Origin of the sequence: Oleiharenicola lentus (genome assembly GCF_004118375.1) — a bacterium.
Taxonomy (GTDB): Bacteria; Verrucomicrobiota; Verrucomicrobiia; order Opitutales; family Opitutaceae; genus Lacunisphaera; species Lacunisphaera lenta.
In genome coordinates this window covers 1,547,400-1,662,742 of record NZ_SDHX01000001.1, presented here as the reverse complement: position 1 = coordinate 1,662,742, position 115,343 = coordinate 1,547,400, and the positions used below count along the sequence as shown (strand labels likewise).

Sequence of the window (115,343 nt, the reverse complement as noted above, 5' to 3'; positions counted from 1 at the left end):
GCGAAGCGCGCAGCCTTGGCGGGACGCGCCGCAACCTCCGCCTCGATGCGCTGGCAGTCCTCGGGCGAAAAAGCGCGCAGCAGCACGCGCTTGCCGCCGCCCGCGGTGCGAAAAATCACGTACGGCCCGAGGATCTCCGTGGGCTCGCCCTTGAGCAGAGTGCTGCCCTGGACGTCCTTCCAGGTGGACATCTTGGCCTGCACGGCGGGAACGGCGGCGAGCCAGAGGCAGGTGACAACACACAGCGAAACCAGACAGCGGAGCGACTTCATGGAGGGGTGCTTCCGTTTTGGCAGGCTGCTGCCGCAAAACAAGTCCGGAGGGAGGCGGATCCCGCCCCACCTCAAAAACCGCCTACTCCATCTTCGCCCCGGCCTTCACCCACGCGGCGATGACCGCGCGTTCCTGGTCGGTCATGTTCGTGACGTTGCCGAGAGGCATCAGGCGCGTAACCACCACCTGCTGATAGACGCGCGGGGCGTTTTGCACCAGGTCGCCGGGCGTGTGCAGCAACACGCCGGCCTGAGGCACCGTGATGCCGGGGAAGGTCGGCGCCGGCGAGTGGCAGGCCACGCAGTGCTGGCCGACGATGGCACGGACGCGGTTGAAGGTCACCTCGCCCTCGACCGGCGGCAGGGTTTGCACGCGCGGGGCGGTCCACCACGCCACGACGCCGAGCAGCACGGCCCCAATCGCCGGATATTGCCACGCATAGACGCCCTTGTGCTTGCGGTTGAAGAAATGCCGGATGCTCACGCCGGCCGCCATGATGAGCGCGAGCACCGCCCAGTTGTGCGGATGGGCGTAGGTCGCGCCGTAATGGTTGCTCACCATGATGAAGATCACCGGCAGCGTGAAATAGTTGTTGTGCACGCTGCGCTGCTTGGCGCGCTTGCCGTCCTCCGGGTTGGGCGCCTGGCCGGCCTTCATCGCCGTCACCATGCGCTTCTGGCCGGGGATGATGACGAAGAACACGTTCGCCGCCATGATCGTGCCGATGGCGCTGCCGACGTGGATGAACGCCGCGCGCCCACCGAAGGCCTGCGCCAGCCCGTAGGCCAGCGCGGTGATCAGGCCGAAGATCACCAACCCGAGCAGGCCCTCGCGTTTGCCGAGCGGAGACTTGCAGAGCAGGTCGTAGATGATCCACGAGCCGACCATGCTGGCGGCGCCGAGGCCCACGGCCTGCAGCGCGGTGAGTTCGCGGACGTTGCCGTCCACCATCATCGCGCCGGCTTTCAGCCAGTAAACCAGCACGAGCAGCGCCGTGCCCGAGAGCCACGTCGTGTAGGCCTCCCACTTGAACCAATGCAGCTTCTCCGGCAGGGCGGCGGGGGCGACGAGGTATTTCTGCGGGTTGTAGAAACCGCCGCCGTGGACGGCCCAGAGTTCGCCGCCCACGCCTTTCTTTGCAGCGTCGGATCCCGGCGCTGGCGCGTCGAGGCTGTTGTCGAGCCAGATGAAATAGAACGACGAGCCGATCCACGCGATGCCGGCGATGACGTGCAGCCAGCGCACCAGCATGCTCAGAAAGTCCAGCAGGTAGGCGGTGTCCATGGCTCAGTAGCGGACCTTGTCGGTCTTTGTGGCCCAGCCCTTGAAGCTGGCCAGCGCCTCGGCGCGCAGCAGGGGGCTCATCCGGATCGCACGTTTCTCCGGCGCGAGCGGCACCTGCTGGTAGATGAAATCGTCGTCGAAGCCGATGTCGGCCGCATCCTGTCGCGTGTTGCCGTAGAACACCGTCGGGATGCGCGCCCAGTAGATCGCCGACAGACACATCGGGCACGGCTCGCAGCTCGTGTAGAGCTCGCAGTCGGTGAGCTGGAAAGTCTTCAGGTTGGTGCAGGCGTCACGGATGGCGGTGACCTCGGCGTGGGCGGTCGGGTCGTTGGTGGAAGTGACGCGGTTCTGCCCGCGACCGACGACCTGGCCCTGCCGCACAACGACGCAGCCAAACGGGCCGCCCCGCCCGCCCTGCATGCCCTCGTCGGCCAGCCGGATGGCTTCGCGCATGAAATTGTCGTGGCTCATTCTGATGCGCAGCAGAGCAAGACGCGGGCCATGTGGCGAGTCTGGAGGAGGGGGTCTCCGACGCAGGCTGGGCGGAGATGGCGAAACAACCCCGTCTTGCTTATATGTAGGGTCGGCGCTTGCGCCGACCTTGCGCCCGAGGTCGCCGCAAGCAGCGACCCTCCATAGGCCGGACCGGGGTCAGCGATCCCGGCTCCAGCAAACCGGGTGACCTTTGCGCCCCTTGCGTCCTTCGCGAGAGGTCCACCGCCCCATTCTTGGACTCGCGCCCGGCACGCATCCGGCTATGGTCCCGCGCAACATGAGTTCCCATCCCACGATCGGCGGCCTGGAGATCCGCGGGCCGATGAACCCCGGTTACGCCGAGATCCTCACGCCCGAAGCCTGCGCCTTCGTCGCCGGCCTGCAGGAAAAATTCGGCCCGCGCCGCCGCGAGTTGCTCGCGAAGCGCGTCGAGCGCCAGGCCGCCATCGACGCCGGTCATCTGCCCGACTTCCTCCCCGAGACCGCCTCCATTCGCGGCGGCGACTGGAAAGTTGCCCCCATCCCGCCCGACCTGCTCGACCGCCGCACCGAGATCACCGGCCCGGTGGACCGCAAGATGGCCATCAACGCCCTCAACTCCGGCGCGCAATGCTGGATGGCCGACTTCGAGGACGCCAATTCCCCGACTTGGGAAAACTGCCTCGACGGCCAGATCAACATGCGCGACGCCGCGCGCCTGACCATCGCCTACACCTCGCCGGAGGGGAAATCCTACGCCCTCAAGGACAAGATCGCCGTCATCATCGCCCGCCCCCGCGGCTGGCACATGGAGGAAAAGCACGTGCTCTTCCAAGGCCAGCGCCTCTCCGCCTCGCTCTTCGACTGGGGCCTGCACTTCTTCCATTGTGCCAAGGCCCTGATCGCCCGCGGCAGCGGCCCGTATTACTACCTGCCCAAGCTGGAGAGCCACCTCGAGGCCCGCCTCTGGAACGACGTGTTCATCCACGCGCAGGCCGCCCTCGGCCTCCCGCACGGCACCATCCGCTGCACGATGCTCATCGAGACCATCACCGGCGCCTTCGAGGCCGAGGAAATTCTCTACGAGCTGCGCGAGCACGCCTCCGGTCTCAACTGCGGCCGGTGGGACTACATGTTCAGCATGGTGAAAAAGCTGCGCAACCGCCCGGGGTATATGTTCCCCGACCGCACGCTCATCACCATGGACGTGCCCTTCCTCAAGGCCTACGTCACCCACGTCATCAACGTCTGCCACCGCCACGGCGCCTACGCCATGGGCGGCATGGCCGCGCAGATTCCCATCCGCCACGACCCCGCCGCCAACGAAGCCGCCCTCGCCAAGGTGCGCGCCGACAAGACCCGCGAGGTGAAGGCCGGCCACGACGGCACCTGGGTCGCCCACCCTGGCCTCGTAAAGACCGCCCTCGACGCCTTCGGCGAGCACATGAAGGGCCCGAACCAGCTCCACGTCATCCACCCGACCAAGGTCACCGCCGCCGATCTCCTCGCCCCGCTTCACGGCCCGATTACCGAACAGGGCGTGCGCTGGAACCTCCACGTCGGCGTCCGCTACCTCGAGGCCTGGCTGGGCGGCTCCGGCGCCGAGCCCATCCACCACCTCATGGAGGATCTCGCGACCTCGGAGATCTCCCGCTCGCAGCTCTGGCAGTGGCTGAAGTTCGGCGCCAAGCTCGCCGACGGCCGCCCCGTCACCGCCGAGCTCTACGACCAGCTGCTCCCGCTCGAACTCGCTGCCATCCGCTCCGAATACGGTGACGAGCGCTACAACTCCGGTCACTTCAAGGAAGCCGTCGAACTCTTCATGCGCATGTCGAAGAGCCCCACCTTCGACGAATTCCTTTCCCTCCCCGCCTACGAACTGCTGCCGTGAGGGCAGAAATCCCAAACGCCAAAGCGCCAAACTCCAAAGAGAGATCCAATGACCAAAACCCAAATTTCGATTCTAGATTCTGGAATTTCTTTGGCGTTTGGACCTTTGGCCTTTGGATTTTGAGGCGACCCGATTTCTGTGACGCTCCAAAATCTTAACACGTCCACGCGCGCGGCCTTTGTCGCCGCTCTCGGCCACCTGTTCGAGCACTCGCCGTGGGTCGCCGAGGAAACCTGGCACAAGCGGCCGTTTGCCGACGCCGACGCCTTGCACGCCGCGCTCTGCGCGACCATGCGCGGCGCTTCGCGCGAGCGCCAGCTCGCCCTCATCCGCGCCCACCCCGACCTCGCCGGACGCCTTGCGCAGCAGAAGAAGCTCACGGTCGAATCCACCCGCGAGCAGGCCAGCGCCGGCCTCGACCAACTGACCGACGCCGAACTTGCCGCCTTCACCGCGCACAATGACACCTACAAGGCGAAGTTCGGCTTCCCCTTCATCATCTGCGCCCGCCTCAACGCCAAGGCGGCGATCCTCGACGCCATGAACACGCGCGTGAACCACGCGCCCGACCTCGAGTTCGCTACCGCCCTCGGCGAAATCGAAAAAATCGCCCGCCTCCGACTGATGGATGTGCTGGGCACCACTAATCCACACTAATTATACACTAAGGAAGCGGTTTGCTTCGGTGCATCTGCCTCAATTAGTGTCCCATTAGTGCCAATTAGTGGTTAACCAACTCCGTTCCTCCCATGCCCGGCAAACTTACCACCCACGTCCTCGATCTCACCAACGGCCGGCCCGCCGCCGGCATGCGCATCGAACTCTGGAACCTCGACGGCAAGCCGCACCAGCTGAAGGCCGTCGTCACCAACCTCGACGGCCGCACCGACGAACCCCTGCTCGCCTCCGTCGGCATGACGGTCGGGACCTACGAGCTGCTCTTCTTCGTGAAGGACTACTTCGTGACGCACCACAAGGACAGCCCCTTCCTCGACCGCGTACCCATCCGCTTCGCCATCGCCGACGCCAAGGCCACCTACCACATCCCCCTCCTCGTCACCCCCTGGGCCTACCAGACCTACCGCGGAAGCTGACTTCATGAGCCGCGCCGCCAAGCGACTTGCCGCGCTGCTGGAGGAATTGGGAGCCATCACGGACGAACCCGGCCGCCTGACTCGCACCTTCTTGTCCCCCGGCATGAAGCGCGCCAATGCGCTTGTCGGCGGTTGGATGAAGGACGCCGGTCTGAAGGTCCGCGTGGACACCGTCGGCAACCTCATCGGGCGGCTGGAGCCCCAGAGCCGAAATCCCAGACCCAAGACCCTCCTCCTCGGTTCTCATTTGGACACCGTGCGCGACGCCGGGCGCTTCGATGGACCGCTCGGGGTTCTCCTGCCCATCGTGGCGCTCGCCGAGCTGAAGCGCCGCGCCGTGCAGCTGCCCTTCGCCGTCGAGGTGCTCGGTTTCTCCGAGGAGGAAGGCGTCCGCTTCGCCAGCGCCTACCTCGGCAGCGAGGGCTACTGCGGTCGGCTGAAACCGGCGACGCTCCAGCTGTGCGATGCCGACGGCATCTCGGTCGGCGATGCCCTGAAGCAATTTAACGGCGGCAAATTCACCCTGCCCAAACCCGCGCACTCGCGCCGCGACCTGCTTGGCTACGTCGAGGTCCACATCGAGCAGGGTCCGGTGCTGGAAGAGCGCAACCTCGCCGTCGGCGTGGTCTCGGCCATCGCGGGACAAAGCCGCTTCAAGCTCACCTGGACCGGCAAGGCCGGGCACGCCGGCACGACCCCGATGGCGCTGCGCCGCGACGCGCTCGCCGCTGCCGCCGAGTTCACGCTCGGGATCGAAGCCATTGCCCAGCGTACGCGCGGACTCGTCGCGACGGTCGGGTCGCTTACTGTTGCGCCCGGAGCCGCCAACGTGATTCCCGGCCAGGTTGTCCACACGCTCGACGTCCGCCACGCCGACGACCGCGTCCGCCGGCAGGCCCTCCTGGCCATCGGCCGGCTCGCCACGCAGATCGCCGCCCGGCGCCGCGTCACCCGCACCTGGCAGCGCACGCAGGAAAACGCCGCCACGCCCTGCTCCCCCGCCCTGACCGCCCGGCTGGAACGCAGCGTGCAGGCCGTGCAGGGCAAGTCGCTCAGCCTCGTCAGTGGCGCCGGTCACGACGGCGTCGTGATGGCCTCGCTCAGCCCCATCGCCATGCTTTTCGTGCGCTGCCGCGAAGGCTTGAGCCACCACCCCGACGAATACGCCTCGCCCAAAGACCTCGGCGTCGCGTTGCAGGTGATGATCGATTTCCTGCAACGGCTGGCCACGGATTATACGGATCAGAATAGTTAACCACTAATGAACACTAATGACTCACTAATCCCGACCAAGTTGTCACTGCCTTCATTAGTGGCCAATTAGTGTGGTTTAGTGGTTTCAAAAAAACATGCCTCGTAAGCGCGAGATTCCCGCCCCTGCCGAACCCGACACGCTCGACCTGATCGTGCGCGGCGGCCGGATCGTGACGCCCGAGGGCGTGCACGACGCGGAACTCGGCATCCTTGAGGGCAAAATCGTGCGCCTCGCGCCCGAGGTCACCGACCGCACCCACGCCGAACTCGACGCGGCTGGCCGCTACGTCTTCCCCGGCATCATCGACGCCCACGTCCACTTCAACGAGCCCGGCCGCACCGAGTGGGAAGGCCTCGCCCATGGCTCCCTGGCCCTCGCGGCCGGCGGCGGCGCCTGCTTCTTCGACATGCCGCTCAACTCCGAGCCGCCCTTGCTCGACGCCGCCGGCCTCCGCACGAAGCGCGCGCTCGCCGAGCAGCAGGCCTGCACCGACTTCGCCCTCTGGGGCGGCCTCGTCCCCGGCAACCTCGACAAACTCGCCGGCCTGCGCGACGCCGGCGCGATCGGCCTGAAAGCCTTCATGTCCAACAGTGGCATCGAGAGCTTCCCGCGCGTGGACGCCAAGTCACTGCACGCGGGCATGAAGCGCGCCGCCAAGCTCGGCCTGCTCGTGGCCGTCCACGCCGAGGACGACGCCCTTGCCTCTCAATTCACGAACGCCCAGCTGGCGAAGAAGAAAACCGACGCCAAGGCCTGGCTCGCCTCGCGCCCGGTCGAGGTCGAACTCGCCGCCATCCGTCAGGCCACGGAGTTCGCCGGCGAGACCGGCTGCGCCCTGCACATCGTGCACGTCAGCAGCCCCGAGGGCATCGCGCTCATTGAGGAAGCCCGCGCGCAGCGGGTGGATGTGACCGCGGAGACCTGCTCCCACTACCTGCTGCTCACCGACAAGGACGTGGCCAAGCTCGGCGCCCCCGCCAAGTGCGCCCCGCCCATCCGCGACGAAAAGCGCCGCCTCGCGCTCTGGGACGACCTGCGCGCCGGCCGCATCCACACGGTCGGCTCCGACCACTCGCCCTCGCCACCGGACCTGAAGACTTCGCCGAACTTTTTTGAAATCTGGGGCGGCATCGGCGGCGTGCAGCACGGTTTTCAGCTGCTGATGAATGCCTGCGCCGCAACCGCCGACAAGGACTTCCCCCGGCTCGCCGCGGTGCTCGCGCGCAACGTCGCCCGCCGCTTCCGCCTCGACGGCCGCAAGGGCCGTTTGGCCGAGGGCCTCGACGCCGACTTCTGCCTCGTGGAGCTCGGCGCACCCCACAAGATCACCGCCGCCGAACTCTGGACTCGCCACCCGATCAGCCCCTATATCGGCCGGACCACCCGGGCGCGGGTGACCCACACCTACGTGCGCGGTCGAGCCATCTGGTCCGACGGCAACGTTTCACCCGGCAGTCCCAAGGGTCAGTTCCTGAACCCAGAAATCTAGCCACAGAAGGCACAAAAGGCGCAGAAACAGATTCCATGGATCCGGCTTTGCTCTCCCCCTTTGGCGTCTTTTGTGCATTTTGTGGCCATTCCTAACTCTTCGCCTCCCATGCCCGAACTCTTTGGCCACACCCGCGCCCACGTCGGTCCCCGGCACGCGCTCCTCACGCCGCACAACCACGTCGCCAGCGCCGTCCCGGGCATCTCGGGCGCGACCTCCGTCATCCTGATCAATGAGGCTATGGGCGCGAAGTTCGCCCAGCTGCAGGTGACCTTCCAGGCCGAGGGCCGCGCCGGCCAGCCTGCGGGGCCGTCGCAGACCTTCGGCTACGTCATGGAAGGCGGCGGCACGCTCGCCGTCGGCAAGCTCAAGGCCAAGGTCAACGCGGGCTGGTATTTCTACGCCCCGGCCGGCCAGACCTGGAGCCTCACCGGCGTGAAGCCCGGCACGCAGGTCACGCTGTTCCAGAAAAAATACGTCCCGCTCCCCGGCACCGCCGCGCCCGCGCCGATCATCGCCGACGCCGACAAGGTCAAGGGCACGCCCTTCCTCGGCGACCCGGCGGCCAACCTGCAGGTGCTGCTGCCCGACGATCCGGCCTTTGACATGGCCGTGAACGTCTTCGCCTACCAGCCCGGCGGCCATCTGCCCTTCGTCGAGGTCCACGTCATGGAGCACGGCCTGCTGATGCTCGGCGGCCAGGGCGTCTATCGCCTCGAGGACTCCTGGTATCCCGTCGAGAAGGGCGACGTGATCTGGATGGGCCCGTATTGCCCGCAATGGTTTGTCGCGATGGGCAAGACTCCTGCTAGCTACCTTTACTACAAAGACGTCAACCGGGCTGCCCTGTAATCGTTCTCGTTCTCATACTCGTTCTCATTCTCTCGGCTCTTTGGAGAAGGAGAACGATTAAGTGAACGAGAACGACTCGGAAGGTTGCTGTCCGAGTAATCTTCTTCCCGTGGCCACCACCTCCTTCTTCGAATTCATCCTCAACGGCGCGCCCGTGCGCGTCGAGGGTCTGCCGCCCACGACCACCCTGCTCGACTGGCTGCGCACCACCGGCCGCACCGGCAGCAAGCAGGGTTGCGCTGAGGGCGACTGCGGCGCCTGCACCGTGGCGCTCGTAGAGCGCGATGCCGCCGGCAAACCCACCTACCGCGCGCTCAACAGCTGCATCGCCCTCCTGCCGATGTTTGCGGGTCGCGAGGTTGTCACCGTCGAGGGACTGGCTGGCTGCGGGGCCAAGGACCAGGGACAAGGGACGAAAGAGCATGAACTGCACCCGGTGCAGAGCTGCATGGTGAAGAACTTCGGTTCGCAGTGCGGCTACTGCACGCCGGGGTTCGTGATGTCGCTGTTCGAAGGCCACTACCGCAAGGACTGCACCGGCCCCGCAGCCATCAACGACCAGCTCTGCGGCAATCTCTGCCGCTGCACCGGTTACCGCGCCATCCGTGACGCCGCGCTGGAGGCGTTCAACCCTTCCTCTGTAGGGTCGGCGCTTGCGCCGACCTCGCGCACGAAGGTCGCCGCAAGCAGCGACCCGACAAAAGACAAATTTGCAGCCCGCCTCAAAAAACCCGTCCCCGCCCCCACCGCGCTCGACTACGCCGCCGGCCCCGACCGCTTCCTCCGCCCGACCACGCTCGGCGAGCTTTTCCGGCTCCAACGCAAGCACCCCGGTGCTCGCCTCGTGGCTGGCGCCACGGAGATCGGCGTCGAGCTGAACAAGAAATTCAAGGCCTTCCCGCTGCTCCTCTCGACGGAGGCCGTGCGGGAGCTGACGCAGATTCGAAAAACCACCGCCGGCTGGCGCATCGGTGCGGCCGTCACGCTGACCGCCATCGAGGAAAAGGTCGTCCCGCACTATCCGCCGCTCGCGAAGATGCTCCGCGTCTTCGCCGCGCGCCAGATCCGCAACCGCGCCACGCTCGGCGGCAACATCGCCACCGCCTCCCCCATCGGCGACAGCGCGCCGCTGCTCCTCGCCCTCGACGCCTCGCTGGTGCTCGCCTCCGCGCGTCGCACGCGCACCGTCGCGCTGGCCGATTTCTTCACGGGCTACCGTCAGACCGCCCTCAAGCCGGGCGAACTCATCAAGGAGATCATCCTGCCGAAGTTTGCTCCCGGCCGCGGCCTCAAGCGGCGCGCGGATTTCGTGAAGGTTTCCCACCGGCAGGAACTCGACATCAGCATCGTGGCCGGCGCGTTCTGCGTGGACACCGACCGCAAGGGCATCGTGCGCTCCGCCCGCCTCGCTTACGGCGGCGTGGCCGAGCGACCGAAACGGGCTCTGAAGACTGAGGCGTTGCTGATCGGCAAAAAGTTGACGGAGTCCGTGGACGCCGTAGCTGAGACTCTCACCGCGGAGTTTACCCCCATCGACGACGTGCGCAGCGGCGCCGCCTACCGGCGCGGTCTCGTCGTCTCGCTCTGGCAGAAGTTCATCTCCGGCGAGCAGAGCCTCGTGCACGACCTGCCGCCCGACTACGCTTACCAAGGTCCTTGGCCGGTGGACGAAGCCACCAAGGCCCTGCGCCACGAGAGCGCCGTCGGCCACGTGACCGGCCGCGCGCTCTATGTAGACGACACCGCGCAACGACGCCCGATGCTCGATGTGTGGCCCGTCATGGCCCCGCACTCGCGCGCGAAGATTCTCCGCCGCGACGCCTCCGCCGCCCGGAAGGCTCCAGGCGTGGTCTCCGTGTTGCTCGCCGAGGACATCCCCGGCGAGAACAACACCGGCCCCGCCCGCCACGACGAACCCCTCTTTGCCAAGGAAGAAGTCTGCTTCCACGGCCAGGTCGTGGCGCTGGTCGTCGGCGAATCCCCCAAGGCATGCCGCGAGGCCGCCGCGTTGGTGAAGGTGGATTACGAACCGCTACCGCCCCTCCTTGGCATCCAGGCGGCCATCGCCGCCAACAGCTTCCACACCGACTGGCATGCCCTGAAACGCGGCGATGCCGCCGCCGCGCTCGCGGCCGCGCCGCAGTCCTTTGCCGGCGAGTTTGAGTTTGGCGGACAGGAGCACTTCTACCTCGAGACGCAGGCCGCGTGGGCCGAGCCCGGCGAGGATGACACGGTCCTGATCCACTCCTCGACCCAGCATCCCTCCGAAATCCAGGCCATCGTCTCGGAAATACTTCATCTGCCGCGCCACAAGATTGTCGTGCAGGCCCCGCGCATGGGCGGCGGCTTCGGCGGCAAGGAAACCCAGGGCAACGCCATCGCCGCCTATGTCGCGCTCGCCGCGCGCCGGACCGGCCGCCCGGTCCGCTTGCAACTGGATCGCGACCTCGACATGGCGCTCACGGGCAAGCGCCATCCTTTCCACGCGAAATTCCGCATCGGCCACGATGCCGAGGGCCGCGTGCTCGCCGCGCAGGTGGAGCTGGTGTCCGACGGCGGCTGGTCGCTCGACTTGTCGCTGCCCATCGCCGATCGCGCGCTGTTCCACCTCGACAACGCCTATTACCTGCCCGCGGTGGACTTCCGCTCGCGCGTCGCGAAGACCAACGTCACGTCGCACACCGCCTTCCGCGGCTTCGGCGGCCCGCAGGGCATCATGGTCATCGAGGAGATCATGGACCGCGTCGCCCGCCGCACCGGGCTCGCCCCCGAGGTGGTGCGCGCGCGCAACCTCTACCACGGCATCGGCGAAACCAATCGCACGCACTACCACGAGGATATCGGTGACAACCGTATCCAGGCGATGTGGAAGCAGGCGCTTGACCAGGCGATGTTCGCCGAGCGGCGCGCCAGCATCGCCGATTGGAACCGCACCCATGCACGCATCAAGCGCGGCCTCGCGATCACCCCGGTGAAGTTCGGCATCAGTTTCACCCTGACGCACTACAACCAGGCCGGCGCGCTCGTGCTCATTTACCAGGACGGTTCCGTGCAGGTGAACCACGGTGGCACCGAAATGGGCCAGGGCCTGCACACGAAGATCCTTGGTATCGCCGCGCGCGAACTGGGCCTGCCGGCGTCGGCGATCCGGATGATGACGACCAGCACCGATAAGGTGCCCAACACCTCCGCCACCGCCGCCTCCAGTGGCGCCGACCTCAACGGCATGGCTGTCGCCGCCGCCTGCACCACGTTGCGCGAGCGGCTTGCGCCCGTGGCCGCGGGACTGCTGGCGGCGCCAGCGGATGACATCGTATTCTCCAACGGCGAAGTCTTTCCCCGGGCCCACCCCGACCTGCGCCTGCCCTTCGCCAAGGTCTGCGCCAAGGCTTACACGGAGCGCGTCAGCCTGTCTGCCACCGGCTACTACAAAACGCCCGGCATCCACTGGGATTGGAACACGGCGACCGGCCGGCCGTTCCACTACTTCGCCTGCGGCGTGGCCGTGGCCGAGGTTGAGGTGGACGGCCACACCGGCATGCAGCGCGTGCGGCGAGTGGACGTTGTGCACGACGTCGGCGACTCCCTGAACCCCGGTATCGATCGCGGCCAGATCGAGGGCGGCTTCGTGCAGGGCCTGGGCTGGCTGACCAGCGAGGAACTCAAGTGGGACGCCAAGGGCCGCCTCCTCACGCACAGCGCCAGCACCTACCAGATTCCCGCCATGAGCGACGCACCGCCTGAGTTCAACGTCACGCTCATGCCCCGTGCCGGACAGGCCAACACCATCCACGGCAGCAAGGCCGTCGGCGAGCCGCCGCTCATGCTGGCCTTCAGCGTCCGCGAAGCCATCCGCGACGCCGTGGCCGCCTTCGGCCCGGCTAGCGGCGAGGTGCACCTCGAGTCGCCGGCCACAGGCGAGGCGATTTTCGCGGCGATCCAAGCCCGGCTCAAGGCCGGGCAAACGCCAAAGGTCCAAATCACAAACGCCAAATAGGGCGGAATTGCCCGCGTGTCCGCGATGGAGATGGGCCTAGCGGTCCCGCGCTGGATCGGGTGTAGGGTCGGACCTTGGTCCGACCTCGCGCACAAGGTCGGCGCAAGCGCCGACCCCACATAGAAACAACCCGTTCACCCCTTCGGAGTTTTTTGGCGTTTGGCGTCTGTCGGTTGAGGCTTGAGCGCGTCGCGCTCGGTGAGCAACTGCGCCGCAATGCTCAGCGCGATTTCCCTCGGATCATTGCTGCCGAAGGGCAGACCAACCGGGCAATGAAACTGCTTCGCCCGTTCGGCGGGCAGGCCGTCGGCGATCATCTCGCGGCGCAGGACCTCGGCCTTGGCTTCGCTGCCGATGACGCCGATGAAGGGGAAATTCCGCTCGGCCAGGGCGCGCTGCAGCACAGGCCGGTCGCTGGCATGGCCCTTGGTCAGGCAGAGCAGGAAGGCATTCTCCGGCATCGTGGGCACGAGTTCCTTGGGCTCGTCGGCCTGGATGAAGCGGATGTTGGCGCTGCGGGGCAGGCGGTCGAGCCACTCGCGGCGCGGGTCCACAACGGTCAGCTGGCAGTCGAGCGGCGCGAGCACGGGAACCAGCGCCTGCACGACATGACCTGCGCCAAAGATCCAAATCGGCCAAGCTGCCCCCACCCCACCCGCAGCATGCGGCTCAAAATACAACTTCACCGATCCGCCGCAGGTCATGCCGACATCGGTCTTAAGCGTCCAATTCACAAAGCGCGGCGCCGAGGCGCCGGCTGCCAGCATTTCCTGCGCGAGCGTCAACGCCCTGGCCTCGACCTTGCCGCCGCCGACGGTGCCGGCGTGCAGGCCGGCAGCGGTCACGAGCATCTTGGCCCCGGTGTCCTGCGGTGTGCTGCCCAGCGCCTCGACGAGCACCACCAAAACGAAACCCTGTCCTTCGCGCTGGAGCGCGGTCAGTTGTTCGTAGAGGGAAGGCTGGCTCATGGGCGCGACGACGTGAGCAGGCAACGTGCCCGGCCGGCCCCGCTGCGGCAAGGGTGAAGCCAGACGTTCGCGAACGAGGGGCTGATCTGCCTTGCCGCTCGCTCGCCGAGCAGCCCGCGCTTAATCCGCAGGCGAAAGCGTGGCCAGGGGACGACCACTTTGTCGCTGCGCGCCAAAGCGGCTACACTTAAATCTTAACCGCGCTAGCTAAGCCAGCGCCAGACGGTCGCCACGGCGAAGGTCACGAGGAAGCCAAGCGCGAGGGGCAGCAGCGTAGCCAGGGCGGTCCAGCGCTTGCAGCCGGTTTCCTTGTAGATCGTGTAGATCGTGGTGCTGCACGGGTTGTGGAGCAGGCTGAAGAGCATGAGATTCACGCCCGTCAGCACGGTCCATCCGCCGGCGGTGAGCACGGCCTTCACGTCGGCGTCGGAATCCAGCTCGAACATGACGCCCGCGCCCTCGCCCACCCCGGCCATCCGCGTCACCAGCACCGTGAGCATGAGGATGGTCGGGACGATGATCTCGTTGGCCGGGATGGCCACGATGTAGGCGAGCAGGATGACACCGTTGAGCCCGAGCGCCAGGCCAAGCGGGTCGAGGCCGTGGATCACGTGCTCGGCCACGCTCACACCGCCGATCTGCACGTTGGCGGTCAGCCAGATCACGGCGCCGGCGGGTGCGGCGAACACGATGGCGCGCCACAGCACGAGCAAGGTGCGGTCGATGAGCGAGGTGTAGAGCGTCTGCCAGAAGCGCGGCGGCCGGTAGGGCGGCAGCTCGAGGTTGAAGGTGGAGACCTCCCCCTTCAGGACGGTGCGCGACAGCGCCCAGGCGGTGAGAAAGGTGAACGAAACGCCCAGCAGCGCCACGCCGACCACCGCGCCCGCCGAGACGATCCCCGCGAGCTGCGAGGGTACGAGCGAGCCGAGGAAGAGCGATGCGATCAGGATCTGCGTCGGCCAGCGGCCGTTGCAGAGGGCAAAGTTGTTGGTGATGATCGCAATCAGGCGCTCGCGCGGACTGTCGATGATGCGCGTGGCAACGACGCCGGCGGCGTTGCACCCGAAGCCCATCATGGTGCTCATGGCCTGCTTGCCGTGGGCGCCGGCCTTCTGGAACAGCCGGTCGAGGTTGAAGGCCACGCGCGGCAGGTAGCCGAAATCCTCAAGCAGCGTGAACATCGGGAAGAAGATCGCCATGGGCGGCAGCATCACGCTGATGACCCACGCCGTCGCGAGATAGATGCCGTCCACCAGCAAGCCGCTCAACCACCACGGCAGGCCGCCCGCGACTTCGCGGAGCCACGGGTAGATATTCCCGACCAGCAAATCGGCGAGCAAGGCCGAGGGCACGTTGGCACCGCTGACCGTGAGCCAGAACATCAGCGCGAACAGCGCGAACATCACCGGGAATCCGAGCCAGCGGCTCGTCACAATGCGATCCAGGGTGCGGTCGAAGGTCGGGCGGGCGGCGCGGCCGGGACGACTCACCGCGCGGTCGGCGATGCGGGCGGCGTCGGCGTAGATCGCTTCGACGAGATGCTCGTGCACGTCGCCGGCAATGCCTTCGCGGAGACGGCGGGCCTCCAGCAGGATGCGTTCGGGCGGAGTGACGGAGGTTGGCGTGGAGGCGGACATGGCTCAGGTCGGTTGCGCCGCGGCCGGGCGGCCGAGGTTTTCAATGTCGCCGCGGCGCAAGGCCTCGGCGATCTGGTCATCGCCGCCCAGCAGACGCATGGCGACCCAGCGGGGATTGGGCAAACCGGGATAGGCGGTCTCGAGTTGCCGGCAAAGCTGGTTGAGCGGATGTTTCAGCGCCGCCGGTTCGGAACTCATGCGGTGCGGACGCGACACGCTCGTGGCGACGGCCATGTCGTGGATCGCCTGCAGCAGTTCCGGCAACCCTTCGCCGCCACGCGCTGCGGTGGGGATGACGGGCACGCCCAGGTCTCGGGCCAGCTGGCGGTCGTCCACGGTGACGCCGTGGCGGCGCGCCTCGTCCATCAGGTTGAGACAGAGCACGGCCCGGTCGGTGATCTCGAGCACCTGCAGCACGAGGTTGAGGTTGCGCTCCAGGCGCGTGGCGTCGGCCACGACCACGGTCACGTCGGGCTGGCCGAACAGGATGAAGTTGCGCGCCACCTCCTCGTCGGGGCTGGTGGAGAGCAGCGAGTAGGTGCCGGGCAGGTCCACGAGCTTGAAGCGTTTGCCCGTATAGTCGAAGCCGCCCTCGGCGCGCGCGACGGTCTTGCCAGGCCAGTTGCCCGTGTGCTGGCGCAATCCGGTCAGGGCATTGAAAACGGTGCTCTTGCCCGTGTTGGGATTGCCGGCGAGGGCAACGACGTAGTCCCAGCGGTCCATCGAGACGCCGAGCTTCTTGAGGCTCGCCGCGCGGTAAACGGAGCAGCTGGCGCAGGCCTCGTTGGGCGCGGCCGGTGCGGGGGATGGAGGAACGACCGGGCTCATGCGGCCTCCTCCCGCGGCAGAGTGATGCGGATGAGCGCGGCCTGTTGACGCCGGAGCGCTACGACCGAGCCGCGCACGCGGTAAGCCGTCGGATCGCCGACGGGGCTGACCAGTTCGACGCGAACCACCGTGCCGGGCACGAAGCCGAGATCCAACAGCCGCCGCCGGGCAGCGCCGCGGCAGGCGGGAGATAGCCCGAGCACGGCGGCGGTCTGCCCGGTTCGCAGTTCACTGAGGGCGGAGTCAAATTCGCCGGCGACCTCCGGGCGCAGCGCCACGGCCACGTTGCTGGCCTGGACGGTGTTCAGGCGAAGCCGCTGGCGGTCAGCCGTGAGGAGATCAAGATGGTCGCGGGTGCGGTGCTCGACACGGGCCTGCAGGCCGGGACGCAGCCCCAAGGCCAGCAATTGCCGGTAAAGGATCTCGGGCTCGTCTTCCAGGTGCACGACTTCGAACCAGCCGCCGGGCTCCACTTCCGTGAGCAACTGGCCGGAATCAGCCGCCACCTCGCCGTCACGCGCCGGAATGGAATCGCCATGGGGATCAAGCAGCGGATGCCCCAGCTTGGCCGCGAGGCGATCGGTCTCCTCGCGCGTCAGCAGGTGCTCCTGCCGCTCGGCGTGGCGGTGCCAGTCGGTCTCGGCCACGCCGGTCTGGTCGGCGAGAAAACTTTCCCACAGCCGGTGGGCGCGCACGACATGCCGCGCGAGTTCGCGGCCGGCGGGTTGCAGCCGCGGTGCGCCCTTCTCGAACGAGAGCAGTCCGCCCTTCTCCAACTCGGCCAGCAACGCGGCGGCCGCATCCTCCCCGAGGCGCAGGGCCCCGGCCACGCTGGTCACGGAGCAGGTCCGGCCGTTCACCTCCGCCTTGAGGATGTGTTTCAACGCATCCTCCTGCCGGGCGCGCGCCGCCAGTTTGCGACCCGCCAGCCAGCGGGCCGCCAGCCCTTTTCCTGGCCAGAAAAGGGTCAGCGCCAGAATCGCCAGCAGCACGATGATAAGGAGGTCTTTCATGTCAGAAGCCGAAATTGAAGCGGATGACGTGGTTCCAGTCGGCCGCGCCGCGGGAGAGGCCCTTGTAAACGGCGAAGTCCCACCAGGTGTTTTCGGAGACCGCGAGGGTCACGCCGGCGCCCATGACGCCCTCGCTGGCCGAGGCCCCGGACGATTTGCCCAGCGCCACCTCGCCATAAAGCCCCACCGCCTTGGTCAGCGACCGAGTCAGCGACGCCGAAGCATACCAATACGTATCGTAGCCATCGTCATTGTCGTTTCGCAGAAAATCCAGCTCGGCCATGATGTCACAGTGGAAGCCACCGGCCAGATTGGTGGACCACGGAACGATGAAGCCGCCCTCGAGCGCGTCGTTGCCCACGCCGCCCGAGTTGGTCGGGATCTTCACGTAGGGCAGCAGCGCGATCATCGTGCCCGACTCGGGGTTGTCGTAGAAACGGTATTTGGTGCGCACGTAGAGATCACCGATGCCGCTGTTGCGCTCGGTGAACCCGCCCGACTCGAACTTCTGGCTGATGAAGAGTTCAGCTCCAACCTGCACGTCCCAGTTTTCGGTCAGGCCCGTGGAGACAAATACTGAACCGGCGCCCACGGCCGTGTATTTTCCGCCTCCCTCCTTGTCGAGGGTCAGCGAAAGCGCGTCCATCTCGATCAGAAAGCTGCCCGGCGCCACGGTCGCGGGATGCTCCGTGATCTGGGCCCCGGCCCAACCGGCGGCCAACAGCAGCGAGGCGAGGACGAGCGAATGGCGTAGAGCGCGATACATAATGTAGCCTTAGCTACACTTTGAACTCGACTTGTCAAGCCCCCGGCCGCATGCCTCCCTCATCCCTGTGAAAAAAGCCGTCCGCGCCCCCCGGAAATCCGTCCGCCCCTCCGCCCTGCAGGCCGAGTCCCTGCAGCAGACGCGGCGCGAACACGCCTCCGAGACCGCCGAGGACTACGTCGAGGCCATCGCCGATCTGACCGCCGCCCACGGCGAGGCCCGCGTGGTGGACCTCGCCCGCCGGCTCGGCGTGACGCACGTCACGGTCAACCGCACCCTCGCCCGCCTCCAGCGTGAGGGCTACGTGAACGTCCAGCCGTATCGCGCCATTTTCTTGTCCGACAGCGGCCGCACGCTCGCCGAGGAGTGCCAGCACCGCCACGGCATCGTGGTCGCCTTTCTGCGCTCGCTCGGCATCCCCGAGAAAACCGCCGAGATCGACGCCGAGGGCATCGAGCACCACGTCAGCCCGGCCACGCTGGCGGCCTTTGCGAAGCACTTGGGACGCTGAACCGCGCCGCGACGGCGTGTGGGCGAGGCATGATTCGTCTCGCGACCAGTCGGCGGGCGTGGCTGATTTCCGGCATGCACCCCGTCCGCACCCTCTTCTGCGGTCTGTCCCTGTTCCTGTTCTCCGCGGCCGGCCTTGCGGCCCCGCTCCTGCCCATCCGGGTCCACTCCGGCGGCCATCATCTCGAAACCACCGACGGCCGGCCGTTCTTCTGGCTCGGGGACACGGCCTGGTCGCTGCTTCACGCCACCGACCGGGATGAATGCAGCTATTACCTCCGCACCCGGGCGGACCAAGGTTACACGGTGATCCAGGTCAACGTGCTCGCGGAAATGGATGGCGTGCGTCGTCCCACGGCACTCGGCCTGAAACCGTTTCACAACCTCGACGCCGCGCGCCCGGTTGACGCCTACTTCGACCGCTTCGTCGAATTGGTGGACGAGGCCGCGGCGCGCGGGCTTTATGTGGCGGTGCTTCCCGCCTGGGGTGACAAGCTCACGGCGCCTTGGGGCGAAGGCCCCCGGCTCTTCGATCTCACCAACCTGCCGGTCGTCCGCGCCTACGGCCGCTACCTGGGGACCAAATTGCGGGGCCGCACCAACGTCATCTGGATGCTGGGCGGCGACCGTCCCGCCCTGCTCGACCCCGCCCGCCCCAACGAATACCCCTCTTCGGCCGGCATCGCCGCCGGCTTCCCGCCGGACCACGACTGGCGGCCGGTCTGGCGCGAGATGCTCGCCGGCCTCAACGAAGGCTACGGCGCCAAGGCACTGACGCTCTACCATCCGCCCGGCGGCCATTCCAGCACCTCGTTCATGCTCTCCGGCGAGTCCTGGCTGGATGTCCATGCCTGGCAGAGCGGGCACGGCGGCGGGCGAGACGTGCCCGTCTGGGAGTCCATCGCGAGTGATTATGCGCGCAACCCGCCCAAGCCCGTGCTCGATCTGGAGCCGAACTACGAGGACCACCCGGTGAGCCCGTGGCCGGTCTGGGATCCGGCCAACGGGTATTTCCGCGATCATGACGTTCGCAAGCAGTGCTTCCGCTCGGTTTTCGCCGGCGCGGCGGGCGTCACCTACGGCCACCATGCGGTGTGGCAATTTGCCGGCCAGCGCAACGCCCCGGTCAATTTCGCCGACCGCGATTGGGTTGATGCCCTGCACCGCCCGGGCGCCCGGCAGATGATCCACCTGCGGCGTCTCATCGAATCACGCCCCTTCTTCAACCGGGTGCCCGATCCCTTGCTGGTGGCGGCGCCCGGCCGTGATCGCTCGCGCCACCTCGTCGCCTGCCGCGAGGCCGAGGGCAGCTACGCGTTCGTGTATTTTCCGGAAAGCGAGCAGACGGCCATCGTTGACCTCAGCCGGCTGAAACCGGGCACATTCCGCGTGCGCTGGTATGACCCCCGCACCGGGGCATCCCGGGATGCCGGCACGATTTCCGGACCGGGACCGCGCGAACTGCGGAGCCCGGCAAACGGCCCGGACTGGGTGCTCGTGCTGGACCATACCGGCGCCGGCTACCCGGCCCCCGGCATGTAACCCGGGCTCCGCCCACAACCGGCGCGCAGCGCCCGCCAATTTACGAACGGTCTTGCGGCTTTACCCGACGAAGCGGGTGGCTAGCCTGTAGCCGTAACCAACCCCAGTGACCGGCGCGACCCGCCCGGGCCGGGCCGGCCTCCAACCCAGGAGACCACGATCATGAACGGCACCCGTCCTGCGGACATCCGCAATTTCGCCATCGTGGGCCACGCCAGCTGCGGCAAGACGACCCTCGCAGAAGCCATGCTTCTCTGCGGCGGCGCCATCAACCGCCTCGGCTCCGTGGCCCAAGGAACAACGGTCTCCGACTATCACGTCGGAGAACAAGCGCGTCACATCTCCATCCACGGGACGCCGCTCAACTGCGAATGGCAGGGGCGGCGTCTCAATTTTATCGACACCCCCGGTTACCTCGACTTCTCGGGCGAGGCCATCAACGCCCTGCGCGTGGCCGACTTCGCCCTCGTCGTGATCCACGCCGGCCACGGTATCGGCGTGGGCACCGACCTCATGTGGGAACAGGCCGGCGCCGTCGGCATCCCGCGGATGATTGTCGTCACCGGCTTCGACAAGGAGAAATACGATTTCGACACGCTGCTGGAGGAAGTGCGCGACCACTTCGGCCAGGGCGTCTTCCCGCTGGCCCTCCCGCTCGACTCCGGTCCGGGCTTCCACCGCGTGCTCGACGTCATGCGCAGCGAGGTCTGCAGCTATGCCGCCGACCGCTCCGGAAAATACACCGAGGAGCCCGCCGCCGGCCCCGAGAAGGCCCGCGTGGACGCCCTGCACAAGGAGCTCATCGAGCACATCGCCGAGAGCGATGACACGCTGCTCCAAAAATATTTCGACGAGGGCGGACTCTCCGAGGAAGTCCTGCGCACCGGCATCCACCCGGCGCTCCAGAACCAGGTGTTCATCCCCCTCCTGTGCGTTTCGGGCGAGACCAACGTCGGCGTGGCCCGGCTGATGGACTTCATCGCCAAATACGGTTCCTCCCCCGACGACCGGCAGACCATCGGCGCCATTGCCACGGCCACGGGCTCGCCCGTCCTCGTGCGCCTCGACGGCGGCGAACCGGTCGCCTACGTCTTCAAGACCCTGACCGATCCGCAGACCGGCGACCTGTCCATTTTCCGCGTCTATTCCGGCACGGTCAAATCCGGCATGGAGATGCACAACAGCGAGCGGCGTGTGGCCGAGCGCATCGGGCCGCTCTACCGGCTCAACGGCAAGAACCGCACCCCCGTCGAGGCGCTGCACGCCGGCGACATGGGCGCCGCCATCAAGCTCCGCGACACCCACACGGGCAACACGCTGTGCGACGCGCGGCACGCCGTCGCACTGCCCAAGCTCACCTACCCCACGCCCTACACCCATGCGGCGCTCAAGCTCAACGCGCCCGGCGACGAGGAGCGCCTCGCCGCCGGCCTCGCCGCCTTGCACGAGGAGGATCCGGCCTTCAGTTACCATACCGACGCCGAGCTTCACCAGTTCATCATCTCGGCGCAGGGCGAGCTACATCTCGAAGTCCTCTTCGAGCGCCTGAAGCGGCGCTACAAGGTGGACGTGTCGCTCGAGCCGCCGAAGATCCGCTACCGCGAGACCATCCGCGGCAAAGGCGAAGCCCGCTACCGCCACAAGAAGCAGACCGGCGGCGCCGGCCAGTTTGCCGAGGTCTGGCTGCGCATCGAGCCCGGCCCGCGCGACACCGGCCTGAAATTCGCCGAATCGCTGGTCGGCCAGGACGTGGACCGAGTGTTTGTGCCCTCCGTCGAAAAGGGCGTGAAGACCTGCGCCGGCGAAGGCGCCCACGCCGGCTACCGCATGACGGACGTAAAGGTGGAGTTTTACGGTGGCAAAATGCACCCGGTGGACTCCAAGGACATCGCCTTCCAGATCGCCGGCTACTTTGCCTTCCGCGAGGCCTTCGCCTCCGCGCAGCCGGTGTTGCTGGAGCCGATCCACGAGCTGGAAATCCGCGTGCCCGAGGAATTCGTCGGCCGCGTGGTCGGCGACCTTTCCGGTCGACGCGGCCGCATTCTCGGCATGGACGTGGCCGGCCGCCTCCAGGTCATCAAGGCGCAGGTCCCGGCCGCGCAGCTCTACCACTACGGCACCGTGCTGCGCTCCCTCACCGGCGGCCGCGGCCTCCACAGCGAAAAATTCGCCCACTACGAGGAGATGCCCGCCGACCAGGAGAAAAAACTCGTCGAGGAATACCAGCGTGCCCGCGCCGCCGGCACCGCGAACCACAATCACACCCATTGACACCCCGGCTTAAGGGAGGGGCTCGCGTCCCGGCGAACCGGTCTGCAGAGACGCGGAGCCTCCACCGCAGCATGGCGGGGTTCGGGGACCCGTCCTAAATCTTTAGCAACGATTCCCGGCCGATTCCCCGAACGCTCGTGCAACCCGCCAGCCCGAGCGTCAGGTCGAACTCGGCGAGCACGTTGGCGATGACCTCTTCCACCCCCCGCTGGCCAGCGAGTGCCAGACCGTAAACATAGGGACGCCCGAGGCAGACGGCGGTGGCGCCGAGTGCAAGGGCCTTGAAGACATCCGCGCCACCGCGCACGCCGCTGTCGAAAAGGACGGGGATCCTGCCATGTACCGCCTCGACGACGGCCGGCAAGGCGTCGAGCGACGCGATCGCGCCGTCGATCTGGCGCCCGCCGTGGTTGGAGACGATCAGTCCATCCAGCCCGAGTTCGACAGCTTTGCGGGCGTCGTCGGGATGGAGCACGCCCTTGAGCAGGACCGGGAGCTTCGTGTGCGCGCGCAGGAATTTCAGGTCGTCCCACTGCAGCGACGGCCGGGAGTAGGTCGTCAGGAACCGCTGCACCGCCGCCCGTGGCTCGCCGGAGGACAGGTTCTTGAGCAATCCGCCGGGGAAGTTGGCCTTCTGCTCCAGCGCCGTGGCGATGGTCTGAAGGTTGAGCGGCGGTTTTATCTCCGGGGCGGAACGCGCTGACCCCGGCGCGTGTTCCTTCAATTCCTTCCGAAACACCGGGTCGCTCGTGTATTGGGCGATCCCCTGCCCCTGGATGAACGGCAGCGACCCAAGGTCGAGGTCGCGCGGACGCCAGCCGAGCATCGTCGTGTCGAGCGTCAACACGATGGCATCGCAACCGCAGGCCTCGGCGCGCTTCACGAAGGAAGCCACGAGATCATTGGACCGGCTCCAGTAGAGCTGGAACCAGCGGGGCGCATCGCCCATGGCTGCTGCCACCTGCTCCATCGGGAATGAGGCTTGGTTGGAAAAGATGAACGGCACGTCCAGCGATGCCGCGGCGCGACCCACGGCGAGATCGGCCTCGCGATGCACCATATCCAAGACGCCAATGGGCGACAAAAGCAGCGGCGCCGGCAGCCGCCGGCCAAACAACTCGACGGTGAGATCGCGCTTTTCGACATCGCGCAGCACCCGGGGCACAATGCGCCACTTCTCGAAGGCCGCCAGGTTGGCGTCCATCGTGGACTCGCGTCCGGCACCGCCGGCGATGTAGGCCCAGGCCTCGGGCGACATCCCCACCTGCGCCGCCTTTTCAAGCTCCGCCTGCGCCACCGGCACAACCGGCGACAGCCCGCCGACACCGGCTACGTAGATTTCCCGCTGCCGCTTCCGGCCGATGTCCGAGTGGGGCTGGCTCATGCCGGTGCCCAGCGAAGTGGAGAATCCGAGTCTTGTCGATGCGCGATGGCCCGGCTCCAGCCGGGTGGCGGCATTCTTCCTTACCGCAGTCCGCAATTCTGCCGCGCACGCGCCATTGTCTTCGCGGCCACGGCGCGGGCGCGGTCGGCGCCTTCGCGCAGGACCTTGTCCACGTAATCCAGGTTGGCGGCGAGTTCGGCGCGTTTGGCACGGTAGGGAGCAAAGAAGTTCCAGTAGTGCTCGAAGAGCGCCTTCTTGAGGTCGCCGTAGCCGAGGCCGCCGGCGCGGAGGCGGTTCTCGAAGTCGGCGGCAACATCGGCCGGGGCGAAGAGCTTCAGGAGCTGGACGGCGAGGTTCTTGTCGGCGTCGGGCTTGGGCTCCTGCGGCGTGCGCGAATCCATGACGATGCCCATGATCTTCTTCCGCAGCGCCTTCTCGTCGCCGAAAATCTCGATCGTGTTGCCGTAGCTCTTGGACATCTTCTGGCCGTCGAGGCCGGGGATGACGGCGAGCGTCTCGCTGATCCGCTCCTCGGGCACGACGAAGGTCTCGCCGTAGGTGTGGTTGAATTTGATCGCGATGTCGCGCGTCATCTCCAGGTGCTGCTTCTGGTCCTTGCCGACGGGCACGACGTTCGTGTCGAAGAGGAGGATGTCGGCGGCCATGAGCACCGGGTAGGCGAAGAGGCCGAAGTTGGCCTCGATGCCCTTGGCGGTCTTGTCCTTGTAGCTGTGGGCACGCTCGAGCAGGCCCATCGGCGTGAGCGAACCGATCAGCCACATGAGTTCGCAGACCTCGGGGATGTCGCTCTGCCGCCAGAAGACGGCCTTGGCCGGATCGAGGCCGCAGGCGAGCCAGTCGAGGGCGATGCCCTGCGTGAAGGCGCGGCGCTCCTTGGCGTCGGTCAGCGCCGTCATCGAGTGGTAATCGGCGATGAAGTAGTAGGCGTCGCCGCCGGCCTGCAGCTCGATGGCCGGGCGCATCGCGCCAAAATAGTTGCCGATATGAAGGGTGCCGGAGGGCGTGATGCCGGTCAAAATACGGGGCATGAGGCGAGTTACGATTTCAGATTTACGAAGGACGAATCACTGCAGGTTAATCGCCCATGTGGACGGATTGTCGTAAGAGTGAAAAGCGCGAAATGAGCAGCGGGCCCGATCGACTCGAATCGTAATTCGTAAATCGTCCCTCTTAATTCGCTCAGTCCCGGCGTGGGATCGTCGTCACAGTCTGCCGGACGCGGGCGATGGTGGCGGGGGCGAGGACGCCGCTGAAGGCCATGGACGGCATGACGAGCGCACGTGGGCCGAGCAGGGTGCCGGGATTGAGCACGCTGTTGCAGCCGACCTCGGCCTTGTCGCCCAGAATGGCGCCAAACTTCCTCAAACCGGTGCCGACCACGCCGGAGGGCAACCGGACGGTGACCTCGCCCTGGTCGAGGCGGAGGTTGGAGCAGATGGCGCCGGCCCCGAGGTGGGCGCCGTTGCCGAGGATGGAGTCACCCACGTAATTGAAATGCGGCACCTGCACCCCGTCCATCAGGAGGCAGTTCTTGAATTCGCTGGAGTTGCCCAGCACGCAACCCTCGCCGGCGATGACGTTGCCCCGGATGAAGGCGCCGGGGCGGATGTCGGTCTTGGCGCCGATCCAAGCCGGGCCTTGGATGACCGCAAAGGCGGGCAGCTTGACCGTGGGGTGGAGCCAGACTTTGCCTTCGATCTGCACCCCGGCCGGGATTTTCAGCTCCAAGGGTCCAAATGTCTCAGCATTCAGGGCGGCGGCGATCTGCTTGAGCCAATCCCAAGGGGCGGCCGTGGCGGGAAAATGCGCGGCAAACCGGGTCAAAGACGGGGGTAACGCGAAAAAATCCGAAGCTTTCACGCCGCCCTTGATACCGAAAAACCCGCTGGAAACCAGCGGTTTTTGAAAGTCAGCACCCCTGCCCGGCTCCAAAACGCAGGAAGGCCGCCGGGGTTTATTCCGGCGGCCTTCTTGAAATGGAGCGGGCGAAGAGACTCGAACTCTCGACGTCCACCTTGGCAAGGTGGTGCTCTACCAACTGAGCTACACCCGCGAGAGAGAGGCGGAGTATTCGTCCCGATTTTCACCCGTCAACTAGAAATCTTAAAATATTCCGCTGCCCCTCGAAAATATTTCCAGCTTCCCCCGAAGGATTTGCGCTGCTCATGTAGCGGCCGCCCATGTCCGTCCCAACCGCCTCCCCTCTCCGGCACCAGCCGGCCTTCACGGCCGAGACGCCGGCCCCTGCCCGGTTGGCCGCCTGCCGGACCTACCTGGATACGGAGGGTGAGCGCATCCGCCAGCTGCACCAGGCTGGCGCCCCCGGCCGGAAGGTCGCCAGCGCGCTGGCGGACCGGATGGACGGGCTGCTCGTGCCGCTTTTCACGACCGCGATCGCAGGCTGGCGCAAACAGCAGGGCGAACCGCCGGTGCCGGTCTGCCTCGTCGCCTTGGGCGGTTACGGCCGCGCGGAGCTCAACCCGCTCAGCGACGTGGATGTGATGTTCCTCTACCCCGAGGTCCGGAAGACCCCGGAACTGGCCAAGTTTCAGGAACACCTCTCCAACGCCATCCTTTACCCGCTCTGGGACCTGAAGCTGAAGATCGGTCACTCCACGCGCACCCTGCCCGAGGTGTTCGCCGAGGCGGCCAAGGAAATCAAAACCAAGACCGCGTTGCTGGAATCCCGTTTCCTGGCGGGCACGGCGACACTCTACGATAACTTCGCCGACGCCTACCGGAAGCACTACCTGCAAAGCGACCCCAAGGCCTACATCGTGGCCCGGCTCGCGGACCAGAACAGCCGGCGCGCCCAGCACGGCGACACGGTTTTCCTGCAGGAGCCCGACATCAAGAACGGCGTGGGCGGCCTGCGCGACTACCAGAACACGCTCTGGATGTCGCGGGTGCGCCTCGGCATCACGCGCATGGAGGAACTGGCCCAGCAGAACTATCTCCAGCCCGCCGAACTCCGCGAAATGGAGGACGGCTACGACTTCCTGCTCCGCGTGCGCCATGAACTGCACTTCATGAGCAAGCACCCGACCGACGTGCTCAACCTCGACACCCAGCCCCGGCTCGCGGCCAACCTCGGCTACCCGCAGGCCGACCTGCTGGAACGCGTCGAGGCCTTCATGCAGGACTACTACCGGCACGCGCAGGCGATTTTCCGGGTGTCACGCACCGTCGAACAGCGGCTGGCGCTGGGCGTTTCCGCGGGGCCGGGCCTGGTCGGTTCGCTGAAGAACCTGATGCTCGCCCGCCGCACGGAACGCACCAAACGCATCGACGGGTTCCTCATCCGCGGCAGCGAGCTCGCCTACGAGAACCGCAACATCTTCCAGGAAGACCCGGTCCGCCTGATCCGGGTGTTCCGCCACTGCCAGCAGCTCGGCTGCACGCCCGACCTCGACCTCGCCTCGCTCATCCGCGGCTCGGGCCAGCTGATCACCCAGCAGGTCATCGAGTCGCCTGACGCCAACCTCAGCTTCCTCACCATCCTGGAGGAGACCGGCCAGGTTTACCCCTCCCTGTCGCTGATGCACGAACTGGGGGTGCTGGGGCGCTTCCTGCCGGAGTTCGCGCCGCTGATCTGCCTCGTGCAGCACGAGTATTATCACCGTTACACGGCGGACATCCACACCCTGAGCACCATCCGGGAGCTGGACAACATCTTCACCTCCGCCGATCCGCGGGCCCAACGCTACCGCGAGGTGCTGCACCAGACGGTCAAACCCAACCTGCTCTACCTGATCCTGCTCCTGCACGACATCGGCAAGAGCGAGGGCATCCAGGGCCACGCCGACACGGGCGTCACGGTCGCCGCCCCGGTGCTCAAGCGCCTGGGGATCCCCAAGGACATCCGCAAGACCGTCAATTTCGTCATCAAAAATCACCTCATCATGGCACGCTTTTGGCAGAAGCATGACCTGGATGATCCCAAATCTTCAGCCGCATTTGCCTCGCACGTCGGAGACGCCGACCTGCTGCGCTACCTCTACGTCCACACGTATTGCGACGCGAACGGCACCTCGGCCAGTCTCTGGAACAGCTACAAGGACTCGCTGCACCGCCGCCTCTTCGACACGACGCTGGAGCGCCTCGCCCTCGGCGAGAAGGTCGAAACCCGACTCCAGGAGCGCAAGGAAATGATCCGGCAGACCCTCATTGCGCAGACGATCCCGGGCATCAGCACCGACGAGATCACCGCCCATTTCAATCTGCTGCCCGAGCGCTATTTCATCCAGACGGACGAGACGGAGATCACCCTCCACATCCAGATGGTGAACCGCCTGCTCCACACGATCTCGACCGCCGACTCGCTCAATCCGCTGCGCCCGGTCATCGAGTGGAAGGACGACCTCAACCGCAGCTACACCACCGTGCATGTGGTGACGTGGGACCGCGCCGGCCTGTTCTACAAGCTGGCCGGGGCCTTCAGCGTCGCCGGCCTCAGCATCCTTTCGGCGCGCATCACGACCCGCGCCGACCACATCGCGATCGACACCTTCCACGTCGTCGAGCCCGGCCGGGGCATCGTGCAAAACCAGAAGGCGATGGAGAGTTTTGCCCAGACGGTGGACGACGCGCTGGTGAGCGAAAAGGACCTGCTCCCCGACATCAATGCGCAGGCCGCGAAGCTCGCGCACGCCAACCGCTACAAGGCCGGCACCTCCGAGCTGCCCGCCACCTTCCCGCCCACCGTCGAGGTCTATCACGAGCTTTCGCTCAAACGCATCATCGTCGAGATCCAGGCCCACGACAAAATCGGCCTGCTCTACCAGCTCGTGAAGACAATCTCCGACCACGGCTTCGACATCACCTTCGCCCGCATCAACACCGAGCGCAGCATCGCCCTCGACACCTTCTACATCGAACCGGACAAGCCCGACACGCCGGTGGAGGAAGCCGGGCTGCTCCACCTCCGCGATGCCCTGCGGGCGGTTATCACTCCGGGGCGGACCGAGACTTCCGGGTAAAGGAATTACCGATCGCTGGTTGCGCATTGCCCGCGGGGTCCACTAGGTTTGCCGGGAAATCCGCCATGGCCGAATTCGACCCCCAGTCCGCCCCCGCCAAACGGCAGTCCGATGCGGCGGCCCATCACGCCCTGGCCTCGCTGGCTGTCACCGCCCCCAACGCCATCTCCGCCCAGGAAGGGGTGCTCGCCGCGATCATGTCGGCTTTCCCCGCCGACAGCGGCTCCCTCTCCCTGCTGACCCCGGAAAGCGCCAGCCTCGAGATCTGCGCGCAGCAGGGCCTGCCGCCCGAGACCGGCGAATTCGCGCTGCGCCCGGGCCAGGGCATCACCGGCTGGGTCGCGCTGCACGCGCGTCCGTTGCTCGTCGCCGACGTGAGTCACGAACCCCGCTACATTGCGGCCCGGCGTGGTGTCTGCAGCGAGATGGCCGCCCCCATCATCGTCGAGGGCCAGGTGGTGGGCGTCGTCAACCTCGATGCCGACCAGCCGGGTGCGTTCAATTCCACCGACCTGGACCGGCTCCAGTCGTTTGCCGACGAGGCCGGGCGCGTGCTGAACCGTCTCTGGCAGTTCGACCGGATGCGCGCCAACTCCACCCAGCTCACGACCCTCGTGGAACTGGGCCATGCGCTCGTGGCCCAGCTCGCGCCGGAGGAGCTGCTCAACACGATCACCGACAGCGCCCGCGCCCTCTTCAACGCCCGGCTCAGCCTGCTTCACGACTACGACGATGCGAGTCGCGAACTGAAGCTCCACTCCTGGTCCGCGGCCGGCGACCTCGCAGCCACCGGCCTCTCACTCCAGCAGCAGACGGTGCCGATCGACGAGGCGCTCTTCGCCTCGGCGCTCCGCACCGGCCGGGCGACGGAATACCAGCATCTCGACGGAGCGCGCTACCGCGAGGCCGCCGACCTGCCCCGCGATCCCTCGTTGTGCAGTGCGCTCGCCTCGCCGCTGATCCTCGAAGACAAACCGGCCGGCATCCTGAGCGTGTTTCATGACCACCCGCACCGGTTCAGCGACGATGAGAAACGCCTGTTCACCGCGCTCGCCAACTTCGCCACGGTGGCCCTGCACAACGCCCGGCTCTACTCGCGCGTCTTCCACTCCGAGGAAGTGCTGCGCAAAAACGAGACCTTGACCACCCTCGGCCTGCTCGCCGCCGAGATCGCCCATGAGATCCGCAATCCGCTCACGGTGATCAAGCTCCTGCACGGGCCGCTCGGCGCCGACTTCGCCCCCGCCGACCCGCGGCGCAAGGACCTGCAGATCATCACGGAGAAAATCGAGCAGCTCGAGGGCCTCGTCACCCGCGTGCTCTCCTTTGCCCGCGCCCCGGCCAGCCTGCACTCGCGGTGGTCGCTCGACGAAATCCTGAGCGACACCAACCACCTGTTGCGCGCCAAGCTCGCCCAGGCCGGCGTCGAGCTGCACTACACGCCGCCCGCCGGGGCCGTCGCGGTGGACGTCAACAAGGGCCAGATCCAGCAGGTCTTTCTGAATCTTGCCCTGAACGCCTTCCACGCCATGCCGCAGGGCGGCGAGCTGCGCATCACCTGCGCGACGGAAGGCGCCAACGTGCTCATTGACGTAAGCGACACCGGCGGCGGCATTCCGCCCGAGGTTCAGCCGCGCATCTTCGAGTCCTTCCTCTCGACGCGCGCCGGCGGCACCGGCCTCGGCCTCACCATCGCGCTGCGGATCGTCAAGGACCACCACGGTTCGCTCCAGTTGCGGAGCACCGGTCCGCGTGGCACGACGATGCGCGTGACCCTGCCGATCGCCCAAGGCTGAGTTATCGGCTTTGCTGCCGGGACCGGTCTTCCTCGCTCAGGCCACCGGCCTGAGCTGCAAATCCACCATCAGGTCGGTGGCGATTTTCTCCAGGTCGGCCCGGACCGCCTCGATCTTCACGCCGACCGGCACGAGCACACGGGCGCGGGCCTGGAAAAGTTCACCGCCGCCCATCGGCGCACTTACACACTCGGAGGAGAGCTCCTCGACGTTCACGCCATGCGCGGCCAGCACGCCGGTCACGGTGCGCAGGATTCCGGGGCGGTCATTGCCCACCAGTTCGAGCGACGCCACCATCCCCGCCGGGGCAACCGGACCGGCGCCGCTCTCAAGAATGATGCGAACCCCGTCGGACTCGAGGCCATGCAGGGAATGCGTCAACCCGTTCAGCTTTTCGGCCGGGACCTCGACGCGGGCGATGCCGGCAAACCGGCCGCCGAGATGGCACATGCGGCTTTCCAGCCAGTTGCCGCCGTGGTCGGCGACACACGAGGTGATCCGCTCCACCAGACCCGGCCGATCCTCGGCCATGATGGTCATCACAAGTGTCTCGATCATGCAGCAAGTCTACCCGCGCGGAACCGCCGCATGCAACCCGCTTATGCATTCGCACCCCAGGGTAATTTGGCCCGGTCGCGCCAGATCACTCCTCCAGCTCCACATTCCAGTAGGCGACATCGAGGAAGTCCTTCCACTTCTCGTGCCGGTGATTGTTGAGCACGAGACTGATGACCGGACGCCACTTCGGGCGCACGGGCTTGCGGATAAGCCGCATGTGGGCCTCGTGCGGAAGGCGGTTGGCCTTGCGGGAATTGCACTTGATGCACGAGCACACGATGTTCTCCCAGGTCGTCTTGCCGCCGTAGTGGCGCGGAATCACGTGGTCGAGGTTCAGTTCCTCGCGGGGGAAAACGTGGCCGCAATACTGGCACTTGTCGTCATCCCGCTCGAAGACGTTGTTGCGCGTGAGCTTCAGCTCCTTGCAGGGCAGCTTGTCGAAAAACGTAAGCAGGATGACCCGCGGCAGCCGCACCTTGCGGTTGATCGTGCGGACCGTCTCCAGTTCCTCAACCGGGGGATTGTAGGCCGAGAAATCGATCCAATCCATCAGCGAGAAGGTGCGGAAGTTGTCCTCCGTCTGATGGACGACCTGCGCGTGTTCGCGGGCCAGCAGGGCGAAGGCGCGACGCGCCGCGATGACATTGACCGCCTGCCAAAGGCGGTTCAGCACGAGCACCGGTTGATCCAGCACGGCTTCCATAGGCAACGGGCCTGTGTGATAGGCTCCGCCCCTATCCCTGTCAAGTCGTGCTCCGCGACGGTTTTGTGAAGTTGTTCGCTACAACCGGCCGCTGATCGGCTGAGCGCGGGTGAGGGCCGCGATGTCTCCGGCAAAGGCGGCATAGCGGGTTGCCAGTGGCAGCCGCTCGCCCAGCTCGAAATCGCCCCACTCGAACCCGGGCACGACCACGCAGCTGACCAAGGCCCAACGCCCGCCCGGCGCGAGCCGCGTGCCCTGCCAGGTGCCCGCGGTGATCACGTCCTGCAGGCGCTCCCCCGCCCCGACGTTCAGTCCGAGCCGCACGCGTTCGCCGCGTCCGTCAGGATGCAGCCGCAACGATTCCACGGCATCCCCGGCCTGGAAGCACCAGATTTCGTCCACCTTGAGCCGATGCAGGGCGGAGAATCCAGCCGGAGTGAGCAGAAAATAGATCGTGGACCAAGTGAGCCGTCCGTCGGCGCCCCGGGCGGTCGCCTCGGCCTCGCGCCGGAAGAAGCCGCCTTCCTGCGCGAGCGGCTCCAGCCGGAGCAGTGTGATGACCTGCTCCGCCGTATGCGTTTCAGGCGAAAGCCCGCCGGGATTCATGCGCCGCGGTCAGGCGCCGGTTGCCGGCACGATGCTCAGCTTCAGCGACTGGTTCTTGATGCGAATGCCGGCCAGCTTGGCCACCACCAGTTCGGCATGCTCGCAGGCCACGTCGACATGGGTGTAGTCCTCGTGGATGTCGATGGCTCCAACCGTGTTGGCCGGCAGCCGGGTGACCCCGGCGATTTTGCCGACGAGATCGGCGGGAGTCACGAGCTGCTGGCGTCCGACGTTGAAGGAAACCACCGTGAAGCCCGGCTCGCGCCCCGTGCGCGGCTTGCGGTCGTAGGTTCGTTTCTGGGCGGCAAACTTGTCGCCTGAGGGCACGGGCTTGGAAGTCTCGGTCCTGGCGGGAGGGCCCGCATCCCGGCGGGCCGGGCTCGGTTCTGCGACCCGCGGAGCCGCGGATTGGCCCCGATCCGTCGGCGCCTCGTTGGCCGCGATGTGCTCCGCCCGCACCTTCGCCGTCTTTTTCACCGGCTCGGCCGTGTCCCCACCCATCAGGTGAATCAGCGCCGAGGCGATGTCCGTGCTCGTGTAGCCCATCTCCAGCAGGCGATCCACCATCTGGTCGTGTGACTTGAACTTCTTCTCCTCCAGCGTGGCGCGGAGTTTCTCGAAGAACACGTTGCCCTTGGCCTCCTCGACCTCGTCGAGCGAGGGCACGCGCTCGCGACGGATCTTCAGCCGGGCGTAGTGCACCATGCCCTGCAGCTTGTAGATCTCGCGGCCTGACACGAAGGTAAAGGCCATGCCGGTCTTGCCCGCGCGGCCGGTGCGACCGATGCGGTGCGTGTAGTCCTCGGCGTCGTTGGGCAGGTCGAAATTGAACACGACCTCGAGGTCGTCCACGTCGAGCCCGCGCGCCGCCACGTCGGTCGCGATCAGAAACTCGAAGCCGCGGCGGCGGAACTTGTCCATCACGCGCGTGCGCTGCGCCTGCGTGATGTCGCCGTGGAGCCGATCCACCGAGTAGCCGCGGGCGTGCAGGTGCTCATCGAGTTCGTCCACCATGATCTTCGTGCTGCAAAAGATGATGCCGAAGCGGAAGTCGTGCAGGTCGATCAGGCGCGTGAGCACCTCGATCTTCGAACGGCGGTCCACCTCGAAGTAGATCTGCTCCACCTTGGGTGCGTTTTGCGCATGGGCCTCGATCTTCACCCACTCCGGGTCGCGGGTGTAGCGCTTGATCAGCTCCTGGATGCCGCGCGGCATCGTCGCGGAGAAGAAAAGGCACTGCCGCGTCTCGGGCACGGCCGAGAGAATGCGCTCGATATCGTCGCGAAAACCCATGTCGAGCATGCGGTCGGCCTCGTCGAGCACGACAACCTTGAGCGTGTCGAGACGGAGCGTGCCGCGCTCCATGTGATCCATCACGCGGCCGGGCGTGCCGATGACAACCTGCGCGCCGGCCGCCAGGGCGCGGAACTGCCGCTCATAGCTCTGGCCGCCATAGATCGGCACCTCCATGAGGCCGCGCTTGAACGACCCCAGCTTGCCGCACTCCTCGGCCACCTGCACCGCCAGTTCGCGCGTCGGGCAAAGCACAAGCACCTGCACCTTCTTCAACGTCACGTCCACTTTCTCGATCGCCGGGATGGCGAAGGCCGCCGTCTTGCCCGAGCCCGTGGCCGACTGGCCCACGACATCGCGTCCGGTGAGGGCATGCGGGATGACCGCGGTCTGGATGGGCGAGGCTTCCTCGAAGCCCATCTTGTCCACCGCCTTCAAAATATCGGGCGAGAGGCCCAGTTCGCTGAACGGACGTTTTTCCATGCCGGAAGAGTGACCCCGCCCCGGGAAAAAGAGAGCACAAAGTTTGATCCGGTCCCGCCGCCTTAGCGTTTTCTTAATGGCCCGGGCTCCGCTCTTAATTAGTCGGCGCGCGCGTTGTCCGGTATGCTGGACCCGCATGAATTCCGCGGATTTCACCTATCTCGCCCTCTACCTTGTCGCCCTGCTCGCCGTGACCGTCCCGCTCGGACGCTGGGTGGCCGCCGTGCTGCGCGGCGAACCGCTCCCGGGTTTGCGCTGGTGCACACCGCTCGAACGGAGCCTCTACCGCCTCGCCGGCGTGGACGCCCAGGCCGACATGACCTGGCGCAGCTACGCCGTCGCCCTCGTGATTTTCAACCTGCTCGGCGGCGCCGTGATCCTCGCGCTCCAACTCGCGCAAGCCCGCCTGCCGCTCAATCCGCAAAATTTCGGACCGGTGCCGTTGGGCGTGGCCGTCAATACCGCCGTCTCGTTCCTGACCAACACCAACTGGCAGGCCTACTCGGGCGAGGCTTCGCTCAGCTACCTGACGCAGATGGCCGGCCTCGGCGTGCAGAATTTCCTCAGCGCCGCCACCGGTCTGGCCGTGATGGCCGCACTGGCCCGCGGCCTGAGCCGCAAGGCGGCCGCCGGTCTCGGCAACTTCTGGACCGACGTCGTGCGCTCCACGATTTACGTGCTGCTGCCCCTGTCCTTTGTTCTCGCCGTGGTCTTGGTTTCCGAGGGCGTCGTCCAGTCGTTCGCCGCCTATCCTTTCGCCACGACGCTTGCCGGCCAGGAGCAGGTCATTCCGCTCGGCCCGGCGGCCTCGCAGGTCGCCATCAAACAGCTCGGCACCAACGGCGGCGGCTTTTTCGGCCTGAACTCCGCCCACCCTTTCGAGAATCCGACCCCGCTCTCCAATTTCCTGCAAATGCTGGCCCTCCTGGCCCTGCCTGCGGCCTGCGTGTATGCCTACGGCCTGCTGGTCGGTGCGCGCCGCCACGCGTGGGTGGTATATGGCGTGATGACCGCCTTCTTCGTCGGCGCGCTCGGCCTGTCGCTGTGGAGCGAATACGCCGCCCCGGGTTCCGCCGCGCTCGCGCTGGAGGGCAAGGAAGTGCGCTTCGGCATCACGCCCTCGGTGCTCTGGGCCAACGCGACCACCGCCGCCTCCAACGGCTCGGTCAACGCCATGCACTCGTCGCTCTCGCCGCTGGCCGGCGGCCTTGCGCTGTTCAACATGCTGCTTGGCGAAATCATCTTCGGCGGTGTCGGCTCCGGCCTCTACGGCATGGTGATGCTGATCGTCCTGACGGTTTTTCTCGCCGGCCTGATGGTTGGCCGCACGCCCGAGTATCTCGGCAAGAAGATCGAGGCCTTCGAGGTGCGGATGGCCGCCCTCGCGGTGCTGCTGCCCTGCGCGGGCGTGCTGCTGGGCTGTGCCGTGTCGTTCGCCACCGAAGCCGGCCGCGCGGCTGTCGGCAATGCCGGCCCCCATGCCCTGACGGAGATCCTCTACGCCTGGGGTTCGATGACCAACAACAACGGCTCGGCCTTCGGCAGTCTCACGGCCTCCGGCGATCTCTACACCTGGGGCGGAGCGCTCGCCATGGTGCTGGGACGCTTCGGCGTCATCATCCCTGTGCTCGCCCTCGCGGGCGGGCTGGCGGCAAAGAAAACCGTGCCCGCCTCCAGCGGCACCTTCCCGACCGACGGCCCGCTCTTTGCCGTCCTCCTTGCCGGCGTCATGCTCATCGTCGCCGCCTTGACCTATTTCCCGGCCCTGACCCTCGGACCCGTGCTCGAGCACCTTCTGCTCGCCGCCGGTCGCACGTTTTGAACCCGCCCGGCCTCATTCCCATGAAACCTTCCGCCTCCAGCTGGAACTCCTCCCTGATCCGTCGCGCCGCGCTCGACGCTTTTCGCAAGCTCGATCCGCGCGAACTCTGGCGCAACCCGGTCATCTTCGTCACAACGCTCGGTGCCGTCCTGGTCACGCTGACCGCCGTGCGCGACCTGTTCGCCGGCGTGCTTACCGGTTTCACGCTCCAGATCACGCTCTGGCTCTGGTTCACCGTGCTCTTCGCCACCTTCGCCGAGGCGCTGGCCGAGGGCCGCGGCAAGGCCCAGGCCGACTCACTCAAACGCGCCCGCGCCCAGACTTTCGCCCGGCTACTGCGCGGCGACCACGAGGAGCGCGTCGCCGCCCCCGACCTGCGCCGGGGCGACATCGTCGTGTGCGAGGCGCGCGACATCATCCCCGCCGACGGCGAGGTCATCGAGGGCATCGCCAGTGTCGACGAATCCGCCATCACCGGCGAATCGGCCCCGGTCGTCCGCGAAAGCGGCGGCGACCGCAGCGCCGTCACCGGCGGCACCCGCGTGCTTAGCGACCGCATCATCGTCCGTGTCACGGTCGAGCCCGGCGGCGGGTTCCTCGACCGCATGATCGGCCTCGTCGAGGGCGCGTCACGCCAGCGCACGCCCAACGAAATCGCCCTCGGCATCCTCCTTGTCGCGCTTACGGCGGTGTTCCTGCTCGTGGTCGCCACCCTGCCCTTCTTCGCCCGCTTCAGCGAGCAACTCGCCGGACAACCCGGCGCCGTGGACACCTCCCTGCCTGTGCTGGTCTCGCTGTTCGTCTGCCTGATCCCGACGACCATCGGCGGCTTGCTCAGCGCCATCGGCATCAGCGGCATCGACCGCCTCATCCGCCGCAACGTCATCGCCACCTCCGGCCGCGCCGTCGAGGCGGCGGGTGACATCGACGTGCTGCTGCTCGACAAGACCGGCACCATCACGCTCGGCAACCGCCAGGCCGTCGAGTTCCTGCCCGCACCGGGCATCGCCGCCGAGCGCCTGGCCTCGGCCGCCCAACTCGCCTCTCTGGCCGACGAAACCCCCGAGGGCCGCAGCATCGTTGTGCTCGCCAAGGAGAAATTCAAACTGCGTGAGAGGGAGGTCGCGGCCCCACACGCCACCTTCGTGCCCTTCGCGGCCCAAACCCGCATGAGCGGCGTGGATCTCGACGGGCGCAGCACTCGCAAGGGCGCCGCCGACAGCGTCCGTACCTGGGTGAACGCCCAGGGCGGCGTCTGGCCCGACGAGGTCGCCGCCACCGTGGAGCGCATCGCCAAAGCCGGCGGCACGCCGCTCGTCGTGGCGGAGGACCGCGCCGTGCTCGGCGTCATCTATCTCAAGGACGTTGTGAAGGGCGGCATCAAGGAGCGCTTCGCCGAGCTCCGTCGCATGGGCATCCGCACGGTGATGATCACCGGCGACAACCCGCTGACCGCCGCCGCCATCGCGGCCGAGGCCGGCGTGGATGACTTTCTCGCCCAGGCCACGCCCGAGATGAAACTCGCGCGCATCCGCCACGAACAGGCCCAGGGCCGGCTCGTGGCCATGACCGGTGACGGCACCAACGACGCCCCCGCCCTCGCCCAGGCCGACGTTGGCGTCGCCATGAATACCGGCACGCAGGCCGCGCGCGAGGCCGGCAACATGGTGGATCTCGACTCCAACCCCACCAAGCTGATCGAGATCGTCGAGATCGGCAAACAGCTGCTCATGACCCGCGGCTCGCTCACGACGTTCTCCATCGCCAACGACGTGGCGAAATACTTCGCCATCATCCCCGCGATGTTCGCGGGGCTCTACGCCGTCTCCGGCGGCGCCGGTCCGCTGGCCGCCCTCGACCTGATGGGCCTGCACTCGCCGCAGAGCGCCATCCTCAGCGCCGTCGTTTTCAACGCGCTCATCATCATCGCCCTCGTGCCGCTCGCCCTGCGCGGCGTCGCCTACCGCGCGCTGCCCGCCGCCGACCTGCTCCGGCGCAACCTGCTGGTCTATGGTGTGGGCGGACTGGTCGCGCCGTTCCTCGGCATCAAGCTCATCGACCTCGCGCTCGTCACCGCCGGTCTCGTCTGATGAGCATCGCCATGAAACCGCCCCGACAGATGCCGCGCAACCAGGTCATGTTCATGGCTGTGCTGATCCTGCTCGCCGCCCTGGTCGTGCTGCTCTGGTTCAATGATCCCGCGCATCGGCCATCCGGCAAGTCCCGCGTGGACTGGCCGCCCGTTTCACCCGCCAAACCCTGAATCACCTTCCCATGAAAACCTTCTTCTCCAGCCTGCGCCTCCTCGGCGTCCTCACGCTCCTGACCGGGCTGCTCTATCCGCTCGCCGTGTGGGCCGTCGGGCAGGCTTTCTTCCGCGATGCGGCGGAAGGCTCGCAACTCCATCGCGAGGGTCGGCTCGTCGGTTCGGCCCTGCTCGCGCAAAAGACCACCGATCCGCGCTACTTCTGGTCTCGTCCTTCCGCCGGCGACTACGCGACGGTCGCCTCCGGGGCCAGCAACCAGGCTTGGAGCAATGCCAAGCTCGCCGCCGCCATCGCCGAGCGCCGGGCCGCCCACGGCGGTGCCGCCGCCCTGCCCGCGGATCTCCTCACCGGCAGCGGCGGCGGACTCGATCCACACCTCTCGCCCGCCGCCGTCATCGCGCAAAAGGACCGGGTCGCCCAAGCGCGACACCTGAATGCGGCCCAACGGATTGCACTCAACGATCTCGTTGCGCGCCACATCGAAGGCGGACAATTTACTCCGGCTCGCGTCAACATTCTGCGCCTCAATCTCGCCCTCGACACCGCCTTCCCGTCGCCGTGACTCCCGACCCCGCCGCCGCCCGACCCGATCCCGACGCCCTGCTCGCCTCGTTGCGCGCGGCGGAGGCCCGGGCCCGGCGCGGCCACCTGAAGGTGTTTCTGGGCATGTGCCCGGGTGTGGGCAAAACCTACGCCATGCTGCGTGCCGCCCAGCAGGAACGCGCGGCGGGCACCGACGTGGTCGTCGGCCTCGTCGAAACCCACGGACGCTCCGAGACCGAGGCGCTGCTGTCCGGCCTCACCGTCCTCCCGCGCAAGGTCATCGCGCACCGTGGCACGGAACTCACCGAACTCGACCTCGAGGCCGTCCGCGCCCGTCGGCCCAGGCTCGTGCTGGTGGACGAACTCGCCCACACCAACGCCCCCGGCTCGCGCCACACCAAGCGCTGGCAGGACGTGGTCGAGCTGCTGGAGGCCGGCATCGACGTGCTGACCACGCTCAACATCCAGCACGTCGAGTCCCGCGCCGATGCGGTTCACCAGATCACCGGCGCCGTCCAGCAGGAGACGGTGCCCGACTCCGTCCTCGATCTGGCCGACGAACTCGAGCTCGTGGATCTCACGCCCGAAACCCTCCGCGAGCGGTTGCAGGACGGCAAAGTGTATCTCGGTGAGCGCGCGGCGGCGGCCCGCGAGAACTTTTTCCAGGAGTCGCACCTCTCCGCCCTGCGCGAGCTGGCCCTCCGTTACACGGCCGAGCGCGTGGACCGCCAGCTTCGCGAACTGCGCGCCAGCACGACCAAGCAGACGGTCTGGCGCAGCGGGGAACGGCTGCTGGTCGGCGTGGGATCAAGCCCGTTCTCCACCCAACTCGTGCGCTGGACCCGCCGGCTCGCCGCGGCGCAGGGAGCACCGTGGCTGGCGGTGCATGTCGAGCCGGTCACCCCGCCCTCGCCCGAGGCGCAGAAACTCCTCGACCGCAACCTGGCGCTGGCCCGGGAACTCGGCGCCGAGATCGTCGTGTCGCCCGGACCGGACATCGCCGCAGCCCTCGTGCGCGCCGCGTTGCAGCACAACGCCACCCAGATCGTGGTCGGCAAGCCCCGCCACGCGTGGTGGACACGCTACCTGCCCGGCGGCTCCCTCGTGGATCGCATCATCCGGCTTGGCGGCAACATCGACGTGTATGTCGTGCCCGCCGAGACCGGCGGCCGGCCGCTCACGCTCGACGACCTCGACCACGAGCTGCGCAGCGGCGCCGGCGAATACGCCTGGGCCGCCGGCACCGTCGCCGCCCTGACCCTCGCGGCCACTCTCCTGCCGGCCAACTACTACCTCGCCGCCGGCCTGGTTTACCTGCTGGCCGTCATCCTGCTCAGCCTGCGCGTCGGGCGCGGCCCAGTGCTCATGGCCGGCGTGCTCAGCGCGGTGACCTGGAACTTCCTCTTCATCCCGCCGCGCTTCACCTTTCGCATCGAAAAGATCGAGGACGGCCTGCTGTTCGGCACCTACTTTGTCGTCGCGCTCGTGGCCGGCCAGCTCACCTCGCGCATCCGGGCGCAGGCCCTCGCCGAGCGCCGCCGCGAGGGCCGGGCCACCGCGCTCTTCAACCTCACGCGCGCCCTTGCCGAGGCGCGTTCGCTCGACGAGGCCGTCTTCGCCGCCCTCCGGCAGGCCGACGCGCTGTTCAACGCCCGGACCTCGCTCCTGCTGGCCGTGGGCGACGGTGAACTCGCCCCGCATTACGCCGGTTCCCTGGCGCTCGACGACAAGGAGCGGGGCGTGGCCGACTGGGTCTTCCGGCACCGGCGCCCCGCCGGACGCTTCACCGACACCCTGCCCGCCGCAGGTGCATTTTACCTCCCGCTCGTGCGCGAGAACCACGCCGTCGGCGTGCTCGGCGTGGCCGTGCCGCGGGAAGCGTCTCTCACCCTGGCGCAGCGAGACCTGCTGGAGGCCTTCGCCCGCCAACTCGCCCTGAGCGTGGAACGCGAGCACCTGCGCGACGCCAGCGAGCGCGAAAAGCTCCTCGCCGAGTCGGAAAAGCTCCACCGGGTGCTGCTCGACAGTGTCTCGCATGAACTGCGCACTCCGCTGGCCGTGATCGGCAGCGCCTTGGAAAACATCCAGGATGCGCCGCCGGAGCTGCGCGCGGAACTCGTGCGCGAAGCCCGTTCCGCGGCCGGCCGCCTGAACCGCCTGGTGGGCAACCTGCTCGACCAGACGCGCCTCGAAAGCGGCGCCCTGCGTCCTCGCCTCGATTGGTGCGACGCCCGCGATCTCGTCAACGCCGCGGTGGACGGCGTGCGGGACAGCCTGGCGGTTCACCCGCTGGAAATTGTCGTGCCTGAAGACCTGCCGCCGCTGCGCATGGACTTCGCCCTGACCGAACAGGCGCTGGCCAACCTGCTGCTCAACGCCGCGCGCCACACGCCCGACGGCACGCCGGTCTTCCTGACCGCCGGGCTGGAGCGCGACGGCCGGCGCGTGTTTTTCACGGTGGCCGACCGCGGTCCGGGTTTCCCGCTGGCGATGCGCGAGCGGCTCTTCAAGAAATTCGAGCGCGGCGACGCGGCCCGGGCCGGCGGGCTGGGCCTCGGCCTTTCCCTGGTGCGCGGCTTCGTGACCGCACAGGGCGGCGAGGTCATGGTCGGCGAAAACCCCGGCGGTGGCGCCGTGTTCACCATTTACCTGCCGCATACGGCCCCGCAGAATCCGCCTCCCGAATGAGCAGCCAGCCGCCCATCCCCGCCCCAACCCTGCTCGTGATCGACGATGAAAGGCAGATCCGACGGCTGCTGCGCGTGACGCTCGAGGGCGGCGGCTATCAGGTGCGCGAGGCCGAGAACGGCACGCTCGGCCTGCAGGAGATCGCGCACGCGGCCCCCGACGGGATCATCCTTGACCTCGGCCTGCCCGATCTCGACGGCACCGAGATCATCCGTCGCCTGCGCGAGTGGTCGCACGTTCCCGTGCTGGTGCTGTCGGTGCGGGAAACCGAAGACGACAAGATCGCCGCGCTCGACGCCGGCGCCGACGACTACCTGACCAAGCCTTTTGGCGGCCGCGAACTGCTGGCCCGCGTGCGCGCGATTCTCCGCCGGATGCCGGCAGCAAACGAACCGGCAGTCGTGCGCATCGGGGACCTCGAAGTGGACCTCGCGGCCCGTCAGGTGCGCCGGGCCGGCCAGGAGGTTCACCTGACAGCCAAGGAATACGCCATGCTCAGGCTGTTGGTGCAGCACCGCGGCAAAGTCGTCACCCACCGGCAGATCCTCCGCGAGCTCTGGGGTCCGGCCGCCGAGGAGCGCACCGATTATCTCCGAGTGCACATGACTCACCTGCGGCAGAAGCTGGAAGCCGAGCCGGCCTCGCCCCGGCATCTGAAGACAGACCCGGGGATTGGCTATCGGCTGGTGGCCGAGGGCTGATGGCCGGCTCCGGGTGATTTGCCTCGCTATGCGGGACCAAAACCCGGCTAATGACCCGCTATGCCATTTTCCAAGCTCGGGCTGCCGCCCGCCCTCGTCAACGGAGTCAAGGCCATGGGTTACACCGACCCGACGCCCATCCAGCTCCGCGCCATCCCCGTCGTGCTCGGCGGCGGCGACCTCATCGGCTCGGCCCAGACCGGCACCGGCAAGACCGCGGCCTTCGCCCTCCCCACCCTCGCCCGCCTCGGCAAACACGAGCCCCGCGGGCCGCGCGTGCTGATCCTCGAGCCCACGCGTGAACTGGCCGCGCAGGTCGAGACCGCCTTCCGCGACTTCGGCCGCTTCACCGACCTCCGCGCCACCGTCGTGCACGGCGGCGTCGGCTACGGCCGCCAGCGGAGCGAGCTCCAGGCCGGCACCGATATCGTCATCGCGACGCCCGGCCGCCTGATGGATTTCATCAACGAGCGCACGCTCCGCCTCGACGGCGTCAAGATCCTCATCCTCGACGAGGTGGACCGCATGCTCGACATGGGCTTCGTGAAGGACGTGAAGAAGATCATCGGCATGTGCCCGAAGGAGCGCCAGACTCTGTTCTTCTCCGCGACCGTCCCGCCCGAGATCGAGGAGGTCGCCCGCTTCGCGCTGCGCAACCCCGCCCGCGTCGAGATCGGCGTTTCCCGCACGGTCAACCAGTCGGTCACCCACGCTTTCTATCCCGTGCCGCAGGGGCTCAAGTTCGACCTGCTCGTCGCGCTGCTCGAGAAGACCGACTTCCACAGCTGCATCGTGTTTTCCCGCACCAAGCACGGTGCCGACAAGATCGCCCGCAAGCTGAAGGCCGCGAACCATTCCGTCGCGGTGCTCCATGCCAACCGCTCCCAGAACCAGCGCGTCGAGGCGCTCGCCGGCTTCAAGTCCGGCAAATACGAGGTGATGGTCGCGACCGACATCGCCGCCCGCGGCATCGACGTGGCCGGCGTATCACACGTCATCAACTACGACATCCCGGCCAACCCCGAGGACTACGTCCACCGCATCGGCCGCACCGGCCGGGCCGCCGCCGTGGGCGACGCCTTCACCATCACCACACCCGACCAGGCCGGTGAGATCCGCGATATCGAGCGCTTCATCGGCCAGAAGGTCCCGCAGCTGAAGCTTGAGGGCTTCAACTACCACGCCCAGCCCAAGCCCGCCATGGGCTTCCAAGGCGCGGCCCCTGCCCACGGCCAGCGGCCGCAGCACGGTCACGGTGGCGGGCGCGGTGGTCAAGGCGGACACGGAGGCGGTCGGGGCCAGCCGCAACGCGAGCAGCGCCACTTCCAGCCTTCCAGCCAGACCCAGGCGCCGCAGCAGGCCCAACCGCAAGGACACGGTGGCGGCCACGGCCAGCAGCCCGCGCATCCATCGCGCAAATTCGGCAACCTTTCCCGCGGACGCTGGCAGCGGCGCTGAGCGCCGCACCGGCTTTCAGCTCACCTGGCGGCGACGGCGCAACAGCGCCACCGCCGCAAGGCCTGCCCCCATCAGGGCATAGGTGCCCGGCTCGGGCACCGCCTGGATGCGGAGCTGGTTGGTCAGGTAAGTGACGTGAAAGTCGTAGGGATTGCCGGCGAAATAGGCGGTGAAGGCGTCGCCGGAATTGGGCAGGCCGGCCAGATACCCCGAGATGCCGCTTCCGCCGGAGGTGATGTCGATGAGGGTGTAGATGCCGTCCGGAGTCGGCGCACTGAGAAGATTCAGGCTAAGTTGCAGAAGTCCGGAGCCGAGGCTGATCGTGCCCGGGTTCTGGAAGACCAGTTTGTCCGCAGTGGTGGCGTCCAACTCCACCTCAAAGACCGAAGCGCCCGTGACGAGGAGATCGCTGCCGGCGGTGAAAGTCATCGTGCCGATCGAATTGCCCGGCGCGATCGTGCCACCCGCCATGGTCACCGCCCCGCTGACCGTGCCGGCGCCACCAAAGAAGCCCGTGGCGGTGTTGGTCAGCAGATCATTCGTGTAAAGCGTGCCGGCCATCAGCTTCAGCTGGCCGGCATTGGTCATCGGCGAATAGATATAGAGGTTGCCGCCATTCTGGGTGATGGTGCCGCCGGCTGAATTGATCGTGGCATCGTCACCATAATAACCCAGGTAGAGCGTGCCGGTGTTGATCGCAATGGAGCCTTGGTTGGTCAGGGTCTGGGCGTAAAGATATCCGGTCGTATTGATGCTGTGGGTCAAGGTGCCTTGGTTGATGATCGCCGTGCCGGCGCTGCTGTCACTGTAGAGGGAAATGGAACCCGACACGGTTGTGGCGGAATCCAGGGTCAGGGAATTGTTGGTTCCCTGCACATAGAAATAGCTCCCGGTGCCCTGGGTGATCGTCTTGCCGCTTAAAGTCCCGCTTTGCTGCCAGTAAATGCCCGTATTGGCCGCCATGCTGAGCAGGGTACCGGTGAAGGTGGCATTGTTCTGCAGCCGCACGTAGCTGCTGGCGGCAGCCAGGGTGAGATCGCCGGTCAGTGTCGCACCACTCAGGTAGCCGCCAGACGAGGTGAAGCTCAATGCGCCGCTGGCAATGGTGCCTCCGTTGATCGTGCCACCATAGAGCTCATATGCGCCGCCCGTTGGCGTGTTCAGCGTGGCAGCGGTGTTGTCGATCGTGCCGTTAAGCAGGGCCCGGCCGCCGCCGCTGATCGTCACGTTGCCAAGGTTGGCCGTCGTGTTGTCACCATCCCACAGCAGGTTGCCGCTGTTCTGCGCGGTCAGCGTGCCGTTGTTGTCAAAGTTGCCCCGCAGATAAACAAAGGTGCCCGAACCGTCCGCGGTCACCGCGCCCGTGTTCGTTGAGTTGTAGCCGGCACTCGGATAACCCAGATATAGATAGGTGCCCGCTGACGCGGTGATCGTGCCCGCGTTGGTGAAGTTGCTGGCGTAGATCTGGCCGGACCCGACATTGTGCGTCAGGGTGCCCTGGTTGGTGATCGCCGTGTTCGCGCTGCCATCCGAATAGATGCTCACATCCCCCGTCACCGTCGTCGCACTGTCCAAGGTCAGCGCATTGTTGGCCCCGCTCACGTAGAGGTAGGCGCCGTTGCCCAGCGTGATGCTTTTGCCCGTCAGCGTGCCCACCTGCTGCCAGTAGAGGCCCGCGCTGTTGGCAAACGTGGCATTGGCGCCCGTGAAGTTCGCAGCGTTGGTGAAACGCACGTAGCTGCTCACGGTGGACAGATTGAGATCCCCCGTGACACTTGCCCCGCTGAGGTAACCGCCCGAGCTGGTGAAGCCAAGCGCCCCGCTGGCGATGGTGCCACCCGTAATCGTGCCGCCGTAAAGTTCGTAGGCGCCGCCCGTCGGGGCCGTCAGCGTAGCCGAGGTGTTGTTTATGGTGCCGTTGAGCAACGCCCGGCCGCCGCCGCTGATCGTCACGTTGCCAAGGTTGGCCGTCGTGTTGTCACCATCCCACAGCAGGTTGCCGCTGTTCTGAGCGGTCAGCGTGCCGTTGTTGTCAAAGTTGCCCCGCAGATAAACAAAGGTACCCGAACCGTCCGCGGTCACCGCGCCCGTGTTCGTCGAGTTGTAGCCGGCACTCGGATAACCCAGATAAAGATAGGTGCCCGCTGACGCGGTGATCGTGCCCGCGTTGGTGAAGTTGCTGGCGTAGATCTGGCCGGACCCGACATTGTGCGTCAGGGTGCCCTGATTGGTGATCGCCGTGTTCGCGCTGCCATCCGAATAGATGCTCACATCCCCCGTCACCGTCGTCGCACTGTCCAAGGTCAGCGCATTGTTGGCCCCGCTCACGTAGAGGTAGGCGCCGTTGCCCAGCGTGATGCTTTTGCCCGTCAGCGTGCCCACCTGCTGCCAGTAGAGGCCCGCGCTGTTGGCAAACGTGGCATTGGCGCCCGTGAAGTTCGCAGCGTTGGTGAAACGCACGTAGCTGCTCACGGTGGACAGATTGAGATCCCCGGTGACACTTGCCCCGCTGAGGTAACCGCCCGAGCTGGTGAAGCCAAGCGCCCCGCTGGCGATGGTGCCACCGGTGATCGTGCCGCCGTAGAGCTCGTAGGCGCCGCCTGTCGGTGCCGTCAGCGTGGCCGAGGTGTTGTCGATCGTGCCATTGAGCAAGGCTCGGCCGCCGCCCGTGAGGGTGACGTTGCCCAGGTTGGCCGACGTGTTGCTGCCGTCGAACAGCAGGTTGCCGCTGTTCTGCGCCGTCAGCGTCCCGTTGTTGTCGAAGTTGCCGCGCAGGTAGACGTAAGTGCCGGAGCCATCCGCGATCACCGATCCCGTGTTCGTCGTATTGTATCCGGCACTCGGGTAACCCAGGTAAAGGTAACTGGCACCCGTCGCCGTAATCGTGCCGGCGTTCGTGAAGTTCGCCGCGTAGATCGAGCCGCTGCCTAGGTTGTGCGTCAGCGTGCCCTGGTTCGTGATGGCCGTGCCGGCACTGCCATCACTGTAGAGCGAGATGCCGCCCGTCATCGCCGTAGTGATGTCCAACGTGAGGGCGGTATTCGCCCCGCTCAGATAGAAATAGGCACCGTTGCCCGTGGTCAGGGTCGAGGAGTTTAGCGTCAGGCTGTTGCCCGTCCCCTGCACATAAACGTAACCGCTATTGCCGAGGGAAAACGTGTGGTTCGCCAACGTGCCACTCTGCTGCCAGTAGAGACCCGCGCTGTTGCCCAAATTGACAATCGTGCCCGTGAAACTCGCGTTGTTGGTGAAGCGCACATAGGCGCTGTTGCCCACGGTCAAATTGCCGTTGAGCGTGGTGCCGCTGAGGTAACCACCCGAACTGGTGAACGAGAGCGCGCCGCTGGCAATCGTGCCGCCCGAGATCGTGCCGCCGTAAAGCTCGTAAGCGCCGCCTGTCGGTGCCGTCAGCGTGGCCGAGGTGTTGTCGATCGTGCCATTGAGCAAGGCTCGGCCGCCGCCCGTGAGGGTGACGTTGCCCAGGTTGGCCGACGTGTTGCTGCCGTCGAACAGCAGGTTGCCGCTGTTCTGCGCCGTCAGCGTCCCGTTGTTGTCGAAGTTGCCGCGCAGATAGACGTAAGTGCCGGAGCCATCCGCGATCACCGATCCGGTGTTCGTCGTGTTGTATCCGGCACTCGGGTATCCGAGGTAAAGGTAGGCTCCACCGGTCGCCGTAATCGTGCCGGCGTTGGTGAAATTGGCCGCGTAGATCGAACCGCTGCCAAGGTTGTGCGTCAGCGTGCCCTGATTCGTGATGGCCGTGCCGGCACTGCCATCACTGTAGAGCGAAATGCCGCCCGTCATCGTCGTGCCAGTTCCCAGCGTCAGGCTGGTGTTCGCCCCGCTCAGATAAAAGTAAGATCCGTTGCCCGTGGTCAGCGTCGAGGAGTTGAGCGTCAGGCTGTTGCCCGTACCCTGCACATAAACGTAACCGCTGTTGCCGAGGGAAAACGTGTGATTCGTCAAGGTGCCACTCTGCTGCCAGTAGAGACCCGCGCTGTTGCCCAGACTCACGTTCGTGCCCGTGAAACTCGCGTTGTTGGTCAACCGCACATAGGCGCTGTTGCCCACGGTCAAGTCGCCGTTGAGCGTGGCACCGCTAAGATAACCGCCCGAACCGGTGAAGCTGAGCGCTCCGCTGGCGATGGTGCCACCGGTGATCGTGCCGCCGTAAAGCTCGTAGGCGCCGCCCGTCGGGGCCGTCAGGGTAGCCGAAGTGTTGTCGATCGTGCCGTTGAGCAGGGCGTGCCCTCCGCTGGCGAGGACGACGTTGCCGAGGTTGGCCGTCGTGTTGTTGCCGTCGAACAGCAGGTTGCCGCTGTTCTGCGCGGTCAACGTCCCGTTGTTGTCGAAGTTGCCGCGCAGATAGACATAAGTGCCGGAACCGTTTGAAGTCACCGTTCCGGTGTTCGTGGAATTGTAGCTGGCACTCGGGTAACCCAGATAAAGGTAGGTGCCGCCCGTCGCCGAGATCGTGCCGGAGTTAGTGAAGTTCGCCGCATAGATCGAACCACTGCCAACGTTGTGTGTCAGCGTGCCCTGGTTTGTGATGGCCGTGCCGGTGTTGCCATCGCTGTAGAGCGAGATGCCGCCGGTCATGGTCGTGCTGGCGTCCAGCGTCAGGGCTGTATTCGCCCCGGTCAGGTAGAAATAAGCACCGTTGCCCGTGGTCAGCGTCGTGGAATTGAGCGTCAGGCTGTTGCCCGTACCCTGCACATAAACGTAGGCACTGCTGCCGAGAGAGAAGGTCTTGCCGGTCAATGAGCCGCCCTGTTGCCAATAAAGCCCCGCACTGTTGCCAAAGGTCGCGTTGGGGCCGGTGAAGGTCGTGCCGCCGGTGAAGGTCGCCGTGGTGCTCGCGTTGAGCTGGATGCTGTCGTTGAGCGACTGGCCGGTGTAGGTGGTGCCATTGACCAGGATAATTTGTGCGCGCAACGAACCACCGACGGCAATCAACAGCAGCGCAGCGAGGAGGCGAATCCAGCGAGACATGCGGCCAGTTTGGACGCAGGAGTCTGGCAGCCAATCCCAAACAGATGCTTTGCGCCACAGTTCACACTGGCCGATCAGCCGGGGCTCCAAGTTCTAACGATGGGGGAATATTCCCGAAGATGCTTTGGACCAGACGATTATCAGCGCACCTGCAACGTCTCGCCCGAGTAGTCGAGGCCAAGCGACGGGATGACGACCGCCTTGCGGCTGCCGTCCTTGCGAACCTTTCCGGCGACCCAAGCATCGTGCCCGGCGGCCTTGGCCGCGGCGAGCGTGGCCTCGACGGCCGCGGGGGAAACATAAGCCGCGAAACCCACGCCCATGTTGAAGGTCGCGTAAGCCTCGCGCAGGTCGATCGGGCCGGCCTCCATGAGGAATTTGAACAGCGCCGGGATCGGCCGCGGCTCGGTGATCTCGTAAACGAACGGCTCCTCCAGCCGCATCAGCTTGCGCCAGCCGTGACCGGTGACGTGCGAGACGTAGTTGAGCTTCACGCCGGCCTGCTGGCACTTCACCACGAAGTCCACGTAGATGGCCGACGCCGCGAGCAACGCTTCGCCGTAGGTGCGGGCGTCACCGTGCCCAATCGGTGTTTGGTAACCGGCGGGGAGTTTCTCCGCGATGAGGCGGCAAAGGCTGAGGCCGTTGGTCTGCACGCCGGTCGAAGCGAGGAAGATGATCGCATCGCCGTCCTTCACCTCGCCGGTGATGCGCTGCGACTTCGGCGCGATTCTGCCGATGGCCGAGCCGGCGAGCACGATGGCGTCGGGATGGACGATGCCCTTGAGCGTGGGCGTCTCGCCCCCGCCCCACACCGCGCCGGCGCGGTGGCACCCTTCGGCCCAGCCGTCCACGAGCGCCTGCATGCGCTTGGCGTCCGTGAACCACTCGGAAGCGCCCACCGCCGCGTGCATGGCGACCGAGATCGGGCGCGCGCCGCAGGTGATCAGGTCGTTCACGATCGTCGCAACCGTGTCGATGGCGATCTCGCGGTAGAAATTCTTCCCGGTCTGCGCATAGACCACGTCGGCCACGAGGTTCTTGGTGCCGAGACCCTCCTCAACGTGCGCCAGGAAATGGTCGCCGGCTTCGATGAGGTAGGCGCTCTCGCCGCGGGTCGTGGCGGGTTCGGCGTAACCGTGCGCGGCGAGTTCGTTGCTGGTGCCGCGGGCGGCCTGCTGGCAGGCGCGTTTGAACGCGTCGAGCTGGTCGTAACGGACGCCGGAGGATTCGTAGGAAAGGGACATCAGTAGGAGCGGCCCTCGGCCTTTTCAAAGTAGTTCACGAAAGCCTGGTTCACGACGCGGTAGCCGCCGGGGGTCGGGTAGTTGCCGGTGAAATACCAGTCGCCGCTGTGGTTCGGCAGCGCGCGGTGCAGCGCCTCGACGGACTGGAAGATGATCTCGATCTCGCCCTTCCAGCCGTTCGGCTTGGGCGACACCAGCTCGGTGATCCGGCGGGAAAGCTCCTCGTCGGCAAAGGGCTCGTAGATTTTCTTCACCTGGTTCACCGGCGACTTGCCGGGATTCTTCAGCTCCTCGCGACAGAGGCGGTAAACCTCCTCGATGAGCGCACCCTGCCCGCGCTCCTTGAGCAGTGACACGGCGGCCTCGAAGGCGATGAACTTGCCGATCTCGGACATGTCGATGCCGTAGCAGTCGGGGTAGCGGATCTGCGGCGCGGTGGAGGCGATGATGATCTTCTTCGGATTGAGCCGCTTCAGGATGCGCAGGATGGACCGGCGCAGCGTTGTGCCGCGCACGATCGAGTCGTCCACGCACACAAGGTGGTCCTTCGGCTGGACGATGCCGTAGGTGACGTCGTAAACGAGCGAAGCCAGATTGTTGCGCGACTTCTCCTGGCTGATGAAGGTGCGCAGCTTCACGTCCTTGCTGACGATCTTCTCGCCGCGCGGCCAATTGTAGAGAATCAGGTCGTCGATCAGCGCCTCGGTGATCCGGCCGGCCTTCGCCGCGTCGAGCAGGGTCTGCTTCACCTCGGCCCGGCGGCGGAAGCGCAGCTCGCTCATCAGGCCAAAGTAGGCCACCTCGGCGGTGTTGGGGATGAAGCTGAAGACGGAATTCTCCAGGTCGCCGCCGATGGACTTCCAGATCTTGTCGGCGAGGCCGGCGCCGAGGGCCTTGCGCTCGCGGTAGATGTCGGCGTCGTTGCCGCGCGAAAAATAGATGCGCTCGAAGGTGCACTGCGTCTTGGGCAGGGCCGCCTTGATGCGCTCCACGGTAACGCTGCCGGCCTTCTTCATGATCACGGCGCAGCCGGGCTCGACCTCGCGCACGTCCGCCGCCTCGAGATCGAACACCGTGCAAAGCGGCGCACGCTCGGAGGCGAAGGCCACGACCTCGTCGTTCTCAAACCAGTGGCAGGGCCGGATGCCGGACGGGTCGCGGAAAACGAAACCGTCGCCGTTGCCCAGCGCGCCAACCAGCGCGTAACCACCGTCCCAGTTCGCCGAGGCCTCGCGCAGCACGCGGGCCGGGTCGAGCTCGGCGTTGATGCGGCGGGAAATCTCGTCGCCGGGCAATCCCTGCGTGCGGAGCTCGCGGAACAGGCGCTCGTGCTCGTCGTCGAGGCAGAACCCGATGCGCTCGAGGATGGCCTGCGTGTCGGTGGCGAAGATCGGGTGCTGGCCGATCGCGATGAGGCTGTCGTTCAGCTCGTGCGTGTTGGTCAGGTTGAAGTTGCCCGCGAGCATCACGTTGCGGGTCGGCCAGGAGCTGCGGCGGAAAAACGGATGACAGGAACTCAGGTTGTAGCCGCCCGAAGTGCCGTAACGCAGGTGGCCGAGGTAGAGCTCGCCGCAGAAATCGAACTTCTTGCGCGCGGTTTCGGGAAACTCCGGCAGCACGGCGCCCTCGGCGACGAGCTGGTTGTAGCGGGCGAGCAGCGACTGGAAAATCTTGTCGAGGGGGTTGGTCTCGACGTTGCGCTCGCGGAACATGTAGGGCTCGCCGGCCGGGACGTCGAACTTCACGCAGGCCACGCCGGCGCCGTCCTGGCCGCGGTTGTGCTGCTTCTCCATGAGCAGGAAGAGCTGGTTGAAGCCCCAGAGCGGGGTGCCGTATTTCTCCTGGTAGTAGGCCAGCGGCTTTTTCAGCCGCACCAGCGCCACGCCGCATTCGTGGGAGATGAACTCGCTCATGCCCGCTCCCTCCTGTCGCTGGTTACACTGCACCCGGCCGGTATTGAGAGGGAACTGGAGTGGTCGGTTCTGCGCGTCACGGCATTAAAGACCTTCTATCAGCCCAGAGCCCGGCACTCGTCAACGGCTTTCTCGGTTTGCCCGCGGAAGTGACTCGGAAACTGCCGAGAACCCTGCAAAAACCCGCGGCTGTGCGGGTATGCCCGTTACCCCGCTTGACGCGCCGGGGCCGTTTGTGAACATCGCGCTTTAAGACCATGCTGATCCTTCGCGGCTCACCTGCCCTCTCCTCCTTCCGGCTCCAAAAACTCTTGGCGGACCTCGTCGCCGCGGGCCTCTCCGTGAAGGCCGTCAATGCCGACTTTGTGCATGTGGCCGAGGTGGACGGCGAACTAAGCGCCGCGCAGCAAGCGGTGCTGGAAAAACTCCTGACCTACGGCCCCACCCGCGCGACCGTGAAACTGGAGGGCATGGAGCAGATCGTGGCCCCACGGCCCGGCACCATCTCGCCGTGGTCCTCCAAAGCCACCGACATCGCCCACCTTTGCGGCCTCACCGCCGTCCGGCGCATCGAGCGCGTCGTCGCCTACACCTTCGACATTGATCCGCCGGGGTCGCGCTTTCCGTTTTCCCCGCTGTCCGCCGCGGAGCTGAAGAAGCTCCAGTCGAAAATCTACGACCGCATGACGCAGGTGGTCTTCGGCGACCTGCCGGCCTGTGCCGCGCTCTTCCGGCACAAGGAACCGCAGCCGATGACCAGCGTGCCCGTACTCGCCGGCGGACGCGCCGCGCTGGTCGCGGCCAACAAGGACCTCGGCCTCGCGCTCGCCGAGGACGAGATCGACTACCTGGTCGCCGCCTTCACCAAACTCGGCCGCGATCCACACGACATCGAGCTGATGATGTTCGCGCAGGCCAACTCCGAGCACTGCCGCCACAAGATCTTCAACGCCACCTGGGATATCGACGGCTCCGCCAAGGACAAGTCGCTGTTCCAGATGATCAAGAACACCTACCAGCTGCACCGCGACGGCATCCTGTCCGCCTACAAGGACAACGCCGCCGTGCTGGTGGGCTCAAAAGGCGGACGCTTCTACGCCGATCCGCGCACCAACGACTACGTTTCGTCACAGGAGGACATCCACATCCTCTGCAAGGTCGAGACGCACAACCACCCGACTGCGATCTCGCCCTTCCCCGGCGCCGCCACCGGCTCCGGCGGCGAGATCCGTGACGAAGGCGCGACCGGCCGCGGCGGCAAGCCCAAGGCCGGCCTTGTTGGATTCTCCGTTTCAAACCTGCGCATTCCCGGCGCGATCCAGCCGTGGGAAAAAGACTTCGGCAAACCCGGCCGCATCGTCTCCGCGCTCGACATCATGATCGAGGGCCCGCTCGGCGGCGCCGCGTTCAACAACGAGTTTGGCCGGCCCGCCATCAACGGCTATTTCCGCACCTTCGAGCAGCAGGTCCCGGGCGCCAACGGCTCTGAACTCCGCGGCTACCACAAGCCCATCATGCTCGCCGGCGGCCTCGGCAACATCCGCGGCGACCATGTCCAGAAAGGCGCGATCAACCCGGGCGACAAACTCGTCGTGCTTGGTGGCCCCGCCATGCTCATCGGCCTCGGCGGCGGCGCAGCCAGCTCCATGGCCAGCGGTCACGGCAGTGAGGACCTCGACTTCGCCAGCGTGCAGCGTGACAACGCCGAAATGGAACGCCGCTGCCAGGAGGTCATCGACCGTTGCTGGGCGCTCGGCGCCGACAACCCCATCGCCTTTATCCACGACGTCGGTGCCGGCGGCGTGTCGAACGCCCTGCCGGAGCTCGTCAACGACGGTGGCCGCGGCGGCAAATTCGACCTGCGCAAGCTCCCCAACGACGAGCCGGGCATGTCCCCGCTCGAACTCTGGTGCAACGAGTCGCAGGAGCGCTACGTCCTCGCCATCCCGGCCGACCGCATCGAGACCTTCAAGGCTCTCTGCGCCCGCGAGCGCGCGCCCTACGCCATCGTCGGCGAGGCGACCGAAGAAAAGAAACTCGTCGTCGAAGATCCGCATTTCAAGAACACGCCCATCGACCTGCCGCTCGAGGTCCTGCTCGGTAAACCGCCGCGCATGCATCGGAAGGAATCCTCCCTCCCGCGTCCGCAGCAGCCGCTCGATCTCCGCGATCTGACCCTTAAGGAAGCCGTCCGCCGCGTGCTCTCGCACCCGGCCGTCGCCGACAAGACCTTCCTCATCTCCATCGGCGACCGCACGCTCGGCGGCCTGATCGCGCGCGACCAGATGGTCGGTCCCTGGCAGGTGCCCGTCGCCGACTGCGCGGTCACCGCCGCGACCTTCGACGTTTACACCGGCGAGGCCATGGCCATGGGCGAACGTACGCCCGTCGCCGTCAACAACGCCGCCGCCTCGGCCCGCCTCGCCGTCGGCGAGGCGCTCACCAATCTCGCCGCCGCCCAGATCGGCGACCTCGGCAAGGTCAACCTGAGCGCCAACTGGATGGCCGCGCCCGCGGTCCCCGGTGACGCCGCCGACCTCTACGCCGCCGTGCAGGCCGTCGGTATGGAACTCTGCCCCGCCCTTGGCATCACGATCCCCGTCGGCAAGGACTCGATGAGCATGAGCACCGTCTGGAAGGACGGTGAGCAGCAGAAACGCATCACCGCCCCGATTTCGCTCATTGTCTCCGCGTTCTCGCCCGTCACCGACATCCGGCTCACGCTCACGCCGCAGCTGCAGCAGCTCGACGAGACCGTCCTCCTGCTCATCGACCTTGGCCGCGGAAAGAACCGTCTCGGCGGTTCGATCCTCGCCCAGGTCGTCTCGCAGATGGGCGAAGCCACGCCTGACGTGGACAGCGCGACAGACCTGAAGAATTTCTGGAACGTCATCCAGCAGCTCGGCCGCGAACAAAAGCTCCTCGCCTACCACGACCGCTCCGACGGCGGCCTGCTCGCCACCGCCGTCGAGATGGCCTTCGCCGGCCACACCGGGGTGAGCCTCGAGATTCCACACCTGCACGAGCCGTTCGCCGCCCTCTTCAACGAGGAACTCGGCGCCGTCGTGCAAGTCCGCGAGTCGGACCTCGACGACGTGCTGCTCGCCTTCCGCTCGCACGGCCTGAAAGCATGTGTTTCGCGGCTCGGCACGCTCAACCCCGACCACTCGTTCCGCGTCACCCAGAATGGCGAGGTGCTCGTCGAGGAAAACCTCTTCGCCCTCCGCGCCATCTGGTCCGACGTCACGCGTCGCATCGCCACCTTGCGCGACAACCCCGCGCACGCCGAGCAGGAACACCAGGTCCGACTCGACCCGAAGAATCCCGGCATCCGTCCGGTTGTCACTTTCGATATCAAGGCCGCCGCCACTCAGGTTTCAGGTCTCAGGTCTCAGGTTTCTCCGCCCAAGGTTGCGATCCTTCGCGAGCAGGGCGTGAACGGCGAGGTCGAGATGGCCGCGGCCTTCACCCGCGCCGGCTTCCGCGCGGTGGATGTCCACATGACGGACATCCTCGCCGGCCGCGTCTCGCTCAAGGACTTCCGCGGCCTCGCGGCCTGCGGCGGTTTCAGCTACGGCGACGTGCTCGGCGCCGGCGAAGGCTGGGCCAAGAGCGCGCTCTTCAACGACCGCGCCCGCTCCGAGTTTGCCGCCTTCTTCGCCCGCGAGGACGCCTTTGCCCTCGGCGTATGCAACGGCTGCCAGATGGTCAGCAACCTCAAGACGATTATCCCCGGCGCGGAGCACTGGCCTCGTTTCGTGCAGAACAAGTCCGAGCGCTACGAGGGCCGGTTCGTTTCCCTGAAGATCGAGAAGAGCCCGAGCGTCCTGTTCCGCGGCATGGAAGGCTCCGTCATCCCGATCGCCGTCGCCCACGGCGAGGGTTACGCCGAGTTCCCCGACACCGCCGCGGCCGCCGCCTTCAGCGCCTCCGGCCTCGTTGCCGCCCGGTTTGTGGACAATCACCACCAGCCGACGGAGGTCTATCCGCTGAACCCGAACAGTTCGCCCTTCGGCATGACCGCGCTCACGACCCCTTCCGGCCGCGTCACGATCATGATGCCCCACCCCGAGCGCGTCTTCCGCAGCGCCTGCATGAGCTGGTCGCCAAAGGACTGGAGCGAGGACAGCCCCTGGATGCAGCTGTTCTACAACGCCCGGAGTTGGGTGGGTTGACCGCACCTGCCGGACTTGACCGGAGAGGCGGTTAGCGGAACCATGGGACCATGAACATGCGCCCCGCCCGGCTGTTGGTCATGATCGTGCTGCTGGTCTCAAATGCGGCGTGGGCGGCAAACGTGTTACCTGTCACCGCGGCAGAGGACGGCGTCTTCAAAGTATCCGTCAAGGCGACCCATAAGTTCACCCGCAACACGGACAAGTTGAAGGAACAGGCCCTGAAGGCCGCAACGGACTTCTGCGCCAAGGACGGCAAGACCATGAAGGTGGTCTCGGTCCAGGAGGACAAAAACCAATATCTCGTCGGCGAATTCGCCCAGGTCACCCTCCGTTTCAAGGCCCTGGCGCCCGGCGATGCGGAACTGACACCAGGCCCAACCGCGGCCCCTGTCCCACCCAAGCCCATGACCACGGACGAGTTGGGTGCCGAACTCACCAAGCTGGACGCCCTGCGCAAGCAGGGCCTGCTGACCGACGCCGAATTCGATGCGTTGAAGCAGAAACTGCTGAACCGCTTCTGAAATCCGCCGCAGCCGGCCTGCAACTTTTCCCGGCCGGCCGGGTTATTAAGGCATGAAAGTCATCGGCGTCTTCTTTGTCTGGTGCGTGCTGCTCGTGCTCTGCTGGCCGCTGGCGCTGCTTGCATTGGTTTTGGCCCCGCTGCTGTGGCTGCTTGCCCTGCCCTTCCGGCTGGCCGGCCTGTGCGTGGGTGCGCTCTTCGCCTTCATCAAGGCCCTGCTGTTCCTGCCCGCCCGCCTGCTTGGCAGCCCGGCCAAGGCCTGACCCGCTCGTCCGGCCCGCCCGGCCAGATTTGTGTTTAACCACGGGGCAAAACCGCATCCCTTGACCGGGTGCGCCCCACCATACTTACCGTTGATGATGCCAAAGCCGTGCGGCTGCTCGCTGAAAAAGCGCTGCGGCCGTTCGCCTGCCAGACGGCCGAAGCCAGCAACGGCTACAATGCGCTCTTCGCGATGGAGAAGGCGCTGCCCGACCTCATCCTGCTCGATGTGAGCATGCCGATCATGAACGGCCTTGAAATGCTGGAAATGCTCAAGTCCAAGCCCGAGTTGGCCGCCATCCCGGTGATCATGCTGACTTCGCCGGCCGACCACACCGTCGCCGGCCGGATCGCCGAATTGGGCGTTGCGGGCACCCTGCTGAAGCCCTTCTCCGAAGCCAGGCTGCTCGAAGCGGTGCAGGCCGTGCTGCCGCTGAAGCCCGCCTGAGTCCGCGCCTGGAGGCGTCCGTCTTTTGCCCGGTTGTCCGCCCCGCGGCCGCCCATCCGTAGGGAAGATGTTGGCTGGCGTGAAACCTTGCTGACAGCACGCTGTCAGTCGCCGGCCCTATAATCGGACTCTCCACGCTCCATGACCGAACCCACGCCCCCACCCGCCGCGCCCGAGGCCGGCGCTCCGACCACGTTTTGGCGGAGCGTCTGGCAGGCCATCAAAGGCACGCACAGCGACTTCACCACTCTGCCGCTCAATCGCGCGGTGCTGCTCCTCGCCGTGCCCATGGTGTTGGAAATGTCCATGGAGTCGCTGTTCGCCGTCGTGGACGTGTTCTGGGTTTCGCGCCTTGGCAGCGAGGCCGTCGCCGTAGTCGGACTGACCGAGTCGGTCATGTCGCTGATTTACGCCGTGGCCATCGGCATCTCTTTCGCCGCCACGGCCATTGTCGCCCGGCGCATCGGCGAGAACAACCCTACCCTCGCCGCGCAGGCCGCCGGACAGATCATCGTGCTGGGAGCCAGCATCGCCGCGGGCATGGGTGTCGTCATGGGCTGGTTCGCCGACGACATCCTGCGTCTGATGGGCGCCAGCCCTGAAGTCGTCGGTCTCGGCACCGGCTATGCCCGTATCATGTTCGGCGGCAACGCCACGGTCTTCCTGATTTTCCTGATCAACGCCGTCTTCCGCGGCGCGGGTGACGCGGTTATCGCCATGCGCACGCTCTGGCTGGCCAACGCCCTGAACATCATTCTCGATCCGTGCTTCATCTTCGGCTGGGGACCGTTTCCGGAGATGGGCGTCGCGGGCGCCGCCGTGGCCACGAACATCGGGCGCGGCGTCGGCGTGCTCTATCAGGTCTGGCACCTCACGACGCGGGCCGGACGCGTGCGCATCCATTTGGCCGACTTCCTGCCGCACCGTGAATCGCTGGTCACGATCCTGAAAACCTCGGGCAACGGCATTGCCCAGCTGCTCATTGCTACCACCAGCTGGGTCGGCCTGTTCAAGATCCTGGCCGTCTTCGGCAGTCCCGTGCTGGCCGGCTACACCATCGCGATTCGCGTGGTCATCTTCGCCCTGATGCCGGCCTGGGGCCTGGCCAACGCCGGCGCGACGCTCGTGGGGCAGAACTTGGGTGCCAAAAGCCCGGAGCGCGCCGAGGAATCCATCCGCATCGCCGTGCGCTACAATGTCATGTTCCTCGGCGCCGTCGGGCTGGTGTTCATCGTGTGCTCACGGCTCATCGTCGGGCTGTTCACCAGCGACCCTGAGGTGTTCCCTGAAGCCGTGCGCGCACTCTGGATCATCAGCCTGGCCTTCCCGCTCTACGCGGCGGGCATGTGCCTGGAGGCAACCTTCAACGGCTCGGGCGACACCTGGACGCCGACGCGGCTCAACTTCTTCTGCCTCTGGCTCGGCCAGGTGCCGCTGGCGTGGCTGCTGTCGGGACCGGCCGGACTCGGCCCGCTGGGCGTCTATATCGCCGTGCCGGTGTCGTTCACCGCGCTCACGGTCTGGAGCGCCGTGCTGTTCCGGCGCGGCAAGTGGAAGGAGCAGAAAGTCTGAGCCTCAGTGCGGCGGCTGAACCGACATCATCCGCGTTTCCTTCAGGATCCAGAGATTGGGATCGAGCTTGGCCCGGCTATAACGAGCGGCGTCAAGCTCGGCCCGACCGCCGGGCATTTCGATGCGCTCAAGGCGTCCGTCCACCTCCACCTCGACGGGCATCGGGAAAGGATAATTTTCGGGCACCTCCCATTTCAGCACGAGCTTGTCGCCTTCGATGGAGGAAAGGAGTTTCGGCAGCTTGGGCTGGTAGAGGTAGAAATTGAAGAACCAGCTGAGATCGCGCCCGGCGACGGCGTTGGCGGTCCGGACGAAATCGTCGGAGTTGACGATGCGTCCGGCGCGGCCGTCCTTCGGCCGGTCGCCGAGTTCCGGCGGATAGGCAAAGCGGCGCAGCACCTCGCGCGTCTGGCCGGCTCCAATCTGATAACGCAGCATGTGGACGATCCACGAGCCCTTGAAATAGACCTCGTTGCCGAGCTTGTCGTCCATCTGTTGCATTGAGGCGGTGTCGGGCGGCACGACGGGATTCTCATTCTTGATGCGGCGGCGGTTGTCATACATCGCGTGGTGGTAGGCCATCGCACCTTCGCGCTCCTCGGCGTAGAGCGCCTGCATGTAGGTGCAGAGGCCCTCGTGGATCCAAAAGTCGCGCCAGTCGGCGACCGACACGAGGTTGGCCCACCACTCGTGGCCAAGCTCGTGGTGGTGCAACCAGTCATAGCCGTGGGCACCGCCCTTGTATTTGTTGCCGTAGGCGATGATGGACTGGTGTTCCATGCCGAGGTGCGGGGTCTCGGCGACGCCGTATTTTTCGCCGCGAAAGGGATAGGGTCCGAGGGTACGCTCGTAGAAATTCAAATGCTCCATGAACTCCGGGAAAATCTTTTCCCCGGCGGCCTTGTTCTCCGGCAATACCCAGTAGGTCATCGGAACCTGCTCGCCGGTGACGCTGGTGTAGGTGCCGGTCACGGTGTCGTAGGGCGCGATGTTGAGCGCCACACCGTAGTTGTTGATCGGATAGTCCGTGTGCCAGTGATAGGTGCGAGTGCCGTCGTCGTGCGGCAGGACCTCGACCAGGCGGCCGTTGGTGGCCACGACCAGCGGCTGGGGCACCCGGATGCGCAGCGTGAAGGAGTCGGGTTTGTCGGAGGGATGGTCCTTGCAGGGCCACCAAAGATCGGCGCCCTCGCCCTGGCAGGAAGTGGCGATCCACGGCTGGCCGTCCTTGGTCCGGTCCCAGCTGAAGCCACCGTCCCATGGCGCGCGCACGGCGGCTCGGGGTGCGCCGGCATACGCGACCGTGGCCTTCAGCGTCGTGCCCACCGGTTGAGTGATGCCGAGCGCGATCCAAAGCCGCGGACCGCGACGCTCAAAACGCGCAACCTGCGGCACCGACTCTCCTGCCGCCAGCCGCACCCCACTCACCGTGAGCCTCGGATCAAGGTCCAACACCAGCCAGTCGAGCGGAGCCTTCACCACGGCGGTGATGGTGGCATGACCAGCGATGGCCTTCTTGTCCGGGAAAATCTGCAGCGCCAAGTCGACGTGACGAAGGTCGTAAGCCGTCTGCTCGGGAGCCGGTGGCGCTCCCGAATCCTCGGAAGCGGTTCGCGGTGGCTTTTCGGCTGTCTTGGGTGGCGTTTGACAACCCGTCAAAACCAACGCGCTCAACACTGACCAGATGATGCCACCCACCAAACGCTTTTGAAAAACCATGCCCTTTCGATAGCGGCGACGAATAGCGAGTCAACGCCCCCCAACCCAAGCCGCTGAGGCCAACACATCAGCGGATTTCCGCCGGCAAACTCGGCTCAGAGCTCGACGTCGCCTTTGGAGCCGTCGTGAAAGCCACCTTCATCCTGATAACCATCCTCGGCATCACGGAAAGTGAAGGCAAAGACGGTCATCGAAAGACCAAGGGCAACTAGGCAAAGAGTGAGCATGAGGTGGGGTGACTGCCCCACTTGTTGCATTTGCAGTTCCATAAATGCCACGAAGCACGTAAATGCCTGTTGTTTATATTAATAAACCATTATTTTGCTGATGCAAACGGCTTGCCGGCAGAAATTTCCCTCATTGTGTCATGAGAGATTAACAGATTCGTCACCCCCAAAAGTCCTATCCGGTTCAGCAGTGCCGCACAAACTCGCCGATAAAACGGTCGGTGTTTTGGCCGGTCACCTGGGCTTCAATGTGTCGCCGCAATCCCTCGATCCGCTCCGTTAATTGTACCTTCACCCCGAGCTTCTGGCCGAGACTGATGATCGCCTGGGTTTTGGTTTTCTGCCAACGCCAGCAGGTCAGACCGATGCAAATGGGCTTCGAGGTCGTCGGGACATCAGGGGTGATCGTCGGCTCCATGAAACCACCTTGAAGCCTAAATCAGGCCAACCGGGATCAGCTTTCCCGTCCTAAACGAAAAATTTCCCCCGACCGCGGCCCAGCTCCCTTTCACTTGTTCAACTCCTGCATTTTGGCGCGAAAGAATCGCCCCTGCCGCGTGGGCGTATAATTCCAGTCCTCGAGCAAATTGGGGGTCCACTCGACATCAAAAACCCAGGGCGTCCAGGAAATGCCACGCTTCTCAAAGAAGGTGATGATCGCCTCGCCATAGGTCTCGTCGCCAATCACGGGCACATGGGCGCCGCGATCGCCTGCCTGCATGAACCCGAATTCCGTGGCCACGATCGGGTACCGGGCGGCCACGTCGCCCCAATCGCGCTGCCAGTTGGCCTCCCAGTTTTCGCGTCGCTTCTGCGGGTAGGGATGCGTCACGTAGGCCACGTTGGCAGCCCGGACCGGATCGTAGCGGACCTGCGAGAGGTCGTAGCCCCAGTTGAAACCCGCCACGAGCACGATGGCGCGCGGGTTGATGGACTGGATCATGGAGGTGAGGTCCTCGATGAAGCGCCGGTAATCGGCCCACGGCAGGGGGCCCATGTGGCCGTCGCGGTTGGTGGGCTCGTTGTAGAGCTCATACATCGCGACCGTCGGGTTGTTTTTGTAGCGCTCGGCAATGGCATACCAAAAGCGGAACGTCTCGTCGCGCGACGTGAGATAGCGTGGCGTATGATAGACGCCGGTGAGCAGGTTGCCGATGGTATGCCAGTCGATGATCACATAAAGGCCGAGTTCGCCGGACCACTGCACGGCCTCGTCGAGCAGCTTCAGGTATTCCGCCTCCCCTACCCGGCGCCAGTCCGCCGGATGCACGGGAATCCGCACGACGTTGGCGTTCCACTTCTTCGCCTCTTCGAAATAGCGCCGTCCCCACTGTCCCTTTTTCACCAACTCAGCCGGGTCTGACGTCGCGAGACCGCGAAACACAACCGTCTCCCCCTGCGGGTTGACGAAGCGGTTGCCTTTGACCGCGATCACCGGGAGCGTGACGGTCGCCTTGGCCCCGGCGGGCGGGGCACTGAAGGATGCGGGGGCGGTTTGGGCACCGGCCTGCGGTGCAAGGCAGAGCAGCCAAACCATTAGCCAAGGGGTATGTCGGGGCCTCATGTCCGCCACGGTGGCGCGATTCGTCAGCGGCGCAACCGTCCGCGCCGTCACACGATGGACTTGGCGCGACCCTTGATCCGTTCCGCCTCTTCCCGCAGCAAACGGGTGAAGGTCTCCGCGTGGGCATTGGGCCGGTCGGCCGGCAACCCGGCCATGATCACCACGTCGGGCAATGCGGGCGAAAACGGCCGCATCTCGAGCGATCGCGGCAGCACCCCCGCCACGCCGTCGGTCAGGATCGTCGCACCATTGCTCGCCTCGAGTCCGGCAAACATGGTCGTCACGCCGTCGTTGACCAGCACCGTGAAGTCGGGCGTGACGCCAAACGGCTTGAGCACCGCCCGCATCCAGCTGACGTAATCGGGGAAATTCACCCGCCCGAGACCGTGCAGCGGCACGCCTTTGAGCCGCTTCGGCGGCACCTTGGTCAGTTTCGCCAGCGGGTGATCCTTGCCCACGACGAGCACCAGCGACATCCGGCGGATCTCCGACCACTGGAAACCGCGAATCATCGTCGTGATGCTGGCCGGAGCGATCACGAGGTCGAGCAGGCCGGCCGCGACCTTGTCGGCGATCTCCTTTGGCGCCAGGTCCTCCAGTTCGATGCGCACGCGCGGCACCGCCGCCTGGAAGCGTTCGAGGGCCTTGGGCATGATGCCCGCCGTCAGCGACGGCCCGTAGCCTACGCGCAACACCTCGCTCTTCGCCTCGCCGCGCACGCGCTGGATGGCCTGATCCGCACGGGCGAGCAGATCGCGCGCCTCCTCGTAGAAGATCTCCCCCGCCTCGGTCAACGTGACGGCGTTCGTCCCGCGCACAAACAGCGGCACGCCGAGCTCGTCCTCCAGATCCTTCACCTGCCGGCTCAGCGCCGGCTGCGTCAGGTGCAGGTTGTGGGCCGCCCGGCTGAAGCTCCCGTGCGCCGCGACGGCGGCGAAGTAGCGCAGGTGACGCAGTTCCATGCGCCGACGCTGGGTATTACCAAAAGTATGAGCGAGGCCAAAAACACGGCATTGGGCAGTTCGGCAGCTTTCGGATATTCTCACGTCACTCCGACAACGAACCACTCAACCGAAACCCTCCGATGCTCGCCGCCACCCTCACCCTCGCCGCCCTCACCTTTCTCCTGGTCTTGGACGACACGCCCGCCGACGAAAACCGCCAGGCCATCCCCGTCGAGTCCGACGACCGCGACACCCTTTCCCGCTGATTCTTCCGTCCAACCACCATTTCCAACGTCTCACTCCATGAACTCCACGCTCCCTTCCTCCAAAACCATCGTCCTCATTCACGGCCTGTGGGTGACGCCCCGCTCCTGGGAGAAATTCCAGGGCTACTACGAAGCCCGCGGTTACCGCGTCCTTGCCCCGGCCTGGCCCGGCCTCAAGGGCGAGGTCGAGGACATGCAGCGCGACGCCTCCAGCTTCAACGGCACCGGTCTTGAGCAGGTCGTCGCCCACTACACCAAAATCATCGAGGCTCTGCCCGAAAAGCCCATCATCGTGGGCCACTCCTATGGCGGCCTCATCACCCAGATCCTGATCGACCGCGGCCTCGGAGCCGCCGGCGTCGCCATCGACTCGGTTTCGGCCAAGGGCATCAAGCTTCTGCCCTTCTCGACCTACGAGGCACTGACTCCGGCGCTGGCCAACCCGTTCAACGTGCAGGGCACTTACCTGTTCCCTTTCGCCCGCTGGTGGAGGGTCTTCGCCAACAGCCTGAGCGAGACCGAGGCCCGTGCCGCCTACGCCCGCTACGCCATCCCGGCGCCCGGCAAGGCCATCTTCGACGCCGCCCTATCCAACTTCACGCCCGGCTCGCTCGCGGCGATCGACTTCCGCAACTCCAACCGCGCTCCGCTCCTCTTCATCGGCGGCGAGAACGACGTGATCATGCCCGCGTCCCTTAACCGGAAGAATTTCCGGAAATACCGCCACTCGTCCGCGGTGACGGAATACCAGGAGTTCGCCGGCCGCAGCCATTTCATCATCGGCGAGGCCGGCTGGGAGGAAGTCGCCGCCTACGCGCTCGATTGGGCGCTCAGCCACGCAACCCCCGCCGCTCTGCTCCGGGCCGCCTGAAACCACTGTCCTGCCTTCCTCATTCATGAACACCATCAACCGCTCCCAACTCATCGAGCAGCTCAACTGGCGCTACGCCACCAAGCAGTTCGATCCCACCAAGAAAATCTCCGCCCAAGACTGGGCCGCGCTCGAAGAGGCGCTTGTCCTCACGCCTTCCAGCATCGGCCTCCAGCCCTGGGCGTTCCTCGTGGTGGACGACCCGGAAGTGCGCGCCCAGCTCCTGCTCGCCTCTTACGGCCAACCGCAGGTCGTTGACGCCTCGCACCTCGTCGTCTTCGCCACCAAGGCCAACTACTCGGAGGCCGACGTGGACGCCCACATCCGACAGGCTGCGAAGATCCGCGGCGTGCCGGTTGAATCGCTCGACGGCCTGCGCACCATGGCCATGCGTTCTGTCGTGCAGGGCATGGACGAAACCGCCCGTCGCAACTGGGCGACTAACCAGACCTACATCGCCCTCGGCAATCTCGTCACCAGCGCCGCTCTGCTCGGCATCGACGCCGCGCCGATGGAGGGCTTTGAGCGTCATCGCTACGACGACATCCTCGGCCTCAAGGTCCGCGGCCTGACTGCCTCGGTCATCGCCGCCCTCGGCTACCGGAAAGCCGGCGACAAATACGCAACCGCGCCCAAGGTCCGCTTCCCACGCGAGGAAGTCGTTGTCCACGTGTAGCCCCGACAAGCCGGCTAAGTGACAAATTCCAAGTATCAGGTAACAAGAAGCCCCGGACTCCACGCTCCGTCTTGATCCTTGTTACTTGCTACTTGGCCGCTGGCGCGGCCTCAATCATCCCGCAGCGCCTCGATCGGCGACACGCGCGAGGCGCGGCGCGACGGCAGGAAGGTGGCCAGCAGCACCACCATCATCATGACCGCCGCAGTGGCCACGAGCACGCCGGGATGCACCGCTCCCACACCGAAAAGCAGTTTCTGCATGGCCTTGCCGGCACCCCAGGCGCCTAGCGCCCCGAGCACAACGCCGGCGGCCAGCAGTCTGGCCCCGAGACCGAGGAACTGGGCCAACACTTGGCCGGGTTGGGCCCCGAGTGCCATGCGCACACCGATCTCGCGCCGACGCTGGTTCACGGCGTAGGCCAGCACGCCATAGGTGCCGACCGCGGCGAGCACGAGCGCCACCGCCGCAAAGATGATCGCGAGCAGGGCCGGCGAGCGCCGGGCAACCATGCTCTCGTCAATCCACGCCTGCATCGGCTTCAGTTCATCCACCGGCAGCTCCGGATCCAGTTTCAGCACGACCTTCTGGAGCATCGGCGCCAAGGCGGTCGGCTCCATGGCGGTGCGCAGCACGACGGAGAAACCGTTGGGCGTGTAATTCCCCTTCATCGGAAAGTAGATCGCGCCCTGGGCATTGGTCTCGGCCAGCTCGCGTTGCTTCACGTTGCCCACGACGCCGACGATCGTGAAGGCCTCCTTCTCATCAAACTTGGGATTGGCGGACAGACGCCGGCCCAGCGGGCTCGAGCCCGGCCAATAGCGCCGGGCAAAATCCTGGTCCACGAGGCAAACGCGCAGGTCGCGATGATTGTCCGCATCCTCGAGGAACCGGCCCTCGATCAGCGGAATGCCCATGGCCTGCCAGTATTCTCCCGCGGAAGGGGCCATGTAGTGGGCGCGGACCGATTCGCCGGGCGCCGGGTCCTGACCCTCGATGGTGGTGGCGCTGTTGTTGATGTTGCCGCCCATGGGCAGCCCCGCGGTCAGGCCGACCGCCACCACTCCGGGCTGGGCCCGCAGTTCGGTGAGCAGACGCTCCATGAAGGCGAGGCGCTGCTCGTTTTCGGGATAACCCTTCCACGGCAGGGCGATGTTGCCGGTGAGCACCTGTTCGGGACGGAATCCGGGCGAAGTGCTCATGACCTTGCGCAGGCTGAGCCCCAGCAGCCCGGCGCCGCTGAGCAGCACGAAGGCCAGCGCGACTTGGGCGACGATGAAACCGTGACGCACCCGCTGCGCCGCGCGGCTGGTGGTGCCGCCGCGCGACTCGGTCTGGAGCACCGAAGCCAGCCGCGCATGCAGGCTGAACCAGATGATCGGCAGGGAAAGCAGCAGTCCCACCAGCGCCGAGGCACCGAGCGAGATCAGGGCGAGCCGGGCGTCGAAGACGATCGCCGAGCCGACCGGCAGGTAATCCGTGCCAAGAACCGCCAGCAACTGGATGCCGGCCGCCCCCACGGCCAGGCCGAGCAGGCCGCCACCGAGGGCGAGCAGCACGGTTTCCATGGCGACCTCGCCCGCCACATGCCCGGCTCCGGCGCCGAGCGCCTGGCGCACCGCAAGTTCCTTGGTGCGACCGCTGGCGCGGATGAGCAGCAGGTTCACGAGATTAACGCCGCCGATGAGCAGCAGGAAAAACACGCCACCCTGCAGGAGCAGCAGCACGGGCTTGATGTCTCGCACCGTGTCGGCGTGCAGACCGAACACATCCGTGCGGAATTTCGCCCCCTTGAGCAGGCTGGAGAAGGGATCGTCCTCCACCTGCTGGGCGTTCAACGCGTTGACCTGCTCCTGCGCCACCGCGAGGCTGGCTCCGGGTGCCAGTCGGGCGATCAGCTGCATGTTGTTCGAATGCCGGCGATCGGGCAGGCGGTCCTTCGGATCGGACGCGAGCGGCACGAAGAAGCGCGCCTTGCTGGTAAAATAACGGAATCCGGGCGGTAACACGCCGACAACCGTCACCGGCAGCGAATCCACGATGAAGGTCTTGCCGAGCACCTCCGGGTCGGCGTTGAACTGCTGGCGCCAGAACTCGTCCGTCAGGATGGCCCGGGAGCTGTCCTTGTAGAACATTTCCTCCTCGGTAAACGTCCGTCCCATCGCCAGCGGCACGCCGAGGGTCGCGAAAAACTCCGGCGACACGCGATCGCGATCCACGCGCTGCGGCGACCCGGCTCCACCGATGATGGCGTTGCCGCCCTGCCAAACCGAGGTCGAGGCGAAGGCCTTGATCTGTTCCCGGCGGTCGTAGTAGTTTGGCAACGAGGCCCCGGCCCGCTCCACACCGGCCCCCGGGTAAGCGTTCACCGTGGTCACCAACCGCCCGGGCTCGGGATACGGGAGGGCGCGCACCAGCACCGCGTCCACCACGGCGTAAATAGCGACATTGGCGCCAATACATAGCGCCAGCGTGAGCAAAACAGTCAGCGTAAAGCCGCGCTCGCGCGCGAGCCGGCGGAGTATTTGTCGAAGATCGGCCAGGGACAACAGGGAGTGCACGGAGACTTAACCCGCGCAAACCGCCTCCGGTTACAGATTTTTTGGCGAGGACTGCGCTGCGCGCGGAGCGCCTAGGCGTCGTAGCGATACCCCACCCCATGCACGGTCACGATGGTCTTCGGCTCGTCCGGGGTCTTCTCGATCTTCTTGCGGAGCTGGGCGATGTGCTGGTCCAGCGTCCGGGTGGTGCCAAAGTAATCCACGCCCCAAACCGAGTTTAGCAGCATGTCCCGCGTCAGGACCTCGCCCGGATGGGCGGCGAGCGCCTCCGCGAGTTTCAGCTCGCGGGCGGTGAGGTCGGCACTGCGTCCGCCCAGGGTGGCGGTGAACTTGCGTCGATCAATCTCGGCCGCGCCCAGCCGGAATACAGGCGGCAGCTCCGCGCCCGCGGCCGGCACTGCGCTTTGCCGGGCCCGGCGCAACAGGGCCTCCACCCGCGCCAGCAGCTCATGCACGCCGAAGGGCTTTAGCACGTAGTCGTCGGCGCCGAGTTTGAGGCCCACGACCTTGTCCACTTCCTCGCCCTTGGCCGTGAGAAAGAGGATCGGCACCGTCGCGCCCTGCTTTCGCAGTTCGCGGCACACGTCGTAACCACTCTGGCGCGGCATCATCACGTCGAGGATCACCAGGTCGAACTTCCCCTGCGGATAGAGTTTGAGCGCCTGCGCACCGTCGCCGGCGGCGGTTACGTGGTAACCGTCGCTTTCCAACGTGGCCACGAGGCCGAGGCGGATGTTGGCGTCGTCTTCAGCGATGAGGAGGCGGGCTTTCATGGGAGATCGAGAATGAACGCCGCCCCGCCGCCCTCGCGCGGCTCGCAGTGCAGGTCGCCGCCCAGCCCGCGGGCAAGCTGGCGGGCGATGCTCAGGCCCAGGCCGGTGCCCGTTTGCTCCGCCGTGAGGGCGTCGTCCACGCGGTGAAATTTTTCGAAGATGCGTTCGCGATGGTCGGCCGGCACACCCGGACCGCGGTCGAGCACCCGGACCCGCGCGCCGTGGCCGGCCCCCGGCAACAGCTCAACCGTCACCTCGCCGCCGCTCGCGGCGTATTTGGCGGCGTTGTCGAGCAGGTTGAGCACGATCTGCTCCAGCGCGTCGGCGTCCGTGGTGAGCATCACCGATCCGCCTGGCAGTTTGCGCTCCACCCGCAAACCGGCCTCGGCCAGGCGCGGCACGTGTGTGTCGAGCAGACGGCCCAACGCGGCCGCCGCGTCGAGCGAGACCCGCTCAAATTTCTTTTTGCCCTGCTCCAGCCGGCTGAACTCGAGGGCGTTGCCGACGAGCCGCGCGAGGCGCTGCGTCTCGCGTCCGATGGTGCGCAGGTAATCAGTCCGCTTGTCCTCACCGGCCACGCGCCCCTGCTCGAGCAACTCGGCATAGAGGCGGATCGTGGTGAGCGGAGTCTTAAACTCGTGCGAAACGTTGGCGACGAACGAAGTTTTCTGCGCGGCCTCGGCCTCGCTGCGCCGCGCCTGCCACAGCAGCAGCGACCCGCCCGCGAGAATCGCCACGCCCAGCGTAGCCGCCAGCAGGCTGCCAAAGAGGAAAAAGCCGCTGCCCCCGTCTGCCGACTCATCGGGCGGCGACTCCAGGAAAGCGGCCACTTCCCAGCCCGGGAGTGCGCCCTCCGCCACGGGCAGCCGGACCACCGGTTCGCCACCATCCGCCGGCACGCGCCCAGCCTGATGCATCACCCGGCCGCGCTCATCGCGGAGCAAATAGCCTTCGCCCGTCCCGGTCACGGCCGGCAGACCGCCGGCCAGCCGGGCGATCAGGGCAGCCAGTTCCACCTCGACGCCGCGAAACTCTCCCGCCGCGGGCATTTCTACCCAGCCGAGCAGGTAGGGACGCCCGGCGGCATTTCCCGTGGCCCAGCCGCTGCGGCCTGGAGCGGCGGGCTCTGCCACGGCCTTGGCGAGGAGTGCGTCGTCGAGCAAAGCCTTCGTGCGTTTGCCTTCGGCGAGTTTCTTGTCCGCCGAGAGTGAGGATACCGACGGCGCAGCCGCGGCTTGCGGTCCGGCGTCGGCATACAGCTGGGTCTCCGCCGGGCGGGAGTAGTTGCTGATCTTGGACGTCTCGCGGGCGTCTCGCCGCGCGCTCTGGGTGCGCTCCCGGTTGGAAAACACCTGCTGGCGGGCGAAATCCGCCTCATTCGACTGCGTGGCCAGTTCCGATTCAGCGAATGCCTTGGCCTTGACGGGCGCGTCCTTGGCGAGCCAGGGAGCGCTCTCCGACAGGATCAAACCAAAGCGCCGGCGGAAACCTTGCGCCTCCTCGTCGGCGGCGGTCCGGGCCGGATGCAGAATGGTTCCGTCGGGGAGCGTGCGAAACGCCGTGCGCACGAGCGGATTTGCGCGCTGCCAGTCGGCGAGTGTTTCGTTGAGGCCGTCGGCGGGGAACGTCGCCAGCGTTTCGAGCAGACCCGCCTGCATGTCGCCGACGATCAGCTCGACATTCTCGGCCACCAACCCGGCGCGCGCCACCAGGGCGGCCCGGCGCGCGGCCGTGGTGTCGGCCCGCTGCTCGGCCAGCCGTGCCTCCTCGCGCTTCAGCAGCAGCATGCCTCCCCCGCCCGCGACCAGCGTGGCCACAAGCAGGAGCAGCCAGTAGGCAACGATGCGGCGGGTGACGGGTGACACGGGGACGGAGGCTAGGCGCTTTGCGAGGTTTGGAAAGCAACGAAAAGCAGTGTCCGTTTGTGGGTCAGCGCGCCTGCGCGCGCCTTCACACAGCGACCGCAAGCGGGCTGCTCACGAAGTCATATCACGGCTTCGTCGCCTGCTGGTTGCGGGTGCTGGCGGCGTCGTTGCGGTAGGTCTTGCGCTCGGCGTTGCTCAGGCCCTCGCGGGCAACGCGATCCGCCTCGGGCGCCGCGGTGGCGGCCAGACTGGAGACCGCGCGGTTGCTGTAGGTCTCGCCGACGGCCTGCAATTCGGCGGCCTGCTGCCGCAGCACCTTGGCCGCCTCGTCGCGACGGCCGGCATCGACCAGCTCGACCGCCTTGTCCTTCGCCAGCGCCATCACGTTCGCGGCGTAATCGGTCTGCACCTGATGATTGGCCGACGCGACGACCACCTTGGCGTCGCCGCTGAACTTCACCCGGCTCGCGGCCGTGGCGGTCGCAGGTCGCTGGTTCACGGCGTCCTCATAGCGGACACTCGCCTGCGCGATCTCGCGCTCGGCCCCGGCGGACGAAGCCTCGATCTCGACCTCGACGAGAGCGAACTTCTGCTGGCCGCCGTAGAGCTGGTTGAGCGTCAGCTCGGCCTTCTGTCCGCGAATAGAACCGTCGCGGCCGACAAAATGCAGCGGACGCACGCCCGCCGGGAAGTTGATCTCGATGACCACGCGGCGCGCGACGACGTTGAGCACGTCCCCGAGCTCGGCGGCGAAGATGCGCGGCAGATCGTCGCTGTTCTCGACAAAGTAGGTGTTGCCGTCGCTGCGCTCGGCGAGGCGCGTCATGAGGTCCTCGTTGAAACCGAGGCCCAGGCCGATCGTGGTGACCGAGATGCCCTCCTTCACGAGCGAGGCGCCGAGCCGGCCGAGTTCATCGGGCGAGCTGGGGTCGACGTTGGCCTGGCCGTCGGAGAGCAGAATGATGCGCGGCACATGCCGGCCCTCGCCGAGATGGCGGCGAACCTCGGCCGCGGCGCGGACGACTCCGCCGTGCAACGCAGTGTTGCCGCGCGCCTCGAGACCGCGGATGGCCGATTCCAGCTCGCGGGCCTCGCGCACGCGCTGCGCCGGCACGAGCGTCTCGACGCCGGAGTCGTAGGCAATGAGCGACACGATGTCGTCGGGGCCGAGGCGGCTGACGAGTTCGAGCGCCGCTTCGCGGGCGCGGTCGATCTTGTCGCCGCTCATCGAGCCCGAGCGGTCAATCACCAGGGCGAGATTGACCGGCGGGCGGGCCTCACGCCCGGGCGGACGCAGGCAGTCGAGGCCGATCTTGACCACGGAGCGGTTGGCCTCGTTGGCCGGCAGGACGGTGCGGTCGAGATCCACGGTGACACGGACGGGCTGGGCGGCCTGCTTGGCGGAAAGCAAAGTCGCGCCGGTGAGCGCGACCGCGAAGAGAAGATGCGGGATGAACGTTTTCATGGGAGTCGTTTGACTCCGCCATTGAACCACAAACCGCCCCGCAGGTTGTCACCCGGCGGTCAGAGGTTTGTCAGGGAATTGTCAGGCGCTCTAATGGAAGCCGGGCGCGACGTTTGACCGGCGGACCGGCCCGAACACGGTGACGCCCTGCCCCGCCCCCATGCCCTACACCGACGCCCACATGCATTTCTGGGACCAGACCGCGCTCCGTCCTTACACCTGGCTGCATGAAGTGCCTTCGATCGCCCACCCTCACACCCCGGAATCGATCCACCGCGAAGCCGGCCCCGATCTCCCGGACAAGATCGTCTTCGTCGAGTGCGGCGCTCCCTGGTTGGAGGAAGTGAAATGGGTGGATCAACTCGCTGCCCGCGAACCGCGCATCCGGGCCATCGTGGCCAGGATCGCCATCAATGTCGGCGCGCAGACCGTGAGCGCTCTCGCCGAACTGCGCCGTCACCCGCTTGTGCGCGGCGTTAGACATCATTTTGAGCACGAAGCCACGGACTACTGTGCCCGGCCGGAATTTATCGGTGGTGTGCGCCAGCTGGCCGCCGCGGGCCTGAGTTTCGACCTTTGCTGCAAGCACCCGCAGCTACCCGCCGTCATCGAGCTGGTGCGCCAGTGCCCCGACGTCAGCTTCATCCTCGACCACGGCGGCAAACCCGGCATTCGCACCGGCCTGCTCGACCCGTGGCGCGAGCACATCCGCACGCTCGCCGGGTTCCCCAACCTCGTCTGCAAACTCTCTGGCCTGGTCACCGAGGCCGACCACCTGCACTGGAAACCCGACCAACTACGGCCCTACGTGACGCACCTCATCGAGTGCTTCGGCCCCGCGCGCCTGCTCTTCGGCGGCGACTGGCCGGTCGCCAAGCTCGCCTGCGGCTACGTGCGCTGGCTGCAGCTGGCCCGGGGCTTTACCGCCCATTTGCCTGCGGCCGATCAGGCGGCCATTTTCGGGGGCAATGCCGCCCGCATCTACCGGATCTGACCCACGATGATCACCCTGCCCCAGCGTCCCTTCGGTTCAACCGGCGAGCTCCTCCCGGTCCTCGGCTTCGGCGCCGGGTTTGCCAACTTCGCCGGCTTCGAGCGTTCGATCGAAACGGTGCGCCGGGCCCGTGCGGCCGGCCTGCGGTATTTCGACACCTCGGTGATGTATCGGGACGGGGCGTCCCAAGCCATTCTCGGCGAGGTGCTCGGCTCCGCCCGCGCTTTTGTCGCGACGAAAATCGGCTATTTCCGCGAAGCGCGGCACTTCCGCTCCATCGAGGCGATGCACGTGCAGCTCCGCGAGAACCTCCGCCTCCTGCGCCGCGACCGCGTGGATCTGCTGCAGGTGCATGAGGCCGACTGGGACAACTGGTGGAGCGACCGCACCGAGGTCGGCTTCCGCCGGCTCTTCGACCCCGAGGGCAGTTTCGATTTCGCCAACGCCCCGGTAATCCAGTTCCTGCGCGAAGCCAAGGCCCGCGGGCTGTGCCGCCACATCGGCGTCACGGGCAACCACGCCCGCCATCTCGGCCGCGTGATCCGTGAGGTGGACGGACTCGACGCCGTGCTCGTCGCCTACAACTACACGCCGCTCAATGTCACGGCCCGCGAGCACATCCTGCCGGTCGCCGCCGCCAAGGGGCTGGCCGTGGTTGTCGCCGGCTTGTTCACCTTCATCCATTCCCTGCCCACGGGCTGGGCCACCGAAGGCAGCTACCTCGGCCCGCGCTCCGACGCGCAGCTCGCCGCGTTGAAGAAACTCCAGCAGGACTGCGGCCTGCCTGCGGCCGAACTGGCCCTCCGCTTCGTCGCCGCCGACGAGCGCCTGAGCATCGTGCTCGCCGGCGCCTGCCAGCCCGTCGAAGTGGACCAAAATCTCGCCGCCTTTTTCCGCGGCCCGCTGCCCGCCGACCTGCACGCGGCCGTCGAAGCCATCGCCCGGCAGTTTTGAAAGCGCCTCCCCTCGGAGTCAGCCCTGGTCCCGATTGTATTCCTGCGGCCAGTTTGGCACGGAGAAGGCGCCGCCGTCCACGAACAGGGTCTGGCCGGTGACAAATGCGGCATCCGGGCCGGCGAGGAACCGCACCGCCCGGGCGACATCGTCCGTCGTGCCCACGCGGCGCAGCGGGGTGATGCGCGCCCAGTTTTGCGCGTATTGCGGCGCTTCCTGCTTGGTGCGTTCGTGCTCGATGGCACCCGGCGCCACGCAGTTGACCCTGATGCCGTGCGGCCCGAGTTCGAGCGCGGCCACCTTCGTGAACTGCTCGATGCCGCCTTTCGACGCCGTGTAGTCCACCAGCCGCGGGAAAGCCATCCAGTTGCAGGCGGAACCGAGATTGATGATCACCCCGCGGAGACCGCGCTCGACCATGAGCTGGGCGGCGCGCTGCGTGTTCAGGAAACAGCCTTTCAGATTCGTGCGGATGACCCGGTCCCAGTCCTCCTCCTTCAGTTCCAGCAGCGGCGACCAGGTCTGGATACCGGCGTTGTTCACCAGCAGACCCGGCACTGTGCCGAAATGTTGCGTCACGACCTCGTAGAATTTCCCAACCTCGGCCTTCAGCCCCACGTCGCAGCGGATCGCGAGCGCACGGCGACCCGTCGCGCGGATCAGCCCCGCGGTTTCGTCCGCCTCGGCGTCCGGGGCGACGTGGCTGAAAGCAACGTCCCAGCCGTCCTTCGCCAGCGTGACCGCGATCTCGCGGCCGATCCCCCGGCTCGCTCCCGTCACCACCGCCAGTTTTGCCATGTCGCTCATGCCGGCATTCAGCACGAGCCTGGCACGGGGAACAATTGTTTTCATCCGGCCGCCGGTTGCGCTTCGTCCCGGCCGGTGCATCTTCAGCGCATCCCCGCCCACCCCATGCAACGCCCGCCTGCCTCCCAATTCAGCCAGGAACTCCTCGACCTCTACGACTACTACGTCCACGGCCAGATTGACCGGCGCGTCTTCATGGAACGTGCCGCCAAGTTCGCCGTCGGCGGCCTGACCGCGGCCGCGCTGCTGGAGATGCTGAGCCCGAAATACGTTTTCGCCGCGCAGGTGCCGACCGATGACCTGCGCATCAGCACCGAGTATCTCAAATATCCCTCACCCGACGGCAGCGGCGAGATGCGTGGTCTCTTCGCCAAGCCCTCCGGCGGCCTCGGCCGCCTGCCCGGCGTGCTCGTGGTGCATGAGAACCGCGGCCTCAATCCCTACATCGAGGATGTCGTGCGCCGGCTCGCGGTGGCGGGCTTCGTGGCGTTCGGGCCCGACGCGCTTTATCCGGTCGGCGGCTACCCGGGCAACGACGACGAAGGCCGCGCCCTGCAGGCCAAACTTGACCGCAACAAGATCACCGAGGACTTCGTGGCCGGCGCGAAATTCCTCCAGGCCCACCCGGCCTGCAACGGATCGCTCGGCGTGGTCGGCTTCTGTTTCGGCGGCTGGATGTCCAACACCCTCGCCTGCCGTCTGCCCGAACTGAAGGCGGCGGTGCCTTACTACGGCGGCGCGCCCACGCTCACGGAGGTGCCGAAAATCAAGGCGGCGATCATGCTCCACTTCGCCGAGCTGGACACGCGGGTGAACGCCAGCTGGCCCGACTACGAAGCAGCCCTCAAGGCGGCCGGCGTTTCCTACGAGGCCCATACCTATCCCGGCGTGAATCACGGCTTCCACAACGACACGACTCCGCGCTACGACAAGACGGCGGCCGAGCTCTCGTGGGAGCGCACGCTGGCGTTCTTCAAGGCGAAGCTCGGGTGAGACACCGTTGTGGGCGGTGAGCTTGCTCACGCCACGAACATCTTGAAGTGATCGTGGCGCCAGCAAGCTGGCCGCCCACGTCGAAGCCAGCTCGCCCCCTACTTCCCGCCTCGCTTGTTCCGCGGGTGGAACTTCGCGTGCTGGTCGAGCAGGCGGGACGACTCGACCGCCGTGTAGATTTGCGTGGTGCCGATGCTGGCGTGACCGAGCATCTCCTGGATGGCGCGCAGATCGGCGCCGCCCCCGAGCAGGTGCGTGGCGAACGAGTGGCGCAGCAGGTGCGGCTTCACCGGTTTCTCCAAGCCGGCACGCCTGGCGGAATTCTTGACGATCACCCAAAGTGTCTTCCGCGAGATGGCCTTGCCCCGCTCGCTCAGGAACAGCTCACTGCCGGTGCGGCCCTTCACGAGCTTTGGCCGGGCTGATCCAAGATAGGCCTGCACGGCATCGCGCGCCTTGGCTCCAAGCGGCACGACGCGCTCCTTGGAGCCCTTGCCGAAGACGCGCACGAAACCGTTTTCCAAATCCACTTGCTGGAGCGTGAGACCGCAGAGTTCCGAGATGCGGAGACCGCTGGAGTAAAACAGTTCGAGCATCGCGCGGTCACGCACGGCGTAGGCGTCACCACCGACCGGAGCGGCCAGCAGGCGGTCCATCTCACCGGGCGAGAGCGTCTGCGGAAGCTTGCGGCGGAACTTCGGCCCGCTCAGCAGCGCGGCCGGATCATCCTCGCGCCGCCCCTGGCGCACGAGGTGCCGGAACAGCATGCGCACGGCGGCCAGCTTGCGCGCCTGGCTGGATTCGCTGAACTCCTCGTCGCTCAGCCAGTGCAGCCAGCCGGCGAGATGTTTGGCCGTGACCTTCAGCCAGTTGGCGGCGCCAAGCGCCTTGAGCCGGTGGGCGGCCTGACGCAGGTCGTTTTCGTAGGATTTGGCCGTGTTGCGCGACAGACCTTTCTCCAGCTCGATGTAGGCGAGAAAGTCGTCGATACCGTCCGCAAACGCCTCGGGGGCCGGCGGCATGGGGGCCGGCCTGGCTTGCGGAGCTGCCGGCGGCTTCTTCATGCGCGCGGCCGCCGGCTGGACTCAGCGACGGTTGTTCCGGCGCGCCCCGGGCGGGGGCGGCGGCGCGGCGTTCACGTCGCGCAGACGGAAGGTGATGCGGGCCTTGTCGAGGTCGTAGGGGCTCATCTCCATCTTCACCCGGTCGCCCGCGGCGATCTTGATGAAGTGCTTGCGGAGCTTGCCGGAAATATGGGCCAGCACGATGTGGCTGTTGTCCAGTTGCACGCGAAACATGGTTCCCGGAAGGACGGCGATAATCTTGCCTTCAACTTCGATCGATTTGCCGTCAGACATGGTGGAGATGGGAAACAGTGGTTCGCTGCATGCAGATGAATAAAAAGCCATTGTAACACCGCACCCCGGCACCTAAGTCAAGGCTCTCGTTTACGGAACCTAACCGCATGGTCCAACCCACCCGCAACGCCCCGCCCTGCCCTTTTGAGAAAGTCTTCCCGTCCCAATTGAAGCGGGACGATGAATTTTACATGTGGCTGGCTTACAATCAGGCGATCGACGCCTGGCGGCAGGACGAAGTGCCCATCGGTGCCGTGATCGAACTCGGCGGCGAGGTCATAGCCTCCGCCCACAACCAGCGCGACAGCACCCGCGACCCAACCGCCCACGCCGAAATCCTCGCCCTCGGCCAAGCCGCCAAGGCCATCGGCGACTGGCGGCTCAACGACGCCACGCTCTACGTGACCAAGGAGCCCTGCCCGATGTGCTCCGGCGCCACGCTGATGTCGCGGGTCAAGCGCGTGGTCTTCGCCGTCTCCGACCCCAAGATGGGGTGCCTCGGCGGCGCCACCGACCTCAACGCCCTGCCGCAGGTCAACCACCACCTTGAACTCACCCGCGGCGTGCTGGAGCAGCCCTGCCTCGAACTGCTGCAGGCGTATTTCAAGGCGAAGCGCGCGGAAGACACGCCCGGCAGTTGACGCCACCCGCGCCGCGTGCAGCTTAGGACAACTTCAACCCACGAATATCATGGCCTACGAACTCCCGAAACTCGCCTACGCCAACAACGCCCTCGAGCCCCACATCGATGCCAAGACGATGGAGATCCATCACACGAAGCATCATCAGGCTTATATCACCAACGCGAACAACGCGCTGAAGGACCATCCCGCCCTCGCCGCGCTCGACGTCAACGCGCTCATCGCCGACCTGTCGAAGGTGCCCGAGGCCATCCGCGGTGTCATCCGCAACAACGCCGGCGGCCACAGCAACCACGCCTTCTTCTGGACCATCCTCGGTCCCGGCAAGGGCGGCGCCCCCAAGGGCAAGCTCGCTGCGGCGATTGATGCCGAACTCGGCGGCTTCGCCAAGTTCAAGGAAGACTTTGCCAAAGCCGGCGCCACGCGCTTCGGCTCCGGCTGGGCCTGGCTCGTCGTCAACGGCGGCAAACTCGCCATCGGCTCGACCGCCAACCAGGACAGCCCGCTCATGGGCAAGGCCGTCGCCGGCATCGAAGGCAAGCCCGTCATCGGCCTCGATGTCTGGGAACACGCCTACTACCTCAACTACCAGAACCGCCGCCCCGACTACATCGCCGCGTTCTGGAACGTGGTGGACTGGGACGCCGCCGAGGCGAACTACGTCGCCGCGTTGAAGTGACGCACCGCGTCAGCCCGGACCCAAACCAAGCCGTAGTTCCCTCTCCTCAAGCCGCGCCCCCGGGCGCGGCTTTTTGTTTCCCCCAGCCGCAAAGCGCAGCCAGCCGGCTGCAACCTGACCGACACCTCACTCGATCCCCAGCACCTTGCGGCCGGTCTCGGAGATCATCTGCGGGGTCCACTGCGGGTCCCAGACAATGTGGACCTTGGCGGACTCGACCGTCGGCAGCCGCGCGATTTTTGAACGGGCGTCCTCGGCGATCACCGGGCCCATGCCGCAACCCGGCGCCGTGAGGGTCATCTTCACCTCGACACTGTGGCCGCCGGCCGGCGTTTTCTCGATGGAGAGATCATAGACGAGCCCGAGGTCCACGATGTTCACGGGGATCTCGGGGTCGAAGCAGGTCTTCATCGCGCTCCAGACCGCCTCCTCGCTGAACGCTCCGCCCACGAGGGCGGTCGCCTCCTCCTTCACGGTGTAGCCCTCGATGAGCCCCGCGTTCTCCTTCGCGATCTGGAACAGTCCCTGGTCGGTGCGCACCGTGACGTTGCCGCCCAGCGACTGGGTGATGAAAACCTTGGTGCCGGCGGACAGGCGCACCTTGTCGCCGGCGGGGATGACGGTGGCGGGACAGTTCTGGCTCAGCACGAATTCCTGATTCATGCGGTCACGCTATTGTAGGCGCAGGTCAAAAGGCAACCGGGCATACACGCCCTGCGGATCGTTGAACTTGCCGAGCGCTTGCAGTTCCGCGAGCGCCTCGCCCATGAGCACGCCCGCCGGCCCGCCCAGCGCCTTTTCGCGGTGCCGCCCCTCGATCGCCTCGGTGAGCGCCTCGGCGAATTGCTTCGGCCGCGGATACTCGGAGACCCGGAAACCGTCGCCCAGCTTGGCCTCGGCAGCGGCGTGTTTCACCGCGGCCGCCAGTCCGCCCAGCTCGTCCACGAGGCCGAGCTTCAGCGCCTCGCTGCCCGACCACACGCGGCCTTGTGCGATCTCCTCGACCGTCTTGCGCTCGAGTTTGCGTTCCTCGGTGACCTTGGTGATGAACTGATCATAGACCCAGTCCACGGAGTCCTGGATGATGGCCATCTCCTCGGGGGTCTTGGGCCGCGTGATCGTGAGGGCATCGGCGTAGCGTCCGGTTTTCACCGTGTCGAAGGTCAGGCCCAGCTTGTCGTTCAGCAGGCCCTGGAAATTGAGCAACACGCCGTAGACACCGATCGAGCCGGTGACCGTGGTCGGCTCGGCAAAGATGCGGCTCGCGGGTGCGGAAATCCAGTAGCCGCCCGAGGCGGCGTAGGCGCCCATCGAGACCACGACGGGTTTCTTCTCCTGCAGCAGACGAACCTCGCGCGCGATGGCCTCCGAGCCGGTCACGCTGCCGCCGGGGCTGTTCACGCGCAGCACGACCGCTTTCACGGCGTCATCCTGACGGATCTGACGGAGGAGCCGCGCGGTCTTGGCCCCATAGACATAACCCTCCTCGTTGCCGTGGCCGTCCACGATCTCGCCCTCGGTGTAAACGATGGCGATGCGACCCTTGTCCGACGAGGTTTCCGTCTTCCCCTCGCCCGCGCGCCGGGCCGTCAGGCCGCTGGCGCTGACGAGCCGCGCGTATTCCTTGAGGTTGATCTGCTTGAAAGGCCGCGAGGAGCCCTTGCGGCCGGTGTCGGCCTTCAGTTCATCGAGGACTTCGTCGAGGTAGGCGATGCGGTCCACCAGGCCGGCCTGCTTGGCCACGTCGGCCCGGATCATGCCCTTTTCGTCCACGACCTTTTGCAGTGCGCCTTCCGGGAGCTTGCGCGCGCCCTGCACGGCGACGGTCAGATCCTTCCACAGGTCGTCGATCAGCTTCTGGATCTGCTCCCGGTTTTCCGGGCTCATGTCCTTGCGCGTGTAGGGCTCGATGCCGCTCTTGTATTTACCCACGCGCGTGACCTGCACGCCGATGCCAAACTTCTCAAAGGCGCCCGTGAAAAACATCGGTTGCGAGGCGAGCCCGGGCATGAACACCACGCCGTAGGGATCGAGGGCGAGATCGTCCGCCAGAGAGGCGAGGTAGAGGTCGCGCGTGCGGGCCATGTTCAGGTAGGCCTTGACGGGTTTGCCAGAGGCCTTGAAGGCGGCCACGGTCTCGCGCACTTCCTTGAGCGCGGCAAAGCCCGAGCCGTAACCGCCACCCTGCACCGAACCCGTGAGAAACAGCCCCTTGATGGCCTTGTCGTGGGCCGCCGCCTCGATCGCGCGCGTCACCTGGCGCAGCTGGAGCCGGCTGCGGCTGTCACCGCCCAACGCCTCGAGAAACTCCTCCATGCCCTCGGCCTGGTCGGGCGTGTCCATGATGGTGGCCGAGAGGTCGAACACGAGGTAGGACCCCTCTTCCACCGCCACCGGTTTCTTCTGCCCGAGGGCAATCAACACCCCGAGCATCACGAAAGCGAGGATGACGCCACCGATCAGAAACACCAGCAGCGCACTGATCGTGGCGAAAAACGACGTGAAGAAATTCTTCATGCCGCGAAGCTAGACCGCGCCCCCCTCCCCGCCAGCGAAAAAAGCCCCGCGGACCGTCATGTGGACGGGCGGAGTCTCACCGCGATAAGCGGTTGTGTTACTTATCGGCCAAATCCGCCGGCGATTTAACGCGGCTAGACATCCGATTGTGCCGATATAGTCTTCCCGCAACCCGCCACGCTTATGAGCGAAAAACAGGAATTCCTGACCACGAACCGCAAGGCGCTGACCATCAACCTTGATGGCACCCACTACGGCACCATTGCCGAGATCGGCGCCGGTCAGGAGGTCGCCCGCGTATTCTTCCAGGCGGGCAGCGCCTCGGGCTCCATCGCCAAGACCATGTCGGCCTACGACATGACGTTCAGCGACGCCATCTATGGCAAGGCCCCGCGCTACGTCTCCCGCGAGCGCCTCGTGACCATGCTCGGCCATGAATACAACCTGCTCAAGGAACGTCTCCACGAGAAACGCGGCGAGCGCACCTGCTTCTTCGTCTATGCCGACACCGTTGCCACCGCGAGTGCCAAGAGCGGCCAGACCAGCGGCCACGGGTGGCTCGGCATCCGTTTCCAGACCAAGCCCCTCGAGGACCCCAGCGACATCCTCATCCACGTCCGCACCCTCGACCGGAAAAACGTCCTCCAGCAGGAGGCTCTCGGCATCGTCGGCACCAACCTCATCTACGGCGCGTTCTACCACCGCGACAACCCCGAGAAGTTCATCCAGTCGCTGGTGGACAACCTCGGCACCGACCGCGTCGAGGTGGACATGCTGCGCTTCAGCGGCCCGGCCTTCGCGCACATCGACAACCGCATCCTTTCGCTGCACCTCGTGAAGCACGGGCTGACCAACGCCGTGATGTTTGCGCCCAACGGCGACGTGCTCCAGCCCTCCGAGGTCATCTACAACCGTCCCGTGCTCGTCGAGCGCGGCAGTTTCCGCCCGGTCACCCACGTCAACGTGGACATGCTCAACTGCGCCACCGCGCAGTTCCTCCAGGAGCCCCTCGTGAAGGGCAAGGACATCGTCGTGCTCATGGAGATCACGATGAACAACCTCCTCGCCGAGGGCTCGCTCGACGAGCAGGACTTCCTCTCGCGCGTGGACATGCTCGGCCACATCGGGTTCACGGTGCTCATCTCGAACTACTCCGAGTTCTACCGCCTCGTCTCCTACTTCCGCCGCTACACGAAGGAGATGATCGGCGTCGCCATGGGCATCAACAACCTCCTCGAGATCTTCAACGAGAAGTATTACGAGAACCTCGAGGGCGGCATCCTCGAATCCATGGGCCGCATGTTCCGCCACGCCGTGAAGCTCTACATCTATCCGATGCAGCAGCAGGCCTACGACAGCTACCTCAAGACCGGCCATCCGGCCGAGGGCGGCCAAACGCATGTCGCGCACGCCTTTGCCGGCAAGGTGCTGATCACCGCGCGCAACCTCAACGTGAGCGACCACCTGCGCAACCTCTACGCCCACCTGCTCGAGAACCACTACATCGACTGCATCACGGGCTACAACGAGGACTACCTCACCATCTTCTCCCGCGACGTGCTCCAGCGCATCAAGCACAACGACGCCTCCTGGGAGAAGCTCGTCCCCGCCAAGGTCGCCGAGGTCATCAAAACCCGCGGCCTGCTCGGCTACGGCAAGCCGGCCAAACCCGCCGCGCCCACCCCGCCCGCCCCCGCCGCCGTCTGAGGCGAAACTTGGCGGTGGAGCGACCGGCTGCACCAGGCGCCGGCCCCGCCGCCGCCATCCTCACATCGGCGGGTTCGTGTCGAGGATGGGGGTTTCGCCCTTGGCCAGGTGGCTGTGGCGAATGTCCTGGCCGCCGGCGAGGAAGACCATTTCCTCGGCGATGTTGGTCGCATGGTCGGCGATGCGCTCGACGGACTTGGAAATGAACATCAGCTCCAGCGCGCGGGCGATCGTGTCGGGCTTTTCCAGCATGTAGCTGGTGAGGCGGCGATAGACCAGGCGGTTGAGGTTATCCACCTCGGAGTCGCGCCGGATCACGGCCAGGGCCTTCTGCTCGTCCTCCTGCACGAAGCAGTCGAGGGCGGAGCGGAGCATCTCCAGCGCGATGTTGGTCATGCGCGGGAGGTCGGCGTAAAGCTCGATGCGGGGCTCGATGGCGAGCTTGCGGGCCCGGCGGGCGATGCTCGTGGCCTCGTCCCCCACCCGCTCCAGATCGTGCGAGGCCTTCATGCCCACGACGACGAGACGCAGCTCGGAGGCGACGGGACCGCGGAGCGTCATGTAGCGGATGGCCTCCTCGTCGATCTTCACCTCCAGCTTGTCGATCTCGTCGTCGGCGGCGATGACCTTGTCGGCCAGGGTAATGTCAGACTCGGTGAGCGCGCGCATGGCCAGACGGGTCTGCTCAATGGAGCGCTCGCCCATCTGGAGCAGGTTGCCGCGGAAGTTTTCCAGCTCGGCGTCGAAGAAGCGTTTCATGGGAAAGATTTTTAACCACTAATGACCACTAATTTCTCACTAATCCGGCCAAAAGGACGGACAAAAAAGTCAGTTCAGCATTAGTGCTCATTGGTGTGGTTTAGTGGTTAACTGCGTTGATCGGTCAACCGAAGCGACCGGAGACATACGCCTCGGTCTGCGGGTTGGCGGGGTTCATGAAGATGGTGCGGGTCTCGGCGTATTCGATGAGGCGGCCGAGGTAGAAGAAGGCGGTGCGGTCGGAACAACGGGCGGCCTGCTGCATGTTGTGGGTCACGATGACGATGGTGAAATCCTTCTTCAATTCGTGAATGAGCTCCTCGACCTTGGCGGTGGCGATGGGATCCAGGGCCGAGCAGGGTTCGTCCATGAGGATGATCTCGGGCTCGACGGCGATGGCGCGGGCGATGCAGAGGCGCTGCTGCTGGCCGCCGGAGAGGCCGAGGGCGCTCTGGTGCAGGCGATCCTTGACCTCCTCCCAGAGGGCGGCGCCGCGCAGGCTCTTCTCCACGACCTCATCGAGGCGGGACTTGCGCTTCTCGCCCTGGATCCGGAGGCCGTAGGTGATGTTCTCGTAGATGGACTTCGGGAAGGGGTTGGACTTCTGGAAGACCATGCCGACGCGCTTGCGCAGCTCGATGACGTCCACGCGCGGGTCGTAGATGTTCACGCCGTCGATCCGGATCTGGCCGGTGCCGATGCGCGTGCCGTCGATCAGGTCGTTCATCCGGTTGAGGCAGCGCAGGAGCGTGGACTTGCCGCAGCCGGAGGGGCCGATGAAGGCGGTGACCTCCTTCTCGGCGATGTTGAGCGTGATGTCGTGCAGCGCCTGGCTGGTGCCGTAGAAGAAGTCCACGTCGTCGATCTCGATCATGGGACGGGCGGCGCCGGGCTTGGCCGCGGCCGCGGCCGACGCCGGGGTGACCGCCGTCGGCACGGAGACCTGGCGAACGGTGACGGAAGAGGAAGAAGCTTCGGGCATGAGCGTGGTTACCATTTGTATTTTTTGCGCAAACGGACGCGCAGCACGATGGAAGTCATCGCGATGGCGGCCACGGTGAACAGGAACACGAACGCCGTGCCGTATTGGACGCCGTGCGTGTATTCGTTTTGGGGAATCTTGGAGGCCACCACATAGATGTGGTAGGGCAGCGCCATGACACCCTGGAAGAAAAAGTCGGTCGCCTTCTGCACCTGCCAGGGCAGCTCGTCGCGGACCACGAAGGCGGCGGTGAACATGATGGGCGCAGTCTCGCCCGCCACACGCGCGATGGAGAGCACCGAGGAGGTGAGGATGCCCGGCAGGGCGTAGGGCAGGACGTTGGTGAGGATCGTCTGCAGCTTGGTGGCCCCGAGGGCGAGCGAGCCCTCGCGGTAGCCCTTGGGCACGGCCTTCAGCGCCTCCTCCGAGGCGGTGATGATGATCGGCAGCACCATGAACGCGAGGGTCAGCCAGCCCGCGAGGAGCGAAACGCCCATGTTCAGCGCGATGACAAACATGCCGAAGCCAAACAGACCATAGACGATGGAGGGCACGCCCGCGAGGTTGACGATGGACAGGCGCAGGAAACGGATGAACGGACCGTCACTCGCGTACTCGCTCAGGTAGATGGCGCTGATGATGCCGAGCACCAGCGCAATGACGATGGAGCCGACGACCAGCAGGATCGTGCCCACGATGTTGGGGAAAATGCCACCCGAGGAATAGACGAAAGTCTCGATCCGCACGCCCTTGAGCCGCTCCGCGTTGCCCGGCAGTTCCTTGAACGCGCGGAACTCGCGGTCCCCCATCGTCGTCTTTTTCCCGTCCAGCTCGAAGACATTGAGCGTCTCGGGCGCCTGGGTGAGAAAGGGCACGTTGATGAAGGGGGCCTTGGTCTGGAAAATCACCGCCCCGCCCTTCAGGCCGATGTCGAGGAAGATGAACACGGCGCAGGCCAGCACGAAGTAGGTGCTGAGGCGGAGGAGCCAGAACACGCCCTGCTCGACGCGCTTGGCGGGAGAGGACTTCGCATAAATCTTGGCGTCGGAGGCGCTCATGGGTCAGCCGATGGAGATGCGGTAGCGGCGCACGATTTTCTGCGCGAGCCAGTTGATGAGCATGGAAATGAGGAAGAGCACGACGCCGACCATGAAGAGCGCGCGGTAGTGGATGCTGTGGCGCACGACCTCGCCCATTTCCTGCGCGATGATGCCGGTCATGGTGTGCACGGGCTGGAAGACCGCACCGAAACCGGCGCTGAAGTCGGGAATCTCGATCCGATTGCCGGCGCAGAGCAGCACGACCATCGTCTCGCCGATCACGCGGCCGAAACCGAGGAGGATGGCGGCCATGATGCCGGAGAGCGCGGCGGGGATGACGATGCGGATGATGGTCTGGAGGCGCGTGGCCCCGAGCGCCAGCGAGGCCTCCTTGAAGGAGCGCGGCACGTTGTTGATCGCGTCCTCGGCCAGCGAGAAAATGGTGGGCACCGCCATCAGGGCGAGCAGGCAGGCGGCCGTGGCGGAATTGAGGCGCTCCAGCATCGGAAAGCCCGGCACCCAGTCGAGCCACGGGGACTGCGAGACCTGGCGCAACGTCTGACCCAGGACGGCGATGCCGAAGAAACCGAGGACCACGCTGGGGATGGCGGCGATGAACTCGATGGTCGGCTTGATGAACTTTTGCTCGCCCGCGGTGGCGACCTGATTGACGTAGATGGCCGCGGCGACGCCGAGCGGAATGGCGATCACGAGGGCCAGCAGCGCGATGAGCAGCGAACCGGCGAAGAGCGGGATGATGCCATACCAGTCCTGCCAGAAGCTGGCGGTCACCCATTTGCGGCCGAAGGCGAAGGCGCTGAGCGATTCGAGGATGCCGACCGGCTTGGTCTGGTCCCAGGCCATGATCCGTTTCTCCGTGTCGGAGATCTCGGCAATGTAGCGAACGTTCAGATCCTTGAAGCGCTCCAGCTTGCGCCGCAGGGCCGGGGCTTCCGCCGCAGGCACCGCCCCGCTCAGTTCCTTGAGGGACTGGACCAGCCGGACGTTGGCCTCGGCGACCGCCGGGCGCATGGCGAGCAACGGCTTGATCTCGGCGGCAAAGTCGATGGTTTCAATTTCCATCGCGTCGGCTTCGGCCTTGAGCGTGGCGGCGCGCTCGGCCGGCGCGGTGCGCATGCCATCAATGAGATTCTGCCGGGCCGCTCGCAGGTCGGCGGCCACGGCGTGGCGCTCCTTGAGCGAGGAAACCATGTCGGTCATCTCGCCGAGGATCGTCTCGTGGTCGCCGATGGAATTGGCGTAGCGGTCGGCGTAGGCGTCGAAGGCCTCGAGCCGGGCGTTGGCCTCGGGGAGGGCGATGCCCCCGGGACCGGTGAGACGGGCGAGCTCCTCCTGGCGGGCGCTGCTCAGGTAGCGTGAGAGCGCGCTGTGGCTCTGCACCTGGCCGCGCAACATGTCCACCAGCTCCAAGCCGGCGCGGCGGTAGGTCTCGAGGTTCTCGCGGTTCTGCGGGATGAAGCCCACCGCGTCGCTGAAGATCGTGAACGTGATCAGCGCGAGCACGATGATCGAGATGGTGGCGTTGCCCTGGAAGAGCAACTTGGCCGCCTGCTCGCCGCTGAGGCCGAAGAACCAGCTCCGGCGCCGGCGCAAAAGCGCTTCGCGGGTGGTCGGGCGGGCGGCGGGCGTTTGAAGAGTCGGATCGGACATACCGGGTGACGCGCCAAGGCTCGGACCGGGCCGGGGGGCCGGTCAATGGGCGCAGGTTACGGTTGTGTTACAAAAGCGCCGCCCGCGCTCCTGACAGGACTCGCGGGCGGCGGGGGGAGGGTTGGAACCGGTGCGAATCAGGACTTAACCGGAACCGGGATGAAACCGGACTTCTCGACAATGGCCTGGCCTTCCGCGCTCAGCAGATACTCGATGAACTGGGCCGCGAGACCGTGGGGCTCGCCGTTGGTGTAGAAGAAGTTCGGGCGGGCATAGGGATAGGTCTTGGCGTGGACGTTGGCGGCGGTCGGAGTGACCAGATTACCGTCCTTGTTCACGATCGGAACCACCTTGACGCCGGGGGCGTTGACGTAGGCGACGCCGACGTAGCCGATGCCGTTGGGGTTCTTGCCCACCTCGGCGGCGATCTGCTCGTTGCCGGCCATCTTCTGCGAGGAGCTGGCGTAGTCGCGCTTCTTCATGGCGAGGTCCTTCCAGTCCTGATAGGTGCCGGAGGAGGTATTGCGCGTGTAGATGGAGAATGGGCCGGCGTTGCCACCCACGGCACTCCAGTCGTTTACGTCGCCGGCGAAGATCTGCTCGACCTGGCGGAGCGTGAGCTTCGTGACCGGGTTGTTCTCGTTCACGATGACGGCCATGCCGTCGTAGGAGACGATGATCGGCTTCATCGAAACGCCCTTGGCCTGCGCGGCGGACATCTCGGTCGGACGGGCGCGGCGCGAGGACATGCCGATATCGGCCGTGCTGTCGGTGATGGCGGCGATGCCGGTGGTGGAACCTTCGGCGGCAATCTCGAACACGACGCCCGGATTCTTGGCGCGGAAGGCCTCGGCGGCCTGCGGCACCATCTTGGCGCCGAGGGTGTCGGAGCCCTTGATGACGAGCTTCTGGGCGGAAGCGGAACCGGCGGCGAGCAGCGCGGCGGCGAGGAAGAGGACGGTCTTTTTCATGGTTGGGAGAGGTGGTAAGTTTAGAATTTAACGTTCAGATCGACCTGCAGGAGCCAGTAGTCGGCGAGGGCGTTGTTGGCACCGATGTCGCCGGAACCGGAGGCGATCACACTGTTGTTCTTACGCTCGGCGTTGGCGTAGGTGAGGCTGAGCTGGGTGGCGGCACCGAGGGCGTAGTTGGCGCCGACGATGAAGCCTTCCATGTTGGTGCGACTGTCGAAGAGGTCGGAATCGACCAGGTTGGCATCGAGCGCAAAGGAGCCGACCGACTGGTAGATGACGCGGGCGTCCCACTCGCCGGGGAGCGACGCCTTGCCGTATTGGAGGCCGAGGTGGAAGGCCTTGTCCTCGCCGTCCAGGTCGGTGCGGCCGAACTTGCGGGCGCGGGCATCGGCATCGAGGTTGATGGCGAAATCGGCGAAGGCGCGGAGCGGCACGCCGTTGGCGGCGACCCAGTTGTATTCGAACGGGATCTCGAGGACCGACAGGTTGTTGACCGGGGCGGCGTTGGTGGCGGACATGGCGCCGTTGAAGGCCGCGATGTTGGCGCGCTGGTCGGCGCCGGCGTAGTAGTAGAGAACCGGGGCGATCTGGAAGAAGTTCGTCGGGCCGTAGAGGTAGCGCTTGTAGCCGCCCTGCCAGGCGGTGAGGAAGAGGTCCTCGGTGCCGGCGATGTTGGCGGACGTGATGGCCGCGAAGGGGTCCTGGTTGCCCGAGGTGCCATAGACGAACTGCGCGAGCGTGACAAAGAACTCGTTGTTGCCGCGGCGGGTGCGGAACTGCTCGGCGAGGCCCTCGGGGTTGATGTCACCGTCCCAGACCATCGCGGTGGTCACGAGCGGGTTGGCCATGCGGCCGGCGGTGAAGGTCCACTCCGGGGTCGGCGCCCAGGTCGCGTAGATCTGGCCGATGTAGAGGCCGTCGTTGGTCTTGGCGTAAGGACCGCCGTCGTCGGCGAGCGTGACGTTGGTCGAACGGCTGCCGCCACCGGATTCCAGGCGGACGCCCCAGCCCCAGTTCTGCAGCACCTTGCCGGTCAGGGCGGTGCGGACGCGGTAACGGAAACGGTCGCGCTTCTGGTCGTCACCGTTGGTCAGTTCGCCGCCGCGGCTCTCGTAACGGACGCGCAGGTCGCCGGCGATGCGGAACTCGGAGAGCGTGGAGGAAAGGTTCAGCTTGCCCGCAGCGGTGTTGGCCGCGAAGTCCTTCACGAGCTCGGCGCGAAGCTCTTCGGCCTCCTGGTCGTTGAGGACACCCTTGCGGATGAGCAGCTCGATGAGCGGGCCGCTGTCTTGGGCGAGGGCGGAGCCGGCGCACATCAGGGCGGCCAGCACGGCGGTCACTTTGGATTTAAGGTTGAACATGATCGGATGGATGGATGCTTGGGTGAACAGTGCGCCCGGCAGGTTGCCGAATCGCAGGCGCATCCTAGGGGGCTCATGTTACGGTTTCGTGACGCCCGTGTGACGAAGGGGGAAACTAGCGGGGGTTTAGCCTGCTTCGCCTGAAGTGTAGGGGCGCGGCTCGACCGCGCCCTGCATTACGCCCGAGCGGGCGCGCACAAGGCGCACCCCTGCATTTTCCGCCTGCTCACCCCACCCGCCAGGGTGGCAGGGTCCCGCCGCGTTTCACGGCGCCCTTCCCTTCCAAAAGCGCGAGCAACAAGTCGTTCTTCACCAAGGTTCCCGTCAGGTGCCCGGTCAGTTCATCCACCACGGGCAGGGTCTGTCCGGAATGCTGGGCAAACAACCGCAGCGCGTCACCGAGCGTGGCCTCGGGCGTCACCGTCGGCGAGTCGTCGCGCCGCAGATCCTCGGCGATGACGAGCGTCGCCACGGTCTCGTCGTGGAGATGCGGCTTGATATCGTGCAGCGAGATGACGCCCGCGTATTTGCCCTCGGGGGTGGTCACATAAATCTCCTCGTAGCGGGTCTCAAGAAAGCGGCGCGCGATGTCCTCGAAGTGGTCGGTAAGCTGCACGGCTACCGTGCGGCGCTGGAGGTCGGCGACGGTGCCGGGCAGCACGGTCGGCAGCGGAGCCTCGGCGGCCTTTTTCTTCAGGGCCTCGCTGTAGAGCGAGTTGTCCTCAATGCCGCGCGCGGTATAGTAGGCGACGACACTGCAGAGCATGAGCGGCATGATGATGTCGTAGCTCAGCGTCATCTCGAACAGCATGATGATCGCCATGACCGGCGCGTGGCTGGCCGCGGCGAGGAGCGCCCCCATGCCGACCAGTGCAAAGGCCCGCGGATCGACGGCCCCGGCCGGCCAGACTGCATGCACGCCCTGGCCGAAGAGATACCCCAGCGCCGCGCCCACGAAGAGCGTCGGCGTGAAGACGCCTCCCGGCGCACCGGAACCGAATGAGGCCGCGGTCGCGACCCATTTGCAGACGAAGACCAAGATCAGCGCCTGCCAGAAGAGCTCACCATTCAGGATGGCGAGCACGACGCTGTAGCCGTTGCCGCAGACTTCGGGCACCCACACGGCGAGACAGCCCACGACAAGACCGCCCAGCGCCAGGCGCAGCGGCACCGGCAGGTTGGTGGCGGTGAACAGGCGCTCCGCCCAGCGCAGCGAGCGCAGGAACCACGGGGCCAGCAGGCCCGCCAGCACGCCCAGCACGAGGAAAGGGCCGATCTCCCAGAGCGAATTCAGCGTGAAGGCGGGCACCGTGTAGAGCGTGTGGGCGTCGGACAGCGTGCGCACGGTGAGCGTCGCCGCCACGGCCGAAACCGCCAGCGGCCCCAGGCTTTCCATGGCAATGGTGCCGAGGATGATCTCGGCCACGAAAAACGATCCCGCGATGGGCGCGTTGTAGGCCGACGCGATGCCCGAGGCGCCGCCGCAGGCGACGAGCAGGCGCACCTGCGGCGCCGACAGCTTCCGCCACCGGCCGAGCAGCGAGGCCGCCACGGCCGCCAGCTGAACCATCGGACCCTCGCGGCCGATCGAACCGCCCGACCCGATCGAAAACATCGCCGCCGTGCTTTTCACGAGGCTGGCCCGCACCGGGATTTCGCCGCTGCCGATGAGGATGGCCTCCATGTAGTCGGTGGAGCTCTGTCCCTTGTGCAGGCGTTTGCCGAACAGCAGCACGAGGCCGGCCGCGCAACCGCCCACCGTCGGCACCGCCAGTCGCTGCCACCATTCCAACTCTCGAAAGGAGTCCACCATGCCGCTGCCCGTGCCGGTGAGCACGTAATGCACGAGCTCGATGCCATGCCGGAACAGCAGGGCCGCCAATGCCCCGAGCACCCCCGCCACCGCCGCAAACGCCAGCGTCTCCTGCCAGGGCGAAGGCCGCAGCTTCTCGACAATCCACAACCGCCAGCGCAAGAGACGCAGCAACCGGCGGTAGATTTGCGGCACGACTTCCTTCACGCGGTCAAAACCCTACGGGCGGAGGCAGCGCCTGCAAGGGTTTGTTCCCGTGCCGTGACGGAGCGGAAGCAAACAGCGAGCCCCATGTGTAGAGTCGGTCCTTGGGCCGACCTCGCACATTAGGTCGCCGCAAGCCGCGCCCCTCCAAGTGATGCAGCCGCGGGACTGATAGCCCGCTTCCTGCGCTCAAGCCTGCGGGCCGGTGGGCGTTGCCGCAGGGGTCGCAGGCGCGGAGGCGGGCTCGGCCGCGACTGCCGGCGCGGCGGGGCCATAGGTCTCGTTCTCGGTCGCCACGGAGGCGCTGAGCTCGATGAGGCTGTGCAGCGACTTGAAGTGCTTGGTCCACTCGAAATCGCCGCTGTGTCCGCCCACGACCTGGTTGAAGAGCTGGCGCTTCTCGGACTTCAGGGCCTGGATGCGCTCCTCGATCGTGCCGGCGGTCACCATGCGATAGACAAACACGGTGTTGGTCTGGCCGATGCGATGCACGCGGTCGATCGCCTGGTCCTCCACCGCGGGGTTCCACCACGGATCGAGCAGGAACACGTAGTCCGCCGCGTGCAGCGTGATGCCCGTGCCGGCGGCCTTGAGGCTCACCAGCATGGCGGCGGCGCCGGTCGCGGACTGAAAATCCTTCACCGGCTTCTGCCGGTCCACGGTCATGCCCGTGATCTCGTAGCGCGCCAGCTCCGGATAATGCAACTGCAGCGCCTCGCGCACGCGGTCCAGCAGGGTCACGAACTGCGAGAAGATGACGACCTTGTGGCCGCTGCCGACGACTTCCTGAAGCTTTTCAACGAGCAGCTGGAGCTTGCCGCTGTCGGAGAGTGGTGAGTGGAGCCACGGCAGCAGGTCCGGATCGCAGCAGACCTGGCGCAGGCGCGTGAGCAACGCGAGGAAGCCGAAAGATTTCTCGCGCAGCGCGAGACCGATGTCCTCGCCCAGCCGGGCCAGGCCCTCGGTGCAGATGCGGGCATACTCGGCCCGCTGCACCTCGGTGAGCGGGCAGAGCAGATCCATCTCGACCTTGGGCGGCAGCTCGGTCGCCACCTCGGTCTTGGTGCGGCGCAGGATGAATGGGGCGACCTGCTGGCGCAGCCGGCGCATCGTGCCGTCGCGGTCCTGGATGAGCGCCGCCTCAAAGGCTGAGCGCGACCCGAGCAGGCCGGGCAACAGGTAACGGAAGATGGACCAAAGATCGAGCTGCCGGTTCTCCAGCGGCGTGCCGGTCATGACCAGCCGGTGTTCGGCGCGCAGGGCGAAGCAGGACTGCGTGACCTTGGCATCGGGGTTCTTGATGAACTGGCCCTCGTCGAGGATGGCGTAGCCAAAGTCGGTCGTGTCGAGCAGCGCGCGGTGTTTGCGCAGCTGGGTGTAGCTGGCGAGCCAGATGCAGTAGGACTTGTGGTGCTTGAAGTCGTGGCCCGACTTCAGGATCTCGACGCTGGCCCCCGGGAAAAAGCGGGCGATCTCCTCGCGCCACACCGGCACCACGCTCGCCGGGCAGACGACAATGTGCCGGTGCCGGCCCATGGGCCGGGCGCGGAGCAGGGCGATGACCTGGGCGGTTTTGCCCAGGCCCATCTCGTCGGCCAGCAAGCCGTGGCAGCCGGTCTCGCACAGGTGATGCATCCATTCGACGCCGCGACGCTGGTAATTGCGCAGGTAATCGGGCAGCTCGGGCGGCGCTGAGGGCGCGGTCAGCACCTTTTGCCGCCATGCCTCGATCTCGGGCCCGAGCGTGACCTTGATGCGCTGGTCGTTGAAGAGGGAGAAAATCAGGTAGGGCGGCACCTCGCCGCCGGACTGTGCCTCCTCGAGACTGCGCTTCCACTGCTGGTAGCCCTCCCACTTCTCGGGCGCCATCGTGACGATGCCGAGGTCGGGCAGAAGCATGGGAGTGCGGCCGTGCTTGAGGAGGGCGGCGGCCTGCTCGTCGGTGAGAAGTTTTTCGCCGGCGCGGAAAATCCAGCGCAGGTTCAGGCCGCCGCTGCTGCCGGCGCGCTTGTCGGCGACGGCCTCGATCTCGATGGTGCGGGCGCCCTGCTTGATGCTCTCGACCTTGGCGTCGATCTCGATGGCGAACTGCTTTTTCCAGTGCGGCAGCAGGTCACGCAGAAATCCCGGGATGTCGGCCAGCGCGTCGAGTGCGTAGGCGTGGGTTGTCTGGTTGTAGCGGAAGTGGGCCTTGCGCGCGTAGGTGGCCAGCGCGATGAGCTTGGCCCTCTCCGTGGCGCTGGGGTGGTGCGTGGTGTTGCCGAGGGCCGGAATGCGATTCTTGCCGTTCTTCCAGTAGGCCAGGAAGACGAGGCCGTCGGCGTTGGCCGTGAAACTCAGCAGCAGGTCGCGCGCAGGCTGGTTGGGATCAACCTTGGCGCCGCCGTTGCCGTTGGCGGCCGCGTGACCGTTCGCACCGTTGGCCGTCGCATGGCCGTTCTGGCCGTTGACTCCCTTTACCTTGGGCGGAACGCCCGGCAGGAGCGAAGGCATCTCGTCCACCAGCAACTCCTCGATCTCGTGCAAACCCGCCACGGCGATGGCATTGGCCAGGGTTTCGTCAGTCGAGGAGGAGCGGACCTTGATCGTGTCACCGTCCCACTCGATGACGGCATATTCCTCCTTCTTGTCCACGCGGCGGTGGATGATCGCGTCCTTGGCGCCCAGCTCGACCTCGCGGATCTCGCTGTCCCGATACATCGCGTGGCCACGCTCGACGTGGCCTGCGTCAAACTGCTCCTCCCACTCCACTTCCATGCGCCCAAACCAGAAATCCAGCGATTGCGGAGTGTAGATGCGCTTGGGGCCGTGGGATTGCATCAGTCTAAAAGGGGGACGTTAGAAACTTCCGAGCGGGCGCGGCAATAACTAATTGGCCATTTTCCCTCCCGGGATTTTTTACGGCGCGTTTAACCGGATCGTCACCCAGCCGACACCGGTTCTCCACCGGGCAAACCCATGATGCCGAGGCTCGCCGGCCGGCCGGTCGCCGCCGTTTGGGCACCCACCTTTGAACATTGTCCTCGTAACCGAAACCTACGCTCCCGAAATCAACGGCGTCGCCATGACACTCGGCCGTCTCGTGGATGGACTCGCCGCGCGCGGTCACCGGCTCACGATCATCCGGCCAAGGCAGCGCCACGAATCGCCCCGCTTCAGCGTCACGCAACGCCTCGCCTGCCGGCAGGTCCGCCTGCCCGGGGTGCCGATCCCCGGTTATCCCCAGCTTCGCCTCGGCCTGCCGGCGGGCCGCCGGCTGCGGCAGTTGTGGACCCTCAACCGACCCGACCTCGTCCATGTTGCCACCGAAGGGCCGCTCGGTGCCTCGGCCATTACGATGGCGCGGCAGCTCGGTATCCCGGTTACGTCGAGTTTTCACACCAACTTCGACCAATACACCCGGGACTACCGCATCGGCTGGATGAAGCCGATCGTTGCCGCCTGGCTGCGCCACGTCCACAATCGCACTCTCCGCACCTTCGCGCCGACCCGCGACCTGCTGGCGCGACTGGAAACCGAGGGTTACCAGAATCTCCGCCTGCTGTCCCGCGGCGTTGATTCCACGTTGTTCAACCCCGGGCGGCGCGACGGCTCTCTCCGTGCCTCGTGGGGCGTCGGACCCGAAGATCCGGTCGTCCTGCACGTCGGCCGCATCGCCGCGGAAAAGAACTATCCCCTGCTCTTCCGCGCTTTCGACGCCATCAAGGCGGTCCAGCCGCGGGCCCGGCTAGTGCTCGTCGGTGACGGCCCGCTGCTCTCCGCTTACCAGCGGCAGCGGCCCGACGTGATGTTCACCGGCTTCTACACGGGGACCAACCTCGCGCGGCACTACGCCTCGGGTGACATCTACTTGCACACGAGCATCACCGAGACCTTCGGCAACGTCGTGACCGAGGCACTGGGCAGCGGGCTGGCCGTTTCGGCCTTCGACTACGCCGCCGCGCACGAGTTCATCCGTCACGGTGAGAATGGCCTGACCGCCCCCGTGGGCGACGAGGCGGCCTTTATCGCCAACGCCGTGCGGCTCGCGCGCGAACCGACGTTGCGCGAACGCCTCGCCACGCAGGGCGCGCTGACGGCTCGCGGGCTCACTTGGGACGCCATCGTGGACCGCTTCCTCGCCGACCTGCAGGAAGCGGCGAATGAGTTCGATCGCACCCGCGCATCCGGCACCCAGCTCTCAGCGCTCAGCTCTCAGCCTTCTGCCACACCATGAAACCGACCCTCAACGTCCGCTCCGTCATCCTCTCCGACGTGCATCTCGGAACGCCGCACGCCAAGGCCGACGAGGTCACGCACTTTCTCAAGCACGTGCGCTGCGAGCGCCTGCTCCTCAACGGCGACATCATCGACGGCTGGCGGCTGCGCCGCGACGGCCGCTGGACCAAGGCCCACACCCGCTTCATCCGCCGCGTGCTTACCCTCGTGCAAAAGAAGGACACCGAGGTCGTCTATCTGCGCGGCAACCACGATGATTTTCTCGCCCGGTTGCTGCCCATGCAGTTCGACCGGCTCAGCCTCGTAGAGGACCACATCCTAGAGTCCGCCTCAGGGCGCTACCTCGTGCTGCACGGCGATGTGTTCGACGGCGTGGTAAAGAACATGGTGTTCCTCGCGCACCTCGGCGACATGGGCTACGCGCTGCTCCTGCGGCTCAACCGCACCTACAACTGGTTCCGCCGCCTCCGCGGCAAGGACTACTTCTCGCTCAGCGCCGCCATCAAGGCGCGCGTGAAGCAGGCCGTGAGTTTCGTGGGCAAGTTTGAGGAGCAGGTCGCCGCCCTCGCCCGCGAGCGGGGCTGCACGGGCGTGATCTGCGGCCACATCCACACCGCCGCCGACAAGATGATCGGCGGCATCCACTATCTGAACTCCGGCGACTGGGTGGAATCGCTCACCGCCATCGTCGAGCACCACGACGGCCGCTTCGAGCTGATCACGTTCAAGGACTTCGTGCAGCAGTTCCCCATGGCGAAGGAACTGCCGGCCGAGGATGCGGCGGACGAGGCGCTCCCCTTCCCGGGCACCGCGCAAGCCGCGATCCTCGCGGCGGTCCGCTAATGGACAAAAACTCCAAACGCCAAAGGGCCAAACTCCAAATAAATTCCATGCTCGAAATCGGGAAATCCCCTATCCGCAATGCGACCTCCTCGTTAGATTGTGATTGGTTTGGCGTTTGGAACCTGGCTTTGGGGATTTCGGGCGAAGCTCGTTGCCCATGAAGCGCGTGCTCATCCTCACCGCCGGCTACGGGGAGGGACACAACAGTGCCGCACGCGCCCTGCAGGCCGCATTCAACGAGTATCCCGACGTCTCAGCCGAACTCGTCGATCTGTTCGCCCTGCGTGCCCCGCGGCTCAATGAGGTCAGCCGCCGCGGCTACCTGAAGCTCATCAACACCGCGCCAGGAATCTGGAGCAGCCTCTATCGGTGGCTGGATCGCTCGCCCCGCGCCCCGGCTTTGTTCCGCACCCTGGCCAGTCACCGCCGCCTGCTCGCGGAATTCATCCGCACCAGGCAACCGACCGCGATTGTCTCCACCTACCCCGTCTATGCCTGGTTGCTGAACCGCCTGCGCGCCGACGGGCTGGAGTTTTGCCCGCACCACACGGTCATCACCGACGCGATCACGATCAACTCGCTCTGGTATCGGGCGCCCGCGGCCGGCTGGTTTGTCACCGACGCGGATTCCGCGGCCTTCCTGCGCGAGCGCGGCGTGCCGGCGGACAAGGTACATGTCAGCGGATTCCCCGTGGCCCTGCCCTTCGCCGACCGCCCGCCGCACCTCCTGCCGCCAATGGCTCCGCGGCGGATTCTTTTCATGATCAACACGGCCCGCGGTCCGGCCCGGGCGATCGTGAGGGAACTGCTGAAGCAACCGTATTGGAGCCTCACCATCACGGCCGGGAGAGACGAGGCCTTCCGGCGTGAATTGCAGGCGTTGGCCGCAAAGGGCCCGGCCAAGGCGGAGGTGCTGGGCTGGACCAACCGCATTCCCGACCTGCTGATGACGCACCATGCGGTCATCAGCAAGGCAGGCGGGGCCACGACGCAGGAATCCATCAACGCGCTCTGCCCGATGCTCATCAGCCAGATCGTACCGGGCCAGGAGGAGGGCAACTACGAGCTGCTTCGCCGCCACGAGGCCGGCGCCCTGGCCACCACCCCGAAGGAAATCGTGGCAACGCTCCAGCGAGCCTTTGCGGACAATGGAGCCGTCTGGCAACGCTGGCACGACAATCTGCAGCGTCTGGCGCGACCCAATGCCGCCCGCGCCATCGCAACCCGGGTGCTGCAAAACACCGCCTCACCGATCCGGACGTCCTCTCCGCCAGTTGAAGTGTAACAGCAGAAAAACTCCCTCAGGTGACCGGCCACCCCCGCAGGTCGCGGGCCAGCGCGCCGAAGCCGTGGGGAAAATCGTTCTCGAGCCGGCGCACATCGCCGCGGTGGCGAGACACCTCTTCCACGGCCCGCTGCGTCTCGTGCTGGAGCGACGGACGCTCCGTGCCATAGACGCGCCATTTTAGCTCGCGCCGAGTGTAGGGCAGCTGGCCGGTGGCCTGACCGTCGAGCCAGGCCTGTTCGGTTACGGAGGTGTCGTGGCCACAGAGCAGCCAGGCCTCAATGGCCGGCACGCACAGGCCGACGGCGCGCAAGACGCGCTCGCGTCCGCGGGCGGGCGGCAGGTTTTTCGTGGCCCGCCGGAAGACCGCGCGCAGCCGGCAGATCCGGCAAAACGCATGGTGATAGCCGGGCGCCTCGTGTTCCGGCGTGTGCACCACCGAGTCATCGGAATCCACCACGACCACGAGGCCGTCGGCATCGGTGTTGAAATGAAGATGCCGCACGATCGGCGGCAGCACCTGCTCGACCGACGGCCAGCCCCGCGCCCGCAGCGACGCCTGCACCGTCGTGAACGGCCGGCCCAGCACGTAGCCCACCAGCACGTGCAGGGCGGCCTCGTCGGCCGGGGATTCGCTGAGGATGGCGAGCTTCATGGAAGGCGCAGACACCGGAGGATCGGAGGAGGTGAGGGTATGAAGGTGTGAGGATATGCGTGCTTCATTCTTCAGGTTTCAGGTTTCACATCCTCAGGTTTCAACCCTCTCACTCTCCCGGCACGCCGCCGAGGATGCCGGTATACCAGAGGTCGCCGAGGTGCGCTTCCTTCATCAATTCCAGGATGTCGGCCCGGTCGGACAACCGCTCAAAGGTAGCCGCCTGGCCCTGTTTGCTGGCGAGGATGACCTCCTGCGGCTGCTCGCGGAACTGGTCGAGCAGGTAGGGCGAATGCGTGGTCGTGATCACCTGCACCGGCGTGCGCGTCATGCCGAGATCCTGCGGGTAGCTGAGCCGATAAAGCGTGTCGCGCACCTCGCGCAGCGAGCGCGGATGCATGCCGCGGTCAGCCTCTTCAATGCAAACCACGGCGGGGGGCGCAGGAGTGAAGGCCAGCACCAGCAGCGCGAGCAGGTAGAGCGTGCCCTGGGAGAGGTTGTCGGCGGTGATGAAATTGTGGCCGTTCGTCTTGAGCCGCGTGCCCAGCTCGACGGTACCGCCGGGACCGGTTCGGACCTCCAGCGCACCGAACTCCGGCATCAGCCGGAGAAACTCCGCCTGCAGCGCGGCGAACGCCTCGGGCTGTTTTTCCCGCCATGTGGCCAGGACCACGGCAAGGTTGCCGCCGTTCGAGGCCAGCTCAGCGCTGTCGGACAATTTCGCCGGCACCGCCATGGCGTAGTGGTCGAACAGATAGGCACGGATGGAGCGGATTTTGGTGCGCAAATCCTCCCAATGCGCCGCGCCGGCCGGACCAGGCGGGTGGCTCACGGAGAGAACATTGCAGACCATCTCGTCGGGATTACAACCCAGCGACACGCCGATGTCCTGATAAGGCGCCGCGAACGCGAAATCGATGCGGGGTCCGCCGTTCGCGGCGGGCGGCTCCGCGGCCGGGGGCAGCGCCGCCAGCGAGCGCAACCGCAGCAGCGCCTGGATGAGGCTGGTCTTGCCGCTGCCGTTGGGTCCGAGCACGAGGTTGAACGGCGCAAGTTTCACGCCCGTGGACCGCAGGGCCTTGAAGTTCCGGAACTGGACGGCGGCGATCATGGGGCGAGGAAACGAGACCGGAAACTTGAGACCGGAAACCTGAAATAGCCAGACAGAGTATGCTTCGTTCCGAGCTTCAGGTCTCAGGTTTCAAGTTTCAGGTTTTCCACTCCCCTACTCCGCCTGCACGATCACGAGGTCGTCGAGATGCAGGTTGCAATAGACCTTGTCGCCCTCGTGGAAGGCCTCCTGGGTGGCGCTCTCGTTGGCCACAAGGGCGTGCAGGCGCGTGCCCTGGTCGGTCACGAGCTGCAGCGAGTCGGTGGCGCCCTGGAAAATTTCCTCGTCAATGCGGGCCGGGAAAACGTTTTCCGCCGTGACCGGCGTCCGGCTGATGTGGATCTTTTCGGGGCGGATCGAGACCAGGGCGGACGTGGCGGTGTCGGGCAACTCGGCCCGGGCGATCACCAGCTCGAGTCCGGTGGCAAGACGGATCCTGGCGGTGGTCCCGTTGCGGCTGATCACCGTGGATTCGAGCAGATTCGCCTGCCCGATGAAATCGGCGGCGAAGGCTGTGCGCGGGCGGTGGTAGATCTCGCTGGCGTTGCCCAGCTGCTCGATGCGGCCCTTGTTGATGACGGCAATGCGGTCCGACATCGTGAGCGCCTCCTCCTGGTCGTGCGTGACGAACACAAAGGTCATGCCGAGCTTGCGCTGGAGGCGCTTCAGCTCGAGCTGCATGCCGTGGCGGAGCTTGGCATCGAGGGCGGACAGCGGCTCATCGAGCAGGAGGACCTTGGGTCGCGGCACGATGGCGCGCGCGAGGGCCACGCGCTGGCGCTGACCGCCGGACATCTGGTGCGGATACTTGTCAGCCTGCTCCACGAGCGAGACCATGCGCAGGGCCTCGACGATGCGGTCGGCGGCCTCGGCGGTCGGCACCTGCTGCATGCGCAGGCCGAAGCCGACGTTCTCGCGGACGGTCAGGTGCGGGAACAGCGCGTAGCTCTGGAACACCTGGTTCACGCTGCGCCGGTAGGGCGGCACGTGGGAGACATCCTCGCCGTCGAGCAGCACCAGGCCCTCGTCGGGCATCTCGAAACCCGCGAGCAGGCGCAGGAGCGTGGTCTTGCCGCAGCCGGAGGGCCCGAGCAGGGTGAGAAATTCGCCGGCCTTCACGGTGAGGCTGACGTCGTTGACCGCGGTGAAGCCGCCAAAGCGCTTGGTGACGCCGCGGAGCTCGATCATGGGCTGAGACGAAGACATTGAGGGGGTGAGGGCCGGAGGGGGGGGGGGTGAAATCAGGGGGTGAGGATTTGAGGGGGTGAGGGAGTGAGGATTCCAAATCCTCGGATCCAATCCTCAGGTTTCACATCCTCACCTCCTCAGGTTTCGCATTCATGGTCAGGTTTCACCTCATCAGGCTTCCTTCGGCGTTCCGCGGCGTTGGAGAATCACGTAGGTGACGATGAACATGAGCATGAAAACGACGCCGAGCGCGGCCCCGAAGGGCCAGTTGCGGGCGAGCAGGAACTGGTTCTGGATCACGTTGCCGATCATGGGCACCTTGGCCCCACCCATCAAGTCGGTGATCGCAAACATGCCGATGGCCGGCACGAACACCAGCAGCGTGCCCGCCGCGATGCCCGGCATGGTGAGCGGCACGATCACCGAGGAGAACGCGCGCACCGGACTGGCCCCGAGGTCGTAGGCGGCCTCGATGAGCGAGTTGTCGAGCTTCTCGGCACTGCCGTAGATCGGCAGGATCATGAACGGCAGGTAGGCATAGACGAGGCCGATGACGACGGCGGTCGGCGTGTAGAGCAGATCGAACGGCCCGATGCTCGCGCCCATCGCCTTCACGAGACTGTTGAGCAGCCCCTCCTGCTTGAGGATGGTGATCCACGCGAAGGTGCGGATGAGGAAGCTGGTCCAGAACGGCACCATCACGAGCAGCAGGAGCCGGTTGCGCAGCGACTCCGGCACGCGGGCGATGTAGTAGGCCACCGGGTAGCCCACGACCGCGCAAATGGCAGTGGTCAGCGCAGCATACCAAACCGAACGGCCAAAGATGCGCAGATAGACCGGGTCGAAAACGCGTTCGTAGTTTTCCCAGGTGAACGTGAACACCACCCCGCCGATTTCGTCGCGCTCGCAGAAGCTGTAAACCAGCAGGATCAGTCCCGGCACGACGACGAACAGGACCAGCCACAGCACCATCGGAGCGAGCAACGCCCACGCCTTCCACCCAGGGCGGGTGTGGTCGGAGATTGCGATGGCGGGGGCGGTGCCGGGGTGCATGGTGGCTGTAGCGGCAGTCTATGACCGCCGTCCGTATGCAAACCGGCGGTCATAGGCCGCCACTACAAGGGCCAAGCTCTTCACTGCGCGCTCTTGATGTCGGTCATCAGCTCGTCGATTTCGGCCGCGGCCTTGCCGATGTCGCGGAAGGTCTCGAGCTTGGCCGGGCCGGCCGGGTAGCTGGCCGGGTTGGCGAGTTCCTCGGGCGAGAGGAGCTTGCGCGCCTCAATGTTGGGATTCGTGTAGGGGAAGTCGCGGGAGATGATCTTTGAGACCTCAGGGCGGAGGATGTAGTTGATGAAGGCGTGGGCGGCGTCCTTGTGCGGGGCGTCGGCCGGGATGCAGAAGATGTCAATGAAACGGTGCGCGCCCTCCGCGGGCAGCACGTATTTGAACTTCTTGTCCTCATTCCACAGGAGCGCGGCCTCGCCGCTCCAGACGATGCCGATGTCCACGTCACCGTTGATCAGGGCGGTCTTCGGGCTGCCGGAGTCGAAGACCTTCACGAGCTTGACCCACTGGGCGATGATGGGACGGACCTTGGCGAGGCTGGCCGAGTTGATCTCGTTGGCGGGCAGGCCGGCGGTGTAGAGGGCCCAGGTCACGATCTCGCGGTTGTCGTCGAGCACGACGAGCCGATCCTTGAACTTGGGCTGAAACACGTCCTTGTAGCCGCGAATGGGGTCCTTGACCTTTTCGGTGTTCACCACGATGCCGACGGTGCCGGACATGTAGGGCACGGTGAACTCGTCCTTGGGATCGTGCGCGAGGCCCTTGAATTCGGGCGCGACGTTCTTGAGGTTGGGAATCTTCGCCTTGTTGAGGGGCGCAAGCATCTTGCGGCGGATCATCAGCTCCGCGGCGTATTCGGAGGGCTGGATGAGGTCGTAGTTGCCGCCGCCGGCCACGAGCTTGGAGAGCAGCTCCTCGTTGGAGGCATAGGTCTCGAAGTTGACCTTGATGCCGGTCTCCTTGGTGAAGCCGTCGAGCACGTCCTGCGGGACATATTCGGACCAGCCGAAGAGGTTGAGTTCGGCCGCATTCAGGCCGAGCGAGCCGGTGAGGACGGCGAGCGCGAGAAGGAGCTGCTTGAGCGATTTCATGGATGTGGGGGGATGGGTTGAGGGTTCAGCGGCTGAGTTTCTTGAGGTATTCCGAAAAGAGCACAAAGGCGACCGTGGCGACGATGAAGATGGCCGAGAGCGCGTTGAGCATGGGATTGAGACCGACGCGGGCCATGTCGAAGACCTTCACCGGCAGCGTGGCCGAGGCGGCGGACTTCACAAAGACGGTGACGATCAGCTCGTCCATCGAAAGCGTAAAGGCCATGAGTCCGCCCGCGATGATCGCCGGACGCAGGCTGGGCACGATGACCAGCCAGAAGGCCTTGAGCGGCGTCGCCCCGAGATCGAGGGCCGCCTCCTCCAGCGAGGAATCGAGGCCCTGCAAACGCGCCTGCACGGCCACGAGCACGAACGGAAAGCTGAAAGTCACATGCCCGATGATGACCGAGGCGAAGCCGAGGTTCAGCCCGATGGTCACAAACATGATGAGCAGGCTGATGCCGAGCAGGATCTCGGGCATGACCATCGGGATGGCCACGAGCGTCTGGATCGCCCGGGAGAACCGGAAGCGGTAGCGGTGCAGCAGCCAGGCGCCGGCCGTGCCGATGACGACCGACAGGATCGTCGTGGCCGTGGCAATGATCAGGCTGTTCTTCGCCGCGCGGATGAGCGGCGTGTTGCTCGCGAGCCGCTCATACCAGGAGAAGGTGAAGCTCTCCCAGACGATGTTCAGACGCGACGAATTGAACGAAAACACCACCAACACGGCGATCGGCACGTAGAGAAACACGAACACGAGCGTCGTCCAACCACGCAGGAACCAATTGAGGAGGGTCAGACCGGAGGGAATGAGCGGACGGGATGCGGGCATCGCAAAAAGCTGGCAGCGCTTATCATGCCAAGTCACGGCGGAGGCAAGCTTCCGCCGAAAGTATCAAGGTCCAAGGATCAAGTGACAAGACCGGGAAGCACAGCCTCTTGATACTTGGCACCTGTCACTTGTTACCTCCCTCAGTAGGGACCCCGGATCTGGGCCGCGACGTGACGCTCGTAGAAGGCGGCGAGTTGGACGTGCTTGGTGGCGCCGAGCGGCGCGAGGGTGCTGGCGCGGACGTTGGCGCGGGCCTGTTCGGGATTTTTCGCGCCCGGGATGATCACACTTACCGCCTCGAAATCGAGGCACCAGCGCAGTGCCATCTCCGCCAGGGTCAGGCCGGCGGGCACCTGTGCCTTGAGCGCGTCGGCCAGCTCGACGCCCTTCGCAAAGGGCAGACCGGCGAAAGTTTCGCCGACGTTGAATGCCGCGCCATCGCGGTTGAAGTTGCGGTGGTCGTCGGCCGGGAACGTCGTGGCCTTCGTCATGCGGCCGCTGAGCAGGCCGCTGGCGAGCGGCAGACGCACGATGAGCGCGACGCCATTGGCCCGGGCCGTGTCGAAGAGCGCATGAATCGGTTTCTGCCGGAAGATGCTGAAGATAATCTGGAGCGAGGCACAGCCCGGCTGGGCGCAGCACCACAGCGCCTCGTCCATCGCTTCGACGCTGGCACCATAAGCCTTGATCTTGCCCTCGCGCTTCAGCTCCTCAAGCCAGCCGAAGACCTCGCCGCGCCTGAGCACCTCGGGCGGGATGCAATGGAACTGGGTCAGGTCGAGCGCATCGATTCCCAGATTCTTCAGCGAATCCTCCGTGTGTTTCCGGATGACCTCGCGCGAGAAGTTCGCCGGCCAGCCCGGATCGCCACGGCGACCGAGCTTGGTGGCGATGAACAGCCGGTCGCGCGCCTTGGTTTCCTTCAGAAATTTCCCGATGAGCGTCTCGCTGCGGCCGCCACCGTAGACGTCGGCGGTGTCGAAAAAGGTCGTGCCCTGCTCGTAGGCCGTGCGGAGGACGGCCAGGGCGGTGTCGTCGGACACCTCACCCCAGTTGCCACCGATTTGCCAGCAGCCGAGACCAACCTCCCCCACCACCCTGCCCGTCTTGCCGAATATGCGTGTGTTCATGCCGGCACACTTGCCCACCGCTCCCTCTTCGCAAAGACGAAACCGCTCTAACAGCGGACTCAGTTTTCCATGTCGAGAAAATCGGCGATCTTCGACGTGGCCATGCGCGTGAAAAAGGCACTCGCATCCGGCTTCGCGAGGCTGCCGCCGATGCTGACGGTCTCCTTGCTCCGGCTGTAGCCGAGTTCGTCCTTGGTCGAATCAAGCAGCCGGAGCTTGTCGAAGAGCTGCTCGACCTTGCCGCGGGTGGCGATGCTGAGCGAAGCGCTCAGCGGCTGCTCCAACAGGGGCTGACCGGTCACGTAGCTCACGCTGCCCCGGCCGTTGAGCCGGATCTCCGGCGAGACCAGGCTGATGTCCTCGAGATTCATGTTGAGCAGCTCGTCGCGCGAGAGTTTCACGCTGAGCAGGTCGTAGTTGAACTCGCCGATGCTCTGCGCGAGCTGGTCGACGAAGTAGGCCTGCCCGGCGACTTTCTCGGCGGTTTTCACGGCCTTGTCGGAACCGAGGATCGAGCCCAGCACGGAAGCGCCAAACTCCACCGCCTTCGAGCTCATCGAAAGTTTGCCGGCGGAGCGCTGCAGGCCGCGGAAAATGCCCTGCCGGCTCGTGAAGCGGAACTCGCCCTGCACCCGGTCGAGGGCCCGGGAAGGGTTTTCGCCGCTCCCCGCAAATCGGCCGGTCACATCAAACAGTCCTTCCACCGTGGGGGCCTTCGTGGCTTCGAGCGCGCGGAAAAGTTTGCCGGCGTCGAATTCGTTCAGCGCGTAGTCGCCGTTCAACCGGTAGGGCATGGGACCGCCGGTGAACCGCAGCTCCATCTTCGCCGTCAGACGGCTCTTTTCGCTGAAGGCGGCCTCGAGCTTCTGGAGGTTCAGCAACGTGGGCTCGATGGCGACATCACCGGTCAGACCGGTCATTGCCCAATCCTGGCCGCGGGTGACGGCCTTCACGTCGAGTGCGAGGCGTCCGCTGAAGCGAGACCACGCCGCGACGGTATCCGGGGGGATCGTGCCGTTCAGCGCCGGTTTGTCGCCGGAGTCGGGCGCCGCCACGGAGGAAAACACCGCCAGCACCCCGAGCAGGTCTTCCAACTCGACCTGCTGGCCGGTGACCCGTCCGTCCACGGAATAGCCGCGGCCGAGCGGCGAGAGTTCCAGGGCGAAATTCAGGTCGGAGCGGCGGCCGGCATTGTCGAGCAGCAGCGGGGCCTGGATCGCGACCGCGCCGTTTTCATGGACTTCGCCCCGAAAGCCCAGGTTGGCAACCGGCAGAATTTGTCCGCTATCGGCAAGGGTGAGACCGTTCAAGGTGACGCGCGCCTCGATCTGGCTGTGCGAACCCAGGGCGGCGCGGACCTCGCCGCTGGCCCGGCCGGCATTCACCGCCTGGGCGCCGGCGAACAACGGTTGCGCCACCAGGGCCGGAACCTCGAGGTTGAAAGTCGCCATCGCCTGGGTGTCGCGGCCCGGGGACTGCACCACCTCGGTTTTCAGCGTCACCAGCGGGCCTTGCGCGCCCCGGATGACAGTCTCACCCGAGCGCACCGCCAGATTGCCCGGGCCAAGATATTCCACCACCGGCTGCGCGTCGAGCGCGAGCGCGGTCAGCATGGTCTGACGGTTTTGCGTCAGGGAAATTTCCGTCACGCGGAACGGTGCGAGCGGACGAGCAACGATCCGGCCCTCGCTGACGCCGATCTCAAAGTCGCCTTGTTGCACCGCGCCGCCGAGAACCGCCCCGGGTTGGGTCAGTCCGAACGCCGCCAGGGGCAACCGCCCGACGAGCAGGCGCGCGACCGGGCGAGCCGGTTCCTGCGGTTGCAGCGCATGGGTGGTCAGATCCAGCTTGAACGACTGGGCAATCGTCGCGTCGAGGAGGGCACGACCAGGGCCTTGGCGGACCTCGATCCGGCCGGGCTGCACCTCGGCCAGATTGCCGCGCAAGCTCAGGCCGATCTCGCCCTTCGCCGAGACCGGTGCACCGGGGAGCCAGGTTTCAAGCAGCTTGGGCGTCTGCAGGCTGAAATTGCCGCCGATGGCGACAGGAGCATCCGCGCCGGCCAAGACGGACACGCGACCGGTGAAGGCAAATTCGTCCCCTGTTGGCGTGCGCAGGGCCAGTTCCAGCCGCGGCACGTTGACGTTCCCGGCCGTCAGGGTGGATTCGATGCGGGTTTCCAGCGCCGCCTTGTCCAGCCAAGCGCGGCCGTCACGGACCACGGTGATTTCATTGACGCGCAGTTCGCCGCGCAAGGTGGACTCGGTCGCCCCGGCCGTGGAACGCAGCAGGTCCAGCTTGCCCGTCACCACCCCGCCGGAGATGTCCACCGGACGGACAAAGGTGCGCACCCAGGCGAGAGGGAGTCCCTGCAGGTTGAGGCTGAGGAGCGCATCGGTGCCCGCGCCGTTGGTGAGCAGTTCCCGATTGGCCAGATTGAAGCGCAGCGACGCCGTGTTGTGAATTTGCAGAACGGGCTGCTGACCGGACAGCGAAGCCTTGAAACGCCTGACCTCCACCACCCCGCCCTGCTGGCTGACGTCGAAATCGGCCGCGACCTTCAAGTTGCCGAAGGCGCGCCAAGCCGGGTCCAAAATTTCCAGCTGGCTTACGCGGCCCTGCAACTCGCCTTCCAGGCCAAAGTTAAAGCTCGAGGCGTCGAACGCAAAACGACCGTCACCCGTGGCGTCGAAATCGGGCAACTTGCTGCCCAACGCGAATGGCTCCAGCTGGGCGGTGCGGGCCTTGAGCGCCCACTCCCCTTCGTAGCGCTGCGTGCCCGCCGGCAACAGGGCGCGGACGATCAGCGCGTTTTCCGCCTGCCCCTGGAGCAGCGTGCTCACCGTCACCTCGTAGTTTTCACCGGTGGAGGATTGGTAAACCTCGGCGCCGACCTTGAGCTGGCTGGTGCCCGTGAGCGCGGGGCCCTCGGCGTCCACGAGGGTCGTCAGGCCGACCTTCGTAAAACGCCGCTGCGGGGTGAGCGTGGCGCGCAGCGCGGCCTGGGCCTGCAGCGAATTGACGCCGGCCTTGGCCGAAGGGTGACGCAGCCGCGCATCGAGCTGCAGCTGGCCTTCCTGTCCGGCGGAGAACTTGCCGCCGGTGATCGTGTAGGTCGCTTCCACAGGCGCCTGCCCAGGGTCGGCCGGGAGCAAGGCGCGTCCCTCAACCCGGATATCGCCCAGCGTGAGATCAAAGGGCAGCTGCACCCGGGCCAACAGACCCGGCGCAGCCGCGGGCGCGCCAGCGGCGGCGGCCTCAGCCTTGGTCCGGGAAACACCGCTGGCATCCACCTCCAGACCCGTGACCGTGAGCCGGCTGATGCGCAGGTGCCCGCCCAAGAGGTAGGCCAACGGTGAAAAGTCCGCCTCCAGTCGCTCGAAGCGGACGGGCAAGCCTTGGTGCACCGCCTTGAAGCCGGTGACCGTGGCGCCGGAAAATCCGGCCGAAACCGTGGCGAGCTCCACCTTGAGTTCCGGCCGGTCCTGCAAGGCGCGCAACACGGCCCAACGCTGGACCGCAGGGGTCAGCGCCAACCCCACTGCCAAGGCGGAGAACCCCAGCACCACTCCTGACAAAACCAGCAGAACTCGAACAGGCTTCATGCGATGCGCTTACGACACTTGAGCGTGGCCAAAGTTGCCCGAGGCGCGAAGAAAAAGGGCCGCCCGGAGGCGGCCCGGTTCGCGCGGCAAAGCGGGTCAGGGATACTTGAGCTCGCCGGCGGGAAGAGACTCGTCGGACAAGCCCATGGCGTTGCGGACGGACGCGACGGCGATGTTGTAACGATAGTAGGCTTGGAGCTGGTTGAGCCGGGCGGTCGTGAGATCGACCTGCGAGGTCAGCACATCGAGCTGGGTGGCAGTGCCGGCGGAGTAGCGGGCATTGGCCAAACGAACGGCTTCCTCGGCCTGTTCGACCACCTTCTTGGAGGCCTCGGCCAGCTCGGTTGATTCCTGAAGCGACGAGATGGCCCGGCGGACCTCGACCTCGACGCCCAGCTGGGCCTCCGCCAGGGCCAGGCGGTTTTGTTCCAAGATCGACCGGGCCTGAGCCACCCGGCCGGCGGTGGACCGACCGTCAAAGATATCCCAGCTCGACTGCACGCCAACGGTCCAGCCGTCGAGAGACGAGCGGTTGCTCGCGAGCGGCGCCTGGCGCCAGTCGTAGGACCCGAAGGCCGAGACGTTCGGCAGGCGGCCGGCGCGGCTGGCGGTGACATTCTGCTCGGAAGCGTCGGTCAGCTTGGCAAGGCGCTTCAGGTCAGGGCGCTGCTCGCGGGCGGTGACGAGAGCCGACCGCAGCTCAAAGCTGCTCGGATTGAAGTCCAACGTGCCGAGGAAGTCCGGTACCTTGGTCACGTTGTTGTCGCTGGCCGCCACATAACCCATGGCTTGGCGCAGCTCCTCGATGGCGATACGGTAGTCGTTGCGCGCGATGATCAGGGCGGGCTGGGCGTTGGCCAGGGCGACCTCGGCGCGGAGGACCTCGAAGTTGGAGACCGTGCCTGCCTCGTAGCGGTTCTTCACGTCCTGGAGCTGGCGTTGAAGGAGCTCGATGTTTTGTTCCTGCACCTTGATGCGCTCGCGATTGAGCAGCACCGTGTAGAACTGCGTGCGCACTCCGAGCAGGGCGTCGTTGATGACGGCCCGGAGCGAAAGCACGGCGGCATCGAGCGCCAGCTGCTGGCCCTTGATGCTCGCGGTGACGCTGCCGCCGGCGTAGATGACCTGGCGGGCGGTGATGTCCACGGACCAGGCCTCGTTGCGACCGTTGGAGGAGACATCGTCGGAATTACGCTGCACGCCCGCACTCGCCGTGACGCCGGGCAGCTGGTTGGAGCGGACGTCGAGCACGATCCCTTCCTGCTGGCGGATGCGCTCCTTGGCCTGGCGGATGGCGAAGTTGTTATCCAGCGCATAGGCCAGCGCGTAGTTCAGGTCGAGGCGCTCCGGGACGGTGAAGTCCGGGTCGGGTTTGCCGTCATTGAGCTGGGCGACGGCCGGGAGGGAGACGAGCAGGCTCGCCACCACGAGGAGGAGTTTGGACGGGCGCATGAAAGGATTCATGGAAACGGGACAGGATTATTTGGCAAGGACCGGCTCGGCGGGAACCGGCGCCGGCGGGGCGGCGGGCACTTGAGCGCCGGCGTGATCCTTGGCGATGAGCATGTAGAAGGCCGGCACCACGTAGAGGGTGAAGAGCGTGCCGACGGCCATGCCGACGACCAGGACCCAGCCGATGCTGTTGCGGGCGGCGGCACCGGGACCATTGACGAAGATCAGCATGATGTGACCGAACACCGTGGCCGCGGAGGTCATGAGCACCGGCCGCAGGCGGGTGGCGGCGGCGCGGCGGATGGCCTCGCGCTTGGCGATGCCCTGTTCCTGGAGGCTGTTGGCAAACTCCACGATCAGGATGCCGTTCTTGGCGATGAGGCCAACGAGGGTGATCAGACCGATCTGCGAATAGATGTTGAGCGACGTCTGCCAGAGGAAGATCGGCAACATCGCACCGACCAGGGCCAGCGGTACCGAGCCGAACAGAATGATGAGCGGGTCACGGAAGCTGTTAAACTGCGCCGCGAGCACCAGGAAGATCAGTACCAGGGCGAGCGCGCCGGCCGACCAGAGGGCTGCACCCTCATAGCGAAGCTGGCGTGACTGGCCGCCGTAGTCGATCGAGTAGCCGGCGGGCAGGATTTCCTTGGCCTTGGCCTCAAGTTTCTTGAGCGCGGTGTCCAAGCTCGGGCCCACCCCCTGGATCTTGATCGAGTTCAGCTGCTGGAAGCGGTTCAGCGTGCGGGGCTGCACCGTCTCCTTGAGCGTCGCGATGGTGGAGAGCGGGATCAACTGGCCCTGCGGGCCGCGGATGTGGTAGTCGAGCAACTGCTCGGCGTTGAGGCGCTGGCCGCGCTCGACCTGCGGGATGACGCGATAGCTGCGGCCGTCGTTGACAAACCGGTTCACATAGCCGCCGCCCAGCATGGAGCCGAGATCACGGGCCACGTCGGTGAGGTTCAGGCCCATTGCGGCAACCTTGTCCTTGTCGATCTCGATCTCGACCTGCGGCAGGTCGAAGCGGAGATCGGTGTCGGCGAAGTAGAAGGTCGGGGCGCCGCCGCCGGCGTTGGCCTCGCCGTTGGCGAAGAGCACGAGTTTCTGCGCAATCTCCTCCATCTCCTTGTGGTCGGCGGTGGAGCGCACGACGAAATCGATGGGCATCGAGCCGCCCGAGGGCAACGGATCGGGCGAGTTGATCACGACGTTGATGCCGGGGATGGCGGCGGCGGGAGCCTGCAGCGCCTGCTCAATCTCCAGCGAACTGCGCGTGCGCTCGGACCAGGGCTTCAGCAGAATGCCGGAGAAGCCGAAGCGGGCGCCGGTGATCTGGAACGACTGCTCATATTCCGGCACGGCCTCGAACATCTTTTGCACTTCCTTCGCGTAGATGACGTTCTGGTCGATGGTCGCCGTGGGCGACGGGATCATGAGGCTGAAAACCACGCCTTGGTCCTCCTTGGGAGCCAGTTCCTTCTGGGCCAGCATGAAGAACGGCACGAGCAGCAACGAGAACAGGAAGGCAGCCGTGAGGGTGACCGGAACCCAACCAAGGCTGGCACCGATCATTCTCTCGTAACGGTTGCGGACGCGGTCGAAGAAGTGGTTGATGGTGCCGGTCAGGCCCTTTTCCTCGGCGTCGCCGCCCTTGAGCATATAGGCGCTCATCATGGGCGAGAGCGTGAGGGCGACAAAGCCCGAGACGGCGACGGCGCCGGCGAGCGTCATGGCGAACTCACGGAAGAGCGCGCCAGTCAGGCCGCCCTGGAAGGCGATGGGGGCATAAACGGCGGCCAGCGTGATGGTCATCGAGATGACCGGTCCGACCAGTTCGCGCGCGCCCTGGATGGCGGCATCGACCGGGGTGAGACCCTCGCGGATGTGGCGCTCCACGTTTTCCACGACCACGATGGCGTCGTCCACCACGATACCGACCGCGAGCACGATCGCCAAAAGGGTCAGGAGGTTGATGGTGAACCCGAAGATCAACATCAGCGCCATCGCACCGACCAGTGACAACGGCATGGCCACGATCGGGATGAACACCGAGCGCAGCGAACCCATGAAGAGGAAAATCACCACGGTGACGATGAGCAGGGTTTCCGTGAGGGTTTTCACGATCTCGCTGAGCGCGTCCTCGATGTATTTGCTGGCGTCATAGGCGATGGTGCCGTTCAGGCCGGCGGGCAGGCTGGCCTGAACCTCGGGGAAGGTGTCCCGCACGCGCTGGATGACCTCGACGGTGCTTTCACTGGGCAGCACCCAGATGCCCATGAAGGTGGCGGTCTGGCCGCCGAAGCGGACCTCCTCGTCGTAGCTCTCGGCGCCGAGCACCACATCGGCCACATCCTCGAGGCGGATGATGGTGCCGTTGCGTTCGGCCACGACCATTTGGCGGAACTGCTCGACGTTCTTGAGATCGGTGTTGGCCACGAGGCTGACGCTCAGCATCGAGCCCTTGGTGGCGCCGACGGCGGCGAGGGCGTTGTTGGCGGAAAGCGCCTGCCGAACCTCGGAGGGGCTGAGACCGTGGGCCGCCAGTTCGTCAGGCTTGAGCCAGATGCGCATCGCGAACACGCGACCGCCGAGCAGCTCGGCCTTCTGCACGCCCTTCACCGCGGCGAGGCGCGGCTGGACCATGCGGTTCAGGTAGTCGGTGATCTGGTTCTGGTCCAATTCCTCCGAGTAGAAACTCAGATACATGGAGGCGAATTCGTTGTCGGCGGTCTCGACACTGATGGTGGGCGACTCGGACTCGGGCGGGAGCTCGTTGCGCACCTGGTCGATCTTGGCGCTGATCTGCGCAAGCGCCGCGTTGGTGTCGTAGTTCAGCCGCAGGTAAACGCGGATAGCACTGAGCCCGGCGCTGCTGGTGGACTCGATGTAGTTGATGCCGTCGGCACTGGCGATGGCGCGCTCCAACTGGGTGGTGATGTAGCCGCGCACGGTGTCGGCGCTGGCGCCGAAATAGACCGTGGTGACATTGACCACCGCGCTGTCACTGCGCGGATACTGCCGGGTGTTGAGCTGAAAATACGAGACGACGCCAACGACCAGGATGACGATGTTGACGACCAGCGCGATGACCGGCTTCCGGATGAAGAGGTCGGTGAAACTCTTGGATAACATGGGAGGAAAAGGGAAGAGACTAAGGACTACAGACCAGGGACGGGGCAGACGGCCGAAGGCTTTTGCCAGTCACCAGTCTAGGGTCGATGGTCCGTGGTCTTTTTAGGTGTTGGCGGGCTGCGGGGTCGCGCTGCTGGTGGGCTGCACGACGTTGTTGACCTGCACCGGCGCGCCGTTGCGGAGCTTGAAAACGCCGGAGGTCACGACCTGTTCGCCGGGTTTTACGCCCTCGGTGAGGGCGACGAGGTCGCCGCGAGTGGCGCCGAGCTTCACGAACTGCTGGCGGACGCCGAGGTATTCCTTGCCGTCCTCGCCCTTCATCTTCTCGACGATAAACACGGAGTTGCCGTAAGAGGCATAGGCGATGGAGGTGGCGGGCACGACGACCTGGGTCTCGGCCGCACTCTTCTGCACCTCGACGCGGGCAAACATGCCGGCGCGCAGGACCTCGTCGGGATTCGCGAGCGTGGCCTGGACAGAAATGTTGCGCGTGGCGGCATCAACCTCCGAGTTGATGGCGGTGATGGTGCCCTTGAAGGTCCGGTCGGCAAAGGCATCCACGCGGATGCCAACCTCCTGGCCCCGGGCGAGGTCCGGCAGCTGGCGCTGCGGGACGCTGAAGTTGACGTAGATGGGATCGAGCTTCTGCAGGGGCAGCAAGGCGCGGCCGCGGGCCACATACTGGCCGACATTGATCAGGCGGATGCCGACACGGCCGTCAAAGGGCGCGCGCACCTGTTTCTTGCCGATCTGGGCCTCGATGGCGGCGACCTCGGCGAGGGACTGCTTGAGCGTGGCGTCAGCCAGATCGAAGTCGGACTTGGAGGTGGCGTTGCGGTCCCAGAGTTCCTTGGCGCGCTCGAAATTGATGCGGGAGAGCTCGGCGCGCGCGCGGGAAGCGGCGAGCTGGGCGGTCTCGACGCTGGTGTCGATCTCGACCAGGAGGTCACCGGCCTTCACGGCGGTGCCGCTGTCGGCCACGATGCGGGTGATCGTGCCGTCGGCGTCCGCCGCCAGGGTCACGCCCTGGACAGGAGCCAACGTGCCGATCGCGTTGAGGTAGGAGTGCCACTGCACCGCCTGGGCCTCGGCCGTGGTCACGGCACTCGGCGGCGGCACATGGGAGACGGACATCATCTTCTGGATCTGGGCCGCCTTCACCGCGCCGAGCGTGAGCACGACGACGATGAAACCGGCAATGGCGATGAGGAATTTCTTAAACATAACTTGGGCGTGGGTCGGGGATGGCGTGGATTAAAGGAAAAGTCAGGAGACGGCTGGTTGGGCGGCGTTTTCGACGCGCAGAACGGCGATGTGGGCCTGCACCTTGGTGAGGATGCGCACGAGGGATTTGCGCTCGTTTTCACTCAGCGGGGACAACACCTCGGCGATGACCTTGAAGTGGCCCGGCAGGAAATCATTGAGGAAGCGGTCACCCTTCGGGGTCAGCCGCACCGACATCATGCGGCGGTCGTCGGGATCGGGCTCTCGCTTGACGAAACCGTCGCGCTCGAGCGTGTCGATCAGCCCGGTCATGGTCGCGCGGGTGACGCCGGCGGCCTCGGCCAGCTCGGCCGGCGTGCGCGGACCGCCGCAGGTGCAGTCCTCGGCCCCCATCAGCTTGGCCGCCCGCGGCTGGGTGCTGCGCCAGAGCAGCATCAGCACCCCAAAACGCCCGTGGGAAATGCTATGATCCGTGAGGTTGCGCTCAGTCATCGCAAACACCTCGTCGCCGGTGCGGAGCAAGTGGAGGAAGGCCTCCGCTGCGGAAGGATCGAGATCCGGAAACTCCCGGGCGGCCTCGAGAAGGCACTCGTAGCGTGGCAGATCTTTGAGAAGCAGATGCGGCATGATAGGACGGACCCTGAATATAAGGAGGCTGACAGTTAGCCTCCTAATCAATTCCGCAAGCAGAGTTTTGTAACATTCCGTGACAGTTGTCCTACAACCGAAGCAAAACAGCCGGCCTAATGGCCGGCTGTGAAGCTTAACGCCACCATGTGGCTCAAAGCGCCTGGGCGGCGGCGACCACGGCCTCGGTCGTGATGCCGAGTTCCTTCATGGCGATGTTACCCGGGGCACTGAGGCCGAAACGATCGATGCCGATGACCTTGCCATCGAGGCCGACATATTTACTCCAAAGGCCGGTGACGCCCGCCTCGATGGCCACGCGCTTGCGGCACGAGGACGGGAGGACCGACTCCTTGTAGTCCTTGGGCTGGGCATCAAAGCGCAGGAAGGACGGCACGGAGACCACGCGAACTCCCCCACCCAACTGCTTGGCGGCAGCCACGGCCCACTGGAGCTCGGAACCGGCGGAGAGCAGGATGTGGGTGAGCGGTGCGGTTTCTTTCACGGCGATGTAGGCGCCCTTGAGCACACCGTTGCGGCGCTCGGCGGCCGGAATCTCATTGAGCATCGGCACGGCCTGGCGGGTGAGCGAGAGGAGCGTCGGTCCATCCTGCCGCTCGAGGGCAGCGGCGAAGGCGCCGGCGGTTTCCTCGGGGTCGGCCGGGCGGATGACATCGAGGTTCGGGATGATGCGCAGGCCGGTGACGGTCTCGACCGGCTGGTGCGTGGGGCCGTCCTCACCAACACCGATCGAGTCGTGCGTGTAGATGTAGATGACCGGCAGCTTCGAGAGCGCGGCAAGACGCATCGAGGGACGCGAGTAGTCGGCGAACACGAGGAACGTCGCGCACGAGGTGCGGAAGATGCCGTCGTAGGCCACGCCGTTGTTGATGGCGGCCATGCCGTGCTCGCGGATGCCG

Annotated in this window: 89 protein-coding genes and 1 tRNA gene (2 of these 90 cut by a window edge); 36 read left to right on the top strand and 54 right to left on the bottom strand. The window is 66.0% G+C overall.

The genetic code is table 11. The features are described 5' to 3' along the window. The 3 genes from ESB00_RS06900 to ESB00_RS06890 all read right to left on the bottom strand — a co-directional run. A protein-coding gene (locus ESB00_RS06900) for a hypothetical protein (RefSeq protein WP_129046975.1) crosses the window boundary here: on the bottom strand, positions 1-272 show its 5' portion. Its footprint begins 1,429 nt before the window's first position; the window shows 272 of its 1,701 coding nt (coding positions 1-272); its start codon is at positions 270-272; the stop codon falls past the left edge of the window. Between the two features lie 82 nt (positions 273-354). Continuing rightward, positions 355-1,557, bottom strand: coding sequence for a urate hydroxylase PuuD (locus ESB00_RS06895; protein WP_129046974.1), 1,203 nt, complete (start codon positions 1,555-1,557; stop codon positions 355-357). Between the two features lie 3 nt (positions 1,558-1,560). After that, positions 1,561-2,031: a nucleoside deaminase gene (locus ESB00_RS06890; RefSeq protein ID WP_129046973.1), complete on the bottom strand. Its 471-nt coding sequence runs from the start codon at positions 2,029-2,031 to the stop codon at positions 1,561-1,563. A 301-nt stretch (positions 2,032-2,332) separates the two neighbouring features. On the opposite strand from ESB00_RS06890, the gene aceB reads away from it, so the two are divergent. The 7 genes from aceB (at position 2,333) to xdhB (ending at position 12,612) form a co-directional block, all read left to right on the top strand. Beyond that, positions 2,333-3,925, top strand: a complete 1,593-nt coding sequence (gene aceB / locus ESB00_RS06885; protein ID WP_129046972.1) for a malate synthase A — start codon at positions 2,333-2,335, stop codon at positions 3,923-3,925. A 138-nt stretch (positions 3,926-4,063) separates the two neighbouring features. Next, on the top strand, positions 4,064-4,582 hold the full coding sequence (gene uraD / locus ESB00_RS06880) for a 2-oxo-4-hydroxy-4-carboxy-5-ureidoimidazoline decarboxylase (protein WP_218938697.1): 519 nt from the start codon (positions 4,064-4,066) through the stop codon (positions 4,580-4,582). 92 nt (positions 4,583-4,674) lie between these two features. Next, on the top strand, positions 4,675-5,019 hold the full coding sequence (gene uraH, locus ESB00_RS06875) for a hydroxyisourate hydrolase (RefSeq protein WP_129046970.1): 345 nt from the start codon (positions 4,675-4,677) through the stop codon (positions 5,017-5,019). Positions 5,020-5,023: 4 nt separating this feature from the next. Beyond that, positions 5,024-6,274 (top strand): allantoate amidohydrolase, encoded by a 1,251-nt coding sequence (locus ESB00_RS06870; RefSeq protein ID WP_129046969.1) that lies wholly within the window; start codon positions 5,024-5,026, stop codon positions 6,272-6,274. A gap of 94 nt (positions 6,275-6,368) precedes the next feature. Continuing rightward, positions 6,369-7,763, top strand: coding sequence for an allantoinase AllB (gene allB / locus ESB00_RS06865; protein WP_129046968.1), 1,395 nt, complete (start codon positions 6,369-6,371; stop codon positions 7,761-7,763). A gap of 108 nt (positions 7,764-7,871) precedes the next feature. After that, positions 7,872-8,615 (top strand): (S)-ureidoglycine aminohydrolase, encoded by a 744-nt coding sequence (allE, locus tag ESB00_RS06860; RefSeq protein WP_129046967.1) that lies wholly within the window; start codon positions 7,872-7,874, stop codon positions 8,613-8,615. 109 nt (positions 8,616-8,724) lie between these two features. After that, on the top strand, positions 8,725-12,612 hold the full coding sequence (xdhB, locus tag ESB00_RS06855) for a xanthine dehydrogenase molybdopterin binding subunit (RefSeq protein ID WP_129046966.1): 3,888 nt from the start codon (positions 8,725-8,727) through the stop codon (positions 12,610-12,612). Between the two features lie 134 nt (positions 12,613-12,746). Here the strand turns inward: xdhB and xdhC are convergent, their stop codons facing one another. From xdhC to ESB00_RS06835, 5 genes are all read right to left on the bottom strand, one after another. Then, on the bottom strand, positions 12,747-13,580 hold the full coding sequence (gene xdhC, locus ESB00_RS06850) for a xanthine dehydrogenase accessory protein XdhC (RefSeq protein WP_129046965.1): 834 nt from the start codon (positions 13,578-13,580) through the stop codon (positions 12,747-12,749). Between the two features lie 203 nt (positions 13,581-13,783). Continuing rightward, positions 13,784-15,217, bottom strand: a complete 1,434-nt coding sequence (locus ESB00_RS19960; protein WP_164976081.1) for a nucleoside recognition domain-containing protein — start codon at positions 15,215-15,217, stop codon at positions 13,784-13,786. A 3-nt stretch (positions 15,218-15,220) separates the two neighbouring features. Continuing rightward, a complete protein-coding gene (locus ESB00_RS20230) occupies positions 15,221-16,045 on the bottom strand; it encodes a FeoB small GTPase domain-containing protein (RefSeq protein ID WP_164976080.1) in 825 nt (274 codons plus the stop codon). Further along, positions 16,042-17,058, bottom strand: a complete 1,017-nt coding sequence (locus tag ESB00_RS06840; RefSeq protein WP_129046964.1) for a metal-dependent transcriptional regulator — start codon at positions 17,056-17,058, stop codon at positions 16,042-16,044. The genes ESB00_RS20230 and ESB00_RS06840 overlap by 4 nt, the downstream gene beginning before the upstream one ends. A 1-nt stretch (position 17,059) precedes the next feature. Next, positions 17,060-17,824 (bottom strand): transporter, encoded by a 765-nt coding sequence (locus ESB00_RS06835; RefSeq protein WP_129046963.1) that lies wholly within the window; start codon positions 17,822-17,824, stop codon positions 17,060-17,062. Between the two features lie 67 nt (positions 17,825-17,891). Between ESB00_RS06835 and mntR the strand changes: the two genes are divergently transcribed. The 3 genes from mntR to fusA all read left to right on the top strand — a co-directional run bounded on the left by mntR (position 17,892) and on the right by fusA (position 22,147). Then, positions 17,892-18,335, top strand: a complete 444-nt coding sequence (gene mntR / locus ESB00_RS06830; protein WP_179954375.1) for a manganese-binding transcriptional regulator MntR — start codon at positions 17,892-17,894, stop codon at positions 18,333-18,335. 74 nt (positions 18,336-18,409) lie between these two features. After that, positions 18,410-19,876, top strand: a complete 1,467-nt coding sequence (locus ESB00_RS06825) for a glycoside hydrolase family 140 protein (protein WP_129046962.1) — start codon at positions 18,410-18,412, stop codon at positions 19,874-19,876. A 162-nt stretch (positions 19,877-20,038) separates the two neighbouring features. After that, a complete protein-coding gene (gene fusA / locus ESB00_RS06820; RefSeq protein WP_129046961.1) occupies positions 20,039-22,147 on the top strand; it encodes an elongation factor G in 2,109 nt (702 codons plus the stop codon). 94 nt (positions 22,148-22,241) lie between these two features. On the opposite strand, the gene ESB00_RS06815 is transcribed toward fusA, so the two are convergent. From ESB00_RS06815 to ESB00_RS06800, 4 genes are all read right to left on the bottom strand, one after another. Next, positions 22,242-23,531, bottom strand: a complete 1,290-nt coding sequence (locus ESB00_RS06815; RefSeq protein WP_129046960.1) for a lactate 2-monooxygenase — start codon at positions 23,529-23,531, stop codon at positions 22,242-22,244. Positions 23,532-23,611: 80 nt separating this feature from the next. Then, positions 23,612-24,580 (bottom strand): tryptophan--tRNA ligase, encoded by a 969-nt coding sequence (gene trpS, locus ESB00_RS06810; protein ID WP_129046959.1) that lies wholly within the window; start codon positions 24,578-24,580, stop codon positions 23,612-23,614. Positions 24,581-24,731: 151 nt separating this feature from the next. Next, positions 24,732-25,376, bottom strand: coding sequence for an acyltransferase (locus ESB00_RS06805; protein WP_246026421.1), 645 nt, complete (start codon positions 25,374-25,376; stop codon positions 24,732-24,734). A gap of 153 nt (positions 25,377-25,529) precedes the next feature. Continuing rightward, positions 25,530-25,605, bottom strand: a tRNA-Gly gene (locus ESB00_RS06800). Positions 25,606-25,732: 127 nt separating this feature from the next. Between ESB00_RS06800 and glnD the strand changes: the two genes are divergently transcribed. After that, a complete protein-coding gene (glnD, locus tag ESB00_RS06795) occupies positions 25,733-28,531 on the top strand; it encodes a [protein-PII] uridylyltransferase (protein ID WP_129046957.1) in 2,799 nt (932 codons plus the stop codon). A 65-nt stretch (positions 28,532-28,596) separates the two neighbouring features. Then, entirely contained in the window at positions 28,597-30,327 is a 1,731-nt protein-coding gene (locus tag ESB00_RS06790) for a GAF domain-containing sensor histidine kinase (protein WP_129046956.1), read from the top strand. A gap of 36 nt (positions 30,328-30,363) precedes the next feature. Here ESB00_RS06790 and ESB00_RS06785 read toward each other — a convergent pair whose 3' ends face one another. From ESB00_RS06785 to ESB00_RS06770, 4 genes are all read right to left on the bottom strand, one after another. Continuing rightward, entirely contained in the window at positions 30,364-30,882 is a 519-nt protein-coding gene (locus ESB00_RS06785; protein ID WP_129048296.1) for a glycine cleavage system transcriptional repressor, read from the bottom strand. Between the two features lie 88 nt (positions 30,883-30,970). Further along, complete coding sequence (locus ESB00_RS06780; RefSeq protein ID WP_129046955.1) at positions 30,971-31,588, bottom strand: HNH endonuclease; 618 nt, start codon at positions 31,586-31,588, stop codon at positions 30,971-30,973. Positions 31,589-31,666: 78 nt separating this feature from the next. Then, positions 31,667-32,194, bottom strand: a complete 528-nt coding sequence (locus ESB00_RS06775; protein WP_129046954.1) for a cupin domain-containing protein — start codon at positions 32,192-32,194, stop codon at positions 31,667-31,669. 9 nt (positions 32,195-32,203) lie between these two features. Further along, entirely contained in the window at positions 32,204-33,970 is a 1,767-nt protein-coding gene (locus ESB00_RS06770) for a DEAD/DEAH box helicase (RefSeq protein WP_129046953.1), read from the bottom strand. Positions 33,971-34,106: 136 nt separating this feature from the next. Between ESB00_RS06770 and kdpA the strand changes: the two genes are divergently transcribed. Genes kdpA through ESB00_RS06740 form a run of 7 tightly spaced genes read left to right on the top strand, consistent with a single transcriptional unit; the run spans position 34,107 to position 43,449 of the window. Then, positions 34,107-35,792, top strand: coding sequence for a potassium-transporting ATPase subunit KdpA (gene kdpA / locus ESB00_RS06765; protein ID WP_129046952.1), 1,686 nt, complete (start codon positions 34,107-34,109; stop codon positions 35,790-35,792). 20 nt (positions 35,793-35,812) lie between these two features. Continuing rightward, on the top strand, positions 35,813-37,882 hold the full coding sequence (gene kdpB / locus ESB00_RS06760; protein WP_129046951.1) for a potassium-transporting ATPase subunit KdpB: 2,070 nt from the start codon (positions 35,813-35,815) through the stop codon (positions 37,880-37,882). Positions 37,883-37,893: 11 nt separating this feature from the next. Then, entirely contained in the window at positions 37,894-38,055 is a 162-nt protein-coding gene (locus ESB00_RS19620) for a hypothetical protein (protein ID WP_164976079.1), read from the top strand. Positions 38,056-38,066: 11 nt separating this feature from the next. Beyond that, on the top strand, positions 38,067-38,621 hold the full coding sequence (kdpC, locus tag ESB00_RS06755) for a K(+)-transporting ATPase subunit C (protein WP_129046950.1): 555 nt from the start codon (positions 38,067-38,069) through the stop codon (positions 38,619-38,621). Beyond that, positions 38,618-41,290, top strand: a complete 2,673-nt coding sequence (locus ESB00_RS06750) for a sensor histidine kinase (RefSeq protein WP_218938694.1) — start codon at positions 38,618-38,620, stop codon at positions 41,288-41,290. The genes kdpC and ESB00_RS06750 overlap by 4 nt, the downstream gene beginning before the upstream one ends. Further along, positions 41,287-41,991: a response regulator gene (locus ESB00_RS06745; RefSeq protein ID WP_129046949.1), complete on the top strand. Its 705-nt coding sequence runs from the start codon at positions 41,287-41,289 to the stop codon at positions 41,989-41,991. Before ESB00_RS06750 ends, ESB00_RS06745 begins: the two co-directional genes overlap by 4 nt. Before the next feature lie 60 nt (positions 41,992-42,051). After that, complete coding sequence (locus ESB00_RS06740; RefSeq protein WP_129046948.1) at positions 42,052-43,449, top strand: DEAD/DEAH box helicase; 1,398 nt, start codon at positions 42,052-42,054, stop codon at positions 43,447-43,449. Positions 43,450-43,464: 15 nt separating this feature from the next. Here the strand turns inward: ESB00_RS06740 and ESB00_RS06735 are convergent, their stop codons facing one another. From ESB00_RS06735 to ESB00_RS06725, 3 genes are all read right to left on the bottom strand, one after another. After that, positions 43,465-48,441: a beta strand repeat-containing protein gene (locus ESB00_RS06735; protein ID WP_129046947.1), complete on the bottom strand. Its 4,977-nt coding sequence runs from the start codon at positions 48,439-48,441 to the stop codon at positions 43,465-43,467. Positions 48,442-48,581: 140 nt separating this feature from the next. Further along, positions 48,582-49,688 carry an AIR synthase related protein gene (locus ESB00_RS06730; protein WP_129046946.1) on the bottom strand — a complete coding sequence of 369 codons (1,107 nt, stop codon included), beginning with the start codon at positions 49,686-49,688 and terminating at the stop codon, positions 48,582-48,584. Next, positions 49,688-51,601 carry an amidophosphoribosyltransferase gene (locus ESB00_RS06725; protein ID WP_129046945.1) on the bottom strand — a complete coding sequence of 638 codons (1,914 nt, stop codon included), beginning with the start codon at positions 51,599-51,601 and terminating at the stop codon, positions 49,688-49,690. The genes ESB00_RS06730 and ESB00_RS06725 overlap by 1 nt, the downstream gene beginning before the upstream one ends. 257 nt (positions 51,602-51,858) lie before the next feature. Between ESB00_RS06725 and purL the strand changes: the two genes are divergently transcribed. From purL to ESB00_RS06700, 5 genes are all read left to right on the top strand, one after another. Further along, the gene (gene purL / locus ESB00_RS06720; RefSeq protein WP_129046944.1) at positions 51,859-55,776 is read left to right on the top strand and encodes a phosphoribosylformylglycinamidine synthase; all 3,918 of its coding nucleotides are present in this window, start codon (positions 51,859-51,861) and stop codon (positions 55,774-55,776) included. An 80-nt stretch (positions 55,777-55,856) separates the two neighbouring features. Then, a complete protein-coding gene (locus ESB00_RS19840) occupies positions 55,857-56,300 on the top strand; it encodes an SHOCT domain-containing protein (RefSeq protein ID WP_218938693.1) in 444 nt (147 codons plus the stop codon). Between the two features lie 52 nt (positions 56,301-56,352). Further along, entirely contained in the window at positions 56,353-56,562 is a 210-nt protein-coding gene (locus ESB00_RS06710) for a hypothetical protein (RefSeq protein WP_129046943.1), read from the top strand. Positions 56,563-56,630: 68 nt separating this feature from the next. Beyond that, on the top strand, positions 56,631-57,008 hold the full coding sequence (locus ESB00_RS06705; RefSeq protein ID WP_129046942.1) for a response regulator: 378 nt from the start codon (positions 56,631-56,633) through the stop codon (positions 57,006-57,008). A 141-nt stretch (positions 57,009-57,149) separates the two neighbouring features. After that, positions 57,150-58,580 (top strand): MATE family efflux transporter, encoded by a 1,431-nt coding sequence (locus ESB00_RS06700; RefSeq protein WP_129046941.1) that lies wholly within the window; start codon positions 57,150-57,152, stop codon positions 58,578-58,580. A gap of 3 nt (positions 58,581-58,583) precedes the next feature. Here ESB00_RS06700 and ESB00_RS06695 read toward each other — a convergent pair whose 3' ends face one another. The 5 genes from ESB00_RS06695 to ESB00_RS19610 form a co-directional block, all read right to left on the bottom strand. Beyond that, positions 58,584-60,122 (bottom strand): M1 family metallopeptidase, encoded by a 1,539-nt coding sequence (locus ESB00_RS06695; RefSeq protein WP_164976078.1) that lies wholly within the window; start codon positions 60,120-60,122, stop codon positions 58,584-58,586. A gap of 272 nt (positions 60,123-60,394) precedes the next feature. Then, a complete protein-coding gene (locus tag ESB00_RS19615; protein WP_164976077.1) occupies positions 60,395-60,568 on the bottom strand; it encodes a hypothetical protein in 174 nt (57 codons plus the stop codon). A 142-nt stretch (positions 60,569-60,710) separates the two neighbouring features. Next, a complete protein-coding gene (locus ESB00_RS06690) occupies positions 60,711-60,944 on the bottom strand; it encodes a hypothetical protein (RefSeq protein WP_129046939.1) in 234 nt (77 codons plus the stop codon). 90 nt (positions 60,945-61,034) lie between these two features. Beyond that, on the bottom strand, positions 61,035-62,063 hold the full coding sequence (locus ESB00_RS06685; protein WP_129046938.1) for a glycoside hydrolase family 5 protein: 1,029 nt from the start codon (positions 62,061-62,063) through the stop codon (positions 61,035-61,037). A 74-nt stretch (positions 62,064-62,137) separates the two neighbouring features. Next, a complete protein-coding gene (locus tag ESB00_RS19610; RefSeq protein WP_164976076.1) occupies positions 62,138-63,052 on the bottom strand; it encodes a LysR family transcriptional regulator in 915 nt (304 codons plus the stop codon). Between the two features lie 122 nt (positions 63,053-63,174). Here ESB00_RS19610 and ESB00_RS20095 point away from each other — a divergent pair, with 122 nt between their 5' ends. Genes ESB00_RS20095 through ESB00_RS06670 form a run of 3 tightly spaced genes read left to right on the top strand, consistent with a single transcriptional unit; the run spans position 63,175 to position 64,847 of the window. Next, the gene (locus ESB00_RS20095; protein ID WP_281278157.1) at positions 63,175-63,300 is read left to right on the top strand and encodes a hypothetical protein; all 126 of its coding nucleotides are present in this window, start codon (positions 63,175-63,177) and stop codon (positions 63,298-63,300) included. A gap of 37 nt (positions 63,301-63,337) precedes the next feature. Continuing rightward, positions 63,338-64,171 carry an alpha/beta hydrolase gene (locus tag ESB00_RS06675; RefSeq protein ID WP_129046937.1) on the top strand — a complete coding sequence of 278 codons (834 nt, stop codon included), beginning with the start codon at positions 63,338-63,340 and terminating at the stop codon, positions 64,169-64,171. 25 nt (positions 64,172-64,196) lie between these two features. Beyond that, positions 64,197-64,847: an NAD(P)H-dependent oxidoreductase gene (locus tag ESB00_RS06670; RefSeq protein ID WP_129046936.1), complete on the top strand. Its 651-nt coding sequence runs from the start codon at positions 64,197-64,199 to the stop codon at positions 64,845-64,847. A 110-nt stretch (positions 64,848-64,957) separates the two neighbouring features. Here the strand turns inward: ESB00_RS06670 and ESB00_RS06665 are convergent, their stop codons facing one another. The 4 genes from ESB00_RS06665 to ESB00_RS06650 all read right to left on the bottom strand — a co-directional run bounded on the left by ESB00_RS06665 (position 64,958) and on the right by ESB00_RS06650 (position 71,511). Then, positions 64,958-67,408, bottom strand: coding sequence for an ABC transporter permease (locus ESB00_RS06665; RefSeq protein ID WP_129046935.1), 2,451 nt, complete (start codon positions 67,406-67,408; stop codon positions 64,958-64,960). 71 nt (positions 67,409-67,479) lie between these two features. After that, positions 67,480-68,181, bottom strand: a complete 702-nt coding sequence (locus tag ESB00_RS06660) for a response regulator transcription factor (RefSeq protein WP_129046934.1) — start codon at positions 68,179-68,181, stop codon at positions 67,480-67,482. Continuing rightward, a complete protein-coding gene (locus ESB00_RS06655; RefSeq protein ID WP_129046933.1) occupies positions 68,178-70,046 on the bottom strand; it encodes a sensor histidine kinase in 1,869 nt (622 codons plus the stop codon). The genes ESB00_RS06660 and ESB00_RS06655 overlap by 4 nt, the downstream gene beginning before the upstream one ends. A gap of 124 nt (positions 70,047-70,170) precedes the next feature. Continuing rightward, positions 70,171-71,511, bottom strand: coding sequence for a vWA domain-containing protein (locus ESB00_RS06650; RefSeq protein WP_129046932.1), 1,341 nt, complete (start codon positions 71,509-71,511; stop codon positions 70,171-70,173). 160 nt (positions 71,512-71,671) lie between these two features. On the opposite strand from ESB00_RS06650, the gene ESB00_RS06645 reads away from it, so the two are divergent. Together ESB00_RS06645 and ESB00_RS06640 are read left to right on the top strand one after the other, a co-directional pair. After that, a complete protein-coding gene (locus ESB00_RS06645) occupies positions 71,672-72,505 on the top strand; it encodes an amidohydrolase family protein (protein ID WP_129046931.1) in 834 nt (277 codons plus the stop codon). Positions 72,506-72,511: 6 nt separating this feature from the next. Further along, positions 72,512-73,459 (top strand): aldo/keto reductase, encoded by a 948-nt coding sequence (locus ESB00_RS06640; protein WP_129046930.1) that lies wholly within the window; start codon positions 72,512-72,514, stop codon positions 73,457-73,459. A gap of 18 nt (positions 73,460-73,477) precedes the next feature. Here the strand turns inward: ESB00_RS06640 and ESB00_RS06635 are convergent, their stop codons facing one another. Continuing rightward, positions 73,478-74,257 carry an SDR family NAD(P)-dependent oxidoreductase gene (locus tag ESB00_RS06635; RefSeq protein WP_129048293.1) on the bottom strand — a complete coding sequence of 260 codons (780 nt, stop codon included), beginning with the start codon at positions 74,255-74,257 and terminating at the stop codon, positions 73,478-73,480. Positions 74,258-74,371: 114 nt separating this feature from the next. Here ESB00_RS06635 and ESB00_RS06630 point away from each other — a divergent pair, with 114 nt between their 5' ends. Beyond that, positions 74,372-75,259 carry a dienelactone hydrolase family protein gene (locus ESB00_RS06630; RefSeq protein WP_129046929.1) on the top strand — a complete coding sequence of 296 codons (888 nt, stop codon included), beginning with the start codon at positions 74,372-74,374 and terminating at the stop codon, positions 75,257-75,259. Between the two features lie 98 nt (positions 75,260-75,357). On the opposite strand, the gene xerD is transcribed toward ESB00_RS06630, so the two are convergent. Both xerD and infA read right to left on the bottom strand, forming a co-directional pair. Beyond that, positions 75,358-76,281 carry a site-specific tyrosine recombinase XerD gene (xerD, locus tag ESB00_RS06625; protein ID WP_164976075.1) on the bottom strand — a complete coding sequence of 308 codons (924 nt, stop codon included), beginning with the start codon at positions 76,279-76,281 and terminating at the stop codon, positions 75,358-75,360. Between the two features lie 63 nt (positions 76,282-76,344). Then, the gene (gene infA, locus ESB00_RS06620; RefSeq protein ID WP_129046927.1) at positions 76,345-76,617 is read right to left on the bottom strand and encodes a translation initiation factor IF-1; all 273 of its coding nucleotides are present in this window, start codon (positions 76,615-76,617) and stop codon (positions 76,345-76,347) included. 107 nt (positions 76,618-76,724) lie between these two features. On the opposite strand from infA, the gene tadA reads away from it, so the two are divergent. Next, a complete protein-coding gene (gene tadA, locus ESB00_RS06615) occupies positions 76,725-77,258 on the top strand; it encodes a tRNA adenosine(34) deaminase TadA (protein ID WP_129046926.1) in 534 nt (177 codons plus the stop codon). Positions 77,259-77,307: 49 nt separating this feature from the next. Beyond that, positions 77,308-77,937 carry a superoxide dismutase gene (locus ESB00_RS06610; RefSeq protein ID WP_129046925.1) on the top strand — a complete coding sequence of 210 codons (630 nt, stop codon included), beginning with the start codon at positions 77,308-77,310 and terminating at the stop codon, positions 77,935-77,937. Positions 77,938-78,063: 126 nt separating this feature from the next. Here ESB00_RS06610 and ESB00_RS06605 read toward each other — a convergent pair whose 3' ends face one another. Both ESB00_RS06605 and sppA read right to left on the bottom strand, forming a co-directional pair. Next, entirely contained in the window at positions 78,064-78,600 is a 537-nt protein-coding gene (locus ESB00_RS06605; RefSeq protein ID WP_129046924.1) for an iron-sulfur cluster assembly protein, read from the bottom strand. A 9-nt stretch (positions 78,601-78,609) separates the two neighbouring features. After that, the gene (gene sppA, locus ESB00_RS06600) at positions 78,610-80,454 is read right to left on the bottom strand and encodes a signal peptide peptidase SppA (protein ID WP_129046923.1); all 1,845 of its coding nucleotides are present in this window, start codon (positions 80,452-80,454) and stop codon (positions 78,610-78,612) included. A 183-nt stretch (positions 80,455-80,637) separates the two neighbouring features. Here sppA and ESB00_RS06595 point away from each other — a divergent pair, with 183 nt between their 5' ends. Further along, positions 80,638-82,161: a TonB-dependent receptor gene (locus tag ESB00_RS06595; protein ID WP_129046922.1), complete on the top strand. Its 1,524-nt coding sequence runs from the start codon at positions 80,638-80,640 to the stop codon at positions 82,159-82,161. A gap of 60 nt (positions 82,162-82,221) precedes the next feature. Here the strand turns inward: ESB00_RS06595 and phoU are convergent, their stop codons facing one another. The 8 genes from phoU to ESB00_RS06555 all read right to left on the bottom strand — a co-directional run bounded on the left by phoU (position 82,222) and on the right by ESB00_RS06555 (position 93,785). Continuing rightward, positions 82,222-82,920: a phosphate signaling complex protein PhoU gene (gene phoU, locus ESB00_RS06590; RefSeq protein WP_129046921.1), complete on the bottom strand. Its 699-nt coding sequence runs from the start codon at positions 82,918-82,920 to the stop codon at positions 82,222-82,224. A gap of 124 nt (positions 82,921-83,044) precedes the next feature. Continuing rightward, complete coding sequence (gene pstB / locus ESB00_RS06585; RefSeq protein WP_218938758.1) at positions 83,045-83,794, bottom strand: phosphate ABC transporter ATP-binding protein PstB; 750 nt, start codon at positions 83,792-83,794, stop codon at positions 83,045-83,047. A gap of 116 nt (positions 83,795-83,910) precedes the next feature. After that, positions 83,911-84,960 (bottom strand): phosphate ABC transporter permease PstA, encoded by a 1,050-nt coding sequence (gene pstA, locus ESB00_RS06580; RefSeq protein WP_129046919.1) that lies wholly within the window; start codon positions 84,958-84,960, stop codon positions 83,911-83,913. A 3-nt stretch (positions 84,961-84,963) separates the two neighbouring features. Continuing rightward, positions 84,964-86,613: a phosphate ABC transporter permease subunit PstC gene (gene pstC, locus ESB00_RS06575; protein ID WP_129046918.1), complete on the bottom strand. Its 1,650-nt coding sequence runs from the start codon at positions 86,611-86,613 to the stop codon at positions 84,964-84,966. Positions 86,614-86,750: 137 nt separating this feature from the next. Continuing rightward, complete coding sequence (locus ESB00_RS06570; protein WP_129046917.1) at positions 86,751-87,584, bottom strand: phosphate ABC transporter substrate-binding protein; 834 nt, start codon at positions 87,582-87,584, stop codon at positions 86,751-86,753. A gap of 20 nt (positions 87,585-87,604) precedes the next feature. After that, complete coding sequence (locus tag ESB00_RS06565) at positions 87,605-89,011, bottom strand: putative porin (protein WP_129046916.1); 1,407 nt, start codon at positions 89,009-89,011, stop codon at positions 87,605-87,607. A gap of 163 nt (positions 89,012-89,174) precedes the next feature. After that, a complete protein-coding gene (locus ESB00_RS06560) occupies positions 89,175-90,968 on the bottom strand; it encodes a ClcB-like voltage-gated chloride channel protein (RefSeq protein WP_129046915.1) in 1,794 nt (597 codons plus the stop codon). A gap of 186 nt (positions 90,969-91,154) precedes the next feature. Next, positions 91,155-93,785, bottom strand: a complete 2,631-nt coding sequence (locus ESB00_RS06555) for a DEAD/DEAH box helicase (protein WP_129046914.1) — start codon at positions 93,783-93,785, stop codon at positions 91,155-91,157. A gap of 190 nt (positions 93,786-93,975) precedes the next feature. Between ESB00_RS06555 and ESB00_RS06550 the strand changes: the two genes are divergently transcribed. The 3 genes from ESB00_RS06550 (at position 93,976) to ESB00_RS06540 (ending at position 97,311) form a co-directional block, all read left to right on the top strand. Further along, positions 93,976-95,181 (top strand): glycosyltransferase family 4 protein, encoded by a 1,206-nt coding sequence (locus ESB00_RS06550; RefSeq protein WP_129046913.1) that lies wholly within the window; start codon positions 93,976-93,978, stop codon positions 95,179-95,181. Next, a complete protein-coding gene (locus tag ESB00_RS06545) occupies positions 95,178-96,026 on the top strand; it encodes a UDP-2,3-diacylglucosamine diphosphatase (RefSeq protein ID WP_129046912.1) in 849 nt (282 codons plus the stop codon). Before ESB00_RS06550 ends, ESB00_RS06545 begins: the two co-directional genes overlap by 4 nt. A gap of 157 nt (positions 96,027-96,183) precedes the next feature. After that, positions 96,184-97,311, top strand: a complete 1,128-nt coding sequence (locus ESB00_RS06540; RefSeq protein ID WP_129046911.1) for an MGDG synthase family glycosyltransferase — start codon at positions 96,184-96,186, stop codon at positions 97,309-97,311. 16 nt (positions 97,312-97,327) lie between these two features. On the opposite strand, the gene ESB00_RS06535 is transcribed toward ESB00_RS06540, so the two are convergent. The 13 genes from ESB00_RS06535 to tkt form a co-directional block, all read right to left on the bottom strand. Continuing rightward, on the bottom strand, positions 97,328-97,966 hold the full coding sequence (locus ESB00_RS06535) for a hypothetical protein (protein ID WP_129046910.1): 639 nt from the start codon (positions 97,964-97,966) through the stop codon (positions 97,328-97,330). A gap of 109 nt (positions 97,967-98,075) precedes the next feature. After that, on the bottom strand, positions 98,076-99,077 hold the full coding sequence (locus ESB00_RS06530) for an AAA family ATPase (protein ID WP_129046909.1): 1,002 nt from the start codon (positions 99,075-99,077) through the stop codon (positions 98,076-98,078). A 114-nt stretch (positions 99,078-99,191) separates the two neighbouring features. Beyond that, positions 99,192-100,265: an ABC transporter ATP-binding protein gene (locus ESB00_RS06525; RefSeq protein WP_246026419.1), complete on the bottom strand. Its 1,074-nt coding sequence runs from the start codon at positions 100,263-100,265 to the stop codon at positions 99,192-99,194. Between the two features lie 171 nt (positions 100,266-100,436). Further along, a complete protein-coding gene (locus ESB00_RS06520; RefSeq protein ID WP_129046907.1) occupies positions 100,437-101,318 on the bottom strand; it encodes an ABC transporter permease in 882 nt (293 codons plus the stop codon). 80 nt (positions 101,319-101,398) lie between these two features. Further along, positions 101,399-102,421 carry a polyamine ABC transporter substrate-binding protein gene (locus ESB00_RS06515; protein ID WP_129046906.1) on the bottom strand — a complete coding sequence of 341 codons (1,023 nt, stop codon included), beginning with the start codon at positions 102,419-102,421 and terminating at the stop codon, positions 101,399-101,401. A 25-nt stretch (positions 102,422-102,446) separates the two neighbouring features. Then, positions 102,447-103,253, bottom strand: coding sequence for an ABC transporter permease (locus ESB00_RS06510; RefSeq protein WP_129046905.1), 807 nt, complete (start codon positions 103,251-103,253; stop codon positions 102,447-102,449). Positions 103,254-103,393: 140 nt separating this feature from the next. Beyond that, positions 103,394-104,383: an aldo/keto reductase gene (locus tag ESB00_RS06505; protein ID WP_129046904.1), complete on the bottom strand. Its 990-nt coding sequence runs from the start codon at positions 104,381-104,383 to the stop codon at positions 103,394-103,396. A 59-nt stretch (positions 104,384-104,442) separates the two neighbouring features. Beyond that, complete coding sequence (locus ESB00_RS06500; protein ID WP_129046903.1) at positions 104,443-107,988, bottom strand: AsmA family protein; 3,546 nt, start codon at positions 107,986-107,988, stop codon at positions 104,443-104,445. Positions 107,989-108,084: 96 nt separating this feature from the next. Beyond that, positions 108,085-109,440 carry a TolC family protein gene (locus ESB00_RS06495; protein WP_164976074.1) on the bottom strand — a complete coding sequence of 452 codons (1,356 nt, stop codon included), beginning with the start codon at positions 109,438-109,440 and terminating at the stop codon, positions 108,085-108,087. 27 nt (positions 109,441-109,467) lie between these two features. Next, positions 109,468-112,572 carry an efflux RND transporter permease subunit gene (locus tag ESB00_RS06490; RefSeq protein ID WP_129046901.1) on the bottom strand — a complete coding sequence of 1,035 codons (3,105 nt, stop codon included), beginning with the start codon at positions 112,570-112,572 and terminating at the stop codon, positions 109,468-109,470. 102 nt (positions 112,573-112,674) lie between these two features. Then, on the bottom strand, positions 112,675-113,796 hold the full coding sequence (locus ESB00_RS06485) for an efflux RND transporter periplasmic adaptor subunit (RefSeq protein WP_129046900.1): 1,122 nt from the start codon (positions 113,794-113,796) through the stop codon (positions 112,675-112,677). A gap of 42 nt (positions 113,797-113,838) precedes the next feature. Further along, on the bottom strand, positions 113,839-114,423 hold the full coding sequence (locus ESB00_RS06480) for a MarR family winged helix-turn-helix transcriptional regulator (protein WP_129046899.1): 585 nt from the start codon (positions 114,421-114,423) through the stop codon (positions 113,839-113,841). Positions 114,424-114,577: 154 nt separating this feature from the next. Beyond that, positions 114,578-115,343, bottom strand: the end of a protein-coding gene (tkt, locus tag ESB00_RS06475; RefSeq protein WP_129046898.1) for a transketolase. The gene runs 1,223 nt beyond the window's last position; the window shows 766 of its 1,989 coding nt (coding positions 1,224-1,989); its start codon lies off the right edge, out of view; the stop codon is at positions 114,578-114,580.

Excerpts from the sequence above, each read along its gene's own strand:
- ESB00_RS06895 (WP_129046974.1), bottom strand. The coding sequence starts at position 1,557 with ATGGACACCGCCTACCTGCTGGACTTTCTGAGCATGCTGGTGCGCTGG.
- ESB00_RS06890 (WP_129046973.1), bottom strand. The coding sequence starts at position 2,031 with ATGAGCCACGACAATTTCATGCGCGAAGCCATCCGGCTGGCCGACGAG.
- aceB (WP_129046972.1), top strand. The coding sequence starts at position 2,333 with ATGAGTTCCCATCCCACGATCGGCGGCCTGGAGATCCGCGGGCCGATG.
- uraH (WP_129046970.1), top strand. The coding sequence starts at position 4,675 with ATGCCCGGCAAACTTACCACCCACGTCCTCGATCTCACCAACGGCCGG.
- ESB00_RS06870 (WP_129046969.1), top strand. The coding sequence starts at position 5,024 with ATGAGCCGCGCCGCCAAGCGACTTGCCGCGCTGCTGGAGGAATTGGGA.
- allB (WP_129046968.1), top strand. The coding sequence starts at position 6,369 with ATGCCTCGTAAGCGCGAGATTCCCGCCCCTGCCGAACCCGACACGCTC.
- allE (WP_129046967.1), top strand. The coding sequence starts at position 7,872 with ATGCCCGAACTCTTTGGCCACACCCGCGCCCACGTCGGTCCCCGGCAC.
- xdhC (WP_129046965.1), bottom strand. The coding sequence starts at position 13,580 with ATGAGCCAGCCTTCCCTCTACGAACAACTGACCGCGCTCCAGCGCGAA.
- ESB00_RS19960 (WP_164976081.1), bottom strand. The coding sequence starts at position 15,217 with ATGTCCGCCTCCACGCCAACCTCCGTCACTCCGCCCGAACGCATCCTG.
- ESB00_RS20230 (WP_164976080.1), bottom strand. The coding sequence starts at position 16,045 with ATGAGCCCGGTCGTTCCTCCATCCCCCGCACCGGCCGCGCCCAACGAG.
- ESB00_RS06840 (WP_129046964.1), bottom strand. The coding sequence starts at position 17,058 with ATGAAAGACCTCCTTATCATCGTGCTGCTGGCGATTCTGGCGCTGACC.
- ESB00_RS06835 (WP_129046963.1), bottom strand. The coding sequence starts at position 17,824 with ATGTATCGCGCTCTACGCCATTCGCTCGTCCTCGCCTCGCTGCTGTTG.
- ESB00_RS06825 (WP_129046962.1), top strand. The coding sequence starts at position 18,410 with ATGCACCCCGTCCGCACCCTCTTCTGCGGTCTGTCCCTGTTCCTGTTC.
- fusA (WP_129046961.1), top strand. The coding sequence starts at position 20,039 with ATGAACGGCACCCGTCCTGCGGACATCCGCAATTTCGCCATCGTGGGC.
- ESB00_RS06815 (WP_129046960.1), bottom strand. The coding sequence starts at position 23,531 with ATGAGCCAGCCCCACTCGGACATCGGCCGGAAGCGGCAGCGGGAAATC.
- trpS (WP_129046959.1), bottom strand. The coding sequence starts at position 24,580 with ATGCCCCGTATTTTGACCGGCATCACGCCCTCCGGCACCCTTCATATC.
- glnD (WP_129046957.1), top strand. The coding sequence starts at position 25,733 with ATGTCCGTCCCAACCGCCTCCCCTCTCCGGCACCAGCCGGCCTTCACG.
- ESB00_RS06790 (WP_129046956.1), top strand. The coding sequence starts at position 28,597 with ATGGCCGAATTCGACCCCCAGTCCGCCCCCGCCAAACGGCAGTCCGAT.
- ESB00_RS06780 (WP_129046955.1), bottom strand. The coding sequence starts at position 31,588 with ATGGAAGCCGTGCTGGATCAACCGGTGCTCGTGCTGAACCGCCTTTGG.
- ESB00_RS06775 (WP_129046954.1), bottom strand. The coding sequence starts at position 32,194 with ATGAATCCCGGCGGGCTTTCGCCTGAAACGCATACGGCGGAGCAGGTC.
- ESB00_RS06770 (WP_129046953.1), bottom strand. The coding sequence starts at position 33,970 with ATGGAAAAACGTCCGTTCAGCGAACTGGGCCTCTCGCCCGATATTTTG.
- kdpA (WP_129046952.1), top strand. The coding sequence starts at position 34,107 with ATGAATTCCGCGGATTTCACCTATCTCGCCCTCTACCTTGTCGCCCTG.
- kdpB (WP_129046951.1), top strand. The coding sequence starts at position 35,813 with ATGAAACCTTCCGCCTCCAGCTGGAACTCCTCCCTGATCCGTCGCGCC.
- ESB00_RS19620 (WP_164976079.1), top strand. The coding sequence starts at position 37,894 with ATGAAACCGCCCCGACAGATGCCGCGCAACCAGGTCATGTTCATGGCT.
- kdpC (WP_129046950.1), top strand. The coding sequence starts at position 38,067 with ATGAAAACCTTCTTCTCCAGCCTGCGCCTCCTCGGCGTCCTCACGCTC.
- ESB00_RS06745 (WP_129046949.1), top strand. The coding sequence starts at position 41,287 with ATGAGCAGCCAGCCGCCCATCCCCGCCCCAACCCTGCTCGTGATCGAC.
- ESB00_RS06740 (WP_129046948.1), top strand. The coding sequence starts at position 42,052 with ATGCCATTTTCCAAGCTCGGGCTGCCGCCCGCCCTCGTCAACGGAGTC.
- ESB00_RS06735 (WP_129046947.1), bottom strand. The coding sequence starts at position 48,441 with ATGTCTCGCTGGATTCGCCTCCTCGCTGCGCTGCTGTTGATTGCCGTC.
- ESB00_RS06730 (WP_129046946.1), bottom strand. The coding sequence starts at position 49,688 with ATGTCCCTTTCCTACGAATCCTCCGGCGTCCGTTACGACCAGCTCGAC.
- ESB00_RS06725 (WP_129046945.1), bottom strand. The coding sequence starts at position 51,601 with ATGAGCGAGTTCATCTCCCACGAATGCGGCGTGGCGCTGGTGCGGCTG.
- purL (WP_129046944.1), top strand. The coding sequence starts at position 51,859 with ATGCTGATCCTTCGCGGCTCACCTGCCCTCTCCTCCTTCCGGCTCCAA.
- ESB00_RS19840 (WP_218938693.1), top strand. The coding sequence starts at position 55,857 with ATGATCGTGCTGCTGGTCTCAAATGCGGCGTGGGCGGCAAACGTGTTA.
- ESB00_RS06710 (WP_129046943.1), top strand. The coding sequence starts at position 56,353 with ATGAAAGTCATCGGCGTCTTCTTTGTCTGGTGCGTGCTGCTCGTGCTC.
- ESB00_RS06700 (WP_129046941.1), top strand. The coding sequence starts at position 57,150 with ATGACCGAACCCACGCCCCCACCCGCCGCGCCCGAGGCCGGCGCTCCG.
- ESB00_RS19615 (WP_164976077.1), bottom strand. The coding sequence starts at position 60,568 with ATGGAACTGCAAATGCAACAAGTGGGGCAGTCACCCCACCTCATGCTC.
- ESB00_RS06690 (WP_129046939.1), bottom strand. The coding sequence starts at position 60,944 with ATGGAGCCGACGATCACCCCTGATGTCCCGACGACCTCGAAGCCCATT.
- ESB00_RS06685 (WP_129046938.1), bottom strand. The coding sequence starts at position 62,063 with ATGGTTTGGCTGCTCTGCCTTGCACCGCAGGCCGGTGCCCAAACCGCC.
- ESB00_RS19610 (WP_164976076.1), bottom strand. The coding sequence starts at position 63,052 with ATGGAACTGCGTCACCTGCGCTACTTCGCCGCCGTCGCGGCGCACGGG.
- ESB00_RS20095 (WP_281278157.1), top strand. The coding sequence starts at position 63,175 with ATGCTCGCCGCCACCCTCACCCTCGCCGCCCTCACCTTTCTCCTGGTC.
- ESB00_RS06675 (WP_129046937.1), top strand. The coding sequence starts at position 63,338 with ATGAACTCCACGCTCCCTTCCTCCAAAACCATCGTCCTCATTCACGGC.
- ESB00_RS06670 (WP_129046936.1), top strand. The coding sequence starts at position 64,197 with ATGAACACCATCAACCGCTCCCAACTCATCGAGCAGCTCAACTGGCGC.
- ESB00_RS06660 (WP_129046934.1), bottom strand. The coding sequence starts at position 68,181 with ATGAAAGCCCGCCTCCTCATCGCTGAAGACGACGCCAACATCCGCCTC.
- ESB00_RS06650 (WP_129046932.1), bottom strand. The coding sequence starts at position 71,511 with ATGAAAACGTTCATCCCGCATCTTCTCTTCGCGGTCGCGCTCACCGGC.
- ESB00_RS06645 (WP_129046931.1), top strand. The coding sequence starts at position 71,672 with ATGCCCTACACCGACGCCCACATGCATTTCTGGGACCAGACCGCGCTC.
- ESB00_RS06640 (WP_129046930.1), top strand. The coding sequence starts at position 72,512 with ATGATCACCCTGCCCCAGCGTCCCTTCGGTTCAACCGGCGAGCTCCTC.
- ESB00_RS06635 (WP_129048293.1), bottom strand. The coding sequence starts at position 74,257 with ATGGCAAAACTGGCGGTGGTGACGGGAGCGAGCCGGGGGATCGGCCGC.
- ESB00_RS06630 (WP_129046929.1), top strand. The coding sequence starts at position 74,372 with ATGCAACGCCCGCCTGCCTCCCAATTCAGCCAGGAACTCCTCGACCTC.
- xerD (WP_164976075.1), bottom strand. The coding sequence starts at position 76,281 with ATGCCGCCGGCCCCCGAGGCGTTTGCGGACGGTATCGACGACTTTCTC.
- infA (WP_129046927.1), bottom strand. The coding sequence starts at position 76,617 with ATGTCTGACGGCAAATCGATCGAAGTTGAAGGCAAGATTATCGCCGTC.
- tadA (WP_129046926.1), top strand. The coding sequence starts at position 76,725 with ATGGTCCAACCCACCCGCAACGCCCCGCCCTGCCCTTTTGAGAAAGTC.
- ESB00_RS06610 (WP_129046925.1), top strand. The coding sequence starts at position 77,308 with ATGGCCTACGAACTCCCGAAACTCGCCTACGCCAACAACGCCCTCGAG.
- ESB00_RS06605 (WP_129046924.1), bottom strand. The coding sequence starts at position 78,600 with ATGAATCAGGAATTCGTGCTGAGCCAGAACTGTCCCGCCACCGTCATC.
- sppA (WP_129046923.1), bottom strand. The coding sequence starts at position 80,454 with ATGAAGAATTTCTTCACGTCGTTTTTCGCCACGATCAGTGCGCTGCTG.
- ESB00_RS06595 (WP_129046922.1), top strand. The coding sequence starts at position 80,638 with ATGAGCGAAAAACAGGAATTCCTGACCACGAACCGCAAGGCGCTGACC.
- phoU (WP_129046921.1), bottom strand. The coding sequence starts at position 82,920 with ATGAAACGCTTCTTCGACGCCGAGCTGGAAAACTTCCGCGGCAACCTG.
- pstB (WP_218938758.1), bottom strand. The coding sequence starts at position 83,794 with ATGATCGAGATCGACGACGTGGACTTCTTCTACGGCACCAGCCAGGCG.
- pstA (WP_129046919.1), bottom strand. The coding sequence starts at position 84,960 with ATGAGCGCCTCCGACGCCAAGATTTATGCGAAGTCCTCTCCCGCCAAG.
- pstC (WP_129046918.1), bottom strand. The coding sequence starts at position 86,613 with ATGTCCGATCCGACTCTTCAAACGCCCGCCGCCCGCCCGACCACCCGC.
- ESB00_RS06570 (WP_129046917.1), bottom strand. The coding sequence starts at position 87,584 with ATGAAAAAGACCGTCCTCTTCCTCGCCGCCGCGCTGCTCGCCGCCGGT.
- ESB00_RS06565 (WP_129046916.1), bottom strand. The coding sequence starts at position 89,011 with ATGCGCCTGCGATTCGGCAACCTGCCGGGCGCACTGTTCACCCAAGCA.
- ESB00_RS06555 (WP_129046914.1), bottom strand. The coding sequence starts at position 93,785 with ATGCAATCCCACGGCCCCAAGCGCATCTACACTCCGCAATCGCTGGAT.
- ESB00_RS06545 (WP_129046912.1), top strand. The coding sequence starts at position 95,178 with ATGAAACCGACCCTCAACGTCCGCTCCGTCATCCTCTCCGACGTGCAT.
- ESB00_RS06540 (WP_129046911.1), top strand. The coding sequence starts at position 96,184 with ATGAAGCGCGTGCTCATCCTCACCGCCGGCTACGGGGAGGGACACAAC.
- ESB00_RS06535 (WP_129046910.1), bottom strand. The coding sequence starts at position 97,966 with ATGAAGCTCGCCATCCTCAGCGAATCCCCGGCCGACGAGGCCGCCCTG.
- ESB00_RS06530 (WP_129046909.1), bottom strand. The coding sequence starts at position 99,077 with ATGATCGCCGCCGTCCAGTTCCGGAACTTCAAGGCCCTGCGGTCCACG.
- ESB00_RS06525 (WP_246026419.1), bottom strand. The coding sequence starts at position 100,265 with ATGATCGAGCTCCGCGGCGTCACCAAGCGCTTTGGCGGCTTCACCGCG.
- ESB00_RS06520 (WP_129046907.1), bottom strand. The coding sequence starts at position 101,318 with ATGCACCCCGGCACCGCCCCCGCCATCGCAATCTCCGACCACACCCGC.
- ESB00_RS06515 (WP_129046906.1), bottom strand. The coding sequence starts at position 102,421 with ATGAAATCGCTCAAGCAGCTCCTTCTCGCGCTCGCCGTCCTCACCGGC.
- ESB00_RS06510 (WP_129046905.1), bottom strand. The coding sequence starts at position 103,253 with ATGCCCGCATCCCGTCCGCTCATTCCCTCCGGTCTGACCCTCCTCAAT.
- ESB00_RS06505 (WP_129046904.1), bottom strand. The coding sequence starts at position 104,383 with ATGAACACACGCATATTCGGCAAGACGGGCAGGGTGGTGGGGGAGGTT.
- ESB00_RS06500 (WP_129046903.1), bottom strand. The coding sequence starts at position 107,988 with ATGAAGCCTGTTCGAGTTCTGCTGGTTTTGTCAGGAGTGGTGCTGGGG.
- ESB00_RS06495 (WP_164976074.1), bottom strand. The coding sequence starts at position 109,440 with ATGCGCCCGTCCAAACTCCTCCTCGTGGTGGCGAGCCTGCTCGTCTCC.
- ESB00_RS06490 (WP_129046901.1), bottom strand. The coding sequence starts at position 112,572 with ATGTTATCCAAGAGTTTCACCGACCTCTTCATCCGGAAGCCGGTCATC.
- ESB00_RS06485 (WP_129046900.1), bottom strand. The coding sequence starts at position 113,796 with ATGTTTAAGAAATTCCTCATCGCCATTGCCGGTTTCATCGTCGTCGTG.
- ESB00_RS06480 (WP_129046899.1), bottom strand. The coding sequence starts at position 114,423 with ATGCCGCATCTGCTTCTCAAAGATCTGCCACGCTACGAGTGCCTTCTC.